The organism is Alteromonas sp. CNT1-28, from assembly GCF_022348345.1.
Taxonomy (GTDB): Bacteria; Pseudomonadota; Gammaproteobacteria; order Enterobacterales; family Alteromonadaceae; genus Alteromonas; species Alteromonas macleodii.
This window is the reverse complement of the sequence record NZ_JAKREZ010000004.1, coordinates 1-115,343: the sequence shown is the minus strand read 5'-3', so window position 1 is coordinate 115,343 and position 115,343 is coordinate 1. Positions and strand designations below refer to the sequence as shown.

Here is a 115,343-nt window from a genome sequence, read left to right as displayed (position 1 = left end):
ATGACTACCGTCTTTTTGGGTATATCGTCAATTTTTAACTGCTTGTTTTTGTTTGCCACTTCAAAGTTAGCGTCGGTAAGCACATCGTTGAGTACTAAAGACAAAGCGTGTTTTTGCATGTTGGCTTCGCCAGCTTCAGCACGACTAAGAGTAAGTAATTGGCTTACCAGCGCTTCCATACGATCAGCCTCTCGCTCAACACGAGATAACGTGGCAGGGTCTACATTTTGCTGATGGGCAAGACCTAGCGCCATTTGCAGTCGCGCTAGGGGTGAACGAAGTTCGTGAGACACATCGGCCAATAATCGCTTCTGTGCGCCCCACATTGATTCGAGCTGTTCAGCCATTTTATTGAAATCGCGCGCCAACTGACCTAACTCATCCTGACGCTTGGCAGCCTTGCCCACCCGCGTTTGCCAGTCGCCGCTTGCTAGACGTTTTGCTGAACCCTGAATGTGCAAAATAGGGTTGGTCAGCGTTTTGGCGAATAGCCAGCTCAAAAGCGTGGTAGTAATAAGTGCAATCGCCAAAAACAGCAGAACCGGAGGAGTTTGCTTTTCGGGCATATCAAGCTTTACCGCAAAAAGCGCAAAGCGTGAATTGTCTCGCTCGAAGAAAACCGGGCCGAGAATTTTGAATGCGCCGCGCTTTACTGCAATCGGGGAGGTTTGATTTACCAAACGCAGTAAATCTTCTTTATCGTTGTCACGAAGCGGAGGGCCTCCACCTGAAATAAGGCGGTTGTCGCGAATATCTACCGCAACCAGTCGACCTCTCACGCCACGTGAATTGCGATCTAGCGTCTCATGTAACGGTAGGTCCTGAAAGCGCCCACGCTGCATCCGCTCAATGGCTTGATTTAAATCTTCTACTTCGCGAGGCTTTATTTGCACAACTTGAAGGTCTTCAAAAAAGAGGCGACTTCCCCAAATGGCCAAAAGCGATGTAACAATGAACGTTGCCCAAAACCACAGAAACAAACGGCCCATGATGGCCCGCGTTGGGCTGATGCTGCGTAACAGTTTTACCATTAATGGCTTCCAACAATTAACATGTACCCTACTCCGCGGATGGTTTTGATTTTTTCATCTACGGCTACTGCACTGATTTTCTTTCGCAGGTTGCTAACATGCATATCAATGCTTCTGTCAAAAGCTTGCAGTGGCTTGCCGAGTATCTTTAAGCTTATTTCTTCTTTCGTTACCCGCTGAGCGGTATTTAGCATTAGTAAACGCAAAATTAAAAACTCAGTTGTGGTTAGCGTTAATTCCACATCGTCTACTTTAGCGAGCTGGCTACTTGGGCTTAAAAAGATGCCATTCACAAATAAATCTTGTTCCACCGCTCCTCCCGTTGAGGAAAGATTATGACGACGCACAATCGCTTTTATTCGCGCCACCAGCTCACGATGGTTAAACGGTTTCGGTAAATAATCATCGGCGCCCATTTCCAGACCTAAAATGCGGTCGTAATCATCGCCTCTTGCTGTCAACATGAGTACAGGCGTGCTATGGCTGACACGAAGTTTTTTCAACACATCGAAGCCATCCATCTTTGGCATCATCACATCCAATAAAATAAGATCGTAATGTCGTCCAGATACAGCTTCAGATAACCCTTCTTCGCCGTCGTTACGCACTTGCACTTGATAACCCATACTCGACAGGTACGTGGAGAGCATTTCAGTTAGCTCAAGGTCATCATCAATAACAAGGATAGACTGCAAATGAAAATCTGAACTCATGGTATTAAACTCTTTAACGGTTGGAACTGCTGACCTTTGATTCATGAAAGTGCCTGTAATTTTTATAAACTTCAACCTGCGCTTGTGGTGAGTCTTGTCTAAATTAAACGAAAAACACTGACAAACGCATACTATATCTTTTCAGACCTTTACAATTACAAAACGGCATCACCTTTACAGAAGCTTTACAGTGTGTTGACTGCTTTTTGTATTTATCACGCTAGGATTAACGTGTCCGAACAAAAAGGAGACGACAATGAAAAAGTTATTAATTGCTAGTGCAACTGTAGCGGCGATTAGCTTAGGTGGACTTGCGTTGGCTCAGCCAGCAGGCCCTGGTATGCGTCACCACGAACCGGTTAAAGAAATTGTTAAACACCTTCGCGGTTTAAGCTTAAGCGACGCACAACGCGAAGAGATAAAAACACTCATAAGCGCATTTAAAGACGCTAACCCTCGACCTGAAAATCACGATAGTGAGAAGCCAAGTTTCGATTTTGAAACTGCTTCTGAGGCACAAATCAGCACCTTTATACAAACTCAACTTGAAGAGCGTGAGTCGAAACACTTTGCGCTTGCGCAACTACGCCACAATATTTTTAACGTGCTAAGTGAAGAGCAGCAAGCGAAAGTCTTGGCACGCGAAGAAAGTAGAGATCAAAAAAGAGCGGCGAGAGGCGATAAGCGACGCAACGCGTCTGACGAGCAAAAGTCACAATTTGCAAAACGTATGGATGATGAAGGCAAAGGCAAAAAATTCCGTGGTCACGGTAAAGGTGAAAGAGGCGACAGAGATCACCAGCGAGATGGCACGCCGTTTAAAGGCATTGACCTGACCGATGATCAGCTGACAAATCTTGCTGAACTTCGTGAATCATTCAAGGATACATCCAAAGCCAATAGAGAAACATTGCGAAGCTTTAAGGATGCCCAGCGCGACCTGATTAGAAGCTCGTCTTTCTCACAAGACTCTTGGAACGCTCTTGTTGCCCAGTACAAAGACGACCTTGTCAGTGCTGGTGTTGAAAAGGCCAAACAGCGCCAGGCCATGTTTGCAGTACTAACGCCTGAACAGCAAGCTGAGTTAAAAGCGCAGCGCGAAGAAGGTCGAAAGCTACGTGACTTACTGCGTTCTTAGTATTCAGTAACACCCTAACCCACCGTAAAAAGTGCTGGCCTTGGCCAGCCTTTTTTATGGCTGGCTTCCAACCTGCTGACTTTCTTTTAAACTACGTTTCGCCGAGAGAGTTAACGGCGTGACAAAGTCACCAATATGTACGCTATCACTACCTGACTCCGCTTTAAGCAAGCTGACGTCATCAGAAGCTTCGTACACCTGCAAAGTCAAAGTCTTCGTTGAAAACAGTCCCGGCTTTCTTGATAAGCCCAACGCAGGCAGCGCCCGTTGCTTAACCAATGAAAACTCATCGCCCACGGCTAACCCACTATTTTTACCCAGATCTATAGCAATGTAGTCAGGCGAGATATCAATGACCTGCGCATAAGTCGTTTCGCACTGAAGTGCCGCGTGAATGTCAGTAATAGCAGCGTGTACCGTATTGAGGACCATGCGCCCAAAATCACTGCGCCACAACAAGCTGTTGCTCATATCCACCGAATAATGTTGAGAAAAGGGCCAATCGGCCTCGCTGTGATAGCTATCATTAAAAATCACCTTGGCTTTGAAAGTGTCGAGCACGTAAACCTGAACGGTAAAATTCCGGCGAAGCGCGACACCATCAGTTTCAAATACCGAGGTAGCCTGCGACACCTGTTCGAAAAGAGAAATGTCCTTTACAAACCCGAATACCACGAACTGCTGCCCATATTCACTTCGCAGAAAGGTCGACATAGCCGTTAAATCAATGTCTGACATACTGGAGGTTAACCAGGTGTTAGCGTTAATAAGGGAAACAGGAATCTGGCTTACATCTCCACTTTGATAAAGACCGTTGAGTTGCTGAGCAAATCGTTGAGACACGTGGCTGCCAAATGAATAGAGCATGCCAGTCGCGGCCTGTTGAGGCGATGTTAAAGGAAATTCGGTCACTAAAATGCGATGGGCAAGTCCGTTGTTAGTGCAATTGAACAGAGGCGTAATGTTTACATTCACCACCACTGTAAGCGCGTCATCTTTGAGTGTTTCGCTTATGATCTCTACTCTTTGAATTCTGCCCTGAGAACGAATTTCGGCTTTGCTGGAAAGGAGTAGCCCGTCTACCGTGATATCCTGCGCGGAAATGGTACTGCCACTGCGAAAAGCCGCATCAGCAATAGCATTTTGTATGGCGCTGGTTCTCACGTCGCTAAGTTCTGCGCCAGCGAGTGCCATCGTAGCTTCACCCTGTACCCATTGAGCCCATGCGTGCGGAGTAACCAAAGAAGGAAGTAGTACCAGCAAAGCAGTAAGACTGATGCGTAAGCTTGGCAAAATAGTGCCTTTCATCGCGCTTATCCAAATATAGAAAACAGCTTGCCAATCACTGTTCGCTGCTGATTATCTTGCAGCTCACCCGTACCGCTATACTCAATTAACGCGTTGCCGACTTTTGAAGACAATACGGTATTACTTTCATCCACATCTTTTTTTCTGACTTCTCCTGAAAAGCGAATGTACTCTTTTCCTCTGTTCATCGTTATCCACTTTTCACCCGTTACCAGTAAATTCCCTGCTGGCGTTATTCCCGTAACATACACGGTAATGCTCCCACTCATCGAGTTTGACTGCTTAGTTTTAGCAGAGCTGGCGAACTCACTGTCCTGTTCGTGCTCCACCTCAACGTCATCTTCGTCAATTCGAATTCCCCCCACTTTTAGTGTGACGGGAGACAAATCAAAGGATGTGTTTTTGTCTGTATTAAAATCGAGCGACTTCTCCGACTGCGTCTGTTCTTCAAGCTTAACTAGAATCATATCCCCCACTTTGAAGCTTGCGTGGCGTTCATAAAGCCCTACAGAGTGCTCAGGATTAAATAGCGACCCCGTGGGTACATGCAAGGTCGACGTTGGCTCCATCCTAGGGGGTGAGTAACGGGGATCGCCGGGAGACGGCTCTTCCTCAACAGGCTTTACAGCTCGTTGCGACACATTTGGGTTGGTAGGGCTACTTTGAACAACCTGTTCTTCGTCAGTGAGTGTTTGGGCACAACCACCAAGTGTAAAGATTGCGATTAGTGTGTGTATATGGCATCGAACTTTCATGACATTGCTCAGTATTAGTTTTTATGCAGTGTGTAAATTAAGTGCCATCCATGACCTAACAGGAGCAAGTGTAAACGAACAAATTAAAAGAAATCTCGTTCGCTTAACTTATTTGCAAAACCTTTACAAATCAAATATATGCCTGCGGGTAAGGGGATGTTTTGGCCTTAGAAAACACAACAACTAACACTGCTGAAAATGGCGTCAGCGCACTACTTTCAAAATTTGGTTTACATACTGCTGACATTGAAAATAAATCGGCAAATTCAACAGAAGTAGCCAATGAAGCGGCAACCAGCGGCCAGTCTTTGCCGTCTTTGTTCGCATCGCTACTCGCAATAGAGAATCAACCGAATGAAGCTGATGCATTCGACAGCAAAATATCAGGCGAAGCTAATCTCTCAACACAGCCTTATATACTTACCGATACGGCAAGCGATGCTCAAGACGCATTACCTTTGCTCTCTGGTACGAGTAGCGTCAATGGGGTTTTATCGGATGATGCAATTGCCACCATGCAAGGCACGCTGTTAAATGCATTGCAAAACAATGTATTTCAATCGCTAGTTACCAACAATGATACGTCCGTAAATGCTACTACTAGCGTTCTGGGAAATGGTGATAGCAACGCGGCTGCCAATAATCAAAGTGATACTACTCCAACACTCTTCGATAATTTGTATTCCGGCGCTTTCGGAGACGATGGGCTTGATCTTAAAGACGGATTTGATGCGTTAAACATTGCAAATCACCTACCCATAGTTTCGGATATTTATGAAGCAACCACGTCAAATCACACGGCCGCGGCAGCAAGCTTGGCGGGAAGTTTTTTATATGGCGGAATAGGCGGATTAATGTATAACGCTATCGATTTGACCGTAGAGAATGTGACAGGACAAAGCATCTCAAACAATATGTGGTCGATGGGGCAGTCTTTACTCGCGTCAGTTTTTAGCAATCCAAGCATCGACAGTAAGGTAAGTGCTAATATTTCAGGTGCGCCACAAACGAAGGCGAGTGATGCCACCGCATCTATTCAGACTGATGATATAACCGCCGGAATAACCAACAAGGCAGCAGATGCTGCCTACCAGTTCGTTCAACGAGGTTTCAATTAACCTAAAGACCAGCTTCTGCCCACCAAACTACAAGGCCGTTGACTTAACCAATCTTAAAAATTCGGTTTAACTGGCTTGTAGTCGGGTGACAAAAAAAGCGGCGACGTTATTACTAAGTCAGCTGTGGCGGGTGTGCAGGCAACTGGCACATTCCATACCGAACACAGTCGTAGCAGCGCTTTAACGTCAGGGTCGTGAGGCGCAGGATTTAGCGGATCCCAGAAAAAGAAAAGTGCATCAAGCTTATTCTCAGCGATGAGCGCTCCTATTTGCTGGTCGCCTCCAAGCGGGCCACTTTTATAGCGCGTAACTTCTAGCCCGGTTTCATTGGCAATTAAACCGCCTGTTGTGCCTGTTCCCACTAAATTACACTGTTTGAGCACATCAATGTGCTGCTTAACCCAAGCAAGTAGCTCAGGCTTTTTATGATCGTGCGCAACAAGCGCCAAGGTAAGTTTGCCCATTTTATTTTCCGAGTTAATCCTAACAACCAATACTCACGGCCACTGTCGACATACTGTAACAATTTACCAGCTTTGCATAGTTAGACACTGTAACTAGTCATATTACGCATTAATGATGAACGACGTGCATTACTGGTAAACATTTCCACTCAACCATGCCATACAGTGAGTATAAATATTCAGTTCTATTGCGTAACTTGTCAACTTACTGTCACAACTATAAATATATTATTAGTTATATTTTTTGTGGGGTAGTCGCCGCAATCACCCAGTAAAATATTTATACATTTTTATTGCATAAACATTCAGATTAGATACACTAGTCGACGGTTAAAGCATCCAACTCATAATTTTGAGTTGCGACTTGATAGGAATTGATGATGACACAACCAACTCGCGTTGTTGGTTCAACCACTGGCAACGATAAAGAGTTTACCTCTCCCCTGGCTGGCTACACGATGCATAGCGTACGACGATGCGTGCGCCTTTCTATGCTTTTGCGGTAGCACACTTTTTACCTTTGTGATGTGGTAGCGGTTAGGCAAGGATTTACGCCCAACCAGTTTACAAAGGTAAAAAGTGTTTTTTTTCTCCTTTTATTGAATTTTTAATTATGTACAGCGTTTCGATTATTGGTGCCAGTGGTTACACAGGGGCACAACTTGTTCAGTTAGTTATTCAGCACCCTAAACTTGCATTAGCGGGGACTTACGTATCTGAGAATAGTAGCGATGCGAGTAAAAATATTGCAGAGCTTCACGGCAACTTGGCTCACGTTAATGCCACACTGACGCCTATTTCGGATGCGGCATTAAAAGAAATGGCTGACGGTGTCGATTTTATCTTTCTTGCCACTCCTCACGAGGCGAGCCACGACTGGATGCCTGTCCTATCTTCGGGCAAAGCCAAAGTGCTCGATTTGTCGGGTGCATTCAGGCTAAAAGACACGAATGTCTTCGAACAGTTCTACGGCTTTCCACATACGCAAGAGCAAAGCTTGGCTCAAGCTGTTTACGGCCTTGCCGAATGGCATGAAGCGCAAATTGCCTCTGCCGACGTTATCGCTGTGCCGGGTTGCTACCCCACGGCGAGCCTTAGTGCACTTAAACCTCTTGCTCACAATAATTTACTAGATGAAAGCGTACGCCCAGTAATTAACGCTGTTTCCGGCGTATCGGGTGCAGGCAGGAAAGCCAGCCTAAACACCAGCTTTTTTGAGGTTAGCCTGCAAGCATATGGCGTGCTAGGTCACCGCCATACCCCTGAAATTGAAGCTTACTTGGGTACCCCCGTTATCTTTACGCCGCACTTAGGTAATTTTAAAAGAGGAATTTTGGCGACCGTAACCGTTAAGGTTAAAGCTGGTACCACCAGCGCACAACTTGAACAAGCGTACACTGACGCCTATGCTGATAAACCCATTGTGCGTTTGCGCAAGAGTTTTCCAAAAATTGATGACGTTGCTCATACCCCATTTGTTGATCTGCACTGGAAATTAGATGAAGCATCTGGATACGCAGTGATTACCGCTGCAATCGACAACGTAATGAAAGGTGCTGCCTCTCAGGCAATACAGTGCCTTAACATAATGACGAAACAACCAGTAGAGACAGGGTTAGTACTATGAGTGTTTCACCAATTGTAATTAAAGTTGGCGGTGCATTACTCGACGACACCGCCGCAATGACACGTTTATTTCTAAGCGTAAAAGACGTGCAGGCCACACGCCCCGTCTTAGTGGTTCACGGAGGCGGACCATTAGTGGAAACGCTAATGGCGAGTCTTGGTCTTCAAAGCACAAAAATAGATGGCCTTCGGGTTACGCCCGATGAACATATGCCTTATATCTGTGGAGCCCTCGCAGGCTCTGCCAATAAGCAGCTATGCGCAGCGGCTTTGGCTTCAGGCTTAACCCCTGTTGGTTTGTCGTTGTTAGACGGTAATATGGTGGTGTGTGAGCCTCTAGCTGACCAGTATGGTGCCGTGGGCGTGCCGTCGACAGCAGACGCATCATTTCTAAAAAGCGTATTAGCCCAGTCAACACTACCGGTTATCAGTTCTATTGGTTCAAGCCCACAAGGCAGATTACTAAATGTAAACGCCGACCAAGCCGCAACGGTTATTGCCGAGCTTCTTAACGCTGAACTTTTACTCCTTTCCAATGTTGACGGTGTGCTTGATGGCGACAAATTGCTTATTAGCGAACTTAACGCAGCAAGCATATCGAAGTACGCAGATGAAGGCGTTATCACCGACGGGATGAAAGTAAAAGTGGATGCGGCACTCGCGTCTGCAGAGAATTTAGGCCGCGCAGTTTACATCGCGAGTTGGGCCGCCGACATCAACGACATTTTAAATAAGAAAACGGGCACGCAAATACTGCCCTCAGCACTGACAAATACACCGTCAAAAAACGCTGATTTACCCCACACCGACTTTACAAAAGGCAATGCCGGAGAAGTACAATGAAACAGGACCTACTAACCTTTGCAGACTGGACACCCGACGCAATGAAAAACTTGCTGCAATTGGCTGTAGAAATTAAACAAGCCCCAGCAAGTTACAGCAACGTGCTAGCGGGGAAGTCAATTGTTGCCCTGTTTGAAAAGCCGTCTTTGCGAACCCGCGTTAGCTTCGATATTGGTATCAACAAGCTTGGCGGCCACATGGTGTATTTAGATGTGCAGTCGGGCAAATTAGCAGGCCGTGAAGACGCAGTAGACACCGCCGCTAACCTTGCGTGCTGGGCTGACGCCATAGTCGCTCGCGTATTTTCTCACGATACGCTAGAAACCTTTTCTAAGGCGGCAAACGTGCCGGTTATCAACGCGCTGTGCGATAAATACCACCCGTGCCAAGGCCTTGCCGACTACCTCACAATGTTTGAACGCTTCGGCAAAACCGAAGGTCTTACCATGGCCTATGTAGGCGACGGCAACAATGTAACCCATTCTCTGTTAATTGTTGGGGCGCTTCTAGGTTGCAACCAAGTTGTAGTCACGCCAGAGGGGCACGAAGCGGCACCTGAAATTGTGGCGCAAGCCAAAGCGATTGCCGAGAAAACGGGTGTATCGATTGTTGAAAGCACAGAGCTTAGTGCTGCTAACGGTGCAGACGTTATCTATGCAGATACATGGCTTTCAATGGGTGACGAGACGCCACTTGAAGTGATCAAAGAAAAGTTCATGCCTTATCAGGTAAACGAAGCGTTGATGGAAGCAACCGGTGCTAGCTACGTTATGCACTGCCAACCTGCCCATCGCGATTTAGAAATTACGGGCTCGTTGATTGATAGCGATAAATCGCTATTAATGCAGCAAGCCGAAAATAGAATGCATGGCCAAAACGCCATTCTTACTCAATTACTTAACGCTTAAAAAGACGCCTACAAAGACGCTTAGAAGGATTATTTAGATGCAAAACGTTAAAAAAATCGTGCTGGCCTATTCAGGCGGGCTTGATACATCAGCCATCATTCCATGGCTTAAAGAAAACTATGGCTGTGAAGTTGTCGCGTTTGCAGCAGATGTGGGTCAAGGTGATGAAGAACTAGAAGGTCTTCATGAAAAAGCTATCGCATCTGGCGCAAGCGAATGCCACATTGTTGATTTGAAAGAAGAGTTCGTAAGCGAATATATCTTCCCAACTATTACTACAGGTGCAGTTTACGAAGGTGAATACCTACTGGGTACGTCAATGGCACGCCCGGTCATCGCCAAAGCGCAAGTTGAGATTGCGCGCAAAGTAGGTGCCGACGCACTATGCCATGGCTGTACAGGTAAAGGTAACGATCAGGTCCGCTTTGAAAGTACCTTTGCTGCCCTAGCCCCAGACCTTACGGTAATCGCGCCATGGCGTGAATGGGACATGGTAAGCCGTGAAGATCTATTGGCTTATCTAGCTGAGCGCAATATTCCAACCACGGCGTCAGCAACAAAAATTTACAGCCGCGATGCAAACGCATGGCACATTTCACACGAAGGCGGTGAGCTTGAAGATCCATGGCAAGAGCCTACCAAGCAAGTGTGGACCATGACCGTTGATCCTGAAGATGCACCAGACACACCTGAGCGCGTAACCCTGTCTTTTGACGAAGGTAAACTGACTCATGTTGATGGTGAGGCACTCTCGCCGTATCAAGCGCTAGTTAAACTTAATACTGTTGCTGCGGCGCATGGTGTTGGACGTATCGACATTGTTGAGAACCGCCTTGTAGGTATGAAGTCACGCGGCTGTTATGAAACACCAGGAGGCACCGTACTGCTTAAAGCGTATAAAGCCCTAGAAACTATGGTGCTCGATAAAGCTGCGCTTAAATACCGTGAGCAGATTGGTCTTGAGTTCTCACACGTGATGTACGACGGCCGTTGGTTCACTGCCCTTAACGATGCACTGCTTGCTGGCGCTGCGTCTTTTGCGAAGAAAGTGACAGGCGATATCGTGGTTAAGCTTTATAAAGGCCAAGCTACGGTTACCCAGCGTAAATCGCCGAACAGCCTTTACTCTGAAGACTTTGCCACCTTTGGTGCTGACGATGTTTACGACCAGAAGCACGCTGAAGGCTTTATCCGCCTGTTCAGCCTTTCAAGTCGTATCGAAGCATTGAAAAAACAAGGTGAACAGTAAGCATTACCTACAATAGTAAAGCTTAAGTCAGAACAGCATTTAAGGAGCATCACATGGCGTTGTGGGGTGGCCGGTTTGAATCCGGTGCAAGTAGTATGTTTAAACAGGTTAACGACTCGCTGCCGTTTGACCAAGTTATGGCAAGCCAAGATATTCAAGGCTCTATCAGTTGGTCGCGTGCGCTGCAAAAAGCAGGCGTATTGACCGTTGATGAACAAGCTCAGCTTGAGTCTGCATTGAGCGAGTTAAAAGCGAAAGCTGATGCAGGTGAACTAGACTTTAACGCATCTAGCGAAGAAGACATTCACAGCTTTGTTGAAGCTGCGCTTATAGAGAAGCTTGGTGACATTGGTCGTAAGCTTCATACCGGGCGCAGCCGAAACGATCAGGTTGCCACCGACTTTCGTCTGTGGGTACGTGAACATATTGCCTCACTTCGCGCTGATGTTTTAGGTGTAATAAAGTCGCTTCTTAATGCCGCTAGCCGTCATCAAGAAGCGATCATCCCAGGTTACACCCACTTACAGCGTGCACAGCCTATTCACTTTGCACACTGGTGCTTGGCTTACGTTGAAATGCTAAAGCGTGACTTAAGCCGTTTAGACGACTTGAAAGTACGCATGAACCAGTGCCCTTTAGGCTCTGGCGCATTGGCCGGCACTACTTTCCCTGTAGACCGTCATGCCATTGCTGAAGAACTGGGCTTTGATTCTCCATGCCTAAACAGCCTTGATGCTGTATCGGACAGAGACTTTGTGCTAGAGCTTTTATTTGTAGCCAGCACCAGCATGATGCACTTGTCACGTCTTGCCGAAGACATGATTTTCTATAACTCTGGCGAAGCAGGATTCTTACAGCTTGGCGATAGCGTAACCTCCGGTTCATCGCTTATGCCGCAGAAGAAAAACCCAGATGCACTAGAGTTAATGCGCGGCAAATGTGGCCGTGTGTTTGGTTCTTTGCAGGCACTATTGGTTACCATGAAAGGCCTTCCACTTGCGTATAATAAAGACATGCAAGAAGACAAAGAAGGCGCTATCGACACCGTAAACCAGTGGCATATTTGTTTATGCATTGCCAGCGAAGTGCTTGATTCACTGCAGTTAAACGAAGAGCGCTGTCGTGTTGCGGCAACCCAAGGGTTCTCTAACGCCACTGAACTTGCCGATTACTTGGTAGGCAAAGGTGTACCGTTTAGAACAGGCCACGATTTTGCAGGACGCGTTGTGCTTCAGGCCATCGACAAAGGGTGCGCCATTGAAGATTTACCACTAAGCGACATGCAGGCTATTTGCGATAAAATTGAAGACGACGTATACCCGGTACTACAGCTAGAGTACGGCGTGAATCAACGCAATATCTTGGGCGGCACCAGCAAAGAAACCGTGACGAAAGCACTGTATCAAGAGCTGGAAGACTTGGATAAGCAAGGGTAGCGACAAGGAACTGCTTAGATGGTATTAGCGCATCATGACGGCATAAAACTGTTTCGCAGTTCACTGCCCTATATTAATGCTCACCAGGGAAAGACCTTCGTATTGATGTTCGGTGGCGAAGCCATCGAACATCCTAATTTCCCTAATATTATTCACGACATTGCCCTGCTTAACAGCTTGGGCGTGCGCGTGGTCGTAGTGCACGGTGCCCGCCCACAGATTGATCAGCGCGTTGCCCTTCGCAACATCGAAGGTCGCTTTGACAGCGGTGTACGCATCACCGACAAGCAAACCCTTGAGTGCGTTAAAGATGCCGCCGGCTCGGTACGCTCTCAGGTAGAAGCCTTATTGACTATGGGGCTACCAAACTCACCTATGCACGGCTCGCAAATACGCGTGTGCTCGGGTAACTTAGTCGTTGCCAAGCCAATGGGCGTGCGAGGCGGCGTTGATTTTGAAAACACTGGTTTAGTGCGCCGTATTGATACCACCGGCATTAACGATCATTTAAACGATGGCTCAATTGTGCTGCTATCGCCTATGGGCTATTCATCAACGGGAGAAGTGTTTAACTTATCTCACGAAGATGTAGCTACGCAGGCGGCTATAGCCCTTAAAGCTGACAAGCTGATCGTATTTTCGAATTTTGATGGTGTATACAACCGCGAAGGTCGTTTACTTCGCACCATTGAACGCCCTCAATTAGAACAGCTTATCATGGCAGGCGACATTACCACCGAAGATACGGTGTTAAGTGCCCTCACCACCAGCGTTGCTGCCGGCGTGCCTCGTGCCCACTGCATCAGCTTTGAAAAGGACGGTGCCTTGCTTCAAGAGCTGTTCACTCGCGACGGTACGGGCTCGCTAGTAATGGAACATCATTATGAACAACTGCGTGCAGCGACCATCGAAGATGTGGGCGGTATCTTAAAGCTGATAAAACCACTAGAAGAAAGCGGCGTATTGGTAAAGCGTTCTCGTGAGCGTCTAGAGAACGAAATTAACCAGTTTATAGTGATAGTGCGCGACGGCATGATCATCGCCTGTGCAGCCTTGTATTTATACCCTGAAGACGGCTGTGCCGAGTTAGCCTGCGTGGCAACCCATCAAGACTATCGAGGCAAAAACCGTGGCGAACGGATTTTAGATGAAGTGCGCGCCCGTGCTAAAGAAGCCGGTATTAACAGCATTTTTGTACTGACCACAGTTACCGCACACTGGTTTTTAGAGCAAGGGTTTGAACCTGCTGACATAAGTGCGCTACCTGCCGTGAAGAAAGAGCTGTATAACTTCCAGCGTAACTCTAAAGTATTCACTTTATCGGTATAAGGCCCTACGCACTAAGCTCAATCAATTTAGACGTTTCCTTATTGTTAATTAGTAAGGAAACTTCCCTCTCCTTTTTATATCATATTGAATATATTAGCGTTATGACTATGTTTATTGCTACCACTCACATTAGCAAAGGGTTATATTAAACCATTCACTCCGGTGAATTATTTGCAACACTCTAGTATTGAACTTATTTAAACGTCAGCGGTTTACTAGTGATTTCTCGAACAATAAGAATTTTAAAACACTATCTTTTACTTGATGAAGATAACCTAAGAACCACCGATGCTGACGTGTGGCGCCTCAGTGTGCTGCGCACTATTCTGCTCATTGGCGTTGTCCTTACCTCGGCCATCGTGGCGCACTCTTCATATACTGCGTATGTACAGGAACTTTATTATGTTATGTACTTAACGCTGGGCTTCACTGCTTTTCTCTTCGCCACACTTTCGATAGGCTTGAAGCATATAAAGATCGCTTCTGCGTGCTTAGTTTTAGCGGTAGTTGGAGCTTCCCTGTGCATACTCTTCTTCACAATAGACTTAGAATCGGCGCGTTATGGCTTACTTTTGCTGTTTACGCTGCCTATTATTGTTCGAGTTTTGTATGGGGTGAAAGCATCCATTGCGACCATGCTATTCAATCTCATTCCGTATTATTTACTGCTGAACAATACGCAAGTATCTCCTTTGTTCGGCATTGATATTACATTGCCGGATACCCACACGTATTTAGCATCGTTAATTTTCCTGTTTTTCAATTTCTGCATTCCAATGGCTGTACTGCGGGTCATGTCGTCATTAGAAAAACAGTCTGAGCACAATTTATTACAAAGCAAAAAGCTTAATAAACTTGTTAGCCGTTATCAGGAAATTTTTAACAATGGTGGTACACCGTCTTTCTTTTGTGACGAACAAGGGCGCATAATCCAGGCTAACAAGGCTGCAAGAGCGCTAGTCAAAAAGTACCGGCCAGAGAGTGAATATATTCAAGATCTCTTCTCTTTATCTCACCCCATTACAAAGGGTGTAAACCAACACGCTTCCATTTTTAACGCACCCGAACGAGAATTTAAGCTTCAACCTGCTAGCCTTGAGCATCACAAAAAACAACTTATCCACTGCCATGATATATCCGCCAATAAGAAAAGCTTGATGGAGTTTGATGCATTCAAGAAGCAGCAGTATGAGAAGCACTATTTTAATGAACTAACGGGACTGAAAAACCATCACTTTTGGAAAATAGCGGAGTCGAGCGAGAGTATTTTAAATCGACATATTGTCCTGCTGAAACTGGCTAACCTCAGAGAAGTAAACCTGCAATACGGTTACAGTCAAGGTGATCAGCTGCTTTTAAGCGTAGCGTCACTTTTACAAAGCGAATTTACAAATGATGTCTCGGTATACCAATTTCCTGGCGCTAAATTCTTATTTACCGTAAACGGCAAACATCTTTCAACACAAAGTATAGAACATTATCTTGAGCGTCGATTGCCCACCAGCATGGTTATCAACTCAGCGCGAGGCACTGTAGAACATATGCTGAAATGGCGAGCGGGGCATTATCATGCCAGTCGTGAAATTAGTTTAGATGCGGCCGCCGAGTGCTGCGCAATAGCGCTAAGCCAAAGCGATGAATTCGCGCCGTACATCTCCTTTAGTATCAATACGGTGAAAACTATTCGAGAAAATACGCAACAAAAAGATAAGGTAAAGGCCCTTCTTGATAATGGGTGTCTTGCTTTGTATTTGCAGCCTCAGGTGTCGCTCCATGGCGTTACGGTGGGCTACGAAGTGCTGGCAAGATTGAAAGAGCCAAAGTCTGGTACCGTTCTTCAACCATTTCAGTTTCTGCCTTTGGTGGAAGAAAACAAATGGGAAGTACTGTTCACACAAAAAATTATCGATGGCACCTTGGCACTTTTAGACAAGTGGCCTAGCAACCTACCCAAGGTCCCCCTAGCGATTAACTTATCGGGGCCAGAATTACTTAGCGACCTCTTTTATGAAAAGCTATTACGTCGCTTCTCAGAGAGCCCTGAGCTTGGAGCACGCCTTAAATTAGAGCTAACAGAGACGTCTGTATTAGCCAGCCATTACGAGACTAAGCGACGCCTAACGTCGTTAGCCAATGTAGGAGCAACCATTATTATTGACGACTTCGGCACTGGTCACGCATCACTTTCCCAGCTTATTGATATGTCTGCTAGCGTTATAAAGGTAGATAGAGAGTTTGTAGAAAGAGTAGAAACGTCTGAACGACATCGCAAGATTGTTAAGATGACTCTAGACCTCGCTAAGAGTCTAGACATGCAGACCATTGCCGAAGGGGTAGAAACACAGGCGCAGCTGCGTGTACTTAAAGACATGGGTTTCAATATTTTCCAAGGGTATTTATTTGGAAAACCGGCTCCTATTGAGCATTGGGTTAAGACGGCAAAAGCACGCGCATAAAAACATGAAAATCGCGACTTGCGTTCAACATGTGTAATTATCAGAAATTGAAATAGTCGTACTATTGCAAATCTTAACAATCGGCGCTTTACTGGTATGACCAGAAGCGTAACGAAAACTAAGGTATGCCTTGTGAGCAAGACGATGACAAAGGACATTCAAGTAACCTGTGAAGATGGTACTCATCTAGCAGCTTCACTTTTCACTCCACACTCCCCCGCTAAAGCTGCAGTTATGATTGGCCCTGCAACGGGTATAAAACGGCAATTCTACAGCGCTTTTGCCGCCTATTTATGTGAACAAGGCTTTGGTGTTATCACCTTCGATAACAGAGGTATTGGCGGTTCGGTAAAAAGCAGCGTTAAAGAAAGCGATGCGTCGTTGGTAACATGGGGCGAGCAAGATATGCCAGCGGTACTAGAGACATTGAAAATTCATTTCCCTAACGTCCCCTACTTTCTTGTCGGTCATAGTGCTGGTGGTCAGCTGCTGGGTTTAATGCATAATGTGCACGACCTTACTGCCTTTTGTAATTTTGGTAGCTCTTCGGGCAGTCTCAGAAACATGCGTAAAAGCTATTTGCTAAAAGCCCATTTCTTCATGAATTTCTACATTCCCGTGAGTAATTTACTGTTCGGCCATACTAAATCTCAGTGGGTCGGCATGGGAGAGCCACTACCTAAAAAAGTGGCCCGTCAGTGGCAAAAATGGTGTAACGGTAAAGGCTACGTAAAAACAGGCTTTGGCAGTGATGTTAACGAGCATCACTACGACACCATTCAGATACCTTCTAAATGGCTGCTCGCCAATGACGACGATATTGCTAATATTCATAACGTTCACGATATGATTAGCGTTTTCCCCAATATGGAAGCAGAAGTTGAGGAGCTAGATCCACAGGCCTACAACGTAAAAGAAATAGGTCACATGAAGTTTTTCTCCCGTAAATGTCAGCATTTATGGCCTAAGGTCACCAATTATTTTAATCAGTATGTGTGATATTACCCTCGAGCGAGCGCTTTTTATCAAAGCGCTCGAACTCAATATGGGCGCTCTGGTTACGCGCTAAGCAAGTGTGTATATTCTTCCTTCATTTGAAGGAATGAGCCCTTGCTGATGTTCGCTAAAGTCATCTTGTAGCGCGCTCAACCCTTCACGCTCTTTAACGTTTAACCAACCGGCGCTCCACACAATGGCTTTTGATACAAATCCGCTACTTAACTTCTGGTACTCAGCAACCCCAATCTCAGACATACGCTGCTGTATATGAGCAGGAGCAAGGAAGAACTCCTCATCGCTTGACGGCTTAATGTCCTGCCAGTGAGTAAGCCCTACGCTGATGTATCTTGTTAGGTGTTCACCAAGTTTATGTTTGATGGATGCTTTAACCTGAGCATTACCTGACATGTCGACCACAACAGTGCTTTTCAGTTGCAACATGTCCAGCTGTTCATAACCAATAACGGCGCTGTATACACCCAATGCTTCTAGTGATGCAACACGCTTTTCAGAGGTTACACCTATTGCGTTAATACCGGCTTCTTCAAACGCAAAAGCAAGCCCTAAACTGGTTTTGCTTGAAGCACTTAATACTAATAACTGCTCTCTTTGTGCCCCAGGTATAGCATCGACCACTTCTGATAAACAAAAGGATGTTGCGTAAAGCGGCCACAGCAACATCTGAAAGTTTTCTTGCTCGTGCTGCTTAGTGCTTATTTCAGCGTTAGCGTGGGCCGTTAGTGAAGGAAGTGGTCGGTAGACATTATACCCTTGGGGCAACTTCAAACGATGAGGGCTACAGTCTATTAAATTGTTGTTTGTCACCGTAGTGTTAGCCATAACCAAATATTCAGCGGGCGGGAAATAACCAAGGAAACGACTTCCTACTTCTACCGCATCGTTGTTAGAGCTAATTACTTGACCCACGCCCCATACCGGAATAACACCCCAGTTTTCGTTACTACTTGTATTAATGGGTGGAAAAAACTGCCAATAACCAAGCTTGTCACCCACCATATAATAGGTCAAGTTATTGGCAGTAAACGCGAACCTTTCAATTTTGATTACTACGTTTTTTGCCTTTCCAGCACCCTCTGTCTGCGCGTTATCAGGGCTATCAACTGTTTGCATTATCCGAAAGCGATTTGGGTTCGTTTTGTCTATTTGAAACTGTTTCATCGATATTTATAACCTTTTAAAGCTGTCCGCTCGCTTTTAAGCTGTGTATGTAAGTCATCAGCTTTTGCATGGCCGGTGCCGCTGCTTGCTTCAATCGCCCTAACACCTGCATTTTTTGCATATCGTCTTTTGCCACGCCGTGTACTATTTTTGAAAAGCCATCTAGTCGACAATGGTAGATCCACGCTTTAAGCGCTGGGTCTTCACCCCAAATTTGCATGTTTCGTAACATTGCTGCAGTCATTGGTAACCAATCGATGTCGCGATTAGGCAGTGGAACCACTTGTGTCAGCATCTGCTTTTGTTGTTCATCGCTGTAGGCCGCCTCAACGTGAGCAATAAGCGCCGCACTAAAAACAGGTTGATAGGCACGTACTGTTTGAGGGGTGATGGTGTTGCCATCAAACACCGCTTTCATCTCTAAATTAGTAAGTGCAGAAGCTGAGCAGTCAATAACCAACGCGTTATCTGGCATACTCCACGTTGTATCTTCAAATCTGAGCTTATCGCGGCTGATATGTTTAACCCGACCTTGTCTAACGACAGATGGTAGAGTTTGTAAGGCTTTAAGCTCTAATTCGCTCACCGTTGCGCCGTGAAACATACTGGGCCTTACTTTCTTATCAATACGCAGTAAAACGCCACGCTCTTCCAATTTGTCGAACATATCCTCGATGGAAGTTGACGCTGCGATAGCTTCCATTTGGTTTGCTTGTGCTCCAATAGAGTCAAAGAAGAAGTCATTCAAGGGCTGGGTATTTTTCCGGTTTAGTAACCAAGCATCTCGCGATACTACCCAGTGGATATTATGCGGGGCGACGTGATTTTCAAGCAGCCATAGGCAGGTATCAATACCCGTTTTCCCCCCACCGACAACCACATAGTTGTCAAAGCCTTCGATATTTTCAACTACTGTATTAACCGGCGTAAATGCAACGTCGTCGTCGCGGGTAAAGCTAGGTTTATGAGTAAGCGGAATATTAGTGTTTAGATAAGTGGCATCAACGATTTTCTTGTTAACCGTAACGTTATAGTGCTTGCTATTTAACATAGAAACAAACTGGTTATTGCCCTTGTATTCGCAAAGCGGGTAATACTGCACTCGGTTTGAAGGCAAAAAGGTTTCGTTCATTACCGCATCGAAATACGCACTCACTTCTTGGCCTGAAGCTAATCCCATTAGGCCTTCATTCAATCCTGTTTTATCAATAACGCCACGATTTAACTCTTTTGAACACACGCCGTAAAAAGCAGAAGGCTGGTGAAGAGTGACAAAGGGATAAGCATAGTTCCAATGCCCTCCGGGCTTCGCATTTTTATCTATAATCAAAATGTTAGCGTTAGTTTCGTGAAGTAGTACGTCAGCAAAAGCCATCCCTACCGCGCCAGCACCAACAATTAAATAATCGCAGGTTAATTGCTCAGTTTTCATATATAGTGTCCTTATGAACAACCTGCGGGCAGGCAGGTTAAGTGTTAAACCAAGAGATATAACGGCGTTATAAAACCACTTTACATAACGGTGTTATATTGCGCAACATGTAAATGATGTGTAAATGAAAAAAGATACGCGACAAAAGATCTTAGACGCTGCCTCAGCACTGTTTTTGAAAGGCGGAACGAATGCACTTAGCGTGCGTGCCATTGCTGACGGTGCGGGTATGTCAACGATTGGCATCTATAGCCATTTCAAAGGTAAGCAGGGTATTTTAGATGCGCTCTACATCGAAGGTTTCGAATTAGTTGAGCGTGAAATGTTGGCAGCCGATGGCAATACTGCGGCAGAAAAAGTGATTAATGGATGCGAGCGTATTTTAACGTTTTCAGAAACTCATGCGGCCCATTATCGACTAATTTTTGCTTCTAATTTGAAAGACTATACGCCATCAGATGAAGCTATCGAAGCAGGTGAAAAAGCCTTTATCACGCTAACTAAGCTTACCGCTGCGTTAATTAAAAAAGATCTGTCTGTTGAAGAAAAGCAAGATGTAGCTATGCAAGTATGGGCACTAAATCATGGTTATATTACGTTGAATCAGCACGAAATTAGCAACCGTATTACTTGGAACAATTGGAAAGAACGCGCACTTCAGGCCATTCGCTTGCACGTTTACGCCCTAGTCGCTACCCAGTAAAAAAGGGGTCAGAGTACATTTTAATAAAGTACTCTGACCCCATTTACTCTATTTGCTGGCTACCGCCTTTCTCACCCGCTCACCATAGTCGCTATCAGCTAGGTCGTATTGAACGAACATTGCCTCTTGAACGTCCTTAGTAGCTTGGCTTAGGCCGTCAGCAATGTTGTTTACCAGCTGTTGTTTTTGATCTTCACTCATAATGCGGTAAAGATCACCGGCCTGTGAGTAGTTATCTTCGTCACGGTTATCGTAAATATCTAACCATGCGTCTTGCTCTAGCGGCATAGGCGGCTCTTGAACCTCTGGTGCTTCAGCCGGCTCACCAACTCGCGCGCGATTATTTGGATAGAAGTTGGCTCCACTTCCTGCAAGTGCTGGGTTAATTCCCGCAAAGGCTCCATCTCTTTGATAATTGTGCACTGGACAACGCGGCGCGTTTACCGGTATTTGGTTGTAGTTTGCACCAATACGGTATCTGTGCGCATCTTGATATCCAATTAGTCGCGCTTGAAGCATTCTGTCTGGCGACGCACCAATACCCGGTACCAAATTGCTCGGCGCGAACGCGGCTTGCTCAGTTTCTGCAAAGTAGTTATCAACATTACGGTTTAACTCCAACTGCCCTACTTCAATTAATGGAAAGTCGCTGTGCGGCCACACCTTCGTTAGGTCAAACGGATTAATGTGGTAATTACGCGCTTCCTCTTCATTCATAATCTGCACATTTACGGTCCACGATGGAAATTCGCCGTTATCAATGCTTTCGACCAAGTCTTGCTGAGCGCCATAAGCAGGCATCTTTGCCGCTTCTTCGCTAGTTAGCGTTTTAATACCTTGGTTAGTTTTAAAGTGCCATTTCACCCAATAGCGTTCGCCTGCGTTATTCCAGAAACTCAACGTATGAGAGCTATAGCCATTCACATGGCGATATGAAAGTGGAATACCGCGATCAGACATCAAGATTGTCGATTGGTGTAATGACTGAGGGTTGTTCGCCCAAAACTCATACACGGCCTGCGGATCCGGCAAATTCGTACGCGGGTTTTTCTTTTGACTGTGAATGAAGTCAGGAAACTTGATGCCATCTCGTAAGAAGAATACCGGAGTATTATTTCCTACCATGTCCCAGTTTCCCTGTTCGGTATAAAACTTCACTGAGAAACCACGAGGATCACGGGCATAGTCACTTGAATCCTGACCACCACCTACGGTAGAAAAGCGCAAAAACACGCCAGTTTTTTGCCCCTCTTTTTGCAGAAAGTCTGCAATAGTGTAGTCAGATAAGCTCTTAGTTAGCGTAAAGGTGCCATATGCAGCACTGCCCCTTGCGTGAACTACACGCTCTGGAATTCGCTCGCGGTTGAAGTGCGCAAGCTTCTCAAACAAATAATGGTTGTCGAACGTAACCGGCCCGCGTGGCCCCGCTGTTCGACTCTGATTATCATTGGCAACGGGCGCACCATTGCTAGACGTTAGCGTAGTAGGTTTTATAGCTGCACCTGAAAATGGACACTTACTCATTGCGAATTCCTTCTGTTTATTTCTCACCGATTTTTAGTCTTACTAAAATTGGGTGTCAGTGTGTGATTAAAGAAATGGTGTTAATCACGCTTTTCGTTTAAACAGATAGTCGCTGATTTAATAAAACAATTAAAACGAACAAAATAGATAGTTATAATCGTAATTACTGAATCATTGTCCAAAATTGGTTTCATGCTTAGAATGCATTGATGTGGTGTTATCAAGACAGCAAATACGCGAGGCTTTTTATGTCGCTGTATTTAATGTCAGGTAAGCGTTAAGCGGCGTCTCGCCTGTTATTAAGCCAGCACAAGGACGCTTTAAGGCCACAGCACATTTGTCTCTCTGCGTATTACTTTTTTGCAATGAAAGTCTAGCTTTGACCTTTGTCCGTAACTAAAGAGACAAAAGTTTGTCTAATGCTAAGGGCTTGAGACATGACAAAGCCACTCATCTTCATTACTGGTTTTTTAATGCTGTGCTTGATTACTTTTGCGTCTTGGAAAACCTTTGAAACATTAAGCCATTTCAACGATAAAAATAACGAGCTTTCTTTTATGGGCAGCTCAGGATGGCAATGGCACAACAAATCTCAGGGGCTTCAAATAAAACGAGTCGATGGCTATTTGCCTGCGCTGAGAAAAGTATCTAAGAGCAAAGAATATGCATCGCTCATTACGATTACAGAAAACGGCAGCTATCGCGGCTTTGTGTTTTTCGACCAAGATTGTGAAGAAGGCGCTATTGTCTCTGAGAAAGTAACTTACGCCGATACCAAATCACCACAAATTGAAGTGTTGCACTGCCTTCATGGAAAGCTGGTGTACATGAAAAACTGGCCGGCAGTGCCCACCGAACGCTGGAGAGGTCGTGTGGGCAATTTTGAATTTAATGAAGCTTTGAATGAGTGGGATTTCACACCACTTCAAAAAGCCTATTTGAAGAGTGTTGCAGAGCTCATCTGAAAATTGGGGTCAGAGTACTTTTTTAAGCCATTGGAGCAGAGTAGGTTCTGCTCCCGCTTTATGTTGATGCCCTTCCTTAGCCATTCTGATGCTAAAAAGATGACAAACATAACTAAAGTACTCTGACCCCGTCATTTGAGTAATGTACTCTGACCCCATTATTTAGGCTTTGGTGAGTGCGTCGTCGATATCTTTTGCGCTGTGGCGGTTTTCTAACTGACCATCGTCACCCCAGGTCTTATTGACAATACGGCCACGTTTAACGCCTTCTCGCTGCTCTAGTTGCTTAGCCCAGCGGATTAAATTGGTGTACTCGTGCACTTGAAGGAAAGTGGCTGCATCGTACAGATTTCCGAGCACTAAATTACCGTACCACGGCCATATAGCCATGTCAGCGATACTGTACTCGCTACCTGCCATGAACTCATTGTTTGCTAAGTGCTTGTCTAGCACATCTAACTGACGCTTAGTTTCCATGGTAAAGCGGTTGATAGGATATTCCATTGGATATGGCGCATAGCTGTAGAAGTGCCCGAAACCACCGCCTAAGTAAGGCGCTGACCCCACCTGCCAGAACAGCCAGTTGAAACATTCCGCCTTTGCATGGGCGTCTTGCGGAATGAACTTACCGAATTTTTCCGCCAAGTAAACTAAGATTGACCCAGACTCGAATAGCTTGGTTTCTGGTGACGTTGTCGTGTCGACCATAGCAGGAATTTTACTATTCGGATTGACGTCAACAAACCCAGAAGAAAACTGATCGCCCTCACCAATGTTAATCAGCCAAGCGTCGTATTCTGCTTCGCTCACGCCAGCTGCCAACAACTCTTCAAGCATGATGGTAACTTTCTGGCCATTAGGCGTAGCTAACGAGTATAGCTGCAAACCATGTTCACCATTAGGACGAGCCTTCTCATGGGTAGCGCCTGACACAGGACGATTAATGCTGGCCCACTTGTTGCCATCATCCTCAGCCTGAGTCCAAACTTCTGGTGGTGTGTAGTTACTTTCTGTCGACATAGCAATTCCTTTAAATGACTTTATCGTTAAGGTTAGTGCAATACATAGCTACTAAGAACAGCTTTTAAAGACTTATAGCTCAACGGTGTCGACTAATAAACGGCGATATACGTTTATTGACATAAAAGAGCCGCGCTTTAGCTTTATCCAGAGCGCGGCTTTATGAATAAAAGGCGAGCAGTCCGTTGCCCGCAAACTGGAACTATCGATAGTTGCTATAAAGCTTTATGCCAGCGATAACTGAGGCAGAATCGATAGCGTGTAAAAAGGATTAGCTGCGAATTACTTAACCTCGTAGTAGGCATCAATTAAGTCGGACTCATCCAGATAAGCAAACATTTCACTTTGCTCATCTACTGGGCTTTCTGAAACTGTACTAGCAGCCATTTTAGCAGCCTTTTCATCTTGTGCTGCAACATCAACATTAGGTGCGTCGCAAGCTGAGAGTGTTGCAAGAGCGGCCATAACTAATGACGTAGAGAATGAGCGCTTAATAATTCGCGCGTAGAAAGGACTTACCTTGTTTTTTAACGTGGTCATCAATAACACCCCTTGCTCCTTGTTGTAACTATAAAGAGGTATATCAATCATTGTGCCAACAATAATTAATCATTTAATAACAGTGGGTTACTAACTTATTAACGAGAATACATATGAGCAACACATAGGAAATGTTGCGCATAGGCAACACCATATTACATTTGGTTGGAGTTCGGCCGCGAAATGGATGAAGTTCCAGCAGTGAGACGGTGGCTTACTTCAGCTTTTGGGTTGTAAGTCATGGTGAAAGCGTTGCTCACAAGTACAAAAAAAGCAGGCTAAGCCTGCTTTTTTATAACGTTAACGGATACTAGATGCTTACCCGCTTGTAAGGGCGGTACTCTGCTTTCCAGAAGTTACGCTCAATGCTGGCGCGCAATGCGTCGTCAGACATTTCAAGAGCAAGTCCCTGCTCCATCGCTACTCTACCCACCTCAAAAGCAATCTCTCTGCTAATTTCTGCAATGGCAGCAAGGGGTGGCAATAGTGAACCCTGACCCGTGTTGACTAATGGCGACGCTGAAGCAAGTGCGTTACTTGCAGCCATCAGCATTTCGTCACTAATTAGCTTCGCTTTAGATGCAACAACACCAAGGCCAATACCCGGGAAGATGTAAGAGTTGTTGCATTGAGCGATAGGGAATATTTTCCCATCGTACTCTACAGGCTTGAACGGACTACCTGTAGCAATAATCACTTCACCTTCTGTCCATTCAATCACTTGCTCAGGACGCGCTTCAACTTGTCGTGAGGGGTTACTTAACGGGAAGATGATTGGCAGCTCACAGCCTTGCTTCATAGCACGGATAACTTGTTCAGTGAACAAGCCTGGCTGGCCTGAAACACCAATAAGTACGTCTGGCTGCGCGCAGTGCATAACATCAAGTAGTGACGCATAATCTCCACTGAACGTCCAATCAGCCAAGTCAGCATTTTTCTGCTGAAGCTTTTGTTGGAAGTCGCGTAGACCTTCCATGCCTTCGGTTACCAAACCAAAACGGTCAATCATGAACACTTGCTTACGTGCTTGCTCGTCAGTCAGGCCCTCAAATACCATTTGTTGAATGAGCATTTCAGCAATACCACAGCCTGCCGAACCCGCACCCACGAACACCACCTTCATGTCGCGTAGCTTTTGCTGCTTGGTTTTACATGCCGCCAAAATAGTACCAAGGGTAACGGCAGCAGTGCCTTGTATATCGTCGTTAAAACAACACACGTCGTTGCGATAGCGGTTTAATAACGGCATAGCATTTGGCTGCGCAAAATCTTCAAACTGAATCATTACATCAGGCCAGCGTCGCTTCACAGCGTTAATGAACATATCAACGAATTCGTCGTATTCTTCCTGTCCAATACGCGGATGGCGCGCCCCCATATACATTGGGTCGTTTAGCAGCTTTTCGTTGTTAGTACCTACATCTAACATTACGGGCAATGTGTATGCTGGACTAATTCCACCACACGCAGTGTAAAGCGATAGTTTACCGATAGGAATGCCCATTCCGCCAATACCTTGGTCTCCCAAGCCTAAGATGCGTTCACCGTCAGTCACAACAATCACTTTCACTTTGCGCTTCGTAGCATTGCGAACAATGTCATCAAGCTGGTGACGTTCTTCATACGACACAAACAAGCCACGCGAACTGCGATAGATATCTGAAAACTGCTCACATGCATCACCTACAGTAGGGGTATAGATGATGGGCATCATCTCATCGATGTGCTTTTGAATTAGGCGGTAAAACAAGGTTTCGTTATTGTCTTGAATTGCGCGCAGATAAATATGCTTGTTTAGTGCTTCGTCAAAACTGCTGTATTGCATGTAAGCACGTTCAACCTGCTCTTCGATGGTTTCGTACCTTGGTGGCACTAGACCCGTCAGGTTAAACGCCGCACGTTCCCGTGCAGTGAAGGCACTGCCTTTATTCAGTAGGGGGGTTTCCAGCAATGAAGGGCCGGCATGAGGAATATAAAGATATCGCTGTGAATCTTCTGACATTGGTTTTCCGATAATGTGTTCAGGCAAATACATCACCTAAGCCTGAAGCGGCACGCGTCCAACGTGCCTCTTAGTAATTAGAATATTTCTTCTGGCTCGGGCGCAGTAGTCGTATCCTGCGTGGCCGGATCCAACACTTCGTCATCGCGAACATAAGTCGTTGGCTCGGTTCCCTGCAGGAAATATTCGAATAGTGTCGTATGGTCTGTTCGTCTGGTCAACTTTCCACTGGTACGATCAATGCGAACACGCACTATATTCTCTGGTACGGGCATTGGCGTATGTGGTTTATTTTCTAGAGCATGTTGCATAAATCTGATCCACGCTGGCTCAGCAGCTTTAGCTCCATCTTCAATGCCGATCATGGCGTTGCCTATCCAGTTGAATTTCTCTGCATTCTTATTAATAAGGTTTTGGTTTCGCGTAGCTCGCCCTAACTGACGCCCCATGTTGTCGAAGCCTACCCACGTGGTGGCCACCAAATCTTTGTGGAAACCACTGAACCACGTGTCTCGCGAGTCATTCGTGGTACCCGTTTTCCCAGCTATGTCAGTACGCTGAAGAATATTACGAGCACGCCAGCCGGTGCCTAACCAATAGGTCTTCTTGCTCCAATTTCCGTTTGCTCTCACAGCCGTTCGCATCATTTCTGCCACTAAGAAAGCGTTTTGAGCAGTAATAACCTGAGGCGCAATCACTTTTTCTGCAGCTTCGTCATCATCGACGTCGCCAAGTAAAATATCTTGATTTAGTTCAGCGGCAAGTAAGGCTTCAATATCGGCTTCTTCGTCTTCAGGTAGTATTTCTGGATCGCTTTGATTTTCACAACGATTGCACGCCCAAACTGGGTTTGCTTTCCAAAGCTCATCGCCGTTTTCATCAAGCACTTTGCTGATAAAATGAGGGTTTACTAAGTAGCCACCGTTCGCAATCACCGACATACCTCTTACTACTTCAAGCGGCGTATGTGAACTCGACCCAAGGGATACGGTTTCATCAAGTGGAATATCGTCTTTATTAAAACCGAAGCGTGTTAAGTAATCGGCCGTTTCTCTCAGACCAACACCACGCAATAGTCGAACCGATACCACGTTCTTCGATTTACCAAGGGCTTTACGCATTCTAATTGGGCCGTCGTACTCAGCTGGCGAGTTTTGCGGTCGCCAAGCTACACCCGTCGCCGCATTCCATTGGTTAATAGGAGCGTCATTGATGATGGATGCAAGGGTATAGCCACTGTCTAATGCAGCAGAATAAACGAAAGGCTTGATGTTCGAGCCCACTTGGCGCTTGGCCTGTGTTGCTCGGTTAAACTGGCTTTGATAAAAGCTGTAGCCACCAACAACCGCTTCAACCGCACCGTTTTTCGGATTAAGTGCGATAAACGCGCCGCTCACCTCAGGGATTTGCGAAATGCGCCACTGCCCTTCTTGCTGTCTGATATAAATGACCGCCCCTTCTTGAGTCACATCTGAAGCGGTTTTGGGATCACTACCCTGCCTAAAGTCTGTAATGTAGCGTCGGGCCCAATCTAGTCCATCCCACTCGACTGTTATTGCTTTGCCATCTACAGACAACACTTCTATCGACTGCTCATTTACTTTCGTAACAACCGATGGCAAAAGAGGTTTAATGTGAGGAATCTCTTCAAGCACGCGCATGATTGATTCGTTATCCCACTCTTCTCGTGTTGTCTTATCACTTATGTCATAGCTCAATGAAAGTTGTGGAATCGCGTCATCCTTTCCTTCTGGCTTAGGAATATCCCATAAGTAGCCAAGCGCGCCTTTATAGCCATGACGCTCATCATAGTCATGAAGATTTCGAACTACCGCACGCTGAGCAGCTAATTGAAGATCTGACGTTGCAGTCGCAAAAACTTGGTATCCGCCGGTTTCTGCTTCTTCTTTTCCATAAATCTCTACCATTTCGTTATAAATGGTGTCGGCCAAATAAGGCGCATCCACTTCAATTTCAGCACCGTGCTTTTTCGCTGAAACTGGCGCATTCGCAGCTTCATCGAACTGCGCTTTAGTGATGTACTCTTCGTCAAGCATACGAAGTAAAACCACGCGTCTGCGCTCGACAGAACGTTGCGGCCCGCTGATGGGGTTAAGCACTGATGGCGCTTTTGGAAGACCTGCAATAGTAGCAATTTGAGCTAAAGAGAGTTCATTAAGCGGTTTGCCATAGTAAACTTGGGCGGCCGCCCCAAAACCAAACGCTCTATGGCCTAATTCGATTTTGTTGAGGTACAGCTCAAGAATTTCCTGCTTAGAAAGCTCTTGCTCCATGTGCAGTGCTATAAAGATTTCTTTGATCTTTCTGATATAGGTTTTTTCCCGACTAAGGAAAAACCCTCGTGCTAGCTGCATGGTTAACGTACTTGCTCCCTGACGCTTTTCGCCAGTAAGGACTAAACTTACTGCAGCACGCATTATACCAATGGGGTCAATACCGTTGTGTTCGTAGAAGCGACTGTCTTCGGTAGCGAGTATGGCGTTAATTAATTCTTGCGGGACTTCCTCAAGTTTTACGGGGATCCGCCGTTTAACTCCATACTGTGAAATAAGTTTTCCGTCTTTGGTGTATATCTGCATGGGTGTTTGCAGGCGTACATCCTTAAGTACAGTAACACTTGGTAGGTCAGGTTTGATATAAAAGTAGATACCTACCAGTGCTGCAAAACCAAGAAGGCCTGATAGAAAACTACATAAAATAAGTGGTTTGATGTACTTCACTGTAACGGATACCAAGACATTTTGTTGAAATGACGTATATTTTATACGTATGTGTTATCTCTAGAACCATACGCATAAGACTATTAGAGTAACATTGTACTTTAGAGCAACTACCTTTGAAACTGGACACTTGCACATGAAATCGCTGTTTAAGAAAAAGCTGCCGCCCATTGTGGGCTTAGATATAGGCACGCGTCAAATAAAAGCGGTGTGGTTAGAGCAATCGAAAGACGGGTTCGTCCTTCAAGGGTATGCTTGTGAGCCAATCAACAAAATCGCTTTCTCTGAGCGTGATATTAAAGATTATGAGTCAGTAAGCATTGCTCTCAAGAAAATTCGAAAGTCGCTAAAAACAAAATTAAAGCTGGCAAATGTTGCGGTGGCTGGTACGTCAGTGATCAGTAAAATCGTCTATATGGACCCAGAGCAAAGCGATTACGATTTAGAAAATCAAATTGAGATCGAAGCCGACAGTCTCATTCCCTATCCGCTTGAAGAAGTATATTTGGATTTTGAAGAAATGGGGCCGAGCGCAACGCACACTGGAAAAGTAAATGTATTGCTTACCGCTGCGCATAAAGATTTGGTAGACAGTCGCTTGCTGCTTGCAAGAGAAGCTAACTTTGAACCCAAAATTGTTGATATGGAAAATTATGCCATCGGCAATGCCATGGACTTTTTCCATACGCCTCATACCGAAGACATGCCACTTTGCTGTATTAATGTGGGCGCCTCGCTACTTCAAATATGCGTAATAAAAAACGGCGATGTCATCTACACCAAAGAGCACGCCTTTGGCTTAAATCAGCTAATTAACGATATTAGCGCCATTCATATGGTTGAGCGTGAAACCGCAGAGCGTCAGCTACTTGATGGCACGCTGTCTGGAAATTGGGTGGAAGATACGCTTCCTATATTTGCCGCTAACCTACAGCAAAATATCAACCGTGCATTACAAATGTATATGAGTACGCTACATGCAGAGCGCCCCACCAAAATACTGTTTAGCGGCGGTGCCGCTACTATTGAACCGTTAGTCGACATTTTAAAACAAGACTTAGGCCTAGAGGTTGATTGCTTCAATCCGTTTAGCAACATGTCGATAAACCCTAAACTTGATGCCACGAGACTTAGCAAAATTGCACCACAGCTTGCGATTGCAGCGGGTCTAGCGAGCCGGAGCTTTACGCCATGGCACATGTAAATTTACTACCTTGGCGAGAGAAGCAGCGCCAACATCAAAAACAACAATACTTGGCAGGGCTACTTGCTGTTGCCGCCATTGTAGGATTGATTTTTTGGTTCATTGGTCAAGCTATCGACCAGCAAATAAGTAATCAAAACTCGCGTAATCAATACCTTGAACGGGAAATCGCGGTTTTAGATGCGCAAATTGCAGAGATAAAAAAGGTTAAAGACAGTAAAAATGCCATTGAGCAGCGCATGGCATTAATTGAGCAACTGCAAGCAAGTCGCAATGTGGCTCCTATAGTATTTGATGAACTTGCTAAACTCGTTCCTCCCGGTGTGGCCTTCGAGTCTATGACCAGAAGCAATAACCGTATTGAGATTGAAGGGACTAGTGATTCGAACAATCGCCTGTCCGACTTTATGCGCGCGCTGGACAACTCGAAAGTGTTCGTTGCCGCAGAGCTTTCTACCATTAAATCTGACAGCAGTGCAGCGAGAGCGATTAGCAACTTTACGCTTACGTTTTCGATAAACCCCAATGTTGCTCCCCTAGAAATAGAAAGTAGTGAGGCGCAATAACCATGAAGTTTGATGTTTCAAAACTAAAAGAACTCAACGAACTCGACTTTGAACAAATCGCTATTTGGCCAAACGAAGTTCGCATTGTTGTGGCGGCGTTTGTCGCAATATTGGTAGGTGCGTTGAGCTACTACATGCTAATAAGCCCCAAATTACCGATTAAAGATGCGGCTGAATTAAAAGAACAAGAACTAAAGTTACAGTTCGAAGCAAAGTACCGCATTGCGGCTAATTTAGAAGCTTACCAAGCCCAACTCGCGCAAATTAAAGAAGACTTCTCGTCTATGCTAAAAAGTCTTCCAACCAGCAACGAAACACCGGGTTTGCTTGACGATATCACTTACGTTGGTACCGCATCGGGCCTCACGTTTGAGTTGCTTAACTGGCAACAAGAAGTACCAAAAGAGTTTTACACCGAACTACCTATCGAAATGGAAGTAAGCGGTGGCTATCACAATTTTGGCGAATTCGTTTCCAAAGTCGCGGATTTACCTCGTATCGTTACGCTTCACGATTTTGACATAAAGCGTGAAGCAAATGGTCTGTCGCTGAAGCTGCAGGCGAAAACTTATCGTTCGGAAAACTCGACAGACATTGAAGGAGATGAACAATGATTCGTTCGTTTTTATCTCTTTTGATCATATTGTTAGTAACAGGCTGTTCACCTAAACTCGACGATCTGCATGCCTATACACAGAGTGTTAAAGAGCGTGCTCAGCCACAAATTGAACCGTATCCAGAATTCAAGACTCACCCACCTTTTAGCTATTCGGCAAGCGCTTTAAGAAGCCCGTTCGATCGCCCTAAGAACAACGCCGCCCCAGTAGCAAAAGCACGGGTAGAAAACTGTTTGCAGCCAAACTTCCAGCGCCCTAAAGAAGCATTGGAAGCCTATGGCGTGGACGCCCTCGCACTGACTGGCAACTTTGCCGTTAAAGGAGTGCAGTGGGCATTATTGAAAAGTAACGATGGCGTATTACATAAAGCTAAAGTAGGGAGTCGTATCGGCTTGTTTTATGGCAAAATTACGCAAATTAGCACCGACTCAATTACTATTGAACAGTTATTACCTGATGGTGCGGGCTGCTGGCAAAGGAAAACAACAACAATGACTACAGCATCGAAGGCGGGAGAGTAAGCATGGCCGAACGATACATATTTAACAAATCTCTGAATCGTAGAGTGCCTAGATGGTATTGGCTGGCTTTCGCTGTGGCTGCAATATTTTCATTAACCGTATTTGTTTCGCCAGTAAAAGCCCAAGAGCCTTTGTTAGTCGACCCTGATACTAAACGAAATGCATCAACCGTTACCACCACGGTCACAAACATCGACTTTACTCAAGCAGCTAACAATACCGCTGTAACACTGGTGAGTTTTGAGGGCCAAGCGCCAAAACTTCAGCTTATTGAGTCACAAGGAAAGGTATCCCTTACATTACCAAACACCAAGTTAGGCGAAGACCAATTAGTAGAACTTAATGTGACTGATTTCGGTACCTTGGTTTCTACCATCGAGACATTCGAAGATAAAGATGGCGCGCGAATTGAGGTTAATTATTCGGGCCCAGTTACGGTTAAAAATACGGTAAAAGACGGCGTAATTCGTATGGCGATAACGCCAATGGACAGCGCGCAGCAAGACGCCTTGGAAGCGGAAAAGAAATACACAGGCGACCCCATTTCGCTCGATTTTCAAGATGTTCCTGTGAGACAAGTTTTACAAATTATTGCGCAGGTTAATGGGTTTAACTTAGTGACCACCGACACCGTAACAGGAAACGTGACGATAAGTTTGTCGGGTGTTCCGTGGGATCAAGCACTCGACATGATTTTGCGCGTTAAAGGTCTGGATAAACGCTTAGAGGGCAACATTTTGTTAATTGCACCGGCTGAAGAACTATCGGCTCGTGAAACCCAAGCCCTTCAATCTAAAAAGCAAGTTTCAGACTTAGCGCCTCTTCATACGGTTAATATTCCTGTTAACTATGCAAAAGCTGCTGCCCTGGCCACGATCTTAAAGTCGACAGAGGGCGGGATCTTATCTGAGCGAGGGGGTGTTACAGTAGACGAACGAACCAACACTTTACTTATTCGCGACACGTTAGCCTCTATTGATGAAGCAAGAAAAACCATCAATGCGTTAGATATTCCAGTGAAGCAAGTGCTGATTGAAAGCCGTATGGTTACTGTGCTTGACGATGTAGACGAGCAGCTTGGCGTTCGCTGGGGTTTCAGCGACCGTCAAGACGATAATGGTGTGTCGGGAAGCCTTGAGGGCGCAGACACCATTGCCGGCGGCATAGTGCCTAGCATTGATAATCGCCTTAATGTGAACCTGCCTGTGACCAGCGCCGCGGGTAGCATTGGCTTTCAAATTGCGAGCTTGGTTGATGGCACCATATTAGACCTTGAGCTTTCCGCACTAGAATCTGAAAACAAAGGCGAAATTATTGCGAGTCCTCGTATTACGGTTGCTAACCAGCATGAAGCTTACATTGAACAAGGTACGGAAATACCTTACGTACAAGCAACGTCTAGCGGTGCGACTTCAGTAGAGTTCAAAAAAGCCGTTTTGTCACTGAAAGTTACGCCACATATTACGCCTGATAATCGCATTATTTTGGATTTAGTTGTTACGCAAGATACCCGTGGCGAAACCGTTTCTACGTCTACTGGTGAGGCCGTAGCCATCGATACCCAAGAAATTAAAACGCAGGTATTGGTAGAAAACGGCGAAACCATCGTATTAGGTGGCATATTCCAACAAACCAGTTCTGATGGCGTGTCGAAAGTGCCTTTGTTTGGTGATTTGCCTGTCGTTGGTGCCCTTTTCAGAAACTCGTCACAACTTCAGCAAAAACGAGAACTACTTATCTTTGTGACACCCAAGATAGTCACTGAAAGACCATAATCCTCATTTTTAGCCTTCAAAAAAGCGCATTTTTGTGCGCTTTTTTGGTTTTCAGCCTTTTTTTGTAACTAAATTTACAGGTATACGCTATTTGTTAGTAACAAAACTTGCAACGCCTTGCATGAAACTGAGATAATCCCCGCCTCGAAATTTAAGCGAGGTTTAAGGAGTGGTGCTTATTGGACACTAAATAGGCACGAGTCAATGGGTAGGCTGGTAAGGCAACAGTGCACTGCCCCTAACATGATTAAGTTGTGATATAAGCAAATATGGCTGAAAAACGTAATATCTTTTTAGTTGGCCCAATGGGTGCTGGCAAAAGTACCATCGGTAGACATCTGGCAGACGAACTTCACCTAGACTTTTTTGATTCGGATCAGGAAATTGAGCGCCGCACGGGTGCAGACATTGCCTGGATCTTCGACCTTGAAGGCGAAGACGGTTTCCGTAAACGCGAAGAAAACGTCATTAACGATTTGACAGATAAGCAAGGTATTGTACTTGCTACTGGCGGCGGTTCTATTGTAACTAAAGCTGTGCGTAATCGTTTATCTGCCCGCGGCATCGTTGTTTACCTACAAACGACAATCGATAAGCAAGTTGCCCGTACACAACGTGACAAACGTCGTCCTTTGCTACAAAACGAAGATCCAGAACAAGTACTTCGCGATCTTGCAGAAATGCGCAACCCGCTTTACGAAGAAGTTGCTGATTACATTGTTGATACAGACGACCAAAGTGCGCGTGCTGTAGCGAATCAGATTATCAGTAAAATTGGTTTATAAATTAAATATGTAATAGGAGGTGCTACGCCAATGTCAACCTTAACTGTGGAACTTGGAGAACGTAGCTATCCTATACAGATAGAGGCTGGGCTGCTTTCGCAACCTGGCCTTTTTAGTGCCTATATAAAAGGCCCACTTGCCGTCATTGTTACCAACGAAACTGTTGCCCCACTGTATTTAGAAACCGCTAAAGCGGCGTGTGGTAATGTTCAGGTTGAAACCATTATTTTGCCGGACGGCGAGCAACACAAAAATCTTGCCCAATTCGAAGTGGTTATGACACGCCTTCTTGAGCTAAACGCTGCAAGAGATACAACACTTATCGCACTTGGCGGTGGTGTAATTGGTGATCTTACTGGCTTTGTTGCGGCAACTTACCAACGCGGTGTGCCCTTCATTCAAGTTCCTACGACTTTGCTTTCTCAAGTCGACTCATCAGTAGGTGGAAAAACCGCGGTAAATCATCCTCTCGGCAAAAACATGATTGGCGCTTTTTACCAACCGGTCTATGTGGCCATTGATACTGATACCCTCGCTACATTACCCGCGAGAGAGTTTGCTGCTGGCATGGCAGAGGTCATCAAATACGGTATCATTTACGACGCACCGTTTTTTGAATGGCTTGAAAGTAATGTAGATGCGCTTACGTCGCTTGATACTGAAATTCTTACCCAAGCTATTTCTCGCTGCTGCGAAATCAAAGCAGACGTGGTAGCAAAAGATGAACGTGAAGGTGGTTTACGCGCCATTCTTAACTTAGGCCACACGTTCGGTCACGCTATTGAAGCCGAGCAAGGCTACGGTAACTGGCTGCATGGCGAAGCGGTAGCCGCTGGTACTATAATTGCTTGTAAAGCTGCTGAAGCATTAACGTGGTTTGAAGCGTCAGAAACACGACGCGTATCGTCGCTATTTGAAGCATTTGCTTTACCGGTTGCAGGTCCAAATAGTATGACAAAGAATGACTACGTTAAGCATATGAAACGCGATAAAAAAGTGGAAGCTGGCAGTATTCGATTTGTACTTCCTCAAGGCATAGGCAAAGCGGTTGTTACCAAGGACGTCACGGACGCCATTCTTACTGACATCCTTTCTTAGTCATTAGCCCTCGCGACAACCTGGCAACGCGTCTATCTTGACTTCCCTACGTTAGTTGGAATCATGAAGAAATGCGTTGCAGGACAGTTTTTAAAGCAACGGTGAATAAGGGCAAACTCCCATGCAAAGTGAACTGCATGAACGTTTGGAATATTTGGTCAATTACTCTTCTCAGCTGATTTTTGTCAGTGGTGAGTCTATTGCTCAACAACAAAAGACCCTTGAAGCCTTTGTCTTCCAGCAGCACGATGATACCGAGATTGCGTATTTAACTGCGCAAGAAAATATGGAGCCCTCTGACTACCGTCGACAACTTTGTCGGCAGCTTCTTGGTCAAGTGGTGGGTAGCTTCGTTAGGCCTCTAAACGAACTACTTTCCGACCTAAATAGTCACGAAGGTCCAATTCTTATAGCCATCACCCAAGCCCACAATCTTCCTGATGCACTACTGCAAGAACTATGGGACTTGGTGTTGCAAAGTCGGTTCGCTGGTAACAAACAGCATTTAAATGTGCTTTTGTTCGCGAATAACGAATGGGCTGAGCGCGCCAAGCAGTGGCTTCCTGCAAAAAATACAGAAACCCCACTAATAATTAGCAGCCAGTCAGTCATTAGCGAACAGCCTAGCTTCGAGTCAGAGCTAGACAAAATGATTGCTTCACGTCGCGAGGCTTTTCAGGCTCATTTAGAAAATAGACAGCGTGAAAATACGCAAACTTTTATCAACCCGTTAAAGTCTAAGTGGTTTTATATCGCTGTTATATGCGTGTTCCTTGCTACGTTTTCTGGCCTTATTTACTGGCAGTACGGTGATAAATTAGCATCGATTTTTGCGCCTATTAGTCAACCTTCGCCAGAACCTGAAAGAACGCAGGTTGAGCCCGGCTCTGCTTATAACAAGCTTATAGGCAATGGTGAAACCGATGAAAGCGAAACAACAGCATCAAACTCAGCAACTCAAGCAACCAACCAAATAGGCAATGTAGAGCTTGTTTCCGCGCCCAATGATGATAGTGCAGACGTTGGTGGCTCGTTAATTGATGAATCGTCAGATAACGGTCCGTTGATTACCAATTGGGAAAATGCGGTTTCATCCTTACCTGAAGTTACGCCATCTTCAGAACAGGCAGACAATAACCAGTTTGAGAATGCCCCGATTGAAGGTAATACCACTGATTCCAATGGTTCAGAGGTGGTTAGCAGTGGTGCGCTAAGTGATCGACAATCTGCTCAAGGTGCCAAATCAAACTCGGACGGCGTCAACGATAATGTAACGCCAACCACTGTGGCCAGTGAATCGAGTCAAGAAGGCTGGATTGGGGAAAATGACTACGCTATACAGTTGTTAGCGATGAAAAGTGAGTCTGTTCTCAGTGAGTTCCTACGAGAAAACAATCTAACTGAGCAAACGCGAATTTATAAAACGACGCGCTATGGTGGCGACTGGTTTGTAGTAGTTAACAAGCAAATCTACACGTCGTTATCTCAAGCGCAACAAGCACGAACAAATTTACCCGAATATCCAGGTAAACAAAATGCTTTTATAAAGCGAGGAAACCAAATCCTCTTAGAGATGAGCAAAGCGCAAAATTAAGTCATTTCACAACCGTGTGGCCATAATATTTCCAGTAAATGAGCAAAATTCCGTTCTTGCGACACTTGTTGGTTGTCCGTTTTACTGATGAAAGTTACAATCTACCTTTAGTGTGGTGATATCTGATACTGATCAGCATAAAAGTATAAAGACGACCCTTTCCCTTGGAACGGCGGCGCACGGAAAAACCACCGTCTTCATTCCGTCTAGGTAGTAACGTTTAAGCATGATGCAGAAAAAAAACCGGGCTTTTTTAAAATGGGCCGGTGGCAAATACAGCTTGGTTGAGCATATTCAGGCCAGATTACCGCAAGCCAATAAACTCATTGAACCGTTTGTTGGTGCCGGATCTGTATTTCTGAATACGCAATACAAACGCTACCTGCTTAATGACATCAATCCTGATCTCATCAACTTATACAATTTCCTTAAAGCGCAGCCCGATGCACTGATTAACGATGCACGCGCGTTTTTCGACGGAAAACGCAACGAAGAAAAAATGTATTACGCTTTACGAGAAGAGTTTAACGCCACACAAGATGAATATTATCGCGCCATTCTCTTTTTGTATTTGAACCGTCACGGTTACAACGGATTATGTCGTTACAGCCTTCAAGGGCGTTTTAACGTACCTTTTGGCCGCTATAAAAAACCTTACTTTCCAGAAGACGAGATGTTTGTGTTTTCGGAAAAGTCGCAAAAAGCGACGTTTACTTGTCTTCCTTTTGAAAAGGTTTTTTCTAGAGCTAGGCGTGGCAATGTTATTTATTGTGACCCACCGTATGCTCCTATCAGCAAGACTGCAGCGTTTACCAGCTATGCGGCGCGAAGCTTCGGACAAGAATCTCAAGAGAAGCTGGCTGAGCTCGCCACCCGCGCGTCAAAAAAGCGAGGCATACCCGTCCTCATCTCAAATCACGATTTACCGCTAACTCGGTCGCTTTATCACGGGGCAGATTTCAGTATGCTGTCAGTTAAGCGTTCGATAAGTCAAAACGGTGCAAAGCGACAGCCTGTGGATGAAATTTTGGCTTATTTCCCTCCAGCTAACGTCGCACCAAAGCGAAACACTCGAAAAAAGAAGACGTTTCACCGCCCTTCAGTTTAGTGTGTGGTGCCTAAAAAACGTCTTATAGGTAGCGCATCGACCGCCTTACCCGCATACGATTTTAATGTGTATTCACGCAATTGCTATGCGCTATAGCCCGTATACCATTTAACGAACATAAAAAGCGTAACAACAAACAGCACAACCAAGATTACGCCAATGACGGCGAAGCTGATAAAGGTGCCTTTAGTAAAGTCACGTTCGTAGTTTTTATGGCTCTGAACACCAAATAGACTAGCAACTACACTACCTAGAACTGACCAAAAACCAGTACCAGACTGCATAATTTTCCCCTAAGTGTCGTTAGCAGGTGAGGTGAAATCTCGATTACCTTCGTCGCTGTGCATCAACTCAAGTAGGTCTAAAAAGTGGAATTGGAAAGAGGATGATTTCCCCGCTATCCATGACAGCCAACTGACTTCCTCAACACCCTCTTGATGACGGGCACATTGGTTTTGAATATGGCTTGCGGGCAACTTGGGGTTGAACTCCGTAACGGGTTGGAATTCGCATACTGACGAGTGTGAATTTGGCGTACTTGTAACCGCAACGCTAACAAGCGCTACCGCTCCACAAATCGCAAAAAATGGAAGAACCTTCATCCTGAATACTCCTTACACTCGTTTAAAAATTAATCTCATTATAATCAAAAGCAGGTTACGAACAAGTTAAAAATGCGTTGCTTTTTGAAAAATGAAAGGCCTAACGAAAACACATTAGGCTTTTAGTACTCAACGTTTTGATAAAGGCCATCCAATGGCCTCTACAAGGTCATTACAGTTCGAAGTCCATAGAGTATGCTACAGTAAATTTCACTGCGTCGTTATCCAATGCATCGGCACCGTCGTCATCTAAGTTAGTGCCAGTTACAGCGAAGCTAAAACCATCTTTAGCGATCGAAACACCGTAGTCCGCATAACCCTCTACGCCGTTAAATGCTTCAGCGAAATCGCCTTCGTGATAGCCAACGTGGAAACCAAGTTCCGTACCGTTTAAGATCTCCATGCTGTAATCAAGCGAGGTATACGATGCTTGTGCAAAACCGAAGTCTTGATTTTCGCCTTCGTCAGCTTCAGTGTGCGCTAAAAGGTATACAGTAAGGCTCAACCCACCCATACCTACGGTGCCGTAAACTTCAGCAAAATCAAAGTTTGCTTCATCATCGTAGTTGTAATAAAGGTAACCAAAGTCGTACGCAATACCCTCAGACTCGCCAGAAAAACCAAAGTACATGTCGTGCTCATAAGAGTAAATGTCGTCTGATTCATAGCTGACATTTGATGCCCACGTACCCGCATAAAAACCACTTTCATGCGCGTAATCGATACCACCCTGTACTGCAGCTTCGTTAGTTGTTTGTGTTAGACCACGCCAGATGTAGTTACTGGTTGCACTAGCGTTAGCAGTGAATGAACCTTCTGCATAGCTAGGCATGGCTGTTAACAGACACGCTGAAGAAATAGCAGCGGCAAGTATTGTTCTTTTTGTAGATGTTTTCATGTGTGTTCTCCAGTCAAATTCAAACTTGTTGTAATTCGTTTTTTCTGTCTGTGTTTTCTTTTTTGGACTGGATAACGCAAAGTTGATGCCCATTTATGGTTCATCAAAAAAACTCGCAAAAAATAAATTAACCAATTGAAATTTAGAAGATTATTTAACTTTAAAAATTCATCCGCTGTCACCGAAACAAAAAAACGCTGCATAAAAATGCACCAACATAACGCGCGCTCACCAAAATTGGGCAACGTTCTGACAAAGTCCGTTTATCTTAAATTTCCGTGAAATTAACGCTGATTAACCCTTTGCATAGTAAAGAAGCACGGATTTGGGTAAACTTTCGCAAAGGTGAAACGTAAGTGGCAACGCACCTTGTTGTTTTTAGAATGAAAGGACATGCAATGAAACCATTCCTAATTGCTCCATCAATACTATCGGCCGATTTCGCTCGACTTGGCGAAGACGTAGAAAAGGTATTAGAGGCTGGCGCTGATGTGGTGCATTTCGATGTAATGGATAACCACTATGTACCCAATCTTACGTTTGGGCCAATGATTTGCGAGGCGTTAAGAAACTACGGCATTACCGCTCCCATTGATGTGCACTTAATGGTGAAGCCCGTCGATGACTTAATTGAAAAATTCGCGAATGCAGGGGCCAGCTATATTAGCTTTCACCCAGAAGCGTCTGAGCACATAGACCGCTCTCTACAGCTTATTATCGATGCAGGTTGCAAGCCGGGGCTCGTATTTAACCCAGCAACGCCACTACATTACCTTGACCACGTCATGGACAAACTGCACCACATTCTTATTATGTCGGTTAACCCAGGGTTTGGTGGTCAAAAGTTTATTCCTAGCACCTTAGATAAAGTACGCGCGGTGAAACAGCGTGTATTAGAAAGCGGCTACGATATTCGAATTGAAATTGACGGTGGCGTAAAAGTCGATAACATTCGCGAAATAGCGGAAGCGGGCGCGGATATGTTTGTGGCTGGTTCGGCTATTTTTTCTCAACCCGACTACAGCGATGTCATTGAGCAAATGCGCAATGAACTAGCGTCACTGTCTAAAGCATAATTTTTGAAGCTTTATTTTCCCAAGCTTTATTTTCACAGTATTTAACGTATTACAGGTAAAAAGAAATGAGTAATAAACCCGTTGTATTAAGTGGCTGTCAGCCTTCAGGACAACTTACCCTTGGCAATTACATGGGTGCACTTAAACAGTGGGTTTCCATGCAAGACGACCACGACTGCTTATATATGATAGTGGATTTGCATGCTATTACTGTACGACAAGACCCTAAGCAGCTTGCTGAAGCTTGTCTAGACGGCCTTTCTCTTTACCTTGCTTGCGGTATTGATCCACAAAAAAGTACTCTGTTTTTGCAATCCCATGTGCCTGAACATGCACAGCTATCTTGGGTATTGAATTGTTACGCCCAAATGGGTGAGCTTAATCGCATGACTCAATTCAAAGATAAGTCTGCGAAGAACGAAAATAACATTAATGTAGGCTTATACAGCTACCCTGTCCTCCAAGCAGCAGATATTTTGCTATACCAAGCAGATAAAGTACCGGTAGGTGAAGATCAGAAGCAGCACCTTGAATTAACTCGTGACATTGCTACACGTGTTAACAATCTATACGGCGATGTATTTCGTCTACCTGACCCGTATATCCCAGACTTTGGCGCGCGCATCATGAGCCTTCAAGAGCCTGAAAAGAAGATGTCTAAGTCTGACAACAACCCGAATAACTTCATCGGCTTATTAGAAGATCCTAAGAAGTTGGCCAAGAAAATCAAACGTGCCGTGACCGACTCTGACGAGCAAGCTAATATCTACTTTAACCCAACTGAAAAGCCAGGCGTGTCTAACTTACTGACTCTACTTTCGCTTGCGACGGGTAAATCAATTAAAGAGCTTGAGCCTGAATATACCGACAAAATGTATGGCCACCTTAAAGGTGATGTTGCAGACGCTGTGGTTGCTCTACTTGAACCAATTCAGGCCCGCTATGCTGAAATTCGCGCAGACAGAGCATATCTTGACGACGTAATGCGTCAGGGTGCTGAGAAAGCGTCAGCGCGAGCGGCTGAAACTTTGGCTAAAGTATACAAAGCGGTCGGCTTTATTCCAAAGCCATAACAGCCGAATTCCAACATCTTGCTACACGCCATGAAGGGTTCATTTAATCCTTCATGGCTAAAACCTTCGCAACTTAGAAATACCAAGGACTAGCACTGCTGTGTTGCTGTTAATTGATAACTTCGATTCGTTCACTCATAACCTCGCTCGGTATTTCACTGAGCTCAGCATCGACGTTGAAGTGGTGCGAAATAACGCACTGACCTTAGACGACATATCTCGCTTAGCGCCTTCACAGTTAGTTATTTCACCGGGACCATGCACGCCAAACGAAGCAGGCATCAGCTTATCTGCGATTGAACATTTTGCAGGCAAGATTCCTATTTTAGGTGTATGCCTGGGTCATCAAGCTATAGGTCAAGTGTTTGGTGCCAAGGTAGTAGGTGCACAAGAGATTAAGCATGGAAAAGTTTCCCCCCTAACACACCGCAACAGTGGCCTGTTCAAAGGCTTACCTAACCCGTTTAACGTGACGCGCTACCACTCATTGGTTTTAGATCCCGCATCGCTACCTGCCTCACTGAGTGTTGATGCATGGTGTGAAACCGCAAAGGGCACAAAGGAAATCATGGCAATTTCCCATAACCATCATCCTATTTGGGGCGTGCAGTACCACCCCGAGTCACTGCTTACCGAACACGGTCATAGCGTACTGGATGCATTTCTTCAGTTTAAATCAATTTAAGTATACGAGTTTGATGCCGATACGCTTTTATAGCGTAAAAGGTTACGCTTGAAGGCCAGAATTACTCGCAATTCACTGATTTTTCGTTTAACTTTTCATAATTCGTTTTAGCCAATGCGCTGAATAAAGATTATACGAAGCATCGCACACGCAATATCAACAGTTGCAGGGTAAATAAGGCTTGCTTTCAAGCAGTAGCTACCATTTTTATCATTACCGTAGCGAAAGTAATAAAGGCCCCTGATGTACGATAATATTGCCGTTCACCAAAAAGTTATGAGCAGGAGTGCTTTTAATATGACAATGGGGGCAACCACACCGCCCACGATAGATGATCGTTTTGAAAATATGATCATATCGCCAGAGCGAGTGCTGGAAATGCTAGGAAGGCGCAAGGTGGGAGAAGTAAGCTTCGAGCAATCGGAGCAAGGTGATGCGCGCAGGCTGCTATTGCACGTTGAAAAAGTGGCGATTGAAAACAAGCGCCTTCAAGAGAAAACCGAAGCGTCATACCTTGAATCAGTGAGTCACCATCTTCACGAGATCCTTCTAGGTGAATTAACAGAGCAGCTAAGCTATACCGACGAGCTCGTTCAAAACGTACTTAACTTGCCCGAAAATATCGGCGAGCTTCTTGATGCACTTTCCGTGAAAGCATGCTCGGTTTCGAAACTAGAGCCAATTGCCGCAACCATGCCTTGGCTTTATGATGAACTGATCGTTGTGGTGAATACTCCACAATTTAGACGCAAAGACTCCCGTGGGCGTATCATTGTGGTAGAGACACTGCGCACAGCATTGAGCTTTTTGGGTATTGAAAACCTACGCACATTGATACCGTCGCTCATCTTAAAGCGTGCTATGCCTCAGATTACCGACCCTTACCCGCTAATTAAACAAAAGCTTACGCCTTATACGACTGGCGTTGCCATAACGGCGAAACGCCTTGCAGCGCTTACGGATCTAAACAAAAACCAGGCTTATACCCTTGCGATGCTTAGTAATTTGGGGCGTTGTGTCGTAACAAGACTTTACTTCAAACTGTTCGATAAAATTCAGCTACATCTGTTGCAAGAATGCCAGAAAGACAAAGAGCAAAAGCGACATGAAGCGCTACTCAAAGTGGCTCCTTCAGCCAACCACCTTATTGCACTACAGCAAGAATTCGCAGATGCAATCAGCGCGGATATTCTGGAGTGGATGCATTTAATGCGCTTGCCTATTGCAGAACCTATGCGAGCGTGTGCCGATAAAGTACCCGCACAGCCTAAAACACTCAGTAAGGTACTTCATCAAGCCCGAACCTACACACAAATTCGGATGTTACATCAGTTAAAGCTTGTTGAAATGAAAGAAGTAAAGCCGCTTTTCATGGAGCAACGCTACCCTGCAGGTGCACTCGAAAAACTCAAAACCATTGATATTTTCACCCTTCCTTTGGTGAAAAACGAAGAGAATCATTAATTTTTTAGTGGATATTCATGCACTCGTTATGCACCTTTTTCATTTCATGTGCATGATGCCCCAAATTATTGACGCTTGCTCAATGCCTTGCCCGTTTTTAGCGACATTAAACAGGTAAGGCTTCCGGTCCTATCCCCCCTTTCTTATTGCCTCACAGTGCAGTAAAACCCGTATGTAGCCCTTTTCTCAGCGCAAAAATTGATTATTACTTATTGATATAGCCCAGTAGTTAATAGTTATTCACTTTTCCTGCAAATTAAGCCACAGTCCTTATAAATAAAGGGCTGCAGCCTTTTGCATAGAAGACAAATGTTAAAAAAAATGGCATACTGTTGAACAAATCCGATTAGTTTTTACGCGCCCAATTAACGCTTATCGACCAAAGTAGTACTAAAATGTGCTCATAGATTCGATAGGCCAAATCACACAGTGTGATTGGCGCCCAACGCAGAGGTAACAAAGATGAACGTAACTCGCGCTACATTTGATGATGTAATGGTTCCTAACTATAACCCAGCAGGTATGGTACCTGTTCGAGGTGAAGGTTCACGCGTATGGGATCAAGATGGAGCTGAGTACATCGACTTTGCAGGCGGTATTGCAGTTAACGTTTTAGGTCACTGTCACCCAGAGCTTGTGAAAGCTCTTAATGAACAAGGCAGCAAGCTTTGGCACTTAAGCAACGTTTTCACTAACGAGCCAGCCCTTCGTTTAGCTAAAAAGCTAAATGACGCAACGTTTTCAGATAGAGTTTACTTCGCAAACTCAGGCGCAGAAGCGAACGAAGCAGCATTGAAGCTAGCTCGTCGCTGGGCGCTGGACAAGCACGGTGAAGACAAAAACCAAATCATCGCTTTCAACAAAGGTTTCCACGGCCGTACCTTCTTTACCGTAACAGTAGGTGGTCAAGCTGCTTACTCTGACGGTTTTGGTCCTAAGCCAGGCGCTGTTGACCACTGTGACTACAACGATTTAGCTGCCTTTGAAGCGCTAATTTCTGACAAAACCTGCGCGGTAATGATGGAACCGCTTCAGGGTGAAGGCGGTATTATTCCACCTGATGTAGATTTCGTAAAAGGCGTTCGCGAACTTTGTGACAAGCACAACGCATTACTTATTTTTGACGAAGTTCAGTCGGGTGTTGGTCGTACTGGTCACCTTTATGCCTATATGGGTCTTGGCGTAACACCTGATATCCTAACAACCGCAAAATCTCTTGGTGGCGGCTTTCCAATTGGTGCCATGCTTACCACAGCAGACATCGCTGCACACCTTAAGCCAGGTACCCACGGTAGTACTTACGGTGGTAACCCACTAGCCTGTGCTGTTGCGGAAAAAGCGTTAGATATCGTGAACCAGCCAGAAGTGCTTGAAGGTGTGCTTAAGAAAGAAGCCCTATTCCGTGAACTACTAGGTGCTATCAATGAAAAGTACAACGTATTTGAAGAAGTACGTGGTCAAGGCATGCTGTTAGGTTGTGCGTTAAATGAGAAATACCAAGGCCGTGCACGTGACTTCATGATGGCTGCAACGAAAGAGAACCTTATGTGTCTTGTTGCTGGCATGAACGTTATTCGTTTTGCACCTTCCCTGGTTATTCCTGATGAAGACATCAAAGAAGGTCTTGCACGTTTTGAACGCGCCGTTGCTGCCGTTGTAAACGCCGAATAATTACAACACGAGTAGCGAACATGAATATCATTCGCCCTATCACGAAGGCCGACTATAACGCGCTTAAAGAAATCGCCGTTGAATCAGGTATTGGCTTTACGTCTTTACCTGTCAACGACGAGTTGCTGCAGCGTAAAATTGATCGTGCAGAAACTGCGTTTAACAAACCAAACGTAACCGAACCTGGCGATGAGTCATACTTGTTTGTAATGGAAGATACCACTACCGGACAGGTAGTAGGAACAACAGGTATTGAAGCGGCTGTTGGTATAGACGATGCGTTCTATCATTACCACCTAAGCAAAGTAGTGCACGCCTCGCGCGAGCTTAACATTCACAACACGGTAGACATTCTAACGTTTTGTAATGACTACACCGGTGTTACTGAAATATGTACGCTGTTTCTTCGCGAACAAGCCCGCGGCGGCATAAACGGCCGCTTCCTTTCAAAGGTTCGATTCTTGTTCATGATGGAGCACCGTGAACGCTTCTCAGAGACAGTTATTGCTGAAATGCGCGGTGTGAGTGACGAAGAAGGACGCTCACCATTTTGGGAGTGGTTGGAAACCCATTTCTTCTCAATGGATTTTCCTACTGCTGACTACTTAACAGGCATTGGTAATAAAGTGTTTATTGCTGAACTTATGCCGAAGTACCCGATATACGTAAATCTGCTTAGCAAAGAAGCGCAAGAAGTCATTGGCGAAGTCCATGACAAAACACGCCCTGCTCTTCAGCTTCTTGAAGAAGAAGGCTTTTCTTGCCGCGGCTACGTAGACATTTTCGACGCAGGCCCGACGGTAGAAGCAAACTTAAGCCACATCCGCACGGCTCAGTCGAGTTTAAAACTGCCTGTAGTGATTGACGATAGCGCTGCTGCCCAAGGGCAAACGCACTACATCATTAATACATCAGTATCTGATTTTCGTGCAGTTGCCACCGAGATGACGGTAAGCGAAGAAAAGCAAGTTGCCGTGCTATCTCGCCAAGCCGCTGCTGCATTGAATGTCAAAGAGGGAGAGCACGTACGCTTCGCCCCCGTTACATTCAGAGATTAAAAGGACACCCACTATGCTACATACACATTTTATCAACGGTGAATGGGTTGCCGGACAAGGTCATGACTTAGCGTCAATTGACCCTGCAAAAAACGAAGTGATTTGGGAAGGTAAGTCTGCGACAGCCTCTCAAATTGATGACGCAATTAACGCTGCTCGTGCTGTACTTCCAGTATGGAGCATGAAAACCGTTGAAGAGCGTCTTGAGATTATTAAGGTTTATGGCACTAAGCTAGAAGAAGCTAAAGCGCACCTTGCCAAAGCTATGGCTAAAGAAACGGGTAAGCCAGAGTGGGAAACTGCCACTGAAGTTGGCGCCATGATGGGCAAAATTGGTATTTCTGAAAAAGCCTATTTTGAACGCACGGGTAACGTTGAAAACCCAATGCCTGTAGGTAAAGCCTTCATTCGACACAAGCCTCACGGCGTTGTTGCTGTATTTGGCCCATACAACTTCCCTGGCCACCTGCCAAACGGACACATTGTTCCAGCCCTTATTGCAGGTAACACAGTTGTGTTTAAACCAAGCGATTTGACGCCTATGGTTGCACAAGAAATGGTGAAGCTATGGGATGCTGCTGGCCTGCCAGCGGGTGTACTCAACCTAGTACAAGGTGAAGTTGAAACAGGTAAGGCTTTGGCGTCGCATAACGATATCGATGGTCTTTTCTTTACGGGTAGCTCACGCACAGGAAAAATCTTGCACGAGCAGTTCGCAGGTCACCCAGGTAAAATTTTGGCTCTTGAAATGGGTGGTAACAACCCACTCATTGTCAAAGATGTGGCTGATGTTGATGCTGCCGTACATGACATCGTTCAATCTGCTTTCATTACATCAGGTCAACGCTGTACGTGTGCACGTCGCCTATTCTTACCAGCCGATGCACAGGGTGATGCAATCCTTGCTCGCTTAATCGAAGTGACCAAGAATATTAAGGTGGGTGATTATGACGCTGAAGATCAACCATTTATGGGCGCAATGATCTCAAGTAATGCCGCTGCACTGATGGTAAAAGCACAGCAAGAGCTTGAAAACCTTGGTGGTAAAGTACTGGTTCGCCTTGAACAAAAAGACGAGAACAAAGGTTTTGCTACTCCTGGCATCATTGATGTGACTGACATGCTTGCTTCACTGCCTGACGAAGAACACTTTGGTCCACTACTTAAAGTGATTCGTTACAGCGATTTTGACGCAGCTATCGCAGAAGCGAATAACACCAGCTTTGGCTTATCAGCAGGTCTTCTAGGCGACAACGAAGAAGATTATCGCTACTTCTTCGCACGCATTCGCGCGGGCATCGTAAACTGGAATAGACCTATTACAGGTGCAAGCAGCGCAGCGCCATTTGGTGGCGTGGGCGACAGCGGTAACCACAGAGCAAGTGCGTTTTATGCAGCCGACTACTGTGCGTACCCAGTTGCTTCAGTTGAGCTTGATAAAGTTACTATGCCGGGCAAATTAAGCCCAGGCTTGTCGATGTAACCCAAGCTTTTCACGTTATAAAAAGGCCGACATGATTTTTGTGTCGGCCAGTTTAGTACCAACCCTATACGAACTATTCGTTTAAAAATAGTCAACGACAGAAAGGACCCTACCACCATGCATAGCAACATCGATACGTTGTTTAGCAACATGTGGGACGATTACGTTACCATCACTCCCTCAGCGCACAAAATTCATGCACTTTTAGCGGGTGAAGAAAACACGAACGACATCGTTAACGACCATGTAGCTTTTCGAACTTTTGCTCTTGATAAAACCCGCTTAGACAAGCTTGCTGCGCACTTCTTAGCATTGGGTTATGAAGCTAAAGGCGACTATGACTTTGAAGCGAAAAAGCTTACTGCAAAGCATTTCGAGCACCCTGACGATACTAAACCAAAAGTATTTATTAGTGAGCTTCGTGTAAATGAGCTTTCTGAAACTGCTCAAGCAATTATCAAGAAGATGGTTGATCAAATGCCTGAGTCTGTAGTGGATGCAGATAACTTCTTGTACTCGGGTAAACATTGGGACGTTACTAAAGCAGAATACGACACACTGCTTAACGAATCAGAATACGCGGCGTGGATGGCAGCATGGGGCTTCCGTGCTAACCACTTTACGGTAAGTGTTAATCACTTAACCCGTACTGACGAGCTTACCGACGTAAACACATTGCTTAAAGAAGCAGGCTTTGTGCTAAACACCTCTGGCGGCGAAATTAAAGGTGGTCCAGACGTATTTTTAGCGCAATCATCAACGATGGCTGACCGTGCTGACGTAGCGTTTAGCGACGAAACTGTGGCAATTCCAAGCTGCTTCTACGAGTTTGCACAACGCTATGAAATGCCTGATGGTAAGCTTTACAAAGGCTTTGTTGCCGCATCGGCAGATAAAATCTTTGAAAGCACCAATGCTAAGTAACGAGCTTGCTTAGTCATTAAAAAAAGCCCGATAGGGCTTTTTTTGTTTATGCTTAGCTGAAGACATTACCGATTAGGCTCTGTAGTATGCCTTGCCAAGAACTGATCGTAAGGCATTGGTTTATCAAAGTAAAACCCCTGCATTAGCTGAATGTCGGCCTGCTCCATGAAAGGCAAATAAGACTCCAACTCTACGCCTTCAGCCACCACATCTATTTGCAAACTCTTTAACATGGCTATCAAACCATTAAATAGCGCATTGGCTTTGCTATCTTGGTGAATACCCTGAATTAAGCTTTTATCCACCTTAACCACTTCAAACTGGAAACTTCGCAAGTAGCTAAGAGATGAAAAGCCACTGCCAAAATCATCCAGAGACAGTCTAAACCCATGCTCTCTCAACGTGTTTAATGCTCTAAGTGCTGATTTTTCATCGCGAATAAAGACCGACTCAGTGAGCTCTAGTTCAATAAATTCGGGAGACACATCATTATCCATACAGATAGACATTGCCTGATTTGGAAATTCTGGGTCAAGCATCTGGTTAGCACTGATATTCACAGACAAAGGAATGGCGTCACCCTGCTGCGATTCCATTATTGAAATGTAATCACATGCCGCTTCCAGCGCTTGAAGACCAATAGCGCTGTCCAGCTTGTGCTCTTCTGCTATGGGAATAAACACTGCTGGCGATACAACACCGTGCAAGCCTGAAATCCAGCGACACAGTACTTCACCGCCCTTTAACTCGCCGTTTAGATCGTATTTACCCTGAATATAGAAATCGAGAAGGTGGTTCTCTACCGTTCTGCGCAAGTCATTCACCATACTGACCTGCTGGGTCATGCTCTCATAGAGACCTGACTCGTAAATAAACGCCTGCCCTTTACCCAGCTCTTTCGCACGGTACATTGCGGCGTCGGCACACTGCACCAAGCTTTCTAGGTTATCACTATGTTCTGGAAATTCAGCAATACCAATACTGGCAGACAGCCTAAGCTCCGACGTTTTTACGGTTATGGCGTCTTCTTCTATCTGGCTGATAAGCCGCTCAGAGCGTTCAGCAATTTCCTCAACATTCTGATTAGGCAATACGGCAATAAACTCATCACCACCCCACCTGCCGACTTCCCCTATCGGGCCGAATATGGCAGTAAGGAGCGCTCCTACGCGCTGAAGCTCAATATCCCCTCTTTCATGCCCTGCGTTATCGTTAATTGCTTTGAACCCGTCCAGATCAATAAAGACCAAAATAAAGTGCTGTTCTTTTTGTACTAACCCGGAGATGGACTCACGCAGCGAATTGCGATTGGAAAGGCCGGTTAACTCATCGTGCAATGCCAGTTGACGTAGTTTGGCTTCGTTGCGTTTTCTATCGCTGATGTCGCGCATTGTGGCAATCAAATAAGATGACGTTTGCTGGTAGGTCTCAAACAAAGCCACCGAGATATCGACAACCTTAATTTCACCGTTTTGCGTCTTCACTTTTGACTCGAAGCGAATTTGTTTATCAAGCGCCAACTGCACTTTATCGACTTTCTCAGCAATGAATATTTGGTTGAAATCCAAACCAATGCATTGCTCTTTGAAAGGCGCAGCAATCAGCTGAATATATGCATCGTTACATTCTGTGATAACAAGATCAGGTGAGAGCACTAACATGGGCTCACGTGAGCTCGCAAAAGCAGAGGCCATTAAGTGAAACGATTGTTCAGCTTTTCGCTGTTGAGTAATGTCTTTTGTAGTACCAACAATTTGAAGCGCTTCACCCGCTTTTCCACGCTTTAGCACGCGCCCGCGCAGCCTTACCCACTGAAAATCGCTGTCGAGCTTTAAGCGAAAAGAAAACTCTATACGGTCACGATTGCCGTGTAGCGCCATGCTCCAGTGAAACTGCAGACCGTCTAAATCGTCCTCATGTACCCGCTCTAGAAGCTCAATTAAGGTGCCTGACCAGGTAGATACACTTTCAGAATGTAGTGAGAATGAGCGAAATTCCATAATGTCATTCTCTGCCTCCCAATTCCAAAAAGACTCCTGCGACGCCCATAGTGCAAGTTCCAAATCTTTCTGTGCACTTTGGCTTTTTTGAAGCGTAGCATACAAACTTTGTGTCTTTTCTCTCAGCAAAGCTTCGGCTTGCTCTCTCGCATTTCGCTCTCGCTTTAAACGCCTTTCAAGTAACGCAGCGCGGTCGCTACCAGAAGGCGTGCTATGCGTTGTTCCATCTGACATAACATGCCTCCGTTAAACGAGAGATATACTAAATTCGTAGGTATGAGGCGTATCTAGTTGATGGGTTTCCCTTTCCAGGGTGCAGTTGTAGTGAGCTGCGGCTGCGTCCATCAAGCCTTCTGCTAAAGGATATAATTCTCTTTCAGAATAATACTGTAAGCGCATGGTATTATCGGTTCTGGATATCACCGTAAATCGGGGTAGGTCGGCGTCTGGGTAGAGCTTCTTAACCTGAACATGAATGTCGCCGTCCAAGTGCTCCAGCATATCCAACATGCCTTCTGTATTGGCCAGCACGTCGCCATGCACTGCACCTAACTTACCAAATAAGTAATAGCCGAAATCGTAGAGTAGCTCGTTAGCTGACTTACCCGTTTTCTCCACCAGCACACCTAACAGGCGTTGCATTTGTTCAAACGGGTAATAGCCCACTGCGGTATAAGCGCCGTCGTTTTCTAACCCAGCTTCCATGATGACATCGTCAGCAAACTCAGGAGAAACTTTCTCCTCGAGCATATCGATTAACGATGTAAAAACTATGCCTAGCATGTAAATTCCTCATCTAATCCCTTTTTGAGTGTAGTTCACCTAAGCATAAGAACAACTTAAACTTTATGACAAATCTTCAGATGTTTCGTCCTTGCTGGGTAAGACAACTTCAACCGTATCAACCCGCTGTAGTCCTCGCGGTAATTTATTCCCTCTTCGGCCTCTTTCTCCCTGATAGTGGGTAAGGTCGTCAGCCGTCAGTGTCATGTTGCGCTTACCGGCTCCCACTTTAATTGCGGCACCATCAGGTACAACAGCAAGCACCTTCACGTACTCTTCTCGAGATTGCGATTTTGCAGAAGGAATATTGATAAGCTTGTTCCCCTTCCCTTTACCTAAACTTGGTAAGTCGCGTAGTGGGAACATGAGCATGCGACCTTCATTAGAAATACTTAGGCACCAATCGGAGTCTGGATTTGTAACCGGTGTTGGTTTCATCACTTTCGCCGCAGTAGGCAATGATAAGTAGGCTTTACCTGCCTTGTTCTTACTCACCATATCTTTAAATGTGCCGACAAAGCCGTAGCCTGCATCAGAACCTACTAAGAATTTGCTTTCGTCTTGCGCCATAATGACGTGTTGGAATGACTCGCCACCCACTATGCTGAAGCGCCCGGTTAGCGGTTCCCCCTGACTTCGTGCAGACGGCAACCCGTGAGCGTCACAAGAGAAAGTACGACCTGAACTGTCCATAAACACGGCAGGCTGATTGCTCTTGCCTTCGGCGCTGGATAAATAGGCATCACCAGCTTTGTAGCTTAAACCTTCCGCATCGATATCGTGACCTTTCGCACAGCGTGCCCAGCCCTTTTCTGACAGCACAACAGTTACAGACTCAGCAGGTACCAGCTCTTTTTCAGACAGCGCTTTAGCTTCACCACGCTCAACAATAGGTGAACGTCTGTCGTCACCGTACTTTTCAGCGTCTGCAAGGATTTCTTTCTTAATTAGGGTTTTAAGGCGGCGATCTGAGCCTAGAAGCTGCTGGAGCTTGTCGCGCTCTTCTGCAAGTTCATCTTGCTCGCCTTTAATCTTCATTTCTTCTAACTTGGCTAAGTGACGAAGCTTCAATTCCAGAATTGCTTCCGCTTGTGTGTCACTTAAACCGAATCGCGCCATTAATTCTGGTTTTGGTTTGTCGTACGTGCGAATAATTTCGATAACTTCATCGATATTCAAAAACGCAATTAATAAACCTTCTAAAATATGCAAACGCGCTAACACTTTATCTAAACGGTATTGCAAGCGGCGCGTCACGGTATCTTTTCGGTACTGCAGCCATTCAGACAAAATCGTACGTAAGTCTTTCACCTGAGGGCGACCGTCTAGGCCAATCATGTTCAAGTTGACACGGTAGTTTTTCTCTAGGTCGGTAGTTGCAAATAAATGCTGCATCAGCTGAGTTACATCAATGCGATTTGAGCGAGGCGTAATCACCAAACGGGTTGGATTTTCATGATCCGATTCGTCTCGGAGATCGCTTACCATCGGTAACTTTTTCGCCTGCATTTGCGCGGCAATTTGCTCTAGTATCTTGGCACCAGACGCTTGGTGAGGTAGAGCGGTAATAACAACATCACCGTTTTCTTCCATGTACACCGCGCGCATTTTTATAGAACCACGCCCAGTCTCGTACAGCTTTTGAATATCAGACTTTGGCGTAATAATTTCAGCTTCGGTAGGATAGTCAGGTCCATTAACGTGTTCTAGCACATCGCTAAGCTCGGCTTTGCTGTTGTCTAACAACATGGCACACGCGTTGGCCAACTCTCTCACGTTGTGAGGAGGAATATCCGTCGCCATGCCAACGGCAATCCCTGTCACGCCATTTAATAGGATATGTGGCAAGCGAGCTGGAAGCACGCTAGGCTCGTTTAGCGTACCGTCAAAATTAGGTACCCAATCTACCGTACCTTGTCCAAGTTCATTCAGCAGCACCTCAGAGAAGCGCGAGAGCTTAGCTTCCGTATAACGCATGGCAGCAAACGATTTCGGATCATCCGGCGCCCCCCAGTTACCTTGACCATCTACTAAAGGGTAGCGATAAGAGAAAGGCTGAGCCATGAGCACCATCGCCTCATAACAGGCAGAATCGCCGTGAGGGTGAAACTTACCCAGCACATCACCTACGGTTCTCGCCGATTTTTTATATTTGGCGTTTGCATTTAACCCTAGGTCTGACATCGCATAAATGATGCGTCGCTGAACAGGCTTTAAGCCATCCGAAATATGTGGAAGTGCACGGTCCATGATGACGTACATGGAATAGTTTAGATAAGCGTCTTCGGTGAAACGTCGAAGAGGAAGTTGCTCTACCCCATCGCGATTAATGATGATCTCGTCACTCATGATAGTTTTTTCGTTTTGTTATTAATACCAATGCGCTCGTGCTAGTTAGGCTGTCTATTGTGGTCAATTTAGCGCACCACTTAGTGAAAGCTCGCGAACGTTAAAGGCTATTGTGGGGTAAACCGCATTTGTGTGCAATCCTTGAAACCAATTGTCGCGACTTTTGGGTCTTACTCATTGTATGGGGTGAGGGTTTGTTTTGTTATTCTTCAAAGAGAGTGGTTAAATAGCATTGGGTGAAATTTGCCGTTCAATTTTCACTCTTACGAGTAAAACTAAAAAATAATAAAGCCCCTAATCAAACGGTAACGTAAGTACAGATAATCATGGCTATCTTTCGCGTATTCTTTTTTTTATTTCTTGTTGTAGGCAGTTACCTGCCTTCGAATGCCAGCGCGCAGCATATCGAGCAGCTCTTCGATGAAGAAAGTACGCTAGATTTATCAGACTCTCTGTATTTTTTATTTGAAACCGATTATCAGCTTACTATCAGCGATGTATCACGAAGGCGCAATGACTTCCTTATGCATCCCCATGACAACCCTAACTTTGGGTTTCGTAATAATGGCATGTGGCTACTCACTTCTGTTGCCAATGTTTCAAACGATAAACACTGGGTGTTCTCAATAAATTTCAGCCAACTCGACAGTGTTGATTTTTATTTGGTGCAAAACGGCAAGGTAATAAAGCAAAGCCATCAGGGGAAAGCTCAAAAAGAACAGCGTTTTCGTGTTCCAACCTTTCGTGTTGAGCTGCCTGATAGCGATCCTGTCGACCTTTACATACGCATTGAAAGTCGCTCATCTAGCCTAATTGCACCACTTCGAATTCAAGCCGAACCGCTACATAGCAGCTACTTCCAAATGGACAGCTTGCTCTGGGGCTTTTTCTACGGCGGATTGCTTATTCTCGCTATTTATAACCTTGCTCTATTTTTTGGCGTGCGGGAAAAAAGTCTGATTGCCTATGTTGGCTATATCGCTGCGGTTATTTTGTGGCAGTTTGTGTGGGGCGGCCATACGCACTTGCTGTTTAGTCAGGGGATCCCCTCTTGGCTGGTTGGGCATTCCGAGCTGATATTCGTAATTATTGGTATAAGCTCAGGCTTTTTTACCAAGACGTTTTTGGAAACGGAAAAGCACTCTCCCACGGCACATCCTGTCATTAACTTATTGTTGGTTTGCCAAGCGTTAACAGGGCTGGTGTGCTTCGTCGATCTGCTTCCTTCTATTTGGAAGAACAACCTAGTATACGGCGTGGGTCTTGTGGCGATATTGAGTTATATCTACGCCGGGTTCGAAGCATTTTTCAATAAGTTTAAGCCCGCGCGTTACTTCATATTTGCATGGAGTATGCTCGCCACCGGTGCGATTATTGGCATGTTAAGCCTTATCGGAATTTTACCTTCCAACGACTTCACCACCTATTGTTTTCAGGTGGGTGTTTTCTTAGAAGCAGGCCTCTTTTCATTTGCGTTAATGGAGAAAAGCAGAGGGCAACTAGAAAGCGAAGTTGAGCAGGCAACTAACGATTTACGCAATAATATGGAGCTGATTGAAGAGCAGAATGCGCGTTTAGATATTGCCCGTAAAGACGCGATAAAGGCAAGTAACGTTAAATCTCAATTCCTGGCCAATATGAGCCATGAAATTCGCACGCCGCTTAATGCTATCTTGGGATTTAGCAGAGAGTTAAACAATGCGTCGCTGCCCACGGATCAGCAAGAGCAGGTAAGAATTGTTAACACAGCCGCCGACAACCTGCTAACAATCGTAAATGACATTCTCGACTTCTCTAAGATTGAGGCAGGTAAACTGCAAATTAATAATCAGCCTTTCTCGCCCAATAAGCTGCTCGAAGAAATGGTCACTATCATGGCTAAATCTTCCCACAGCAAGCGCATCGAATTTGTATTTGATTTGCACCCGCTCCCTGAAAAGCTCATTGGCGATGTGTTTCGTATTAAGCAAGTGCTCAATAACTTGTTAAGTAATGCACTTAAATTCACGTCCAGCGGTACCATTACGTTTTCGGTGAGCGGACGCTCGCTTCCTCATGGTATTCACGAAGTAAATATTACCGTTGAAGACACAGGTATCGGAATAAGCCGACAAGACAGAAAAAAGCTATTTAACGCCTTCTCGCAAGTAGACGACGCCCTTAACCGTAATTACCAAGGCACTGGATTAGGTCTAGTGATCAGTCGAGAGCTGGTTCGCTTAATGAACGGTGATCTAACACTAAAAAGCGTATTAGGCCAAGGCTCTACGTTTAACGTCTCACTACGTATGAACCAGTTAAGCCAGAAATATGCGCTAACTAGTAGTGAAGACTGGAAAGGTAAGAACGTGGTTATTTTCGACCCGGTACCTGCAACACGTCGCTCAAGTGCAAGCATGTTATCGATTTTGGGTGCGCAGGTTACCTCTGTTGAATCGCTGGATTATTTGATGTCACTTAAAGGCCAGTACGACTTTTTCATGGCAACTGTGCCGGTAAGTAAGATGGGATTGCGGGATACCTATTTAAGTCGTTTTGTACAATTCCCTGCGCAAAAGCGCATCCTTTGGTATTCCGGCCCTGAACCTTTTGCGCAATACCCAAGCCTGTCGCAACATTTCCATTCACAAGCGCGTATGCCGATGACGCTTACCAAGTTAGATAGCCTGGTGCACCACCATACAACGCCAGCTAAAAATGCGATGCAAGAGAAAATAGGCACGCTACCAAAAGCTAAAATTCTTGCCGTTGATGACATGGAAATGAATCTTAAACTGCTGCATACGTGGCTCGATCATTCTCCTGTCGAGCTAACCACAACGATTAGTGGACAAGACGCCGTCAATCAATGCCAGACTCAAGAGTTTGACTTAATTCTCATGGACGTGCAGATGCCAGGCATGGACGGACTGCAGGCCACCCGAGAAATTCGTAAATCACCGTTGAATATGGGTACCCCAATAGTGGCCGTGACAGCCCACGCATTTAAAGAAGAGCAAGAAAGACTGCTTGCCTCTGGCATGGACGATTACTTACCTAAGCCTATTGAGGTTGAGCTACTTATTACGCTTATCAATTCGTGGTGCCACAATGTTGAGCCCGGTGAAATCGTCTTTCCCTCTATCGACTGGCAGCTAGCACTTAAACGAGCGAATCAAAATCAAGATACAGCAAAAGAAATGTTAGACAGTTTTATTGCGTTACTGCCCGAAACTATCGAGACACTTTCGGCGCTTTGGGACGATCAAGATTACAATGGGCTTAAGACCGAAGTTCACAAACTACACGGTGCGTGTTGCTATACAGGTCTGCCGCGCATGCAGCATTTAGCCAACGAAACAGAGAGCTCACTTAAACTTGGTCAGCACAAGCTAGTCGAGGAAAACTTACCAGCCCTTATTGCCGAAGCCAAGAAAGTGCTTAACGAGAGTAAATTGAAGGACAGCCGCAGCTAGGCAAATAAAGTCTAATTGCTACGATGAGCTTAGCTGGCTTCAGAAGACTGCCTTGCTTTCTGGCACTGAGCAATAAGTCCTGCAAACTCGCTGGCATCCCTATCTAGCTCTGAGCTCGCGATAAAAACATCATACCCAAGGCGCTTTCTTAGCTCTACCATACGATGTGCCAGCATAGCTTTAATGCCTTTAATGATGGTCCCGTCTTCCATAACGTACTGCTTATCGTCAAACATAGATTGCTCATAACAGCTTCCAGAGGCGCAATTCTCATCTGTGTTCTGCATTAGCAATGGCCGCTGCTCCATTAACAAGTGCGTTGCAAGCCGTGGTGAAATCGTATTGAGGAAATCCGTGTAACTTTTGATTTTGAAACCGATGGTTTCAAGGGGAATATGCTCCAGCCCATGACGAACACGGGGGCAATCTGCGCGCAGCAGGTTGTCCCAGTGAATACGCCAACTGCCCAGACGGTGGCGATAAGTAATATAGTCTTTGGCTATTTCCAAACTATAGTCGGGCTCACGAATTTTGAAGTACCCTACGAGCAAGCACACTAACGCGGCACTGGTGATGAAAATCCCCGCTAAGAACAGCCAATCGGGAAGAAAGGCTAACCACAGTGCCGCAACACACAAACCGATACAGCCTAGCACCAGGCTAGTAATACCGTTACTTTTCGAGGCAGCTCGGATATAGATTGGTTCGACACTAGTACCAGACATAAAAATACACCACCAACATGATTACGGCCCAAACGATATAAAGTCTCATGCGTTTACACTTCACGCAGTCGGTTTGCCACCAACGCAAAAGAGGATTTGATTTTCGCATACGCTAAGTAAGCCAAATTTATACGTGGGTTAAAAAGGGATAGTTTAACCGTAAAATTATGCCAATGTGTGATTTCTATAACGGTATCTTTGAAAAGCAGCCACTATAGTTGGCGTAAAGACTAACGACAAGATTACCGAGAATCCTACTCCACCAGCCAGCACCACGGCCAACGGCGGCCAAAAGCTACCTTCACTGAACAATAGCAAGGGAATCAATCCACCTACCGTCGTGAAAGTAGTCGATAAAATATGGCGGCTACAGCTCATGGTTTCTTCAACAATGGCTTTCGTGTCTCCCTGCTTTGCTTTGGGGTTCGCGTTGATAGCGGCAATGACCACTATCGATCCGTTGATTGCTACGCCAATAAGGCCAGCACAACCTAGCAGCGGATTAAACCCAACCGGCAATCCAGATATCCAAAGACTGAACATACCCAGCCCTACAGAAAGTATTGCCACTAATCCGATTACACCCGCCATGCGCAAGCTGGTAAAAGTCAGAATGAGCGTTGTTACCATAAGAACCAACAGCACCGGCGCATAGGTCGCTAATTTACCTAATGCTTGCTGCTGTTCATCAGCGTCTCCCGCTAAATGAATACGATATCCTTCGGGAAGAATTAATCGACTTTCGAGCAGATCTCGCAAATGATTACTTGCATCAATGGCCGGGACACCAGGAAGCAAAAACGCCTGAATACGGTTGAGCCTTTCGCCATCAAGGCGCGTAATACTGCTGGTTGCAGGCTGAAGCGTTAAGTTTGTTACAGCAGCAAGTGGCGACCAAGAAATAGCATTGTCTCCTGCAACCGGAATTGGCATGGCGTCTACGCCCGTTACATTTTGTCTATACGCCTCGTCTAGCCTTACGCGTACAGGAATTTCTTCTGTGCTTTCCAAAACAGAACCACCGGTAATACCTGAAAAGTTTATCTGCATTTGATTGGCAAGCTCGGAAAGCGTAAGCCCCAAGTAAGACAGGTTATCGCTGTCCGCGTTTATTTTAAGCTCGGGTTCTCCCATTGAAACGCTGGTTATAGACTGAGAAATGCCGTCGACTTCAGACATTAACATGCGTACTTTGTCGCCTAGGTCATTCAACACATTCAGATCAGGGCCGAAAATCTCTACCTCAACAGGCGCCGCAATAGGCGGACCCTGCCCAAAGGCTCGCACTACAATTTGTACTTCTGGATACGCGCTATCAAGCTCTTGTTGTAGTTTGCCCACTAGCGCAACAGCGTCATCCACTGTATCTGTCGACACCACAGCATTTGCGAAATAAGGCATGTTGTCACGCGTCATCATCTGGTTGTAGTACACCGACGGCGCAGAGCCCCCGACTAACCAACTAACTTGTTTCACGCCTTGCTCACTGCGAATAGCACCATCTATTTTTTTAACATAGCTCGTTGTGTTGTCGATACTGCTCCCTTCTTTGGTCCACAGGTACACTTCGAACTGGTCTCTATCTGCACTTGGGAAAAACACATTGGCCAAGGTGCCCGACAATACAAAACCCGATAAACAAAGGATAGCAATAACCGGTAACACCAAAATTGGCTGTTTAACCCATCTACCCAATTGCTTTTTAAAAGCGAGACTGAGCTCTGGCGCTTGTAGTCCCACTTTCCACCACGCCTTCGATGCTATTTCACGTTGCGAACTATTGTCGTGCTTTGGCAAAAATCGGGCAGCGAGGGCTGCAATGATAGTAAGAGAAATAAACAGCGAGCCAATAAGTGCCATCACCACGCTAATGGCAATCGGGCCAACAAAGTCACCGATGTTTCCATCTAAAAGAAAGATGGGCATAAAGCCTAAAATAGTCGTCAGCGTTGAAGCCAGCAGCGGTACAAATAGATGTGAAACGCTTTTGGCCATAGCACCTACTCGCGTTAAATTAGGATCTTGTAAATTAATGCGAATTTCATCGGTAATAACAATGGCATTATCGATTAGTAAACCAATGGCGATGATCATGCCAAAGATAGACATTTGGTGAATTTGCTCGTCGTAAAAACTTAAAGAGAACAAGGCAAAAGCGGCGCATAAGGGAAGTGCCAGGCCCACAATCCACGCAGCACGAAACCCCATGAAAAGTAGAATAACCATCATGACCACGGCGCACCCCATAAGCAGGTTCATCGATAAGTCAGCAAGGCGAGTAGCGGTATATTCGTTTTGCTCAAATGCGACGGTAGCGGTTAAGGTTCCGCTGAAGTCTTTATTGAACTGCTCCACTACTGCTAATGCATTTTCTGTCCATACATCAGAACGCAGTGACGGCTGCATACGCGCTGCCACAAATATAGACTCTTCACCATTTAGAAATGCCACTTCGTTGCGAGGGGTAGTAAAACTGCGCTCCACTGTAGCGACGTCTTCTACCCGTAGGTAGCGGCCTTGCTCGTTAACTAAGGGAATTGAAGCAATCATGTTCACGCCATTTAAGCCCTCTCCCACTGTAAAGCGCAAATTACTTTGCTGGGAGTTAAGCATTCCCGCAGGCAATTTGGGGTCGGCGCGGCTTATTAAATTGCTTACTTGCTGTAAGGTAAGACCCGTTGCGGCAAGCTTAATAGGGTCGATATTGACGCTAATCTCTTCCTGCGGTGCGCCGTATACACGCACTAGCTCAGTGCCGTTAACGTTTCGCAGCCTGTCTGTAAGTTCTTGAGCCAAACGCGCGGTGAGTGTAATAGGGGTATTTTCAAAGTGGTCTGCTCGCACAGATAGCAATAAAGTGAACGCTGTCGCGCCGCGCTTTTCATCGAAAACTGGCGCCATTGCACCTTCAGGGAATGACTCGGCGGCAGCGCCAATGGCATCGCGAATTTCACTGAATAATTGTTCGTTACTTGAATTATTTATCCAGTCTTGCGTCTCTATGAGAATGATGGAGATACCAGCACGCGACGTGGACTTCACTTCCTTTATTTCAAATATTTCTCTAAGCCTGTCTTCAAGCACATCACTAACCAAAGCCTCTACCCGTTCCGCCGATGCGCCTGGGTATTGAGTGATGATTAATGCGTTTCGCGTATCTATTCGCGGGTCCTCAATACGCGGCAGAGAGCCTAATGCTGACAACCCTGCTGTGACTAGCACCAGAAGACTCAGTATGAGTAAATGCCCTCGTCGGTAAAATAAGGTGTACCATGGATAAGATTTATCTGAGCCGAAGTTAAATGACTTCATTAGCGTGCCCCAGCTTGATGTTGACTGGGGATTGATACCATTTGGCCAGGTGCGAGTTTGTGTGTACCTTCGCTTACGTAAATCTCTCCATCTTTAAGCGCTCCGCGCACAAACGCGTTGTTTCCGTCGGTATATACAACTTCCACTACACGGGCTTCAAGGGTGGCGGTTTGCTCGTTTGATAAAACAAATACGCGCCACAAACCGCGCAAGCCGTTGCTTAGCGCGTTAACAGGCAGCCAACTTCCTGTCTCAGAGTGAGAACGAAATCCAGATAAAATAGCCATATCACCGGGGCGTACCCGCTCATTACTATTTAATGTCACTAAAATATCAATGGTTCGCGTTTGCACGTTGCGAACAGGTAAACGTTGCGTAACAGTACCCGCCACATCAATATCCCCGACGCTAACCAGCACCGGCTCATTAAGGTCAAACTGATCCACAACATCGGCAGGTACCGCGAAACGTGCCTGATAATTCTCTATGCCTGTAATTCCAAACACCGGGGTTCCAGCGCTAACTACACTGCCTTCATCAAAAAAGCGTCGATTGACTACGCCATCGAAGGGAGAAATAAGGGTCGTTTTTTCTATTTCTACATTCAGTGATTCAAGGGCGGCCTGCATTTCACTAACTTGGGCCTTAGCGACATTGAGACTTGCCTTGGTTTCGTCTAGTCGCTGCGCTGATTCTAGCTTTTTCTCAACCAACGACGTGGTTCTTTCGCTGTTTACTCTAGCAAGTTCAAGGTCGGCGTTCGCACGCTCAAGTGAGGCTTGAAGCTCACGTTTTCTGGCATTGAGACGCTGAATATCTTGACGGGCTAGAACATCTCCCTTGCTTACTACATCGCCCTCTTCTACAAGTAATGTATTGACTTGCCCTGCCATATCGAATGAAAGCGAAGTGGCCCGCGGGGATTCGATTAGCCCAAAAACATTGATTGGAGTTTCAAAGCCCGATTGAATTTTGACTGTTCCAGTGGACACTGCAACGGGAACTCTTGCCTCTGGCGTTTGTGTCGCATTGCCAAGCCCTGCTGTCATCAAAAGAATGACCAACGCTGCAGTAAAAACGGCAATAGCGATAATAAGTGAGAGTTTGCCACTTTTAGAAGGCGTCGTTGCAGCAGTCATAACATTTCCTTTAACCAGTTTAGCGTTTGCTCTGGGCTATATTTGCATACTTATTGTGCTATGCTAGTATATAAATACTAGACCGTCCAGTTTGATATTTAAATATTCGTCAATAAAGTGAGAACGAACGTGGCTACCACTCGAAAGCAAGGCCGACCTAAAAGCGAAGAGAAATACCATCTTATATTGCATGCAGCGTCTTGCCTGTTCTTAAAAGAGGGTTTTGCCAACACATCTATGGACACTGTGGCTAAAGCCTCAGGTGTGTCTAAACAAACGGTCTATTCTCATTTCGAAGGAAAAGATGCTCTCTTTAAAGCAGCAATCTCATCGAAATGCAGATCATACCAACTCGACACCCAGCAACTTATCGACGCCACTTCAGGCTCACTCTCACTATTAGAATGTTTACGAAAAGTTGGCTGTCAGTTTGTGCGACTATTACAAGATCCTGAAGCCATTGCTATCTTTCGAGTAATTATAGCTGAAGCGGTAAATAGCCCTCATGTGGCAACACTTTTTTATCAGGCTGGCCCCGAAGCTTCCCTATCTACATTGAGTGATGTCATAGAGAAGTTCGGAGAAGGTAGCTTAAGCCGTGATATCGCCCAACAGCTGGCAGTTGACTATTGCGCCCTGCTTAAGGGGGAATATCACACCATGATGCTGTGCGGCATACAGTCTCCGCTTCAAGACGAAGCGATTACAGCCCACGTAAATAGCGCGGCTGAAAAGATCCTTTTACTCTTTACCCACTATACTCAGCAACACAATTAGCCGACATATGCGCACATGCACACTTGCATTTTGATTTTTGGAAAGCCCTTTTCAATAAAACGCCAAACTGAGAAAAACGTAAGGCAAGATTAACGTTGCGCTAATGACTTAACCCCAGCGGTATTATAAACTAGCGCCGTTTTCGTTGATGATTGAGAAGCGCATGTCTGACTTTACCGGTAACCACATTCTTTCGGTTAATCAATTCGATCGCGAGGCCATTGAGAAAGTGTTCTCAGTTGCCAATTCCATGCAACCCTATGCCAAACGACAAAAGCGCACAACCGTGCTAGATGGCGCCATTCTCGGTAACCTTTTCTTTGAGCCAAGTACTCGTACGCGAGTTAGCTTTGGTACCGCATTCAACCTTTTAGGTGGTGAAGTTAGAGAAACCACCGGCATGTCGAGCTCTGCGCTGGCTAAAGGTGAGTCATTGTACGACACAGCCCGTGTGCTGAGCGGCTATTCCGACATTATTGCAATGCGACATCCTGCGGCGGGTTCAGTGGCAGAATTTGCCGAAGGTAGTCGTGTACCTGTTATCAACGGTGGTGATGGTGCAAACGAACACCCAACCCAAGCACTGTTGGACTTGTTCACGATTAAACGTGAACTGGAATACAATGGCCACGGCATTGACGGCTTACACATCGCCATGATTGGTGATTTGCGCTACGGCCGAACAGTACACTCTTTATCTCGCTTGTTATGTTTGTTTAAGAACATTCGCTTTACGCTCATTTCGCCAAAAGAGCTGGCCATGCCTCAGCCCATCATAGACGCCATCGAAAATGCGGGGCACCAGCTTACGATTACCGATACCCTTGAAGGGAATATGGATGCGGACATATGCTATCAAACACGCATTCAGGAAGAGCGCTTTCCTTCTCAAGAAGAAGCCAACAAATACCGAGGTAAGTTCCGCCTTAATCAGTCGATTTACACGAAACACTTTCAGTCGAAGACCGTTATCATGCATCCACTTCCACGAGATTCACGTATGGAAGCCAACGAATTAGATAACGATCTAAACCTCAATCCAAACCTCGCCATTTTTAGACAAACCGACAATGGTGTACTTGTCAGAATGGCATTGTTTGCGCTTACTCTGGGTGTAGAAAACCTTCTCACTAAGTACGAGCGTGACGTTGTTTGGTACAGCAATAAGAGTAAGTAATTACATGCAAAAATCTGAAGCCCTATTTACCCGCGCCCAAAAAACCATTCCTGGTGGCGTAAATTCACCCGTTCGCGCTTTTAAAGCGGTAGGCGGTACACCTCGCTTCATCACGAAAGCTGATGGCGCTTACATGTGGGATGCGGATGGTAAGCAATATATTGACTATATTCAGTCTTGGGGCCCTATGGTTCTAGGTCACAATAACGCCCAAATTCGCGAAGCGGTTATTGAAGCGTCGTATAACGGACTGTCTTTCGGTGCACCTACCGAAGCTGAAGTGATCATGGCTGAGTTGGTTAGCGAACTGGTTCCATCTATGGAAATGGTACGCATGGTGAACTCTGGTACAGAGGCCACTATGTCAGCTATTCGCCTGGCTCGCGGCTACACGAGCAGAAACAAAATTGTTAAGTTTGAAGGCTGCTATCACGGGCACGCCGACTCACTGCTAGTGAAAGCGGGCTCAGGGGCGCTAACCCTTGGTGTACCAAGTTCACCAGGTGTTCCAGCAAATGTTGCTGAGCATACGCTTACCGTTGAATACAACAACCTAGACAGCGTAAAAGAAATCTTCGAAGCCCATGGCGATGATATTGCGTGCATTATCGTTGAACCTGTCGCAGGTAACATGAACTGTATCCCTCCTGTGGAAGGCTTCCTTGAAGGACTTCGCGCTATTTGCGACCAATATGGCAGCGTATTGATTTTTGATGAAGTAATGACAGGCTTCCGCGTATCTCGCGGCGGGGCGCAAGAGCGTTATAACATCAAACCAGACCTGACTTGCTTGGGTAAAGTCATTGGCGGCGGCATGCCAGTGGGCTGTTTTGGTGGCCGTCGTGACATTATTACTCACATAGCACCGACAGGGCCAATTTACCAAGCGGGTACGCTTTCTGGTAACCCGGTAGCAATGGCTGCAGGTCTTGCTGCTTTAACGCAAATAAAGCAGCCTGGACTTTACGATTCAATTTTCGGAAATACGCAAACGCTAGTTGATGGCTTCCAAGCCCTTGCTGACAAACACAATATTAGTCTAACTACTAATATTGCCGGCAGTATGTTTGGGATATTCTTTACTGACGTAGAGAAAGTTACGAACTACAAGCAAGCAATTAACTGTAATACCGAGCAATTCAACAAGTTCTATCACGGTATGCTAGAGCAAGGCGTTTACTTAGCACCTGCATCTTATGAGGCGGGCTTTGTTTCTAAAGCGCATGACGCTGCAGTCATTGAGCAAACCCTTGCTGCAGCAGATAAAGTGTTCTCAACGCTTTAAGTTAATTCCTTTCTGGTAATTTTTGCACTAATACGCCCACCGTGGCGTGTTAGTGCCTCTTCTTCATTGCTTCTCTCATACGTAACGCTTGAATTCCTCGCGGGCTAGATTATTAGCCTTCATTTAAAAGCAGTTTATAGGTGTGGTGTTATCAATGGATTGGCAGTTTGGCGCTATTTGCGCGCTTTTTCTCTACAGTGTCGCTATCACAATTTTGCACGTAAGGCGCAGCCGTCGGTTTGCATACAGAGCTAGCCAATTTAAACGTCGGCGTCATGTCTCCACCACTGTCGCAAAAAACGACGATGAAACGCACTTTCACACAGCTGCCGATGAGGCCCAAAGGCTTACACAAACCTTTCAAAAATTCATTCCAAAGCAGTTTGTGGAGCACATGTCGAATTCTGACGTAGACGCGCTGGGTCTTGGCTATGCGGCTGAAAACGACGTTGCGATTATGTTTTGCGATATCAGAGGCTTTACCGGTTTTTCTGAACGTATTACGCCACAAGAGTTGATGAACTTTCTTAATTCTTATTTCACCAGAATGAACGATCCTATTCATCAAAACCACGGTTTTATTGATAAGTTCATGGGCGACGCCATTATGGCGCTGTTCGATCATCGCGAAGGATCTTCACAACAAAAAGCTATGGATGCGGTTAATGCTGCGCTCGACTTACGCAAAGCGCTGACAATATATAACGGCCATAGAAAGAACAGTAACTACGAACCAATTAATATGGGAATAGGTATCCACTTTGGCCCTGTTATTATGGGTACGGTAGGTTCAGAAGATAGGATGGATACCACCGTCATTGGCGATAGCGTAAACATTGCTTCTCGCTTAGAAGCTTTAACCCCCAAATACGAGGCGGATATTATCGTAAGTGCCCAAGTTCTTCAGACCATAGGGTCTGGCTTCCCAATTAAAACCCGCTTGCTTGACTGGGTAAGAGTGAAAGGACGAAAAGCGCCAATTGAAATATACGAGGTGTTAAGCCACCTTTCAGAGAGTGAGCAGGAAAAGAAGTTGGCGGTTCAGACCAAGATTGCCGCAGGTATCGCATGCCGTATAAATCAGCAGTGGGACGAGGCCATTTCTTTTTTTGAGACCGCTGTCGCTATGAGCCCAAACGATTCGCTAGCGCATCATCACATAGATGTTTGTCGAATTTACAGAAGCGTCGATTTTAAGGAGGATTGGGATGGTGCGCTAGTCTACTAATCCCAATGGCCATAAGCGACGGTTAAATTTAGGACTCAGATAACTTAGCCTGCTGGCGAATAAAATTAATGGATGGCGCGAAAAACGCAGCACCTGTTTCAGCACTGGTAAAGTCCAGCCATCTGTCATAATCGCCTTCACCGTTGCCGTATATTTGGCTGTGGAGCATCTGTTTAAATGGCCGCGCACTGGCACTACAGCTTACAAAGAATAAGCCTTGAGAGGCCATATCACCGTATGGCATGCCTTGCTTAATTAGCCTTGGTTCGTCGCCATCGGGCGCAACAGTGCTTGCCCTAACACAATGCGAAGACTCAGACTGTTCGCTACTTACCAAATTGTGCTCTTGCGTGGTGCCCATCACTTGTTCTTGCTGACGGCTTGAAAGACTATTCCAGCGCCTTAAATCATGGCGATAGCGTTGTATGTGAACATAGCTGCCACCGCTAAAATCAGGATCATCTTCGCCAATAATCCCGACTTGTCTGCGCTTCATTCCACGTGGATTGTCTGCGCCATAAAGAAAACCATTGAGGTCACGGCCATCTAAGTACCTAAACCCTCTTATTTGCTCTACCAGTTCTACATGAATACGCAACAAATCCATCACTTCAATGCCAACCGCATGGCAAATATCCAGCCTATCAGCGCGAATTTGAATGAAGAGATCGCAAGGCATGGTGGGGGCACTTCTATCATCACACTGCATATCAGGAAAAGGGGCAAGCTCAACAGGTATCAAACCGGGGTATACCTCAGCCCAGTAACCGGTGCCAATAGCGACAACGCCGGTTACCATGGCTTCGTAGTGCTCATTCTCAAAATGCTCGAATATATCCAGCACGCGAGATAGTTTGGCGCGTACGGCTTGGCTATCGTCATCAATGACGTTCAGTAGTAAATACTGTGCATGTAAATTTGGCTCAGCGCAGAGGCCTTTTTGTGGTTGTGTCATTGCCGCTCTTGTTGTTATTAACGCCTTGTTCTGACGTTTCGCTGCTGGCGATCATTCGCCGCGCTTTGTTGTGCGAACCTTATCGTAAAGTGTAGCGGCTGCTTCAAACTTTGAAACCCTTTAAAGCGAAGCAGCAAACGGGGGAACAAATTAACTCCGCCGCCTATTATTTACACTAGTGTGCTTAATAGCCCGCGGCTTGTCCATCTTTTCGCGTTTCTGAAGCGCCAAAATAGACACCTTTCTGCTCGTCCCAAGCGATGGCCTGATAGCCACCGAACGCGCCTACCACGCGTTGAAGCTTATGCCCCCGCTCCATTAGCTCTCGCTGAACGGTTTCACTGAACCCTGATTCTAAGCTCACATAGCCACCATCAGTCATCAACGCGCCCGTTGGGCTACTCGACCCACTGTGCAGTATGCGTGGAGCATCCCCCGCTTCCTGCAGATTCATTCCAAAGTCGAGAATGTTTACAATAATTTGTGCATGCATTTGAGGCTGAGTCCCACCGCCCATCACGCCAAAGCTCATCACCGGCTTACCGTTTCTGGTTACAAAAGCCGGGATAATGGTGTGAAATGGACGCTTTCCCGGGCGATATTCGTTAAAGTGCCCTTCTTCAAGGGTAAACATCTCACCTCTATTTTGAAGAATAAAACCTAGCCCTGGAGGTGTCATGCCTGAGCCCATTCCGCGGTAGTTACTTTGAATTAAGGACACCATATTGCCCTCTTTATCAGCAACGGTCAGATAAATGGTATCCCCTTCATAAATACCCGCATCAACGCGATTCGCTGCGCGTTCATTATCTATGAGCTTCTGGCGCTTAGCGGCATACTCTTTCGAAATTAACCAGTCGACTGGAATATCGTTGAAGTCTGGATCCGCATAGAACTTAGCGCGATCTTCGAAGGCGAGCTTCTTGGCTTCAACAAAGGTATGGATGTAGTCTGCTGAGTTAAACCCCATTCCTTCGATATCATAGTGCTCAAGCACATTGAGAATCTGTAGTGCCGCTATGCCTTGTCCGTTGGGCGGAAGTTCCCACACATCATACCCGCGATAGTTAGCAGAAACGGGCTCTACCCACTCCGAGGTATGCGATGACAAATCCTGGTATGACAAAAAGCCGCCTTGGGACTTCATGTAAGCATCGATAGTGCGTGCGATATCGCCCTTATAAAAAGCATCTCGCCCGCCTGTCGCAATCTTTTCATAGGTCACGGCTAAGCCAGGGTTTTTAAAAACATCGCCTTTTTGCGGAACTTTCCCGTCGATAAGAAAAGTCTCTGCGAAGCCGTCATAGTGACCTATTCGCTCTTGATTCATCTGCCAGTAATAGGCAATGACTTCTGAAACAGGAAACCCCTCACGGGCATATTTGATAGATGGGGTAAGCAGCGCAGACATGGGCAGCTTGCCAAATTTTTCGTGTAGTGCAAACCAGCCATCTACAGCGCCAGGGACAGAAACGGGTAGCGGACCAAATTTTGGAATTTGATGCAAGCCACGCTCGGCAAACACCGCTTTGGTTAACTGTCTGGGTGAACGGCCAGAAGCGTTTAAGCCGACTAGCTTTTCTTCTTTTGCATCCCACACAATGGCAAATAGGTCGCCGCCAATACCGCTGCCTGTAGGCTCAACTAAACCTAACATGGCGTTAGCTGCAATAGCTGCATCAACTGCACTGCCGCCTTGTTTTAAAATATCCAATGCCACTTGCGTAGCTAATGGTTGGCTTGTTGCTGCCATGCCGTTCTTTGCAATAACTTCTGAGCGACTTGCAAAGGGATGCCCCGTTATTCTGTCATAGCCCAAACAGCTGATACTAAAGAAAGCCAGTATCAAAGGTAGAAGTCGCACACTTGCAATCATAACCGTCCTTTTACTAAAACGTTGCCGATAATAAATCTAGCGTTAGTCTATCGATTCATAGTGTAGCGTTATTGTCACATTACGCCTAGGCTCTTTTCCTTAGCCCAGTAATGGTCATAAAACACATTGCATGAAACGAAAAAAGCCCCGCATTAGCGGGGCTTAAACGAAGTAATAAGGCATTATTGTTATTGTTGTTTCGTTGCCTAATCGAGACTCTCTTACGAACGGCTGCTTGTGAAGTCTGGGTATGCTTCCAGACCACATTCGCTCATGTCTACGCCGTCGAATTCTTCTTCTTCGCTCACACGTACACCCATAACCGCTTTAATCACTAGCCATACCACTAGGCTCACTACGAATACCCATACAAAGATAGTCGCTGCACCAATTAGCTGACCAGAGATGCTTGAACCATCGTTAGTGAAAGGTACAAGGATAAGACCTAGAAGACCTACCACACCGTGAACTGAAATTGCGCCCACTGGGTCATCAATTTTTACTTTATCAAGCGCAACGATGCTAAGCACTACTAGAATACCACCAAGGCCGCCGAACAGCGTAGCTTGTAGTGGTGTAGGTGTTGAAGGCTCTGCTGTAATAGCTACAAGACCGGCTAGCGCACCGTTAAGTACCATGGTTAGGTCAGCCTTACCGAATAGAATGCGTGCTACGATAAGTGCAGCAATTGCACCACCAGCAGCTGCAGCATTTGTGTTCATGAATACAATCGCTACTGAGTTTGCACTTTCAACAGTTGCAGTAGCCAGTACTGAACCGCCGTTGAAGCCAAACCACCCCATCCACAGGATAAATGTACCTAAAGTTGCAAGCGGTAAGTTTGCACCTGGAATCGCGTTTACTTTACCGTCAGCGGTGTATTTACCCTTACGAGCACCAAGCACAAGAACACCAGCAAGAGCAGCAGCTGCACCAGCCATGTGAACAATACCTGAACCTGCAAAGTCAGAGAAACCAAGGTCGCCAAGCGTATACATACCGAATACTGCTTCGCCGCCCCATGTCCAAGCACCTTCCATTGGATAGATGAAGCCCGTCATAACAACTGCGAACGCTAGGAATGCCCAAAGCTTCATACGCTCAGCTACCGCACCAGATACGATAGACATTGCTGTTGCAACAAATACTACTTGGAAGAAGAAGTCAGCAGAAGGTGCATATGTTGCTGGCTCTTCAGCGACACCTGTTGCGCCATCAGCCATGATACCGCTTAGGAATGGACCCCAGTCGCCGCCACCGTACATAATGCCGTAACCGCAAATCATGTACATAGTGCAAGCGATAGCGAATAGCGCCACGTTTTTAGTTAGAATTTCTGTGGTGTTTTTCGCTCGAACAAGACCTGCTTCAAGCATCGCAAAACCTGCAGCCATCCACATAACCAGTGCACCGCAGATTAGAAAATAAAAGGTATCTAGCGCATACCCAAGTTCAAAAGTGATTTCCATTATGGTTTTCTCCGCAAATATATCGTTGTGGCTTACAGCGCGTCGCTATCCGACTCACCAGTTCGAATACGAACGGCGTGTTCAAGGTCGTAAACAAACACCTTGCCGTCTCCAATTTTGCCTGTTTTGGCAGCGCCAACGATGGCTTCTACCAGGCGCTCTACTTGATCATCCTGAACAGCAATTTCCAGTTTGACTTTAGGTAGAAAATCCACCTGATATTCCGCTCCGCGGTAAAGTTCAGTGTGTCCTTTTTGACGTCCAAAGCCCTTCACTTCGGTCACGGTCAAACCGTCGATACCGATTTCTGAAATGGCTTCACGAACATCATCTAGCTTGAACGGCTTGATGATCGCTGTGACTAGTTTCATGAGTTGCTCCCAGTTTGTTTTGGTTATTCTGTGATTTATTGTCGTGTTTCCAACTATGGGAAGATAAACCAAGAGCCATGCCACAAATGATTAGCCAAATAAATCAAACACATACAAGCAAACGCTTCATGAACGCACAAAAATAATGCACACTAATGGTGCACTGTTAAAAATTTGCCCAATTTTGAAGCGGTATGAGGTTGCGGTAAGGTGAGAGGACTAAAAAGTGCGATGAAATTAGGATGGAACTATTCGATAGGGCCCATGGTCTGTTGTTTACTATGACGACTATCACCCCATCTTTCTTTGCGCCTGAGCGCAGCATTGAACACCATTCCGTTGCAAAGAAAACGGCGTGGCGCCCACTATTAATTTCGGGCTGTGCACATGTGTTTGGGGTCATCGTAGTGGTCATACTTTCTCAAATGGGCATCAACAACCAAAAAGCACGAGTAAATGTTTTGGAGCGAACGCCGGAGATAAGCGCCAGACTTTACTATCCCCCCGTTCCACGCCCTTCTGCCCAAGCTAAACCACAAGAAACTAAACCAATCGATGTTTCCCCTAAAAGGCAAGAAATTGAGTTGAAGCCTGAAGCAACCAAAGCGACTGAAGCACTTGATAGTAAGAATGAAATTGTAGAAAGCCCTGCGTCCAAGCAGCAGAAAAATGCTGAGCCCGATAAACAGCAGGTACCCGTTGAAAGTAAGCCGACTAATACACTGCCGTCGCCCACTTTATCAAAAGACGCAAATCGGCGCGCAGGCTCGCTGAATCTGTCGGTAAAAGATGGCGCAGCCCTCTACTTTGAAAAGTATCACAGTGACAAAGTCGCTGAAGACGCAGAACAGGCAGCAAAAGCATTTCAAGAGCGTAAAAATAGTCCTGTGCTTAGCGGGCCAAGCACACAGCAAATACAAGCTAATGAAAATCGACGCCCTTCAAAACGCGTAAACTGTAGCAGTACGACCAATAAAACTTTGGCGATATTGAGTGGAATTGCTGGTGGAACCTTAGAATGCACCAAAATGGACGACCACAAACGATTTATAGAAGCCAGAGTCAATAAACTTCCTAAAGACGAAGAGATTAACTAGTTGTCTCTATCAACGATTTACCGTCATGTGAGGTAAGCCCTTATCACAGTCACTTTCTTTTGAAAAACTTAGGGGGGCGCCCGAAATACGCTTTGAAGCGGCGACTGAATGCTGCAACATCTTCATACCCTGTTAGCTGAGCTATACCCAACATTGGTGTATCGGTATTTCTAAGTAGTGCTTTGGCCTTTTCCATCCTCACTTTTACAAGGTAATCTCGTAAACTATGCCCGGTGGCTTCTTTAAAGCGTGTTTTGAATTGCGTTGTTCCCATGCAGGCTATCCGTGCTAACTCCACCTGTGTAAAGCCTCGGGCAAGGTCGCGATGAATATGGCTTAATACAGGAGTCATTCGCTTATCCATGCTGCATCCTTTCAAGGATGTTTCTAGCAAGGTTAAAAATAGCGCCAGTATTTCTTCATGGCCTTGGTCAGCAAACTGGCTAATTTGAATCTCTACAAACGATAAAAACGCCTGTAATGCTGACGTTACCTGAAATATCGGGTGCAACCTGTCATTTAAATTAACTGGCACATACTCCAAGTCCGCCACAATAAATTTTGACAGTTCGTTAGCGCTAAAATAATGGACCTCATTCGGCGCTATGCATACGCCTTCGCCAACGCCTACTCGCCCGCTAAAATTATCGATTTCTATCAAGATATGTCCGTTGATGGGCAGCACTAACTGAAAGTAGTTGTGTTTATGGCGGCACGTTTGCTTCGTATATGAGCGTACGGATAGCGATGGAATTGGGCTGTCAGTCATTTTATTGCTCCCAACAGTCCATAATAGGTAGTACTGATCTTTCGCTTAACTTACCGTTTATTTGCATCTATTTCCTTGCCGTTAACTCAGTACTCTCTGCCGTTAGATTAAGCACTTTTATTCATTTTGTCACAAATACGTGCAATATTTGATACGCCTAGGAAGGCGTCGAACACTACATTTAAGGAACAAATATACATTTAAAATAAAGACAATAACGGAAAATAAATGAATATAAACTTACGTCAAATAGTCGGCTTGGCAGGTGCGTTATTACCCGCTATCGCTATGGGTCAGGTCTCCAATGGAGACTTTGAAACATGGACGTCTGGCGCACCTAATTCATGGTCAACTATCGACTCCGGCATTAGTGTAGCTGAAAACTCGGTCTACTCATTCTCGGGAAGCAAGTCAGCTGCAGTTACCGTCAATACGACAACGCAAGGTTCAACTGACTTCCGTCAGACAATCAATGTAACCGCCGGTCAAAATTATGAATTTTCAGTGAGGCTATATCACACTGAAGGTACTGTAAAAGCACGCCTATATGTAGACGGTTATCAAGGTTATTCTGACAACTCATCAACTGGAAACTGGCAACAGCTTACTTTCTCTTATTCCGCTACAGCGTCAAAAGAGATTGAGGTGGGGTTACGCTTTTATGATCAGACTGGCTTTGATGGGTCAGAAACCGTCTATGTAGACGCATTCGAGCCGACTACGCTTGGGTCAGGTGGCAATAACGGCGGTGGAAGCACGTGTGCTAGCCATTCAGGCGTTTTGAACTTAACTACCGACAATTACGGCAGTGAAACCAGTTGGCAAATAACTAACGCAAACAACCAAGTTGAAGCCTCTGGCAGCAACTACGCTAACAACCAAAGTTATACTGAAGCGGTTTGCCTTACTGATGGAGAATATACCTTTACCATTAGTGATGCCTATGGCGATGGAATCTGCTGCTCCTATGGCTCTGGCAGCTATAACTTGCTAATAGAGGGCGTGTCTGTTGCTAATGGCGGCTCTTTCGGCGCGAGTGAAAGCACCAGCTTTAGCGTTGGTACAACGAGTGGCGGTGGCAGTGGTGGTGGTGGTGGTTCATCAGAACTCACTGGTTACTATGCAAGTGCCAACGGTCTGTCAGGCTATACGTTAAAAACCGAGCTTTACAACATTATCAAAAATCATAATACACAAAGCTATGGCGACCTTTGGACATTCTATATTTCATACACAAGCGACAGCTACTATGAAAATGACGGCTCCATTTTGGACATGTATTCAGAAAACCCAAATGGTAGTGACGCTTACAGCTACACGGCTGGTTCTGACCAGTGTGGCAGCTATAGTGGAGAAGGCAGTTGCTATAACCGCGAACACGCCTTCCCGCGCAGCTGGTTTGGCGGTGCAGTCTCGCCTATGAATACTGATGTTCATCACGTTTTTGCAACCGACGGCTACGTTAACGGTCGCCGAAGTAGCTATCCGTACGGTGATGTCGCAAGTGCTACTTATACGTCATCGAATGGTTCCAAACTGGGCGCTGGCTCTTCTGCTTCTGGTTATACAGGCACCGTTTTTGAGCCCATCGACGAGTTCAAAGGTGACTTCGCTAGAGCGTACTTCTACATGGCGACACGTTATGAAAACGTCATTGCAAATTGGGAAACGAATAGCACGTATGGCGACGCAGTGTTGAATGGTACAAGTGATCAGGTATTTGAAAGCTGGTTTTTAACTCTGCTTTTAAGCTGGCATTCTCAAGACCCTGTAAGCCAAAAGGAAATCGATAGGAATGACGCTGCCTTCAATTTCCAGAACAATCGAAACCCTTTCGTTGATCATCCAGAACTGGTAAACAACATTTGGGGTAATTAACTTCAACATGAGAAGAGCACGAGCGTGTTCTTCTCAACTCACACTTCCTCTGATTTCGCCTTTTCTGTTGGAGATAGCCCTGAAAACTGCCTAAAAAGAACTGTGATTTATCGGCATTATTCCTGATTGTATATTACCCATGTTTTAAGTACGCTAAGCTGCTATTTACTGGGGATTACTCTAACTGTAATACATAACAAAGGATATTCGACGTGGCCGCAGCTAACTTACTTGCCCTACTTGATGATATAGCAACGTTAATGGACGACATCGCAACCATGTCGAAAGTCGCGGCGCAAAAAACAGCGGGCGTCTTGGGCGACGATTTAGCGGTAAACGCCGACCAGGTCCAAGGCGTTAAAGCAGACCGAGAGCTACCTGTTGTATGGGCAGTAGCAAAAGGCTCACTTATTAATAAAGCAATATTGGTTCCTGCGGCATTAGCCATCAGTGCTTTTGTGCCCTCTCTTATAACCGTCCTTTTGGTACTGGGCGGGTTATATTTATGTTTTGAAGGTGCAGAAAAACTACTGCACAAATATCTTCCCCACGAAGATGAAGAAAAAACACGAGAAGCCAGAATAGAAGCGCTTACCCACGAAGATGTGGATATGGTAGCGTTTGAGAAAGATAAAATTAAAGGCGCTATACGCACAGACTTTATACTGTCTGCTGAAATTATTGTAATTGCATTAGGCACAGTGACCGATGCAACACTTACTACGCAAATTGGTGTACTAGTAGCACTAAGCTTAGCGATTACCCTTGGCGTTTATGGGCTGGTAGCGGCACTAGTTAAAATGGACGATGTTGGGCTTTACATGCTTCGAAAGTCGTTAACAGGTTCAATGAACACCCTTCAACGATTTATTGGCAGAGCGTTATTAGTTGCCGCCCCCGCATTAATGAAAACCCTTGCGGTTGTAGGCACTGTTGCTATGTTTTTAGTCGGTGGTGGCATCCTCACCCACAGCATTGGCTTTTTGCACGTTATTACCGACTGGTTTACCACACTTATCCCAGACGCATCGCTGGTTATGTCTATACTTGCTGATGGTGTTGTTGGTATTGCTGCTGGTGTGATCATTGCGCTAGTAGTGACAATGGTTTCACAATTTAGAAGTAAAGCGTCCTAGACCTATTCACTCTTTTACACATTGGCGGCGCTGCTCATCTTTATAGACTAGCGCCCCTATTTCTGACCTTTCTCATGGTCACCAGTGTCGCTGCGCAAGTGTTAAAAAATTTGCGTTGGTCATTTTGACCACCTCTACATTGAATTCGCTAAATTTTAGTATTTCTTTAATCCCCCAATTCCACCTTCATTTTTTATCAAAAGTTAAAATTCATTAAATTCATACACTTACCTTATTTTTACGAGTTGGCACATCCCTCGCTATAAACTAATTGTTAATTGATAACGACTTATTATCGAAACCTTTAGCAACATGATAGCTGCCACGCAGTATGTTCAAGTGCAGTGTCTAACTTAATTTTTGGAGATTACTATGTTTATCGGTCGCAAAACTTTCACTGCACTAACTTTAGCAACTAGTGTATTGGGCGCATCAGCGTTCGCTGACGACACTCAGAACAACATTGTTTCGCATACAGATTTTATCGTTGAAAGCGCCATGCATGACGTAAAGCAGAACTTGGACCTAGGCGTGACTTATGACGTGTTAACTGCAAGCCATACGTTTGAGCCAGAAGTAGAAGAAGCAAATGCATTGGTTGCTGACATCACTATTACGCCGATTGAGCCTATCAGCTCAGACGATAACGACGCATAAGGAGAATGCACATGTTAACCGCCGCAACCCTATTTATGGTGGTACTCGGACCGGTTATTGCGTTTGTAGTCAGTGCGCTGGTGTTTTCAACAGCGCGCCTATTCCTTCAGAAAGGTCACTGAAAACGCAATAAAAACAAATAGGAACCTAACCGACTACCGCTAAAAGATTTGCCTTCCCTGGGCCTTTTACTCCAGAGGGAGATAGAAAGCACGGACTGTATCCCAGCCAAGTGATTGTGTTTTCTATCTTCTTACTGGAGTTTTTTTATCCGAATATCCGTTCCCACCAGCTTTTATCATCCTTGTCGCTGTCTTTGTCTACAGGACGGCCTGAACAATCTTGTTGAGGTGGAGGAAGCACATCCAAAATAGCCGGTACGCTTAAACTTCCAGCACATCCTGCAACCACAACCGCGCCGGTCTTGGCGTCAAAATGTGCAATGCCTAAGCCTTTCGGGAAACGCCTTGATAATGACTTGGGTGACTGAGATTTCATGTAGTTTATAAAGACGGGCAAGGCCCCACCTGCACCGGTCAAATTAACCGGTTGGTTGTCATCATTGCCTACCCAAACCGTAACCACATTGTTTCTATCGAAGCCACTAAACCAGCTATCGCGGTAATCGTCTGTGGTGCCCGTTTTGCCAGCCATATTCACATTCCCAAAATTCCAACCGATGCGCTTCGCAGTACCTTCGGTGGTTACTTTATACAAGGCATAGTTGAGCAAATAGGTTGCTGCTTCATCGGTGCGCTGAGCAAAAAACTCCGCCTTTTTCCAAAGCAGCGCGTTATCTGCTGTTACTACAGAAGTCACCGTATGAAGAGGTATGTAACGCCCATCATTTGATAAGGTCTGGTACATTTGGTTTGTACTAAATGGTGTCAATTCAAAAGCACCAAGGGTTAACGACGGTACTTTATCTACGGGGGTGGTTACCCCTAATCGCTCTATCGTATCGGCTAGCGCATCAAGCCCTATCTGCATGCCTAAATTAACCGTAGGTATATTTAAAGACTCGACTAGCCCTTGAAGTAAAGGCACCTGGCCTCTGAATTCTTTATCGTAGTTTTGCGGCGACCACGTTTTTCCATTTCGACTTTCAAGGGTAATGGGCTCGTCTTTAAGCGGCGTTGCCAGGTTAAATTGTGTAGGATCTTCTAGTGCGGTTAAGTAAACCGCAGGTTTAATCAACGAGCCTATTGGGCGTTTTGCGTCTAGTGCTCGGTTAAAGCCTTTGAACGCAAAGTCCTTTCCGCCAACGATAGCGCGTACTTCACCACTTGCACTATCTGTGACTACCATTGCGCCCTGTAATGGCACTTTCCTGTCTTTTTGCAAACCGTCTAGCGTACCCGACAATGCGCTTTCAGCACGTCGTTGGGCTACGATATCAAGTGTTGTAAACACTTTTACGCCCGAATCTCTTAAGCTAGGCTCAGCCAGAATTTCATTGAGTTCCCGACGAACCTGCTCCATGAAAGCAGGGTGTTTACCGCTTGCTAAGCTAGCCCCACTGGCGAGCCCTAACGGCATATTCACAAAACGTTCGTAGTCTTGACGACTAATTTCATTTTCATCAAACAGCATGCGCAACACTAAATCACGACGCTCTTTCGTGCGCTCAGCATATTTGCGTGGGTTGTAATAAGATGGGCCTTTAATAATAGCAACCAACGTGGCTATTTCGGGCGTACTTAGCTCGTTAGCTGGTCGGTCAAAATAGAAATAGCTGGCAAGTCCAAAACCATGTACGGCCATATCGCCATTTTGCCCCAAAAACACTTCGTTTAAGTACGCTTCAATAATTTCTGATTTGCTGTAACGGGCATCAATGATCACCGCCATAATGGCTTCTTTTGCCTTACGCACAATGGAACGCTCACGGGTTAAAAACATGTTTTTAACCAGCTGCTGCGTTAGCGTACTCCCGCCTTGAACCGTTCTACCGGCTGCAATATTTGCCATTAGAGCCCGCAATATTGAAAGCGGCGCAACGCCATGGTGATTATAAAAATTGCGGTCTTCCACCAGGGTTAGCGCTTTTGGCAACATTTCAGGAATGGTGTCTAACGTTACCAGCATACGGTCTTCTTGAGACCCGCTTGTCATGCGCGTTACTAACCAGGGTTCTAGCTTTGCAGAACCATACGGGCGGCCTTGCGACTTGTCATAAATTTCCCCAATACGTGCACCTTCCCACGTTATCACTAAATGACGCAGAGGCTCTGCGCCTTCTGGAAACTGAAACGCACGGCGCTGCACAGTCAGCACCTTATTTTGATAGCTATATTCACCGCTGCTGTCGGCAAAGGTTACCTTGCGGTAGCCCAGCAAATTGAGCTCATCAATGACTTCTTGGGGCGTTATCTCTTCACCTTTGCTGATTTCCAACGGACGGGCGAAGATCTGCGCGGGAACTTCCCATTTATTTCCAGAGAACGCATGCTTAATTTGGGCGTCAAGGTAGAAGGCATAGGCCCCAAGCACAACCAAACCAATAAGAGTGACTCGCCAAAACAGTTTGAAAAACCACGAGCGCTTGGCCGAGCCTTTGCCATTGCTTGATGCTTTACTTTTTGAAGATGGATTGTCTTTTGTCTGTCTTTTTGCCACGTGAAAACGCCATGAAGATCATTGAGGATGACATCGCACATATTGCGATATGGATTTAACGAACGCCTTTAAAACGTTAGTTTTAATAGTATCAACATTACCATTCGGGCCGCCTCTCAACAACTGTTTCCAAATATGCACACTCCGAATTTGTATACTTCTGAAACGTCCCATGGCGCTAATATGTTGAAGGACTAAAATGAATTTTACTCGCGTTTCACGGTCACAATGCGATAGCATGCTGGCAAGTAACACAGGAACCGTACTATGCGCTTAGCTTCATTTAAGTCTTCTTTTTTCTCTACTCGTTCGCCTAAAGGGGCCAAGTCTTACGCCTCATTTCTTCGACCGTCACTTCGCACGTCTATGGCGCTGCTTCTCGCGGGTGCGACAATGAATTCAGCGCTAGCCAATGAACAATTCGCTAGCTGCACCGCAGCGCTTGCTGATAAAGCCAAGCAGGAAGGGGTTAGCCAGCAGACTATCGATGATGTGTTTCCTCGTCTTGTTCACCAAGATCGTGTGATTGAGCTAGACCGAAGCCAACCAGAATTTGTACAAACCTTTCCAGGGTACTTCAGCAAGCGCGTTACCGACTGGCGTACCGAAAAAGGTAAAGAGATGTATGCAAAGCACGACAAGCTTTTGCATAAGCTAAGTGAAAAATACGGCGTGCCTCCTCATTATCTGCTTGCTTTTTGGGGGCTAGAAACAAACTTTGGCTCTTACAAAGGCAAAATGCCGGTACTCGATTCGCTTGCCACTTTAGCTTGTGATAAGCGACGAAGCACCTACTTCACCCAAGAGTTTCTTGTTGCTGTGAAATTGATGGAGCGAGAGAAGCTACAAAAAGAAGACATGATTGGCTCGTGGGCCGGTGCCATGGGGCACACCCAATTTATGCCTTCGGCCTATACCCACTACGCTATTGATGGCGATGGCGACGGACAAATAAACTTGTGGGCAAGTGAAGAAGATGCGTTGTCTTCTGCGGCAAACTTTCTTGCCAACTTGGGTTGGGAGCGCAGCTTCCGCTGGGGTCGTGAAGTGCAACTGCCTAAGAACTTTGACTATCAAGAGTCAGGCTATAAAAATAGAAAATCTCTCAGTGAATGGCACGCCCAAGGCGTGAAAAAAGCTGATGGTTCTGAATTGGGCGAAGGCGATACTACCGCCTATGTTATTGTGCCAGCTGGTCACAACGGACCCGCCTTTATCGCCTACAAAAACTTCCGCGTTATTATGCGCTGGAACAACTCAGAGTTTTATGCCATTGCCGTGGGTGTATTGGCCGACCGCATCGCTGGCGCGTCTGGCATTAAAGCCACGTTACCTGATCTACCTGCGTACAATCGCAAAGATATTATTGCCCTTCAAAGCAAGCTGAATGATTTGGGCTTTGATGTGGGTAAGCCTGACGGCATTATTGGCCCCGCCACCCGCGAAGGCATTCGCAATTACCAAATTAGTAACAACATGATTGCAGATGGTTTCCCAGGCCTTGAAGTGATGGCTGCACTTAATATCGACCTTGAAACGACGACTTCTTAAATTTGATATATGCTGCGCCATTTCTGGCGCGCATTCACTGTTTGGTATTTTCAGTGGCCTACAAGGTGTAAACCACTCACTTTGTTGGTGACTGAAAGTACTCAAACGTTAGGCTTGAAAAATAGGTTTCGAAATCTGCAGCCGAGCTATTTGTAAGTGGGACTCCCCAAACTGTATTCAGAATTACAGGTCCTTCGACGTCAAATTTAAATGTCGCCTTGCCCTCACTATCCGTTTTAACCGCTTGCTCTTTAGCGCTGTGATCAACCAAGGAATACGCATCGATAAGCGCGTTACTCAAAGGCTTACCTTTAAATAATACCTGAACAGATAGCGTGTTTCCTGCAAGCTTGTAAGGATGTTCAAGAGGCACTATTTCCAATGTGTGGCCAATGGGTTTTAATACGTTGTTCGTTACCGCATCGCCAACTTGCACAATGGTTTTCGCCTTTCTAGAGTACAACTCTTTGCCGGCGATATCGTTTTGTCCCCTCGCCTCGCGGTGCGCCAATACCTCAGTTAAGCCTTCTTCTTTTGCATACTGATTAAACTTCTTCGCTTTTAATGTGCTTGTAGCGTGATAGCTTTCAAACCCTATGACGTGAGTACCGGATGGGAGCTTGGTTGTTTTTGCCATGCCCGGCAGCATTGAGGTTTTAGGTACAACACTGGCAGCCATATCAGTCACACCGTCAAAAGAGTAGGTGCGCAACGCGACTATTCTATCCCATGCAAGGTTCCAATGAGAGGTATCTTCCTTATGACCCACTTTAAACTGCAATGCCAGCGAACTCGGTTCTTGAGAACGATATGCTGTGGGTTCTAGCCAAAAATCGTGAGCTTGAACGTTAATTGAAGTAGCAAATAAAAAAGCAGCAGTAGCAATACAAGATAGTTTCATTGCGTAGTTTAACCTGTAAATAAGAGTGAGGTTTCATACTCCAACTTAGCGCAAGTTTCAGCGCACGACCACTGTCGTAAAAAACATACTGTGTACGAAACTGGCATATATGAAAATGGCGTATAGATACTTCTCTTGTTTAAAATAAATAAAAATCACCTGAAAACGATGGTTTGTGTAGCCGTATCAGCGCCCTACATATGCTTTTTTGTTTTGCTGGTCGGCGATGCATTTGCGGGGTCATCTGGCCAAAAGTGCTTTGGATAGCGCCCCTTCATTTCTTTTTGTATTTCCTTATAACTGCCATGCCAAAAGGCGGCTAAATCACTGGTGGTTTGTAATGGCCTACCTGCTGGCGACAGCAGCTCACATACAACGGTAATTCGCCCACCTGCTATCGTTAATGGCGTGCCTTGAGAATATAACTCTGGCATTTTGACCGACAGCACCACATCTCCATTATCGCGATAATCCAGGCTAGCCTCTCTGCCCGTTGGAATAGTCACGTGAGTTGGCAAGAGTGTGGCTAAGGCATCTTGCTGAGGCCAAGAAAGACCATTATTCAAGGCTGTTTTCCACGGTAACTGCTTAAGGTTTTTGATGTTTTTACAGTTTTTTAAGACGGGCGCTAAACTGTCTTTGGCCTGGTGCACGAGAGCGTTCAATGATAACGGCCACGGATCGGGTTCATCGAAGGCTTTGTCTTGTGGCAAATTGAGCTTCCCAGCCATTGCCACTCTTCGCCACCATTGCCAGTCTGCGTCAGAAAGCGGCCAGCTTGATAGAGGAATTGCATCAAGATAGGCGAACCATGCGTTGCATAACGCATCATCCCAGAATGCTTTTTCACGACTTTTTTCCTGTCCAGAAACCGGTGTGCTATTTAACGTTATCTCATAAAAGCCAGTACTTACTCTGGCTTCCATTACCCCAGTATGGCTGTTCAGAATAACGCTGCGCTTTTCTTTGAACGCGTCAGGAAAGGCTAAACGCAACCAGCTTTCAGGCACTGACTGTGCCAAGCGTATTGCCACCGTGCTTTTTATCAGCTGCCCGTCGAGCACTGCCAGCCATGGTCCATCGCCATTTTCACTCTCATTAAAAATGGACGCACTGCCAGCAGCAGTGAGCTCTGCACCTTTGCCACTTGCCAGTTTGTATTCGACTATACCGGTCTTAGGCTTACCGTTTGTTGTATTCGAGCTCTCTGCCGATTTATCTGACGCACTGCGCCTGTAGCCCACCTGCAAAGGAAATGCGATAGCGATACAAAGTCCAAGGGCTTGCTCGTCTAGTTCGTTAATATCAGGCTTAAAGCGTTGTGCTTTTCCATCATTATTTTGCACGTAGCGTGCATAACGGGTAGCTTGCTGTGTAAGCTGACTGCGCGTGTTGCTATTGGCGTGGAGCAGCGCATCCACGACATTTTTTGCGCCACCTACACTGATATTACTTTCGCCAAGAGCCACAACAAAGGGAGCAGCGTGGCGAAGCGCTTCGTTGTCATCAGCACAAAGCCCATCAATCCCTTGTTTAACGGTCAACAATAAATGGGCTAAATGGGGCTGACAGGGTAACTGAGCCAGCGCTCTTCCATAGGGAGTAATGCTGGATTGTGAGATAGCATTAACCCGCAGAAGCTTTTGTTGTGCGACCTGCTGCTGCGATTGTGTAGGCTTCGTCAACAATGCCAAGGTATCTGGGCTACTGCCCCAGGCTAAGGTATCAAGCAAAAAGCTACTTAAGTCTTCTTTTTCAATTTGCGCCGCATTGTATTTGGCCAAACGCTCGAAGCTGCTTTTGCTACACAAACGATAACAGGTTCCGGCCATTACACGCCCCGCGCGCCCCGACCTTTGAATAGCGGATGCTTGCGAAATGCGCTGCTGGGTAAGCGCAGTTATGTCACTGGACGGATGATACTGAGCACTGTTTTCCCATAGGCTATCAATAACCACCGTCACGCCTTCAATGGTAAGACTCGTTTCAGCAATATTGGTAGATAATATGATTTTTCGTCTGCCTTGCGGGTCTGGCGTAATAGCGGCTTGTTGCACAGATTTGTTTAACGCTCCATAGAGCATGTGAACGGCCATGTCCGCACTCTCAGCTAACCCTTTTATTTCTTTGGCAACAGCATTGATGCTTCCTCGCCCAGGAAGGAAAACCAAAATATCACCGTCGTGTTCGCCTACGGCCTGCTTTATGATATTGCAGGTTTTGGGTACTAACTCATGCGCCTGCACATCTTGTGTGTAGCGGATGTCAACGGCAAACATGCGCCCTTGCGTATTCAAGTTCACTACTGGCAGTACGCTATGCGCATTGAGCAACGTTTGAAGGGGTGCTACATCCAAGGTAGCCGACATTACAACTAATCGTAAGTCATCGCGAAGGCCAGACTGTACTTCAAGCGCTAGTGCCAAACCGAAGTCACTGTGAATACTGCGTTCATGAAATTCATCGAAGACGATAGCGGCTACTCCATCAAGCTCAGGGTCTTGCTGAATCATGCGAGTCAGCACCCCTTCGGTTATGATCTCAAGCCGAGTGGCAGACGATGTTTTCGACTCCCCCTTAATGCGATAGCCAACCGTTTCGCCCACATTTTCATTTAATTGCCTAGCTAAATAGTCCGCAAGGTTTCTCACCACCACGCGCCGTGGCTGCATAAGTAATATTTTTCCTTTAAGCGATGATTTCAGCAGTGACAAAGGAAGTACGGTGGACTTTCCCGCGCCCGGAGGAGCCCCTATGATGACATTGCTAGCGGCTACAGCTTCTTCAAGCGGCGTAACGAGTTCATAAGCGGGTAAGTGAGAAAACGGCTGTAACATAAAGGGCATAAAGGTGTTATAAGTTGATGGGTATAGTGTACCTGATTTGAGCAATGCACCCGAACATCACTGCTATTTTTTTAAATTTGGCAAATAGCTCAATACTTGCGTCTTGTTTTGGAAATCGCAGGTAGCGCCATGATAAGCTTAAGTTTGTTTGGACATTAACGTGATGTACAAGCTAAAGGGCAAATTGGAAGGAGGAAAGCTATGCGAAGCTTTATTGGTTTAGATCTTAGCGCCACAGAAAAACTTGCTCTAGATAGCTGGCGCCAACAGGCATTGCCTGAAGTTATGCCTCGGCAATGGGTAAAAAGCGAGTCTACCCGTTCTCGAAAGTCTACCAATGCGCGCTACGAGCACACCAATAGCCAAGGGCCCGCGCAACCGTACGCAGTGCCGGCGGCGAACTTCCACATAACGCTTAGCTTTTTAGGTGAGATAAATCATCGGCAGCACGAAGCGTTGGTGTATGAACTCGATCAGCTTGTGAGCGAACCCTTTTCTCTAACCCTCGATGCGACGGGATTATGGAACGGTCCTAAGATACTCTTCGCTTCGCCGACAGATGCGCCAAAGGCGCTAGGTGAACTCGCCAAATTGTCGCGAAAAGCAGCCCGCAAGGCGGCGATAGAGGTAGAAAGCAGAGAATATAAGCCTCACGTTACGCTTGTTAGAAAGGCTACGTCGAGCTTGCCTCTTCCCCTTTACAGCCCCAATGTAGACGTTCACGTTTCGGCATTTCACCTTTTTGAGTCTGTCTCTACACCGCAAGGGGTAGTCTACCCTATCCGCCAGTCTTGGCCGTTAAAACACAATATGTCGGTAAGAGAAAAGCTGCGCCGAGGGATAACCGACGAGTAAAGGCAAACGCAATACCGTGTTAACTTGGGTAAACTGATGTCCATTTGACTCGCACCTTTTGAGCTTAAGACCTCGTGTGATTATGAGTTATAGCAATTTAAGCTGGTTTAAAGTAGCGCGCCGCCTTTACAACGCATGGCGGCACAGGTAAAAAGAAAGCCTGTTTTTTTATTCAAACTGCCCAAATGCAACAAACATTTAGATTAGTAATAGACTGCCCAGACCAAATTGGGCTCGTTGCCAGCGTGTCGCAATTTTTGGCCGACCATAACGCTACCATCGTTGAAGCAAGCCATCACACTGACTTACAAACCGGCCGCTTTTTCATGCGCCATGAAATTAGCACCGACTCGCTAAAGTTAGATCATCAAAGCTTTGTTAAAGAATTCACCCCGCTTGCTAACGAATATCAGATGAACTGGAAGCTGAGCGACTCCAGCAAAAAACAGCGCGTCGCTCTGCTTGCCAGCCTTGAGTCTCACTGTTTAGTTGACCTGCTTCACCGCTGGCACACAGGCGAACTACACTGTGATATTCCGGTTATTATTGGCAACCACCCGCAAATGAAACAGTTTGCAGACTGGTACAAAGTCCCTTTCCATTGGGTAGACTTTAAAGCGTTAGGGAAAGAAGCCGCTTTTGCGCAAATCACGACTTTACTTCAAGAATACAAAATTGATTTGACCGTGCTTGCCCGCTTTATGCAGATTTTACCTGATACGCTTTGCCAAGAATTGCAAGGTAAAGCCATTAACATTCACCACAGCTTCTTGCCGAGCTTTGCAGGTGCTAAGCCTTACCAGCAAGCCTATGAACGCGGCGTAAAGTTAATCGGCGCAACCTGTCACTACGTAACTAAAGATTTAGATGAAGGCCCTATTATTGAGCAAAGCGTAAAACGTATTAGTCACAGCGACAGTGCAGCTGATATGGTACGTAAGGGTAAAGATTGTGAAGTAACGGCATTAGCTCATGGCGTGCGCTACCACTTAGAAGACCGCGTGATTATTCACAGAAATAAGACCGTGGTGTTTGCGTAAGTTTTTACACTGATAAAATAAAAAAAGCCCGCGAGTAAACATTACTTTCGGGCTTCTCTTTACACTTTTTTCGCTCTACACTTTTTTCGTTTTATTTAGACATTCTTTTTTACGTTGTTAAATCCATCATCACCAAGCACCTCTTGAAGTCTCGCTTCTATTACTGCTTCCTTATGAGGGTAGTGAAAGTCAAACCCTTTACCGTTGCCGCTTTCCAAAATGACTCCAAGGTAATGGTGAGAAAAATTAAGCGCATAGATAGTATTGGCGTTCACCCTGAGGGGTTGGCGATCAAGTCCCTGTAAAAAGTGAAACACCACAAAATCACCATCTTTTTCTATCAATTTTTCAATGGGATATCTATTGCCGAAGCGCCTGCTTCTTAAATAAGAGAAAAAGCCAATACATAGCCCTACACTGCCTAGGGTAGCCGCGAGTTTAACTTCACCTTCTGCAGTGATATTTAAAATAAAAAGAGCCAGTAGAAACACTGGAACACCAAGAAATAGTGCCTTGTCGATGGGTTTGCGTTGCATCGTCTTCCCTGTGAAATTTTGATTCCCTTTAAAGACACAATAAATCACAAAGCGGCTATGGTTTCAATACGTCCACTTTCTTGTCATTAGGTTAGTGCAGTTATCGGTCTGACATGAACTACTTTACGCTTCAAACAGGGCTGGTGCGCATGGCACGTCTTAGCTTCATGTAATACCACAGGTTCGAGGCTGCAAACAGGGCTTCAGTAATGGCTAATCCCCACGTTTGCGTAATTATTCCGTACGCAGTGAAGTTGATGGAGCCAATGATCATGCATACCCTTAAACCCGCTTCCTTGCAGTGAAGTTCGCCAAACCGGTATGCCATAAAAGTTAACACCGGCATAGCTTCGACTAACGATGTTTTACCGGTTAGGTTATTCACCGTCAGCACAATAACCATCATAGAGATTAATGTAATGTAGGTTGCCACAGGAGACAGTAGTTTTTGTTTTATTAAACGATAACTGGTACTCAGCCCTGCCACCGTAATTACTACGGCTCCTCCCCACGCTTGCTCGAAAACCAAAAGTGAGCCAATAGCAATACATAACCCTAAATTCAGTAGCAGTAATTTACGCTCAGTGTTCGACCAAAAGGAGGCCAAAGCGAATGCAACGGGAAACGCGTGAAGAAGTAATTCAAACATGATGATCACAGTAAAAAAGTCAGTGGTTTACGAGCTGCGGAAGACAGCTATTCAGAACGCGCGCAGTGTAATTTCCAACCAGCATAAAGCCAATCAAAATTTGACCAATTTCGACGAATTGCATATCAGCGCGATTTCTCTTCAAACCGCTGTGCTGCAAGGAATTACGTTAAAGAGCATTTAACTTATTTTTACATTATCTTAAGATGGTTTTTGTCATAAAACGTATAGATAAAAACAGACAGGAAAACTCATGGGTAAATTTAAATCATCACTCACCGCTATGGCGGTTGTGGTTGCACTCGGTGCATGTTCAGAACAAAAAGCACCTGAGACCACCAGCACAGATGTACAAAATACAGCGACATCTCAACAAGCACAGTTTGATAACGTGCTGCTTCAAGAGTTTAAAGGCCCGTACGGCGGTGTGCCTGCTTTCGATAAAATGAATTTGGAAGATTTGAAGCCTGCGCTAGAAAAAGCCATGGAACTGAATCTTAAAGAGATCGAAGCCATCGCAAATAACGAAGCGCCACCAACGTTTGAAAACGTCATTGTTGAAATGGAGCGCGCAGGTGCAGAGCTTGGACGCGTATTCACGTATTACGGCATTTGGAGCTCAAACAAGTCTAGCCCTGAATTCCGCGAAATTCAGGCCGAGATGTCACCAAAACTGTCAGCTTTCTTCACTCAAATTACGCAAAATGAAAAACTCTTTAAAAGAGTGAAAACGGTGTACGAGTCTGATGAACTGAAATCGCTCACGCCAGAAGAACAGCGTATTACGTGGATGACTTACAACAGCTTCGCGCGCAACGGTGCAACGTTAGATGGCGAAGCGAAAAAGCGCTATGCTGAAATTAACCAAGAACTTGCTACGCTGCACACCAAGTTTTCTAACAACGTGCTAGCAGACGAAGAAAACTACGTTACTTATATTACTGAAGACCAGCTTGACGGCCTACCCGCTTCGTTTGTAAAGGCAGCTAAAGCGGCAGCAGAGTCTCGCGGCGAAGAAGGTAAGTATGCGATTACCAATACGCGTTCGTCTATGGACCCGTTCTTGACCTACTCAACCAATCGAGAGCTTCGCGAAAAAGTATGGCGTACTTACTACAACCGCGGTGACAATGCCGACGAGTTTGATAACAATGACATTATCAAGCGCATCCTAACCCTTCGAGATGAGCGCGTTGAGCTGTTAGGTTACGAAAATTACGCACAGTGGCGTTTAGAAGATCGTATGGCGAAGAACCCAGAAAACGCCATGGATCTGATGATGAAAGTATGGCCTGCCGCTATTGCTCGCGTTGAAGAAGAAGTGGCCGACATGCAGGCCATTGCCGATGAAGAAGGTGCAGACATCACTATTGCGCCATGGGACTACCGCTTCTATGCAGAAAAAGTGCGCCAAGCGAAGTACGACCTAGATTCAAACGAAGTAAAGCAGTACTTACAGCTTGATAAGCTGCGCGAAGCGATGTTTTACGTTGCAGGTCGCTTGTTCAACTTCAACTTCACACCTGTTGAAGAAGGCAAAGTACCCGTTTTCCACGAAGACGTGAAAGTATGGGAAGTAACTGACAAAGACAGCGGTGAGCATATCGGCCTTTGGTACCTTGACCCATTCTCACGCCAAGGTAAACGCTCTGGTGCTTGGGCAACCACATATCGCTCTTACACCACGTTCGATGGCAAGAAGACCGTATTGTCTTCAAACAACTCGAACTTCGTGAAAGGTGCTGATGGCGAAGCTACACTTATTTCGTGGGATGATGCTGAAACCTACTTCCATGAATTTGGTCATGCTCTTCACTTCTTAGCGTCTGACGTAGAATACCCGTCTTCGCATTCTGGCGTACGCGATTACACTGAGTTCCAGTCTCAGTTATTAGAGCGCTGGTTGACCACCGATGAGGTAATCAACAACTATCTGGTTCACCATGAAACAGGCGAGCCAATTCCAGCAGAACTAGTTGAGAAGATTAAGAAGGCCTCAACCTTCAATGAAGGCTTCAAAACCACTGAGTACATGGCTTCTGCCATTATGGACCTGAAGTATCATACTACCGTTCCTAGCAAGATTGACCCTGATACTTTTGAGCGTGAAGAGCCTAAGAAGCTTGGTATGCCAGAAGAAATCGTTATGCGTCACCGTTCACCTCACTTCGGTCACGTGTTCTCGGGTGAAGGTTATGCTGCGGCCTATTACGGCTACATGTGGGCAGAGGTTCTTACTGCTGACGCAGCAGAAGCCTTTATGGAAGCACCGGGTGGTTTCTACGATAAAGAAGTAGGCGATCGCTTAGTGAAATATCTATTCGCCGTACGTAACGCAATGGATCCAGCTGAAGCATATCGCAAGTTCCGTGGTCGTGACGCCAAGGTAGACGCATTGATGCGTGACCGTGGTTTCCCTATTCCTAAGGAAAGCAAAGAGTAAGTTAACGCACTTACCCTTCCTAGGTCCTGTTGTTATTCGCTGTACATCAAAGAGCAACAGGCCCTAGCTGTGGCTAATTAAATATTTAGCTACAGTACGCCATTGGCCCTCTTGTTTTCTTCGTAAAGCAGAGGGCTTTTTTATAACTGACGTTTTTGTAAAGCCTCATCTTTCTATTGACCTATTGGTCAATTATGCTTCACAATCTCTTTGCCCTAGCAAAAAGTATAAACTTTGCAGGGAAAAGGTCGATAACTTGTCTGCGCTTAAAAAATAACAATAGCACTAGCGTAAGAATCAGAGAGTAGTACTGACCCGCCTAGGACTCAGTATCAGACGTTGCTGTGCCTGCAATGCCACGTCACCCTTGATCATAAATTTCAGCATTAACTTACGTGGTCGAAAGTCATGACTTTCAGTATTAAACAAAAACTCATTATTTCTCTTATTGTGGCGGTGCTCGCTGCTGCTATTCTTGTAGGTTCTATTAGCCAATGGATTGCCCGTGATCTCGTTAAAGAGAACATGGAAGAACTTCAGCTTCCTTCATTACTTAAACAGGTTGGTAACCGAGTGGACAGGGAAGCAAGTGTAATGCTTACCGTTGCTCACGGCATTGCTTCTAACCCCGACATTCTTGCCTGGTCGTCGGCAGGCGCAGATAGCGCTGGCGAACGCCGTCTCCTTAGCTATTTAAGTAATATCGTTGAATTTAACGATTTAACGGTAGCCTCATTTGTAGACAGAACCACCTACAAATATTGGAACCAAGATGGTTTCTTGCGGGTGCTACAAAACGATGAATTTGATGGGTGGTTTTTCGCTTACAAAAATAGCGGCGAACCAATTTCACTAAGCCTATACAACGAACCGGGCCAAGGTTACCGACTTTTTGCGAATTACCAGCAAGTAAACGGCCGAGGTATGTCGGGTGTCGCTAAATCGGTCGATGAGCTGCTAGATATCATCAATGCGGTGAAAATTGCGCAAACCGGCTTTGTCTTTCTTGTTGACGGAAACGGCACCATTATCGCGCATCCCAATACCGAGTTATTAGGAAAGGCTAAGTTAGCGTCCATAAGCGATTCAAGCACATCAGGGCAACTACTCAATCGTCAGAGCTTTGCTATGGCCACCAGCGACGCGGCAGGCGACACGCAACTGTTTGCCAGTACCTATGTGGAGAAAGCCGGTTGGTACGTGGTTGCACAAGTACCCGAGCATGAGCTTTACGCATCACTAAATGCAGGCAGTCGCCAGATTATTATTTGGGCTTTGGTGATAGCAGGCGCTTTCGCACTTATTGGTATTTGGCTAGCAGGCACGCTTACCAAGCCACTTGAATCACTAGCCGATGTTTTCCAGCAGCTTGGCAGAGGACAAGGCGACTTACGCTCTCGTATTCCTATGCCAGAACAAAAGGAAATTGCCCGATTAGTGGAAGGGTTCAATAACTTTATTGATCACCTTCACGGCACCATTTCGCAAGTGGCGAAAACAAGTCACGCACTAAAGGCGTCAGCACAAGATGTTGCGAAGCAGTCTCATCAAACAGAAAACTCTACCAAGAGCCAGCGCGATCAAACCTTACAGGCGGCAGCCGCGCTAACAGAGATGGGCAGTACGGTAAATGAAGTAGCCCAGTCAGCTACCCATGCTGCGCAAAATGCAAATCTGGCTACAACTAATTCCGCTCACGGTCGAGAAATTACCCAACGTGCAGTACACGCGATAAACGGTCTTTCGGGTCAAATTCAAGATGTGTCTCGGGTTATTCAATCGCTAGATGAACACACCGCAGCCATTGGCGGTATCCTCGATACAATTCGAGGTATTTCAGAGCAAACCAATTTACTTGCGCTAAATGCTGCTATAGAAGCAGCTCGGGCTGGCGATCACGGCCGAGGCTTCTCAGTCGTTGCTGATGAGGTGCGAACACTTGCACAACGTGCCGCTCAAGCGACAGATGAAATACAAGTGAAGATCGATAAGTTCCAGCAAGATTCTAAATCTGCCGTTTCGCAAATGGAGTCAAGCCGCGCACGCACAACCGATGTAGTAACCGCAACCAATGAAATAGACAAACTGCTTCAAGATATCGCCGAAGAGATTGCTCACATTAATGATGTGAACACGCAAGTGGCGACGGCTACGGAAGAGCAAGCTACGGTGGTTGAAGATATCAGTCGAAACATTAATGACATTAGTGCATCAAGTGAAGAAACCCTGAATGCGACTAAGATATTGGTTAGCGTGAGTGACAAGCTCGATGAACTGGCGCAAGAACTCTCGTCTGAAGTGAGCAGATTTAAGCTTTAAGTTTACTTATGTCTTATGAATGGCAAAGCGGTGAGATAACACAATCGTATGCGCCATCATTTAGAAAGTGATGGCGTATTCTACTTTTACTTGATTGTCACGGCTGGAGCGCCATGGCAATTGCATTGATGCTCCTTCACTTTCCCACGACTCTCTCATAGCTCCAACAGTAAGAAGGTGCTTGTCTTCATTGAATGGAATTTCTACGTAAAGGCCTGCTGATGTACTGGTAGGCAGACGAATTGTATCGGCAACCGGAATGCTCATCTCATGACGGGGGCGAACTTTATGGCTTAACCCCAACCGATAATCACCTCGATCCCACCAGCTAACCACTTCAAACTCGTGGCTTCTGACACGCTGAGACATAACACCGTAGTCAAGCAGCCCTTTGTTGTAATGGACAATGGCTTCAACGTTAAACATTGGCGCCAGTTTTTGGCTAAATGCAAGTTGATACTGCTTTTGTTTGCAGCCTTTGAACTTAATTTTGTTTTTGGTGAGGGTTAAGGAAAACGTGTCGTCATTGCTTGAGTATTTGTTGAGCCATTCCTGTGCTTTTTCAACTACGGAAGCATTTGCTGCACCCGCCAATAAAAAACATGGGCAAATACACATTGCTAAAAAGGACTGGTTCAATCGTCTCATTTTTCGCTGCCTCTCAAATTGTGGTTGGCTACAACTTATTCGATCACAATTTCAGTATAGACAGGAAAGTAGGCAGTTGGGTATTAGCCATTTTACTAACATCGACTAAAAGATAACTTTAAAAGAACAACTGCTGACAATGAAAGAGCGCTTATTCACAACCGTGAATAAGCTTGGGGGGATTCGCTGCCAGACTTCAATCAGCTCGCCTTATTATGGCGTTGTTCGTTGCGGCGTTACCTGTTTTGGCACTACTTGTTTTGGCGCTACTTGTTATGGTATTACTCTGGCGCTAGACAACGATGCTTTGCGCCCTTCAGTAGCTTCTTCGCTGAACCAATATGTGCCGCTATTATCCACGCATATGCCTTCAACTTGTTTATATTGCTTAAGCGGCCATACATCAAGAAGGGCAAAGTCGCTTGATACTTGAGCCATGAAAGTAGCAAAGTTTCCAAATGGATCTGATTTGTAGCCGGTGATAACAAACCTATTTTGGTGCTGATCGAAGTCTACCCCAGTTACCACGCCCGGCAGTCCATCAATGGACGCAAACGTACTAATGGTTTGCTCAGCTTCGTCTTCGTTCACTTTATAGATATGAGTTATACCAGTTTTCCAACTTTTAGAAAAAAGAAGCAGGTCATCGCCATGCTTAACCATCGCCTCTGAGTCGAAATCATGTGCATAAGGAATGTTATTCGAAGCGTCGTTACCCTCGTATTTCAACGTAATAGAGGTGATGTCATTCACATTTGAGCGGTTTACTTTATGTATTTCGACCTGCTCTCTTTTGCCTTTATTGTTTCCCACATCCGCAATGTAAAACGATGAAGCGTCAGCGGTTATTGCTTCCCAGTCTTTATTGGTGAGCGGTAAGCGCGTTCGTTCAATAATTTCACCCTGGTAATTTATACGATAAATGACGGGAGCATTACCTGAGTCATTTAATGAATACATGCCGTCCGTTTCGCAAAATAGACCCGATGTTTCTGAAAGTTCTTCCGGTAACTCAACGATATTTTCTATTTTTAACTGTGCAGAAGGGATGGGATATTGAACCGCGCATGCCGATGCTAGTACAAGCGATGCTGATAACGCCGCGAATTTAAAGTGAGTGTTCAATGAAAGGCTCCGAAAAGAACGATAAGTGACGAATAATATCAAACCTACCACTCTCTAACATGCATTTTAGTGCGCTAAATAAGGTCTATTGGTCTAAACTTTTAGCCCAAGCGTATATCGCTATAAACATAGGTTGGCCTAAAGTCTCTGTATGACAAATGTTTAGGCTGATATACCATGGAATAATATCAACACGTTAAGGACTCACTTTGTCAGACCCGCTTCTTTCACTCGTTGCAGTTGGATTGCTGTCAATTACCTGCCAATACTTAGCCTATAAGGTTAGGCTCCCTGCTATTTTACCGTTGTTAATTGTCGGTATTGTGGTTGGCCCTGTTTTTGGCGTGCTCAACGCGGACGACTTATTCGGTGATTTGCTGTTTCCTGTCGTTTCTCTCTCTGTTGCCATTATTCTTTTTGAAGGGTCACTGACGCTGAAGTTCAGCGACATCGCGGGTCATGGGAACATGGTTCGAAACCTTTGCTCTGTGGGCGTGGTTGTAACCTGGCTTGTCGCAGCCACTGCAGCGCACTACAGTCTTGATCTTACTTGGCAGCTATCCTTCCTATTCGGAGCTATTGTTACCGTAACAGGCCCCACGGTTATAGTGCCCATGCTTAGAACCGTGCGACCGAAAACAAATTTGGCCAATATCTTACGCTGGGAAGGGATTGTCATAGACCCTATCGGCGCTCTGCTCGCCGTACTGGTTTTCGAGTTTATCGTTGCATCGCAAGAAACCGCCATTACCCATACGCTAATAGCGTTTGGCAAAACCATTGGAATTGGCTCCGTACTTGGTCTCGCTTCTGGCTATCTGCTTGGTCTGTCTATTCGCAAAGACTGGATACCGCACTATTTGCTTAACACCGCAGTGTTAACCGTTATTCTGGGTGTGTTTGCAGCGTCTAATTATGTTGCGCACGAGTCTGGCCTTTTGGCCGTTACCATATCTGGTATGGTACTGGCCAATATGAAGGACGTAGACGTAGAAGACATTCTTGAATTTAAAGAAACCCTCAGTGTTTTACTTATTTCAGGCTTATTTATTCTGCTTGCCACGCGTTTGAACTTACAATCGGTAGTGGATGTAGGTTGGGGCTCCGTTGTAGTGCTTGCCGCCATTATGTTTGTGGCTCGGCCTTTGTCCGTATTGGCGTCCTCCGTTGGTACCGGACTCAAGTTAAACGAATTAGCCTTGCTAAGCTGGATTGCACCTCGAGGTATTGTTGCAGCGGCGGTATCAGCCCTTTTCTCTTTAAAGCTTGAAGAAATTGGCTATGAAGGCGCGGGTATCATTGTTCCTATTGTCTTTATGGTTATTATTGCAACAGTAGTGGTACAGAGCCTTACTTCACGCACTGTTGCGTCGCTACTTAAGGTGAGAGCGCCTGCGCCAACTGGCTATCTGATTTTCGGTGGCAGTAAATTCAACCGCGCTTTAGCGACGGAAATGATAAACCAAAAACTAGACGTTACCATTGCAGATACTAACTGGGACGCAATAAGAGAAGCGCGTATGAAGGATATCCCAGTATATTTTGGCAACCCAATGTCTGACCATGCAGCACGACATCTTGACCTGAATACATTCGGGACCGTGCTGATTATGTCGCCTTACAAACAGCTTAACCCACTTATTGCTTATCACTTTGAATACACGATGGGCAAAGACAAAGTATGGGCGCTGACAAATAACGAACAATCTACGCGACCAAGTCACCAAGTTAGCGAACAATACGCGAAAAAACTTACTCTGTTCGATGAAGGCGTTACTTATGGGTATTTAGCATCGGCCATTGCCCGTGACTCAATGGTGAAAACCACCCGTTTATCTGAAGAGTTTACTTACGAGCAGTACATTAAACAGTATGGTGAGCGCGCTACACCTCTCATTGCGATCAACGCTGAAGGTAAGAGCTATACTTTTATCAACGGTAACAGTATTCAGCCTAAAGCAGGATGGCGTGTGATTAGCTTGATTGAACCAGAACGAAAAGAAGAAAAAGTAGAAGTGCAAAAGTAAGAAAACCTCCTGCCCACCGGCAGGAGGTCTCTCCCTGGAAAACGCGCAACGCAGTGCCCTTTTTAAAAGGTGCATATTTATTTGGATTTTACTGTTGTTACGCTGTCGCACACTTTATAGCAAGCAGCGAACCAACTTTAACAATCCTCTTATAATCAAATAGATAGCTAAAAACCAAGTCCCTATTCATTATCTTTTAGCTGTCACAGCCCCTAATTTGGTGCATCAGACGCACAAATGCGGGGTTCCTTTTTTGTTCAATAACAACGAGTTGCTGTTTTTGACTGACGGCATTTAACGAATACTGCGATGTATACACGCTAACGTAGAATCTAACGCGCCGCTGTTATCCTGTAGTACCTTTTTACCGGCCATTCCCGCTTTTTCAGCTTTACTGGGTGATTCAAGCCATTCTTGCACCGTTGAAGAAACGCGAGAAGCATCTTCTACAATGCTTAATGCTCCACATTCTTTTAAATAGTCGCAGATAACAGGGTTATTATAGGTGTGTGGCCCCATCATTATTGGCAACGAGAATGCTGCCGGCTCAAGGGCATTATGGCCGCCTCTATCGGCAATAGAGCCGCCAACAAAGGCAAATGTTGCTACCGCATAAGCATGATTTAACTTACCCATTTCATCCAACAGGATTACGTTCACATCGTCTGGAACGTTATCCACCTCTGAACTTTTGACGAAGTTCAGATTATGCCTTTCAAGTAATTTTGCTACGGCTTCAAATCGCTCTGGATGGCGAGGGACAATAATCACCCGTAGTTGAGGGTTCTTGTCCCATAAAACCTTTGCAGATTCAACGATAACGCTCTCTTCAGGTTCGTGCGTGCTGCCTGCAACTAGTATTGGCCTTGCACCCTTAGCTAACCCAAGAAAATGTGCAGAAGAGCTCGCTGTATTTGCGGCTTGATCAAACTTAATATTATTCGTGAGAGTTAGCTTATCTTGCGCAACACCAAGCCATGCATAATTATCATAGTCTCTCTGCCCTTGAGCACATACGTGAGATAGCTTAGCCAACATAGGGTTAAATAGCTGTCCGATTTTTTTATAACGTTTAGCCGAGCGCTCAGTCATGCGAGCATTTATTACCATAACGGGAATATTGCGCTTCCAGCACACGTGAATTAGGTTTGGCCATAGTTCAACTTCTGTAATCATTACTGCTTTGGGCTTAATGCGTTTCAGCATTGAAGACATAGTCGGCGACAAATCATAAGGCAGATAGAAATGGTGAACGGTGTCTTTGAATATATCTCGAACGCGAGCAGAGCCTGTAGACGTGGTTGTAGTTACGGTTATTTGCGCGTCTGGCTCGTGTTGCATTATTCGCTTTATTACGCATGAAGCAGCTACGACTTCCCCCACTGAAACACAGTGAAACAAATAGCCATTCTGCTTGAGCGGCTTTGGGACTATACCAAAACGCTCAAATCTCCCTCGATGCGAGTCATCGCTTGTTTTCGTGGCTTTTATTAATAAATGAATAAATGCGAAGGGAATCGCAATCGCCAATACAAGCGAATATCCCCACCGGCAGAGCGTTTCAAGTAGAGTAGGTTTATAGCCACGTGTATTGGCAACAACCATAAATACATCCTTTTTGATACAGATACTTCGACGGCACGACTACAAGTGATCGACTATCGATGTTGAATTATGCTTTTCAAATACGGTGTGCTGGGCACTGCGAAACACCCACTTCCAGCGTTAAGCAGGTAATTCTAGCTATCTAGTGCCGCAGTTCCCGATAGATTCTTTCGACATTGTAGTGGCTAAATAGCCCGCGTCTAGGGCAAAGCGACCCTATACGTAAGTAAATAGTGTATATGAGAAAGGCAATAATATATTGATCACTCGCTTTATGCGTATAGCGGTGTTTAAACAGCAGGATGTAACCACAACCATATAAGAAAAGCCGCAAAAAAACGGTCTTAAATAAAAAAGCCGCGTATACAGAATATTAAATAAATTTTAAGGAAGGCATTTGAGTATACGCGTTCTTCACATTGAACTTGGCATACATCTTCACGGTGGCGCCGAACAAGTTGAATACCTCATCAATGCGTTAGAGCACCATGATGATATATCACTTCACTTGGTTTGCGCTGAAGACAGTGAGATTCGTCATACGGCTTTTGGGTATTGTGAAACGCATACCATTAAGTATGCCGGCGAGTCAGACTTCCTATGTGTAAAGCGTTTACTGGAAGTCGTAAATGGGGTTAACCCAGACATTATTCATGTACACAGCGAACGGGGTTCGGATGTATGGGGTGCCATGCTCGCCAAAATTTCAGGTGTGCCTACGGTTTGCACAAGGCGAATAGATAACCCCGAAACTCACTTTTCATTTTATAAGTACAAACAATTCGATGCAGTTATCAGCGTATCTGAAGGTGTAAGGAAAGTGGTTTCACTACATTGTGAAGGCGTAGAGCATCAGCGCGTTATATATCCAGCAGTAGACTTAACACAGTATTCCCAACGCAAAGATAGCGGTTGGCTGCGACGTACATTCTCTATTCCTGAAGACCATATCGTCATTGCAAACTTCGCTCAGTACATATCTCAAAAAGGGCAAGCGGATATCATTTTGGCTATGCACGATGTATTGAACATGCATGAAAATGTAACCTGTTTATTGTTTGGCGAGGGAAATCTAAAAGAGAGCTATCAATCACTTATAGAACGCCACAAGCTAGACGAACATGTGAAGCTTTGCGGTTTTACTAAAGAGGTAGCCAAAATACTCCCTAATGTAGATATTCTGGTTCATCCTTCCTATTCAGAGGGGTTAGGCGATATTTTACTTCAGGCAGGTGCTAATAAATGTGCAGTGTTATCTAGTCCTGTGGGGGGAATACCCGAAGTTATCAAGCATAAGGAAACAGGTGTTATGGTAGCGCCGGGAGATATTGACGGAATTGGGGAGAGCTTAATTAGTCTAATTGAAGCCCCTGATGAAAGAGCACAATATGGAGAGGCTTTGTATAAGCTTGTCACAAGTAAATTTGGTATAGAAAGGATGTCCAATGCCTACGCTGATTTATACAAGACGCTAGTCTTTAACGGCGCTGATAATGAACACGCTTAAGCCTATGGAAGCACGTGTAAGAAACTGCAGATACAAAAAAGCCGCTCGAAAGCGGCTTTTTTAAGACTTTGAAAAAAGTTAGCGATTAAACGCCAGCTTTCTCAACAACGTCAACTAGCATCCAAGATTTGCTCTTAGATAGTGGGCGACATTCACGTACTGTTACTACGTCACCTTTATTGCATACGTTGTTTTCGTCGTGGGCGTGAAGCTTAGTAGAGCGCTTGATGAACTTCCCGTAGATTGGGTGCTTAACAAAACGTTCAACTACAACAGTGATAGACTTATCCATCTTGTTGCTAACCACACGACCTTGTACTGTACGAATTTTTTGCTCAGTCATTACGCATCAGCCTTTTGAGTCAGAATGGTTTTAACACGCGCGATGTTACGACGTACTTTTCTCAACTGATCAGTTTTTTCAAGCTGACCTGTTGTGTGCTGCATGCGTAGGTTGAACTGTTCGCGTAGCAGGTTAATCAACTCTGCGTTCAGCTCTTCTACGCTCTTTTCTTTCAGTTCAGTCGCTTTCATTACATCACCGTCCGAGTTACAAAGGTTGTTTTAAATGGCAGTTTAGCCGCTGCCAATTCAAACGCTTCGCGTGCAAGATTTTCAGGAACACCTTCCATCTCGTATAGCACACGACCAGGCTGAATTTGGCATACCCAGTACTCAACGTTACCTTTACCTTTACCTTGACGCACTTCTAGAGGCTTCTCAGTAATTGGCTTGTCAGGGAAAACTCGAATCCAAATTTTACCTTGACGCTTAACGTGACGAGTCATAGCACGACGCGCTGCTTCGATTTGGCGCGCAGTCATTCGACCACGACCAACTGCTTTAAGGCCGTAAGTACCAAAGGCAACAGTATTACCCGCTGCTAAGCCGCGGTTGCGGCCTTTGTGCATCTTACGGAACTTCATGCGTTTTGGTTGTAACATGATTAGCCCTCTCGCTTAGCGTTGCGGCCTTTCTTCTTAGGTTGAGCAGCTGGTGCTTGCTCTTGAGTTGTAGGTAGACCACCTAGAACTTCACCTTTGAAGATCCATACTTTAACGCCGATGATACCGTAAGTAGTTGACGCTTCAGAGGTTGCGTAATCGATATCCGCACGGAAAGTGTGCAGAGGAACGCGACCTTCACGGTACCATTCAGAACGTGCAATCTCTGCTCCGCCCAAACGGCCGCTAACTTCAACTTTGATACCTTTCGCGCCTAGACGCATTGCGTTTTGTACTGCGCGCTTCATAGCACGACGGAACATAACACGACGCTCTAGCTGGCTAGAGATGCTGTCAGCTACTAGCTGGCCATCTAGCTCTGGCTTACGTACTTCAGCGATGTTGATCTGAGCTGGCACGCCGGCTAGCTTAGATACGTAGTTACGCAACTTCTCTACGTCTTCACCTTTCTTACCGATTACAACGCCTGGACGAGCAGTGTGAATAGTCACACGGATGCTCTTAGCAGGACGCTCGATCACGATTTTAGAAAGTGAAGCGTTCTTTAGTTGCTTAGTCAGATACTGACGTACCTGATGATCGTTATACAGGTTGTCTGCATAGTCTGCAGTATTAGCGTACCAGGTAGAAGTCCATGGTTTGCTGATACCCAGGCGTATACCTGTAGGATGTACCTTCTGTCCCATTATCTACTCCTAGTTATCCGCTACAACCACAGTGATGTGACTGCTGCGCTTGAAGATACGATCAGCACGGCCTTTAGCACGTGGCTTGATACGTTTCATAGTTGGACCTTCGTCAACGAAAACTTTAGACACGCGTAATTCGTCGATGTCTGCGCCTTCGTTGTGCTCTGCGTTAGCAATCGCAGATTCCAATACTTTCTTTACTAGCGCTGCGCTTTTCTTCGGGCTGTACGCAAGAAGCTCTAGAGCTTTCTCAACGTGCATTCCGCGAATTTGATCCGCAACCAAGCGTGCCTTTTGAGCCGACGTGCGGGCAAAACGGTGTTTAGCTAATGCTTCCATCTTCCTACCCCTTAACGTTTAGCTTTCTTATCCGCGACATGGCCGCGGTAAGTACGCGTTGGCGCAAATTCGCCCAACTTGTGGCCGACCATTTCGTCACTAATAATGACAGGTACATGTTGGCGACCGTTATGGACCGCAATGGTCAACCCAATCATATCTGGGATGATCATAGAACGACGAGACCAAGTTTTGATTGGTTTACGTTCGTTCTTTTCCACTGCAGCCTCTACCTTCTTCAGCAAGTGAAGGTCAATAAAAGGACCTTTCTTGAGAGAACGTGGCATGGTGAATCCTCGCTATTACTTGTTTCGACGACGTACGATAAGCTTATCAGTACGCTTGTTGCTTCGGGTTTTCTTACCTTTGGTAGGAACACCCCAAGGAGTTACTGGGTGACGACCGCCTGATGTACGACCTTCACCACCACCGTGTGGGTGATCAACCGGGTTCATGGCAACACCACGAACGGTAGGACGAACACCACGCCAGCGTGTAGCACCAGCTTTACCTAGTGAACGAAGCATGTGCTCTGCATTGCCAACTTCACCGATAGTGGCGCGGCAATCAGATAGAACTTTACGCATTTCGCCAGAGCGTAGACGTAGGGTAACGTAGTTTCCGTCACGTGCTAGGATCTGAGCATAAGCACCAGCAGAACGTGCGATTTGCGCACCTTTGCCAGGCTTCATTTCAATTGCGTGTACAACAGTACCTACAGGGATGTTACGCATAGGTAGAGTGTTACCAGACTTGATCGGAGCGTCCGAACCAGACTGGATTGCATCACCTGCTTGCATACCCTTAGGAGCCAGAATGTAACGACGTTCACCGTCTGCGTACAATACTAGTGCAATGTTTGCAGAACGGTTTGGATCGTATTCTAAACGCTCAACTTTAGCTGGAATGCCGTCTTTGTTGCGTTTAAAGTCGATTACACGGTAGTGTTGCTTATGACCACCACCAATGTGACGAGTGGTAATACGACCATTGTTGTTACGACCGCCAGATTTGCTGTTCTTTTCAAGCAAAGGTGCGTACGGTGCACCTTTGTGCAGGTCAGGATTTACGACCTGAACAACGTGACGACGACCGGCAGAAGTTGGCTTAGCTTTCAATAATGGCATTTCTAATCCCCTTCTTACTCAGCACCACCGACAAAGTCGATGTCCTGACCTTCTTTAAGAACCACGTAGGCCTTTTTCCAGTCGCTGCGCTTACCGAAAGACATGCCGTGACGCTTGGTTTTACCCTTAACGTTCACAGTACGAACACCTTCAACTTCAACTTCAAACAGTTTTTCAACTGCAGCTTTGATTTCGGCTTTGTTCGCGTCTTTAGCTACTTTAAATACAACTGTGTTGTTCGCTTCAGCAGCCATTGTAGACTTTTCTGAAACGTGAGGTGCTACTAGCACCTTCAGTAGACGTTCTTCTTTCATGCTAACGCCTCCTCAAGTTGTTTAACCGCATCAGCAGTCATTAGCACTTTTTCAAATGCAATCAGGCTCACTGGGTCGATGCCTGCTACGTCACGTACGTCAACTTTGTACAAGTTGCGCGCCGCTAGGAACAAGTTCTCATCAACTTCAGGAGTAACGATTAGAACGTCATTTAGTTCATATTCGTTAAGTGCAGAAATAAGAGCTTTAGTCTTAGGTGCGTCAACACCGAACTTCTCTACAACAACCAAACGGTCTTGACGGATTAGTTCAGACAGGATGCTCTTAATCGCACCGCGATACATTTTCTTGTTAACTTTTTGGTCAAAGTCACGAGGCTTTGCTGCGAAAGCACGGCCACCGCCAACCCAAATTGGGCTACGGATTGTACCAGCACGCGCGCGGCCAGTACCTTTTTGACGCCATGGCTTCTTACCGCCACCACGAACTTCAGCGCGAGTTTTCTGCGCTTTTGTACCCTGACGAGCACCTGCACCGTAAGCTACAACTACCTGGTGTACCAGGGCTTCGTTGAATTCACGTCCAAAGGTCGCTTCGGATACTTCAAGAGCGCTTTGCGCGTCTTTCAATGTTAATTCCATCAGTTCACTCCCCAGACGTTACGCTTTAACAGCTGGCTTTACGATTACATCGTTGCCAGTTGCGCCAGGTACGGCACCTTTAACTAGGATAAGGCCGTTCTCTACGTCAACACGTACAACTTCCAAAGACTGAGTAGTCACTTGCTTGTTACCAAGCTGACCAGCCATTTTCTTGCCTTTGAATACTTTACCTGGTGATTGGTTTTGACCAATTGAACCAGGAGCACGGTGTGACAAAGAGTTACCGTGTGTCATACGCTGAGAACTGAAGTTCCAGCGCTTGATAGCACCTTGGAAACCTTTACCTTTTGATGTACCAGTTACATCAATTTTCTTAGTGTCGTTAAAGATTTCAACAGTGATTTCACTGCCTACTTCAATATCGGCACCTTCGTTTTCTTCTAGGCGGAATTCTACTAGAGTGCGTCCAGCTTCAACACCAGCTTTAGCAAAGTGACCTGCTTCAGCTTTGTTGATGCGGTTAGCTTTCTTAGTTCCAGCAGTAACCTGAAGAGCGCGATAACCGTCAGTTTCCTCAGTACGAAGCTGAGTAACGCGGTTTGGGGTCGCTTCAATAACAGTCACAGGGATAGACGTACCATCTTCAGTGAAGATGCGAGTCATACCCACTTTACGACCGACTAGACCAATCGCCATTGTTATAACCCTCTCTTATTAGCCCAGGCTGATTTGAACATCAACGCCAGCAGCCAAGTCCAAACGCATCAACGCGTCAACTGTTTTATCAGTTGGCTCGATGATGTCTACCAAACGCTTGTGAGTACGGATTTCATATTGATCACGCGCGTCTTTGTTAACGTGCGGAGAAATCAGAACTGTATAGCGTTCTTTGCGAGTAGGTAGAGGAATAGGACCACTTACCTGAGCACCAGTGCGTTTCGCAGTTTCAACGATTTCAGCCGTAGACTGATCGATCAACTTGTGATCAAACGCTTTCAAACGAATGCGAATTCTTTGATTTGGCATCGATTAAGCTCCAATCGAAAGAACAAAAAAATTCACCCTTTCTCTTCCATTTATTCCGGAAAGAAAGGATGTGCGTAAACCGATGGTTCCCAATCGGAACCCTGTTCTTTTTTCTAGCACGCCAGCAACAGGCTAATCAGTGATGATGAATCCGTTACTTCGGCAACCACCCTAAAAGCAGTGAGGTCGCGGCTAAAAATTACGTGCCCTAATTGGGCAGTGGGCGCGAATTATACAGAAAGGCAGAAGCAATGCAAGAGGCAGTTTGCTTTTTATACACATATTTTTACGCTATACCAGTGTATGTAACTGTCTATAAGTAGTATTGTTGCTTTCGTGGTATAGGTATATCTTGTTACCCTAGCTTAACAGGCACTTGTAACGCCAAATGCATAAAGGACTAGGCGCCAACATTATTAGTAGTGAGAATATGGAAGTAGTGAATAACCAGCAAACTTTTGCACAAATAAAACGCATTCTAAATAACCATTCCACGTTACTGGATGCATATGGTTTATTAGAGCCAATTATCCTCGGTTTGTTTGATGCCCAACGTATGAGTATTTTTCAACGTCGACGTCAGCATCAAGATTTGGTCGCGAGATTTAAAACGGGTAAAGAGACGCTGGAAATAAAAGTGCCAATTAGCCCAATGTCCATTGCTGGTTATGTTGCCCTATCACAAAAGGCTGTGGTTATTGACGACCCGTATAATCCTGCACTACTTCAAAGCATTCACCCTCGCCTGCGCTTCGCTGATAAGTTCGACAAAGACAATGACTTTAAAACCCAGAACATTTTATGCGTACCTATAATGAATGCGGGCGTGTTGATGGGTGTTATCCAAATCATCAACAAAGTCAGTGGTGGTTTTACTGAAGAAGATTTAAAGCTAGGCAATGCCCTTGCACTTATTCTTGGCGACAAGTTCAGATTTGAACTGGGCGGCACAAACAACCCTTTCGATCTACTAGTCCACAAAAGCTTATTAGACGAAGCTACATTAAACGATATTCAAAGTTCTACTCCAGACATTCGCGCTCTTATACAGCGTCTTGTATCGGAACACCGCATCTCTGAAGAAGAAATTGGCAACTCGCTTTCTATTCACTATCAGGTGCCTTTTATTCCTTATTTACCTGATAAGTATCACAGGTTCGAAAATGAAAGCCGTCTGAATGTTTCTTATTTAAAAAGAAACTATGTGGCTGTCATTGCCGATGCCCATGACAAGCCCATCGTGTTGATGGCTGAACCTAATAATGCGGCGCTACTTATGGAAATAGAGAGCGCCATGGGTATTGATAGCTACGAGATAGCTGTCAGCCTACCAAGCTTAATTCTTCAATATTTGGGGGAAAACAGCGGTGGCGGCGGCCCCGGCGAGATGAGTGATATTCTCGACGAGATTGGTACATCAACTGAAGATAACGACGACCAAGTCGATGAGCTGTCGGACGACGCCCCTGCTGTGGTGCGCTTAGTAAGCCGTATTCTGCACGATGCAAAAAGACTCAACGCGTCAGATATTCATATAGACCCAGAGAAAAATGCGCCCACTCGTGTACGTATGCGCGTGGACGGTGTGTGCCGCGACATGAACCAAGTGCCTAATTCGCACCACAGTGCGGTTATTGCACGCATAAAGATAATGTCGAATTTGAACATTGCCGAAAAACGCGTACCTCAGGATGGCAAACTCGCGTTTAGAATGAATGGTCAACTTGTTGAAGTTCGTGTTGCCACCATTCCTACGGTTGCCGGTGAAGGTGTGGTTATGCGTATTCTGGCATCTGGCGGTGCGATGCCTATTGATAAGATGAACTTGGCACCGAACAACCGTGCACGTTTAGAAGAAATGATTAAGAAGCCTCACGGCATTCTTCTCGTTGTTGGGCCAACGGGTTCAGGTAAAACCACCACGCTTCACGCTATATTGGGATATTTAAACACGCCTGAAAAGAAGATTTGGACCGCTGAGGACCCGGTGGAAATCACGCAACCCGGCCTACAACAGGTTCAAGTAAGCCCTAAGATTGGCTTCAACTTTGCTGCGGCCCTGCGCGCATTCTTACGTGCTGACCCTGACATTATTCTTATTGGTGAGATGCGTGATAAAGAAACCGCACATGCGGGGATTGAAGCCTCGTTAACCGGTCACTTAGTACTGTCTACACTGCATACCAACTCAGCCCCTGAAACGATTACCCGTTTACTTGATTTGGGTCTCGACCCTGTGAACTTCTCAGATGCCTGCGTGGGTATACTGGCTCAACGTCTTATTCGAACGTTATGCAGTAACTGTAAAGAAAAGTACATCGCCACTGAAACCGATATGGCCTTTATTGAGCGCCAGTATGGTCATGCGCACATGGCGGAGCTGAATATTCAGACGCCACTAGAGCTTTACCGCGCTAAAGGCTGCGAAGAATGTGGAAACACGGGTTACAAAGGTAGAACAGGGGTACATGAACTACTAGGTATGACGCCAGAGCTTCGGTCAATGGTGTACAAAGAAGCCAGCGTCGCCGATATGAAGTCTCAGGCTGCTGCTGATGGCATGCGCACCCTCGTTCAAGACGCAATTTTCAAAGTTTTGAAAGGCGATACTGACCTAGCACAAGTCCAAATTATTGGTGGAGATTAATCACTCTACTCTTAAAATTTTTAGTAACATAAAACAAATACTGTACTTTTAGACGGTTCACTATGAGTGTGAATTGCGTTATAAATTTATCAAAAAGAAGGGATACTACATGAAAAATCTATTAGCAATAGCTGCCGTTTTATCTTCAGTTGTACTTTCAGCCCCTACGTTGGCTCAGTCGCATACTAAGAATCATATTTGGAAATCCGAATATTTATCTACTTTAGAATTGGGCTTGCACGCCCTGAAGGCAGAGAAGTATGAAAAAGCACTGGAGAAGCTGACTGCTTCTGCAAAAATGGGAAATAAAGAAGGTCAATATTACCTCGCGCAAATGTATTTCCAAGGATGGGGGACGCCCGTTAATTATGAAGAAGGCTGGCTCTGGTTGAATGTTGCAATGGAACAAAAAACCGCTGAATGGAACCGTTCTTACCGACAGATAAAGAATGCTTTACCTGAAGACTACATCAATGCTTTAGAGCCTTATGTAGAAGAATATATCTCTCTTTACGGTGCACAAGCCCAAGATTTGAGATGTGAGACACGCGCTGCCATCGGCTCGAATATTAAAGAAGTAATCTGCGAAAAACGCTATTACTAACATCACATGGCATAGCGACTTCTCACTACAGAGAAGTCGCTAACCATTACCCTTATACGTGCTATTTCTTCAAGTATTCTCTTATCACGTAATGCAGAATGCCGCCGTTTTCAAAGTAAGTGAACTCGTTTGATGTATCAATTCTGATATCCATCGTAAACGTTGTTGTTTTTCCTTCATCCGACACGGCTTTAACTTCAACCTCAGTCTGCCCACGTTCAACAGCGTTAATAGAAAAAGACTCATTGCCTTTAAGCTCCAAAGAACTCGCGCTATCACCTGACTTAAATTGAAGTGGCAAAATCCCCATTCCAATCAGGTTAGAGCGGTGAATTCTCTCGTAGCTCTCGGCTAATACTGCTTTCACCCCCATCAAAGAAGGGCCTTTAGCAGCCCAATCTCGACTCGAGCCAGTACCGTACTCTTTTCCACCAATAACAATGGCTGGTACGCCGTCATCTTTGTAACGCATAGCAGCATGGAAAATAGACATACTATCGCCACTTGGGAAGTGTGTGGTTGCACTGCCTCTTGTACCGGGTGCTAATTGGTTTTGCAGACGCACGTTAGCAAACGTACCTCTCATCATAACCTCGTGGTTACCACGACGCGATCCATAAGAGTTAAAGTCTTTAGGCTCGACCCCTTGGGCCTGCAGGTACTCTCCGGCTGGGCTATCTTCTGCGATGGCGCCGGCTGGAGAAATATGGTCGGTAGTAATCGAATCGCCCACCTTAACCAAGCATCGTGCGTTTTCAATTGCAGTCAAAGCCTCTGGCTCTTTCCCCATTACTTCAAAGAAAGGTGGATGCTTAATGTAGGTTGATTCTGGCCAGTCGTAGACCGATGTTTTACTCACCTGCAGCTCATTCCATTCACCGCTGCCTTTAAATACATCTGCATATTTTTCTTTAAACAAATCACCAGTGACGTTTTCAGCTATATATTGCTGAATTTCGTCTTCGGTAGGCCAGATGTCTTTTAGATATACCGGAGAACCATCACTCGCCTGCCCCAACGGCTCTTTAGTGATATCTACATTCATGTTCCCAGCCAACGCGTATGCAACAACCAGTGGTGGTGATGCAAGGTAGTTTGCAGCCACATCAGGGTGGATACGCCCTTCAAAGTTGCGGTTACCAGATAAAACTGAGGTAACCGTAAGTTTCGCTTTTCTAATGGCGTCGGTAATGGCATCAGGTAGCGGTCCAGAGTTACCAATACAGGTTGTACAGCCGTAGCCAACCAAGTTAAAGCCTAGTGCTTCAAGTGGGTCCATAAGACCTGCATCTTCTAGATACTGAGTAACAACCTGAGAACCAGGTGCTAATGAAGTCTTAACCCACGGCTTACGAGTTAGCCCTTTTTCTGCTGCTTTCTTCGCAAGTAAGCCTGCGCCAACGAGCACTGATGGATTTGACGTATTAGTACAGCTGGTGATAGCAGCTATTACAATAGCGCCATCTTCAAGGTTGAACTTGCTTCCTCTGAACTCCACGAATGAGTCGTGTTCTTCGTCCACCTCGTCTGTTGTACCTAACCCCGCTTCTGCGATGAGATCGGTTTCTTCATCAAGTACTTTCACGTCAATTTGCGAACGATGCCACTCTCTAAATGCCTCTGCTGCATTATCGAGGGCAATTCTATCTTGAGGACGCTTAGGTCCAGCAAGTGAAGGAACCACTTCATCTAAGTTAAGTTCCAGGGTCTCATGATACTGGGCATCTTTTGAGTGGTCGTCGTGCCATAGGTGGCTGAATTTCGCATATTCCTCAACAAGGGCAATTTGATCTTCGTCTCGGCCGGTGAGTCGCAGGTAATCTAGCGCAACATCATCAATAGGGAAGATACCGCAAGTAGCACCATATTCGGGCGCCATGTTTGCGATGGTGGCACGGTCTGCCGTAGTAAGATGCTTAAGACCCGGTCCATAGAATTCTACAAACTTTCCAACAACGCCATGTTCACGTAGTTGTTGTGTGATAGTTAGCACCATGTCGGTGGCAGTTACGCCAGCAGGCAACTTACCTGAAAGCCTGAAGCCAACCACTTTTGGTAATAACATTGTTACTGGTTGACCCAGCATCGCCGCTTCTGCTTCAATGCCTCCCACACCCCAGCCTAGTACGCCAAGGCCATTAATCATAGTGGTATGCGAATCTGTTCCTACTAGGGTATCTGGGTAAACCAACGTTTCCCCATCCTGTTCCTTAGTAAACGCGCAACGAGCAAGATACTCTAGGTTAACCTGATGCACGATACCGCGACCAGGGGGAACCACTTTGAAATTGTCAAAGCTAGACTGACCCCATTTTAGAAATTGATAACGCTCTCTATTTCGCTGAATTTCAATGTCGGTATTCTTTTCAAGCGCATCGTCTTCAGCAAAATGATCTACCATTACTGAGTGGTCAATAACCAGCTCTACTGGATTGAGGGGATTAATCGCCTGAGCGTTGCCACCTAAACGATTAACCGCATCGCGCATGGCTGCTAAATCAACAATAGCAGGCACACCCGTAAAATCTTGGAGGATGACGCGTGCGGGAACAAAAGACACTTCGTGATCAACGTGATTATCTGTGTCCCACTTTGCTACTTGCTCAATATCGTTGCTGTTAACAAACTCTTGGTCTTCATGACGAATCAGGTTTTCCAAAAGAATTTTGATACAAAACGGAAGCCTGTCGAGCGCATATTTACTGCCTATACCGTCAAAATTAACCGCCTTGAAGTTTTTGCCGTTTACTTCAAGCTGCGAAAAAGACTTATATGTCATACGCTCACCATCCTTCTTTGCCTGTTCGTGAATATTGTGTACGTTTCAATTTTGCCAACGCAAGAAACGAGCAACGTGTTTTTCGTCGCCTTATTTTCCAATTTGTACGGCCTAAACATGAAAAAAAGTTCACCTACTATTAGTAATGGCATCGCTTTTTTAGCTATTTCTCATTATTGGTTTAAACAGATGGATTATGGAGAAGCGCTGTAACAGTTGGAAAAAGCTGACTAGGGCAGATAGCGCTTATTGGTAAGAAAACTTCGCGTATGCACAGAGTACTTGATGATTAATATGGTTTACAAATATGCAACATTTCTGTTTTCTTATAACGCACCAAACGGTATGCTTAAAAGAAGGTTAAACATTAAATGTCTTAATACATGCTTAGGAAAGCTTTGAGATATACAAGCATTAGTAGTAAGCAATAACAATAATAACGAAGTTATCATGACACACCCGCTAGTTAAGAAGTACAACCTTGCACCTCACCCTGAGGGAGGTTTCTATCGTCAAGTTTTCCGTTCTGAAAACGAAACTAAATCCTTTGTGCACAATGCTAGTCGTCCCGCGCTTACTCATATTTATTTTCTTCTACTAAAGGGACAAGTAAGTCGTTTTCATCGCGTGTTACATGATGAAGTGTGGAATCACTACGAAGGGGCTCCACTACAACTGTTTCAACTTGAAAAACAACAGTTGTGGGAACGTCGCATTGGTGGGCAAAGCACGGACTATGTTGAAGTTGTTAAAGCAGGGAATTTTCAGGCAGCCGCAACTATGGGTGATTACTCACTTGTTGGTTGTACAGTAGCACCTGGCTTCGACTTCGAAGACTTTAGCTTTATTGAAGAGCCATCAATGCAAGAGTGGATAAAAGTTGCTCATCCAGACCTTACCCGTTTTATATAATAATTCCCAAATTATAGTGATAAACACACGTCTTACCTGCGATTTTGTACCAGCATAAACTGGATTTTTAAGCGCCAATCAAGGATGATAACAGCAGATTTTTAAATATACGTCTGAACGTCCAATTTCTGGAATTATCTCAGACTATTTCACTCTAACGCCGCAGGTAACCCAACTATGTATAAATTGGTACTTATTCGTCATGGAGAAAGTCAGTGGAACTTGGAAAACCGTTTCACGGGCTGGCACGACGTTGACTTGACCGACACTGGTGTAGCACAAGCAAAGACCGCAGGTCAGCTTCTTAAAGATGCTGGATTTACATTTGATCAGGCTTATACGTCTGTACTTCTTCGCGCAATTAAAACACTTAATATTGCACTTGAAGAGATGGGTCAGCACTATCTTCCAGTTGAGCGTCACTGGCGTCTGAACGAGCGTCACTACGGTGCGTTAACAGGTCTAGACAAAGCAGAGACTGCCGCTAAGCATGGTGAAGAACAGGTTAAAATCTGGCGTCGTAGCTTCGACATCCCACCTCCGGCAGTTGAAGATGACAGCGAGCACTTCCCAGGTCACGATCCACGTTACAACAATGTAGATGCTGACATCCTGCCACGTGGTGAAAGTCTAAAACTAACTATCGAACGTGTACTACCATACTGGCACGACGTCATTCGTCCAGACATCCAAGCAGGCAAGCGCGTAATTATTGCTGCGCACGGCAACAGTCTTCGTGCTCTTGTTAAGTACCTTGATGGTATGTCAGACGAAGAAGTGTTGGGCCTAAACATTCCTACAGGTGTACCGCTAGTATACGAACTAGATGAAAACCTTAAGCCAATCTCTAAAGAATATCTTGGCGATGCTGACGCTATCAAAGCAATGATGGATGCAGTCGCTAAGCAAGGCAAAGCGAAGTAATCGAGTGCCTTTTTAGAAACGAAAAAGCCTGCGTTCGCAGGCTTTTTTAATGGGTGTCTGATTAGACTAGTTTGGCACTTTCACCAACCAATTGTGAGTGTCTTCGGCCTTACCCCATTGGATATCATTTAACGCTTGTCTTAGCTTCATCGTTACAGGGCCAGCTTCACCGTTACCCACCTGATACTCTTTATCATTGTGAATAAAAGTACCTACCGGCGTAAGTACAGCCGCTGTACCAGACAGTGCTGCTTCAGTATTCGGTTTGGCTGAACGCTCTAGTAGTTCGTCTACAGTAATATCACGCTCACTCACCTTCATGCCGTGGTCTTTGGCAATTTGAAGAATCGTTGCTCGGGTCACACCGTGTAGAAAGCTAGAATCTAACCCTTTAGTAATGATTTCATCACCATCGATAAGCAGGAAGTTAGCAGCTCCGGTTTCTTGTACATCGCCATTAGGGCAAAACAGAATTTGATCAGCCTGAACTTCTGCACGCGCTTTAAGAATAGGAGGCAACGCACTGGCGTAGTTACCACCGCTTTTTACCATTCCCATGTGCGGCGCACAGCGCATGCCTGTTTCGTCTAGCAACAAGCGAAGTGGCTTCAAACCGCCAGCAAAGTAATCACCAACCGGCGATAACAGGACGTATAGCATAGAACTTGCTGATGGCGCTGCCGCTTTACCGATAGACGCTTCTGTGCCGATATGCGTAGGGCGGATATACATAGAACCTGGAGGCTCTGGAACCTCAGAGGCATATTTTGCAACAATATCGATGATCATCTTTTCGACTTGCGCTTTGTCTATTTCAGGCAAGTTAAGTAGACGGCTACTTTGAGCAAAGCGCTCAATATTCTTATCCATTCTAAAAATGTTGATGCTGCCATCTTCGTGCTTAAATGCTTTCAATCCTTCAAAGCATGTACTTGAGTAATGAAGCACGTGTGCACCAGGGTGCAGCTGAATACTATCTGCACTGACAAATTCGGTGTCAGTCCACTTATCGTTGACAAAGGTAGCAAGTGCCATTTGTGGCATGAATACTGTACCGAATACGGCCATTAGTTTGTCCTATTTACTTCGACTAGAAAAATATTCGACAGAGTTTACCAAAAAACGCTCACTTTGCTAAAAGTTAGTCAGATCTATTAAGGCTTTTATCGAATAAGAATGTCTACAAATACTGACAACACAAAAATAATGGGGTCAGAGTACATTTCAAAGATTGGGGTCAGAGTACTTTTTAAAAGATAACGCTTTAAAATATTCTGCCCTTACATTTGTATTTCCAACGCTTCGACCTAAGCTACAGTCTGTACCTATCTACCATATCGTCAAACTGTTTCTTACATGTCCTAAAGAGATAAAAACCACGTTTTGTTTAGGTAGCCTGCAATAATGGGGTCAAAGTACATTTCACTGATTTAGCGGCACTGGGGGTAAGGGAATGACTATGTTCTGATGTTTAAAGCAATAAAGTACTCTGACCCCAATTTGAGGTTTTGCAGGGGGGATTGGGGATTAATGTACTCTGACCCCATTTTTTCTTTCTTCCAAACGCAAAAAACCCGCCGTTAGGCGGGTTCTTCTTAATGGGACCTGGCAGTGTCCTACTCTCACATGGGGAAACCCCACACTACCATCGGCGCTAATACGTT

Annotated in this window: 97 protein-coding genes (1 of these 97 running past the window's edge); 50 read left to right on the top strand and 47 right to left on the bottom strand. The window is 45.5% G+C overall.

Going from position 1 to position 115,343, the window contains the following annotated elements; translation table 11 throughout:
* Both MHN02_RS03855 and MHN02_RS03850 read right to left on the bottom strand, forming a co-directional pair.
* On the bottom strand, window positions 1-1,031 hold the 5' portion of the coding sequence (locus tag MHN02_RS03855) for an ATP-binding protein (protein WP_239244639.1). Its footprint begins 331 nt before the window's first position; only the first 1,031 of its 1,362 coding nucleotides appear in the window; the start codon lies at window positions 1,029-1,031; the stop codon falls past the left edge of the window.
* A complete protein-coding gene (locus MHN02_RS03850; RefSeq protein WP_239244699.1) occupies window positions 1,031-1,744 on the bottom strand; it encodes a response regulator transcription factor in 714 nt (237 codons plus the stop codon). Before MHN02_RS03850 ends, MHN02_RS03855 begins: the two co-directional genes overlap by 1 nt.
* A 256-nt stretch (window positions 1,745-2,000) precedes the next feature.
* Here MHN02_RS03850 and MHN02_RS03845 point away from each other — a divergent pair, with 256 nt between their 5' ends.
* Window positions 2,001-2,882 carry a Spy/CpxP family protein refolding chaperone gene (locus tag MHN02_RS03845; protein ID WP_239244637.1) on the top strand — a complete coding sequence of 294 codons (882 nt, stop codon included), beginning with the start codon at window positions 2,001-2,003 and terminating at the stop codon, window positions 2,880-2,882.
* 54 nt (window positions 2,883-2,936) lie between these two features.
* Here the strand turns inward: MHN02_RS03845 and MHN02_RS03840 are convergent, their stop codons facing one another.
* Both MHN02_RS03840 and MHN02_RS03835 read right to left on the bottom strand, forming a co-directional pair.
* Window positions 2,937-4,190: a flagellar assembly protein T N-terminal domain-containing protein gene (locus MHN02_RS03840; protein ID WP_239244635.1), complete on the bottom strand. Its 1,254-nt coding sequence runs from the start codon at window positions 4,188-4,190 to the stop codon at window positions 2,937-2,939.
* A 5-nt stretch (window positions 4,191-4,195) separates the two neighbouring features.
* The gene (locus MHN02_RS03835) at window positions 4,196-4,945 is read right to left on the bottom strand and encodes a flagellar basal body L-ring protein FlgH (RefSeq protein ID WP_014948056.1); all 750 of its coding nucleotides are present in this window, start codon (window positions 4,943-4,945) and stop codon (window positions 4,196-4,198) included.
* A 161-nt stretch (window positions 4,946-5,106) separates the two neighbouring features.
* On the opposite strand from MHN02_RS03835, the gene MHN02_RS03830 reads away from it, so the two are divergent.
* Window positions 5,107-6,063, top strand: a complete 957-nt coding sequence (locus MHN02_RS03830; protein WP_239244633.1) for a hypothetical protein — start codon at window positions 5,107-5,109, stop codon at window positions 6,061-6,063.
* 53 nt (window positions 6,064-6,116) lie between these two features.
* Here MHN02_RS03830 and MHN02_RS03825 read toward each other — a convergent pair whose 3' ends face one another.
* Entirely contained in the window at window positions 6,117-6,527 is a 411-nt protein-coding gene (locus MHN02_RS03825; RefSeq protein WP_014948054.1) for a methylglyoxal synthase, read from the bottom strand.
* A 613-nt stretch (window positions 6,528-7,140) separates the two neighbouring features.
* Between MHN02_RS03825 and argC the strand changes: the two genes are divergently transcribed.
* The 8 genes from argC to MHN02_RS03785 all read left to right on the top strand — a co-directional run bounded on the left by argC (window position 7,141) and on the right by MHN02_RS03785 (window position 17,373).
* Entirely contained in the window at window positions 7,141-8,154 is a 1,014-nt protein-coding gene (argC, locus tag MHN02_RS03820; RefSeq protein ID WP_239244631.1) for an N-acetyl-gamma-glutamyl-phosphate reductase, read from the top strand.
* On the top strand, window positions 8,151-8,996 hold the full coding sequence (gene argB / locus MHN02_RS03815; protein WP_239244629.1) for an acetylglutamate kinase: 846 nt from the start codon (window positions 8,151-8,153) through the stop codon (window positions 8,994-8,996). The genes argC and argB overlap by 4 nt, the downstream gene beginning before the upstream one ends.
* Window positions 8,993-9,904 carry an ornithine carbamoyltransferase gene (locus tag MHN02_RS03810; protein WP_014948051.1) on the top strand — a complete coding sequence of 304 codons (912 nt, stop codon included), beginning with the start codon at window positions 8,993-8,995 and terminating at the stop codon, window positions 9,902-9,904. The genes argB and MHN02_RS03810 overlap by 4 nt, the downstream gene beginning before the upstream one ends.
* 37 nt (window positions 9,905-9,941) lie before the next feature.
* Window positions 9,942-11,153 carry an argininosuccinate synthase gene (locus tag MHN02_RS03805; protein WP_110289422.1) on the top strand — a complete coding sequence of 404 codons (1,212 nt, stop codon included), beginning with the start codon at window positions 9,942-9,944 and terminating at the stop codon, window positions 11,151-11,153.
* Between the two features lie 53 nt (window positions 11,154-11,206).
* Entirely contained in the window at window positions 11,207-12,589 is a 1,383-nt protein-coding gene (gene argH, locus MHN02_RS03800; RefSeq protein WP_239244627.1) for an argininosuccinate lyase, read from the top strand.
* Between the two features lie 18 nt (window positions 12,590-12,607).
* The gene (argA, locus tag MHN02_RS03795) at window positions 12,608-13,918 is read left to right on the top strand and encodes an amino-acid N-acetyltransferase (RefSeq protein ID WP_239244625.1); all 1,311 of its coding nucleotides are present in this window, start codon (window positions 12,608-12,610) and stop codon (window positions 13,916-13,918) included.
* A 218-nt stretch (window positions 13,919-14,136) separates the two neighbouring features.
* Window positions 14,137-16,374: an EAL domain-containing protein gene (locus tag MHN02_RS03790; protein ID WP_239244623.1), complete on the top strand. Its 2,238-nt coding sequence runs from the start codon at window positions 14,137-14,139 to the stop codon at window positions 16,372-16,374.
* Window positions 16,375-16,518: 144 nt separating this feature from the next.
* Complete coding sequence (locus MHN02_RS03785; RefSeq protein WP_014948047.1) at window positions 16,519-17,373, top strand: alpha/beta fold hydrolase; 855 nt, start codon at window positions 16,519-16,521, stop codon at window positions 17,371-17,373.
* 66 nt (window positions 17,374-17,439) lie between these two features.
* Here the strand turns inward: MHN02_RS03785 and MHN02_RS03780 are convergent, their stop codons facing one another.
* Both MHN02_RS03780 and MHN02_RS03775 read right to left on the bottom strand, forming a co-directional pair.
* On the bottom strand, window positions 17,440-18,552 hold the full coding sequence (locus tag MHN02_RS03780) for a DUF2855 family protein (RefSeq protein WP_239244621.1): 1,113 nt from the start codon (window positions 18,550-18,552) through the stop codon (window positions 17,440-17,442).
* A 16-nt stretch (window positions 18,553-18,568) separates the two neighbouring features.
* On the bottom strand, window positions 18,569-19,984 hold the full coding sequence (locus MHN02_RS03775) for an NAD(P)-binding protein (RefSeq protein WP_239244619.1): 1,416 nt from the start codon (window positions 19,982-19,984) through the stop codon (window positions 18,569-18,571).
* A 124-nt stretch (window positions 19,985-20,108) separates the two neighbouring features.
* On the opposite strand from MHN02_RS03775, the gene MHN02_RS03770 reads away from it, so the two are divergent.
* The gene (locus MHN02_RS03770) at window positions 20,109-20,687 is read left to right on the top strand and encodes a TetR family transcriptional regulator (RefSeq protein WP_039219244.1); all 579 of its coding nucleotides are present in this window, start codon (window positions 20,109-20,111) and stop codon (window positions 20,685-20,687) included.
* Window positions 20,688-20,735: 48 nt separating this feature from the next.
* Here the strand turns inward: MHN02_RS03770 and MHN02_RS03765 are convergent, their stop codons facing one another.
* Window positions 20,736-22,211, bottom strand: coding sequence for a catalase (locus MHN02_RS03765; protein WP_239244617.1), 1,476 nt, complete (start codon window positions 22,209-22,211; stop codon window positions 20,736-20,738).
* Between the two features lie 437 nt (window positions 22,212-22,648).
* Here MHN02_RS03765 and MHN02_RS03760 point away from each other — a divergent pair, with 437 nt between their 5' ends.
* Window positions 22,649-23,176, top strand: coding sequence for a hypothetical protein (locus MHN02_RS03760; RefSeq protein ID WP_039225086.1), 528 nt, complete (start codon window positions 22,649-22,651; stop codon window positions 23,174-23,176).
* A gap of 162 nt (window positions 23,177-23,338) precedes the next feature.
* On the opposite strand, the gene yghU is transcribed toward MHN02_RS03760, so the two are convergent.
* The 4 genes from yghU to MHN02_RS03740 all read right to left on the bottom strand — a co-directional run bounded on the left by yghU (window position 23,339) and on the right by MHN02_RS03740 (window position 29,479).
* Window positions 23,339-24,196 (bottom strand): glutathione-dependent disulfide-bond oxidoreductase, encoded by an 858-nt coding sequence (yghU, locus tag MHN02_RS03755; protein ID WP_239244615.1) that lies wholly within the window; start codon window positions 24,194-24,196, stop codon window positions 23,339-23,341.
* Window positions 24,197-24,478: 282 nt separating this feature from the next.
* Complete coding sequence (locus tag MHN02_RS03750; RefSeq protein ID WP_239244613.1) at window positions 24,479-24,736, bottom strand: hypothetical protein; 258 nt, start codon at window positions 24,734-24,736, stop codon at window positions 24,479-24,481.
* Window positions 24,737-25,046: 310 nt separating this feature from the next.
* Entirely contained in the window at window positions 25,047-26,738 is a 1,692-nt protein-coding gene (locus MHN02_RS03745) for an NAD-dependent malic enzyme (RefSeq protein ID WP_014978126.1), read from the bottom strand.
* Between the two features lie 77 nt (window positions 26,739-26,815).
* On the bottom strand, window positions 26,816-29,479 hold the full coding sequence (locus tag MHN02_RS03740) for a penicillin-binding protein 1A (RefSeq protein ID WP_239244611.1): 2,664 nt from the start codon (window positions 29,477-29,479) through the stop codon (window positions 26,816-26,818).
* A gap of 136 nt (window positions 29,480-29,615) precedes the next feature.
* Between MHN02_RS03740 and pilM the strand changes: the two genes are divergently transcribed.
* The 9 genes from pilM to MHN02_RS03695 all read left to right on the top strand — a co-directional run bounded on the left by pilM (window position 29,616) and on the right by MHN02_RS03695 (window position 38,747).
* Window positions 29,616-30,683, top strand: coding sequence for a type IV pilus assembly protein PilM (pilM, locus tag MHN02_RS03735; protein ID WP_049588773.1), 1,068 nt, complete (start codon window positions 29,616-29,618; stop codon window positions 30,681-30,683).
* Entirely contained in the window at window positions 30,671-31,249 is a 579-nt protein-coding gene (locus MHN02_RS03730; RefSeq protein ID WP_014948036.1) for a PilN domain-containing protein, read from the top strand. The genes pilM and MHN02_RS03730 overlap by 13 nt, the downstream gene beginning before the upstream one ends.
* Window positions 31,250-31,251: 2 nt before the next feature.
* Entirely contained in the window at window positions 31,252-31,863 is a 612-nt protein-coding gene (locus MHN02_RS03725; RefSeq protein ID WP_014948035.1) for a type 4a pilus biogenesis protein PilO, read from the top strand.
* Window positions 31,860-32,387, top strand: a complete 528-nt coding sequence (locus MHN02_RS03720; RefSeq protein ID WP_014948034.1) for a pilus assembly protein PilP — start codon at window positions 31,860-31,862, stop codon at window positions 32,385-32,387. Before MHN02_RS03725 ends, MHN02_RS03720 begins: the two co-directional genes overlap by 4 nt.
* A gap of 2 nt (window positions 32,388-32,389) precedes the next feature.
* On the top strand, window positions 32,390-34,162 hold the full coding sequence (locus MHN02_RS03715) for a type IV pilus secretin PilQ (RefSeq protein WP_014948033.1): 1,773 nt from the start codon (window positions 32,390-32,392) through the stop codon (window positions 34,160-34,162).
* 269 nt (window positions 34,163-34,431) lie between these two features.
* Complete coding sequence (aroK, locus tag MHN02_RS03710) at window positions 34,432-34,947, top strand: shikimate kinase AroK (protein ID WP_014948032.1); 516 nt, start codon at window positions 34,432-34,434, stop codon at window positions 34,945-34,947.
* A gap of 30 nt (window positions 34,948-34,977) precedes the next feature.
* Complete coding sequence (aroB, locus tag MHN02_RS03705; protein ID WP_014948031.1) at window positions 34,978-36,045, top strand: 3-dehydroquinate synthase; 1,068 nt, start codon at window positions 34,978-34,980, stop codon at window positions 36,043-36,045.
* 121 nt (window positions 36,046-36,166) lie between these two features.
* The gene (locus MHN02_RS03700; RefSeq protein WP_239244609.1) at window positions 36,167-37,639 is read left to right on the top strand and encodes a cell division protein DamX; all 1,473 of its coding nucleotides are present in this window, start codon (window positions 36,167-36,169) and stop codon (window positions 37,637-37,639) included.
* A 226-nt stretch (window positions 37,640-37,865) separates the two neighbouring features.
* Window positions 37,866-38,747, top strand: a complete 882-nt coding sequence (locus MHN02_RS03695; protein WP_239244607.1) for a Dam family site-specific DNA-(adenine-N6)-methyltransferase — start codon at window positions 37,866-37,868, stop codon at window positions 38,745-38,747.
* Window positions 38,748-38,830: 83 nt separating this feature from the next.
* Here MHN02_RS03695 and MHN02_RS03690 read toward each other — a convergent pair whose 3' ends face one another.
* The 3 genes from MHN02_RS03690 to MHN02_RS03680 form a co-directional block, all read right to left on the bottom strand.
* Window positions 38,831-39,031: a DUF2970 domain-containing protein gene (locus tag MHN02_RS03690; RefSeq protein ID WP_014948028.1), complete on the bottom strand. Its 201-nt coding sequence runs from the start codon at window positions 39,029-39,031 to the stop codon at window positions 38,831-38,833.
* A 9-nt stretch (window positions 39,032-39,040) separates the two neighbouring features.
* Window positions 39,041-39,349, bottom strand: a complete 309-nt coding sequence (locus MHN02_RS03685) for a hypothetical protein (protein ID WP_014948027.1) — start codon at window positions 39,347-39,349, stop codon at window positions 39,041-39,043.
* Between the two features lie 172 nt (window positions 39,350-39,521).
* A complete protein-coding gene (locus tag MHN02_RS03680; RefSeq protein ID WP_014948026.1) occupies window positions 39,522-40,340 on the bottom strand; it encodes a TorF family putative porin in 819 nt (272 codons plus the stop codon).
* 305 nt (window positions 40,341-40,645) lie between these two features.
* Here MHN02_RS03680 and rpe point away from each other — a divergent pair, with 305 nt between their 5' ends.
* The 8 genes from rpe to MHN02_RS03640 all read left to right on the top strand — a co-directional run bounded on the left by rpe (window position 40,646) and on the right by MHN02_RS03640 (window position 49,681).
* Entirely contained in the window at window positions 40,646-41,323 is a 678-nt protein-coding gene (gene rpe, locus MHN02_RS03675; RefSeq protein ID WP_014978117.1) for a ribulose-phosphate 3-epimerase, read from the top strand.
* A 65-nt stretch (window positions 41,324-41,388) separates the two neighbouring features.
* On the top strand, window positions 41,389-42,396 hold the full coding sequence (gene trpS, locus MHN02_RS03670; RefSeq protein WP_039225099.1) for a tryptophan--tRNA ligase: 1,008 nt from the start codon (window positions 41,389-41,391) through the stop codon (window positions 42,394-42,396).
* Window positions 42,397-42,496: 100 nt separating this feature from the next.
* Window positions 42,497-43,081, top strand: a complete 585-nt coding sequence (locus tag MHN02_RS03665) for an aminodeoxychorismate/anthranilate synthase component II (protein ID WP_239244605.1) — start codon at window positions 42,497-42,499, stop codon at window positions 43,079-43,081.
* Between the two features lie 297 nt (window positions 43,082-43,378).
* The gene (locus tag MHN02_RS03660; protein WP_014975475.1) at window positions 43,379-44,545 is read left to right on the top strand and encodes an HDOD domain-containing protein; all 1,167 of its coding nucleotides are present in this window, start codon (window positions 43,379-43,381) and stop codon (window positions 44,543-44,545) included.
* A gap of 462 nt (window positions 44,546-45,007) precedes the next feature.
* The gene (locus tag MHN02_RS03655) at window positions 45,008-46,216 is read left to right on the top strand and encodes an aspartate aminotransferase family protein (RefSeq protein ID WP_014978113.1); all 1,209 of its coding nucleotides are present in this window, start codon (window positions 45,008-45,010) and stop codon (window positions 46,214-46,216) included.
* 20 nt (window positions 46,217-46,236) lie between these two features.
* The gene (gene astA, locus MHN02_RS03650) at window positions 46,237-47,274 is read left to right on the top strand and encodes an arginine N-succinyltransferase (protein WP_014948020.1); all 1,038 of its coding nucleotides are present in this window, start codon (window positions 46,237-46,239) and stop codon (window positions 47,272-47,274) included.
* Window positions 47,275-47,287: 13 nt separating this feature from the next.
* Window positions 47,288-48,757 (top strand): succinylglutamate-semialdehyde dehydrogenase, encoded by a 1,470-nt coding sequence (astD, locus tag MHN02_RS03645; RefSeq protein ID WP_239244603.1) that lies wholly within the window; start codon window positions 47,288-47,290, stop codon window positions 48,755-48,757.
* A gap of 117 nt (window positions 48,758-48,874) precedes the next feature.
* A complete protein-coding gene (locus tag MHN02_RS03640; RefSeq protein ID WP_039217670.1) occupies window positions 48,875-49,681 on the top strand; it encodes a DUF1338 domain-containing protein in 807 nt (268 codons plus the stop codon).
* Between the two features lie 65 nt (window positions 49,682-49,746).
* Here MHN02_RS03640 and MHN02_RS03635 read toward each other — a convergent pair whose 3' ends face one another.
* From MHN02_RS03635 to parC, 3 genes are all read right to left on the bottom strand, one after another.
* Window positions 49,747-51,915, bottom strand: coding sequence for a bifunctional diguanylate cyclase/phosphodiesterase (locus MHN02_RS03635; protein ID WP_239244600.1), 2,169 nt, complete (start codon window positions 51,913-51,915; stop codon window positions 49,747-49,749).
* Between the two features lie 12 nt (window positions 51,916-51,927).
* Entirely contained in the window at window positions 51,928-52,464 is a 537-nt protein-coding gene (locus tag MHN02_RS03630; RefSeq protein WP_014948016.1) for a heme NO-binding domain-containing protein, read from the bottom strand.
* A 63-nt stretch (window positions 52,465-52,527) separates the two neighbouring features.
* Window positions 52,528-54,813, bottom strand: coding sequence for a DNA topoisomerase IV subunit A (gene parC, locus MHN02_RS03625; RefSeq protein ID WP_014975471.1), 2,286 nt, complete (start codon window positions 54,811-54,813; stop codon window positions 52,528-52,530).
* A 326-nt stretch (window positions 54,814-55,139) separates the two neighbouring features.
* On the opposite strand from parC, the gene MHN02_RS03620 reads away from it, so the two are divergent.
* Window positions 55,140-58,268, top strand: a complete 3,129-nt coding sequence (locus MHN02_RS03620; protein ID WP_239244598.1) for a hybrid sensor histidine kinase/response regulator — start codon at window positions 55,140-55,142, stop codon at window positions 58,266-58,268.
* 29 nt (window positions 58,269-58,297) lie between these two features.
* On the opposite strand, the gene MHN02_RS03615 is transcribed toward MHN02_RS03620, so the two are convergent.
* From MHN02_RS03615 to MHN02_RS03605, 3 genes are all read right to left on the bottom strand, one after another.
* On the bottom strand, window positions 58,298-58,993 hold the full coding sequence (locus tag MHN02_RS03615) for a DUF2982 domain-containing protein (protein ID WP_239244596.1): 696 nt from the start codon (window positions 58,991-58,993) through the stop codon (window positions 58,298-58,300).
* A 165-nt stretch (window positions 58,994-59,158) separates the two neighbouring features.
* Window positions 59,159-62,305, bottom strand: coding sequence for an efflux RND transporter permease subunit (locus MHN02_RS03610; RefSeq protein ID WP_239244594.1), 3,147 nt, complete (start codon window positions 62,303-62,305; stop codon window positions 59,159-59,161).
* On the bottom strand, window positions 62,305-63,444 hold the full coding sequence (locus MHN02_RS03605; protein ID WP_239244592.1) for an efflux RND transporter periplasmic adaptor subunit: 1,140 nt from the start codon (window positions 63,442-63,444) through the stop codon (window positions 62,305-62,307). Before MHN02_RS03605 ends, MHN02_RS03610 begins: the two co-directional genes overlap by 1 nt.
* A 129-nt stretch (window positions 63,445-63,573) precedes the next feature.
* On the opposite strand from MHN02_RS03605, the gene MHN02_RS03600 reads away from it, so the two are divergent.
* From MHN02_RS03600 to MHN02_RS03585, 4 genes are all read left to right on the top strand, one after another.
* Window positions 63,574-64,221 carry a TetR/AcrR family transcriptional regulator gene (locus tag MHN02_RS03600; protein WP_014975467.1) on the top strand — a complete coding sequence of 216 codons (648 nt, stop codon included), beginning with the start codon at window positions 63,574-63,576 and terminating at the stop codon, window positions 64,219-64,221.
* Window positions 64,222-64,384: 163 nt separating this feature from the next.
* A complete protein-coding gene (locus MHN02_RS03595) occupies window positions 64,385-65,398 on the top strand; it encodes an aspartate carbamoyltransferase (RefSeq protein WP_014948009.1) in 1,014 nt (337 codons plus the stop codon).
* A 4-nt stretch (window positions 65,399-65,402) separates the two neighbouring features.
* Window positions 65,403-66,683, top strand: a complete 1,281-nt coding sequence (gene hemL, locus MHN02_RS03590; protein WP_239244590.1) for a glutamate-1-semialdehyde 2,1-aminomutase — start codon at window positions 65,403-65,405, stop codon at window positions 66,681-66,683.
* A 154-nt stretch (window positions 66,684-66,837) separates the two neighbouring features.
* Window positions 66,838-67,911, top strand: coding sequence for an adenylate/guanylate cyclase domain-containing protein (locus MHN02_RS03585; protein WP_131137941.1), 1,074 nt, complete (start codon window positions 66,838-66,840; stop codon window positions 67,909-67,911).
* Between the two features lie 28 nt (window positions 67,912-67,939).
* Here the strand turns inward: MHN02_RS03585 and MHN02_RS03580 are convergent, their stop codons facing one another.
* The 4 genes from MHN02_RS03580 to glnK all read right to left on the bottom strand — a co-directional run bounded on the left by MHN02_RS03580 (window position 67,940) and on the right by glnK (window position 72,582).
* Window positions 67,940-68,866, bottom strand: coding sequence for a Dyp-type peroxidase (locus tag MHN02_RS03580; protein ID WP_014948006.1), 927 nt, complete (start codon window positions 68,864-68,866; stop codon window positions 67,940-67,942).
* 184 nt (window positions 68,867-69,050) lie between these two features.
* Window positions 69,051-70,742 (bottom strand): gamma-glutamyltransferase, encoded by a 1,692-nt coding sequence (gene ggt / locus MHN02_RS03575; protein WP_131137939.1) that lies wholly within the window; start codon window positions 70,740-70,742, stop codon window positions 69,051-69,053.
* Between the two features lie 221 nt (window positions 70,743-70,963).
* The gene (locus tag MHN02_RS03570) at window positions 70,964-72,211 is read right to left on the bottom strand and encodes an ammonium transporter (protein ID WP_014997086.1); all 1,248 of its coding nucleotides are present in this window, start codon (window positions 72,209-72,211) and stop codon (window positions 70,964-70,966) included.
* 32 nt (window positions 72,212-72,243) lie between these two features.
* Window positions 72,244-72,582, bottom strand: a complete 339-nt coding sequence (gene glnK / locus MHN02_RS03565; protein WP_012516988.1) for a P-II family nitrogen regulator — start codon at window positions 72,580-72,582, stop codon at window positions 72,244-72,246.
* Between the two features lie 242 nt (window positions 72,583-72,824).
* On the opposite strand from glnK, the gene MHN02_RS03560 reads away from it, so the two are divergent.
* Complete coding sequence (locus MHN02_RS03560; protein ID WP_049588553.1) at window positions 72,825-73,679, top strand: hypothetical protein; 855 nt, start codon at window positions 72,825-72,827, stop codon at window positions 73,677-73,679.
* A gap of 49 nt (window positions 73,680-73,728) precedes the next feature.
* On the opposite strand, the gene MHN02_RS03555 is transcribed toward MHN02_RS03560, so the two are convergent.
* Window positions 73,729-74,448: an AraC family transcriptional regulator gene (locus MHN02_RS03555; protein ID WP_014975463.1), complete on the bottom strand. Its 720-nt coding sequence runs from the start codon at window positions 74,446-74,448 to the stop codon at window positions 73,729-73,731.
* A gap of 228 nt (window positions 74,449-74,676) precedes the next feature.
* Here MHN02_RS03555 and MHN02_RS03550 point away from each other — a divergent pair, with 228 nt between their 5' ends.
* The 3 genes from MHN02_RS03550 to MHN02_RS03540 all read left to right on the top strand — a co-directional run bounded on the left by MHN02_RS03550 (window position 74,677) and on the right by MHN02_RS03540 (window position 78,119).
* A complete protein-coding gene (locus tag MHN02_RS03550) occupies window positions 74,677-76,326 on the top strand; it encodes an endonuclease (protein ID WP_239244588.1) in 1,650 nt (549 codons plus the stop codon).
* A 212-nt stretch (window positions 76,327-76,538) separates the two neighbouring features.
* Window positions 76,539-77,462, top strand: a complete 924-nt coding sequence (locus MHN02_RS03545) for a DUF808 domain-containing protein (RefSeq protein ID WP_239244586.1) — start codon at window positions 76,539-76,541, stop codon at window positions 77,460-77,462.
* A gap of 372 nt (window positions 77,463-77,834) precedes the next feature.
* The gene (locus MHN02_RS03540; protein ID WP_014975460.1) at window positions 77,835-78,119 is read left to right on the top strand and encodes a hypothetical protein; all 285 of its coding nucleotides are present in this window, start codon (window positions 77,835-77,837) and stop codon (window positions 78,117-78,119) included.
* Window positions 78,120-78,386: 267 nt separating this feature from the next.
* On the opposite strand, the gene mrcB is transcribed toward MHN02_RS03540, so the two are convergent.
* Window positions 78,387-80,738 carry a penicillin-binding protein 1B gene (mrcB, locus tag MHN02_RS03535; protein WP_014975459.1) on the bottom strand — a complete coding sequence of 784 codons (2,352 nt, stop codon included), beginning with the start codon at window positions 80,736-80,738 and terminating at the stop codon, window positions 78,387-78,389.
* 267 nt (window positions 80,739-81,005) lie between these two features.
* On the opposite strand from mrcB, the gene MHN02_RS03530 reads away from it, so the two are divergent.
* Complete coding sequence (locus MHN02_RS03530) at window positions 81,006-82,289, top strand: lytic murein transglycosylase (protein WP_239244584.1); 1,284 nt, start codon at window positions 81,006-81,008, stop codon at window positions 82,287-82,289.
* A gap of 76 nt (window positions 82,290-82,365) precedes the next feature.
* Here the strand turns inward: MHN02_RS03530 and MHN02_RS03525 are convergent, their stop codons facing one another.
* Window positions 82,366-83,190 carry a DUF4198 domain-containing protein gene (locus tag MHN02_RS03525; RefSeq protein WP_239244582.1) on the bottom strand — a complete coding sequence of 275 codons (825 nt, stop codon included), beginning with the start codon at window positions 83,188-83,190 and terminating at the stop codon, window positions 82,366-82,368.
* 194 nt (window positions 83,191-83,384) lie between these two features.
* Window positions 83,385-86,081: an ATP-dependent helicase HrpB gene (gene hrpB / locus MHN02_RS03520; RefSeq protein WP_239244580.1), complete on the bottom strand. Its 2,697-nt coding sequence runs from the start codon at window positions 86,079-86,081 to the stop codon at window positions 83,385-83,387.
* A gap of 156 nt (window positions 86,082-86,237) precedes the next feature.
* Here hrpB and thpR point away from each other — a divergent pair, with 156 nt between their 5' ends.
* Entirely contained in the window at window positions 86,238-86,891 is a 654-nt protein-coding gene (gene thpR / locus MHN02_RS03515) for an RNA 2',3'-cyclic phosphodiesterase (protein ID WP_049588560.1), read from the top strand.
* Window positions 86,892-87,076: 185 nt separating this feature from the next.
* Complete coding sequence (gene purU, locus MHN02_RS03510; protein ID WP_239244578.1) at window positions 87,077-87,931, top strand: formyltetrahydrofolate deformylase; 855 nt, start codon at window positions 87,077-87,079, stop codon at window positions 87,929-87,931.
* 95 nt (window positions 87,932-88,026) lie between these two features.
* On the opposite strand, the gene MHN02_RS03505 is transcribed toward purU, so the two are convergent.
* Together MHN02_RS03505 and MHN02_RS03500 are read right to left on the bottom strand one after the other, a co-directional pair.
* Window positions 88,027-88,467 carry a hypothetical protein gene (locus tag MHN02_RS03505; protein ID WP_239244576.1) on the bottom strand — a complete coding sequence of 147 codons (441 nt, stop codon included), beginning with the start codon at window positions 88,465-88,467 and terminating at the stop codon, window positions 88,027-88,029.
* Window positions 88,468-88,597: 130 nt separating this feature from the next.
* Window positions 88,598-89,116 (bottom strand): YgjV family protein, encoded by a 519-nt coding sequence (locus tag MHN02_RS03500; RefSeq protein WP_014947990.1) that lies wholly within the window; start codon window positions 89,114-89,116, stop codon window positions 88,598-88,600.
* Here MHN02_RS03500 and MHN02_RS03495 point away from each other — a divergent pair.
* The 3 genes from MHN02_RS03495 to MHN02_RS03485 all read left to right on the top strand — a co-directional run bounded on the left by MHN02_RS03495 (window position 89,115) and on the right by MHN02_RS03485 (window position 93,878).
* Window positions 89,115-89,300 (top strand): hypothetical protein, encoded by a 186-nt coding sequence (locus MHN02_RS03495; RefSeq protein ID WP_014975451.1) that lies wholly within the window; start codon window positions 89,115-89,117, stop codon window positions 89,298-89,300. The genes MHN02_RS03500 and MHN02_RS03495 overlap by 2 nt on opposite strands.
* Window positions 89,301-89,369: 69 nt before the next feature.
* Window positions 89,370-91,559: a M3 family metallopeptidase gene (locus tag MHN02_RS03490; RefSeq protein WP_239244574.1), complete on the top strand. Its 2,190-nt coding sequence runs from the start codon at window positions 89,370-89,372 to the stop codon at window positions 91,557-91,559.
* Window positions 91,560-91,967: 408 nt separating this feature from the next.
* On the top strand, window positions 91,968-93,878 hold the full coding sequence (locus MHN02_RS03485; RefSeq protein ID WP_239244572.1) for a methyl-accepting chemotaxis protein: 1,911 nt from the start codon (window positions 91,968-91,970) through the stop codon (window positions 93,876-93,878).
* 60 nt (window positions 93,879-93,938) lie between these two features.
* Here the strand turns inward: MHN02_RS03485 and MHN02_RS03480 are convergent, their stop codons facing one another.
* Together MHN02_RS03480 and MHN02_RS03475 are read right to left on the bottom strand one after the other, a co-directional pair.
* Complete coding sequence (locus MHN02_RS03480) at window positions 93,939-94,526, bottom strand: hypothetical protein (protein WP_039231127.1); 588 nt, start codon at window positions 94,524-94,526, stop codon at window positions 93,939-93,941.
* Between the two features lie 273 nt (window positions 94,527-94,799).
* Window positions 94,800-95,651, bottom strand: a complete 852-nt coding sequence (locus MHN02_RS03475) for a hypothetical protein (protein WP_239244570.1) — start codon at window positions 95,649-95,651, stop codon at window positions 94,800-94,802.
* Window positions 95,652-95,860: 209 nt separating this feature from the next.
* On the opposite strand from MHN02_RS03475, the gene MHN02_RS03470 reads away from it, so the two are divergent.
* Window positions 95,861-97,678 carry a sodium:proton antiporter gene (locus MHN02_RS03470; RefSeq protein WP_014975447.1) on the top strand — a complete coding sequence of 606 codons (1,818 nt, stop codon included), beginning with the start codon at window positions 95,861-95,863 and terminating at the stop codon, window positions 97,676-97,678.
* 294 nt (window positions 97,679-97,972) lie between these two features.
* Here the strand turns inward: MHN02_RS03470 and MHN02_RS03465 are convergent, their stop codons facing one another.
* Window positions 97,973-99,283 carry a 3-deoxy-D-manno-octulosonic acid transferase gene (locus MHN02_RS03465; protein WP_239244568.1) on the bottom strand — a complete coding sequence of 437 codons (1,311 nt, stop codon included), beginning with the start codon at window positions 99,281-99,283 and terminating at the stop codon, window positions 97,973-97,975.
* Between the two features lie 397 nt (window positions 99,284-99,680).
* Between MHN02_RS03465 and MHN02_RS03460 the strand changes: the two genes are divergently transcribed.
* The gene (locus tag MHN02_RS03460) at window positions 99,681-100,790 is read left to right on the top strand and encodes a glycosyltransferase family 4 protein (protein ID WP_239244566.1); all 1,110 of its coding nucleotides are present in this window, start codon (window positions 99,681-99,683) and stop codon (window positions 100,788-100,790) included.
* 85 nt (window positions 100,791-100,875) lie between these two features.
* On the opposite strand, the gene rpsQ is transcribed toward MHN02_RS03460, so the two are convergent.
* Genes rpsQ through rpsJ form a run of 11 tightly spaced genes read right to left on the bottom strand, consistent with a single transcriptional unit; the run spans window position 100,876 to window position 105,813 of the window.
* A complete protein-coding gene (gene rpsQ / locus MHN02_RS03455; protein WP_014975444.1) occupies window positions 100,876-101,133 on the bottom strand; it encodes a 30S ribosomal protein S17 in 258 nt (85 codons plus the stop codon).
* A complete protein-coding gene (gene rpmC / locus MHN02_RS03450) occupies window positions 101,133-101,324 on the bottom strand; it encodes a 50S ribosomal protein L29 (RefSeq protein WP_014947980.1) in 192 nt (63 codons plus the stop codon). Before rpmC ends, rpsQ begins: the two co-directional genes overlap by 1 nt.
* Window positions 101,324-101,734, bottom strand: a complete 411-nt coding sequence (gene rplP, locus MHN02_RS03445) for a 50S ribosomal protein L16 (protein ID WP_014947979.1) — start codon at window positions 101,732-101,734, stop codon at window positions 101,324-101,326. The genes rpmC and rplP overlap by 1 nt, the downstream gene beginning before the upstream one ends.
* A gap of 2 nt (window positions 101,735-101,736) precedes the next feature.
* Window positions 101,737-102,441, bottom strand: a complete 705-nt coding sequence (gene rpsC, locus MHN02_RS03440) for a 30S ribosomal protein S3 (RefSeq protein ID WP_014947978.1) — start codon at window positions 102,439-102,441, stop codon at window positions 101,737-101,739.
* A gap of 9 nt (window positions 102,442-102,450) precedes the next feature.
* Window positions 102,451-102,783: a 50S ribosomal protein L22 gene (gene rplV, locus MHN02_RS03435; RefSeq protein WP_014947977.1), complete on the bottom strand. Its 333-nt coding sequence runs from the start codon at window positions 102,781-102,783 to the stop codon at window positions 102,451-102,453.
* 11 nt (window positions 102,784-102,794) lie between these two features.
* Window positions 102,795-103,070, bottom strand: coding sequence for a 30S ribosomal protein S19 (gene rpsS, locus MHN02_RS03430; protein WP_012516961.1), 276 nt, complete (start codon window positions 103,068-103,070; stop codon window positions 102,795-102,797).
* 15 nt (window positions 103,071-103,085) lie between these two features.
* Complete coding sequence (gene rplB, locus MHN02_RS03425) at window positions 103,086-103,910, bottom strand: 50S ribosomal protein L2 (protein WP_014947976.1); 825 nt, start codon at window positions 103,908-103,910, stop codon at window positions 103,086-103,088.
* 14 nt (window positions 103,911-103,924) lie between these two features.
* The gene (rplW, locus tag MHN02_RS03420; RefSeq protein WP_012516959.1) at window positions 103,925-104,224 is read right to left on the bottom strand and encodes a 50S ribosomal protein L23; all 300 of its coding nucleotides are present in this window, start codon (window positions 104,222-104,224) and stop codon (window positions 103,925-103,927) included.
* A complete protein-coding gene (rplD, locus tag MHN02_RS03415; RefSeq protein WP_012516958.1) occupies window positions 104,221-104,826 on the bottom strand; it encodes a 50S ribosomal protein L4 in 606 nt (201 codons plus the stop codon). The genes rplW and rplD overlap by 4 nt, the downstream gene beginning before the upstream one ends.
* A gap of 18 nt (window positions 104,827-104,844) precedes the next feature.
* On the bottom strand, window positions 104,845-105,483 hold the full coding sequence (rplC, locus tag MHN02_RS03410; RefSeq protein WP_014947975.1) for a 50S ribosomal protein L3: 639 nt from the start codon (window positions 105,481-105,483) through the stop codon (window positions 104,845-104,847).
* Between the two features lie 18 nt (window positions 105,484-105,501).
* Window positions 105,502-105,813 carry a 30S ribosomal protein S10 gene (rpsJ, locus tag MHN02_RS03405; RefSeq protein WP_010179497.1) on the bottom strand — a complete coding sequence of 104 codons (312 nt, stop codon included), beginning with the start codon at window positions 105,811-105,813 and terminating at the stop codon, window positions 105,502-105,504.
* A 430-nt stretch (window positions 105,814-106,243) separates the two neighbouring features.
* Here rpsJ and MHN02_RS03400 point away from each other — a divergent pair, with 430 nt between their 5' ends.
* Together MHN02_RS03400 and MHN02_RS03395 are read left to right on the top strand one after the other, a co-directional pair.
* Complete coding sequence (locus MHN02_RS03400; RefSeq protein WP_080589194.1) at window positions 106,244-108,460, top strand: GspE/PulE family protein; 2,217 nt, start codon at window positions 106,244-106,246, stop codon at window positions 108,458-108,460.
* 109 nt (window positions 108,461-108,569) lie between these two features.
* Complete coding sequence (locus tag MHN02_RS03395) at window positions 108,570-109,064, top strand: sel1 repeat family protein (RefSeq protein ID WP_014947973.1); 495 nt, start codon at window positions 108,570-108,572, stop codon at window positions 109,062-109,064.
* Between the two features lie 61 nt (window positions 109,065-109,125).
* Here the strand turns inward: MHN02_RS03395 and acnA are convergent, their stop codons facing one another.
* The gene (acnA, locus tag MHN02_RS03390) at window positions 109,126-111,843 is read right to left on the bottom strand and encodes an aconitate hydratase AcnA (RefSeq protein WP_239244564.1); all 2,718 of its coding nucleotides are present in this window, start codon (window positions 111,841-111,843) and stop codon (window positions 109,126-109,128) included.
* A gap of 450 nt (window positions 111,844-112,293) precedes the next feature.
* On the opposite strand from acnA, the gene MHN02_RS03385 reads away from it, so the two are divergent.
* Both MHN02_RS03385 and gpmA read left to right on the top strand, forming a co-directional pair.
* Complete coding sequence (locus MHN02_RS03385) at window positions 112,294-112,755, top strand: cupin domain-containing protein (RefSeq protein ID WP_014947971.1); 462 nt, start codon at window positions 112,294-112,296, stop codon at window positions 112,753-112,755.
* 177 nt (window positions 112,756-112,932) lie between these two features.
* The gene (gene gpmA, locus MHN02_RS03380; protein ID WP_014947970.1) at window positions 112,933-113,679 is read left to right on the top strand and encodes a 2,3-diphosphoglycerate-dependent phosphoglycerate mutase; all 747 of its coding nucleotides are present in this window, start codon (window positions 112,933-112,935) and stop codon (window positions 113,677-113,679) included.
* 66 nt (window positions 113,680-113,745) lie between these two features.
* On the opposite strand, the gene MHN02_RS03375 is transcribed toward gpmA, so the two are convergent.
* Entirely contained in the window at window positions 113,746-114,747 is a 1,002-nt protein-coding gene (locus MHN02_RS03375) for a branched-chain amino acid aminotransferase (RefSeq protein ID WP_014947969.1), read from the bottom strand.
* Window positions 114,748-115,343: the final 596 nt, after the last annotated feature.

Excerpts from the sequence above, each read along its gene's own strand:
- MHN02_RS03850 (WP_239244699.1), bottom strand. The coding sequence starts at position 1,744 with ATGAGTTCAGATTTTCATTTGCAGTCTATCCTTGTTATTGATGATGAC.
- MHN02_RS03845 (WP_239244637.1), top strand. The coding sequence starts at position 2,001 with ATGAAAAAGTTATTAATTGCTAGTGCAACTGTAGCGGCGATTAGCTTA.
- MHN02_RS03840 (WP_239244635.1), bottom strand. The coding sequence starts at position 4,190 with ATGAAAGGCACTATTTTGCCAAGCTTACGCATCAGTCTTACTGCTTTG.
- MHN02_RS03835 (WP_014948056.1), bottom strand. The coding sequence starts at position 4,945 with ATGAAAGTTCGATGCCATATACACACACTAATCGCAATCTTTACACTT.
- MHN02_RS03825 (WP_014948054.1), bottom strand. The coding sequence starts at position 6,527 with ATGGGCAAACTTACCTTGGCGCTTGTTGCGCACGATCATAAAAAGCCT.
- argC (WP_239244631.1), top strand. The coding sequence starts at position 7,141 with ATGTACAGCGTTTCGATTATTGGTGCCAGTGGTTACACAGGGGCACAA.
- argB (WP_239244629.1), top strand. The coding sequence starts at position 8,151 with ATGAGTGTTTCACCAATTGTAATTAAAGTTGGCGGTGCATTACTCGAC.
- MHN02_RS03810 (WP_014948051.1), top strand. The coding sequence starts at position 8,993 with ATGAAACAGGACCTACTAACCTTTGCAGACTGGACACCCGACGCAATG.
- MHN02_RS03805 (WP_110289422.1), top strand. The coding sequence starts at position 9,942 with ATGCAAAACGTTAAAAAAATCGTGCTGGCCTATTCAGGCGGGCTTGAT.
- argH (WP_239244627.1), top strand. The coding sequence starts at position 11,207 with ATGGCGTTGTGGGGTGGCCGGTTTGAATCCGGTGCAAGTAGTATGTTT.
- argA (WP_239244625.1), top strand. The coding sequence starts at position 12,608 with ATGGTATTAGCGCATCATGACGGCATAAAACTGTTTCGCAGTTCACTG.
- MHN02_RS03785 (WP_014948047.1), top strand. The coding sequence starts at position 16,519 with ATGACAAAGGACATTCAAGTAACCTGTGAAGATGGTACTCATCTAGCA.
- MHN02_RS03780 (WP_239244621.1), bottom strand. The coding sequence starts at position 18,552 with ATGAAACAGTTTCAAATAGACAAAACGAACCCAAATCGCTTTCGGATA.
- MHN02_RS03775 (WP_239244619.1), bottom strand. The coding sequence starts at position 19,984 with ATGAAAACTGAGCAATTAACCTGCGATTATTTAATTGTTGGTGCTGGC.
- MHN02_RS03770 (WP_039219244.1), top strand. The coding sequence starts at position 20,109 with ATGAAAAAAGATACGCGACAAAAGATCTTAGACGCTGCCTCAGCACTG.
- MHN02_RS03765 (WP_239244617.1), bottom strand. The coding sequence starts at position 22,211 with ATGAGTAAGTGTCCATTTTCAGGTGCAGCTATAAAACCTACTACGCTA.
- MHN02_RS03760 (WP_039225086.1), top strand. The coding sequence starts at position 22,649 with ATGACAAAGCCACTCATCTTCATTACTGGTTTTTTAATGCTGTGCTTG.
- yghU (WP_239244615.1), bottom strand. The coding sequence starts at position 24,196 with ATGTCGACAGAAAGTAACTACACACCACCAGAAGTTTGGACTCAGGCT.
- MHN02_RS03750 (WP_239244613.1), bottom strand. The coding sequence starts at position 24,736 with ATGACCACGTTAAAAAACAAGGTAAGTCCTTTCTACGCGCGAATTATT.
- MHN02_RS03745 (WP_014978126.1), bottom strand. The coding sequence starts at position 26,738 with ATGTCAGAAGATTCACAGCGATATCTTTATATTCCTCATGCCGGCCCT.
- pilM (WP_049588773.1), top strand. The coding sequence starts at position 29,616 with ATGAAATCGCTGTTTAAGAAAAAGCTGCCGCCCATTGTGGGCTTAGAT.
- MHN02_RS03730 (WP_014948036.1), top strand. The coding sequence starts at position 30,671 with ATGGCACATGTAAATTTACTACCTTGGCGAGAGAAGCAGCGCCAACAT.
- MHN02_RS03725 (WP_014948035.1), top strand. The coding sequence starts at position 31,252 with ATGAAGTTTGATGTTTCAAAACTAAAAGAACTCAACGAACTCGACTTT.
- MHN02_RS03720 (WP_014948034.1), top strand. The coding sequence starts at position 31,860 with ATGATTCGTTCGTTTTTATCTCTTTTGATCATATTGTTAGTAACAGGC.
- MHN02_RS03715 (WP_014948033.1), top strand. The coding sequence starts at position 32,390 with ATGGCCGAACGATACATATTTAACAAATCTCTGAATCGTAGAGTGCCT.
- aroK (WP_014948032.1), top strand. The coding sequence starts at position 34,432 with ATGGCTGAAAAACGTAATATCTTTTTAGTTGGCCCAATGGGTGCTGGC.
- aroB (WP_014948031.1), top strand. The coding sequence starts at position 34,978 with ATGTCAACCTTAACTGTGGAACTTGGAGAACGTAGCTATCCTATACAG.
- MHN02_RS03700 (WP_239244609.1), top strand. The coding sequence starts at position 36,167 with ATGCAAAGTGAACTGCATGAACGTTTGGAATATTTGGTCAATTACTCT.
- MHN02_RS03695 (WP_239244607.1), top strand. The coding sequence starts at position 37,866 with ATGATGCAGAAAAAAAACCGGGCTTTTTTAAAATGGGCCGGTGGCAAA.
- MHN02_RS03690 (WP_014948028.1), bottom strand. The coding sequence starts at position 39,031 with ATGCAGTCTGGTACTGGTTTTTGGTCAGTTCTAGGTAGTGTAGTTGCT.
- MHN02_RS03685 (WP_014948027.1), bottom strand. The coding sequence starts at position 39,349 with ATGAAGGTTCTTCCATTTTTTGCGATTTGTGGAGCGGTAGCGCTTGTT.
- MHN02_RS03680 (WP_014948026.1), bottom strand. The coding sequence starts at position 40,340 with ATGGGCATCAACTTTGCGTTATCCAGTCCAAAAAAGAAAACACAGACA.
- rpe (WP_014978117.1), top strand. The coding sequence starts at position 40,646 with ATGAAACCATTCCTAATTGCTCCATCAATACTATCGGCCGATTTCGCT.
- trpS (WP_039225099.1), top strand. The coding sequence starts at position 41,389 with ATGAGTAATAAACCCGTTGTATTAAGTGGCTGTCAGCCTTCAGGACAA.
- MHN02_RS03660 (WP_014975475.1), top strand. The coding sequence starts at position 43,379 with ATGACAATGGGGGCAACCACACCGCCCACGATAGATGATCGTTTTGAA.
- MHN02_RS03655 (WP_014978113.1), top strand. The coding sequence starts at position 45,008 with ATGAACGTAACTCGCGCTACATTTGATGATGTAATGGTTCCTAACTAT.
- astA (WP_014948020.1), top strand. The coding sequence starts at position 46,237 with ATGAATATCATTCGCCCTATCACGAAGGCCGACTATAACGCGCTTAAA.
- astD (WP_239244603.1), top strand. The coding sequence starts at position 47,288 with ATGCTACATACACATTTTATCAACGGTGAATGGGTTGCCGGACAAGGT.
- MHN02_RS03640 (WP_039217670.1), top strand. The coding sequence starts at position 48,875 with ATGCATAGCAACATCGATACGTTGTTTAGCAACATGTGGGACGATTAC.
- MHN02_RS03635 (WP_239244600.1), bottom strand. The coding sequence starts at position 51,915 with ATGTCAGATGGAACAACGCATAGCACGCCTTCTGGTAGCGACCGCGCT.
- MHN02_RS03630 (WP_014948016.1), bottom strand. The coding sequence starts at position 52,464 with ATGCTAGGCATAGTTTTTACATCGTTAATCGATATGCTCGAGGAGAAA.
- parC (WP_014975471.1), bottom strand. The coding sequence starts at position 54,813 with ATGAGTGACGAGATCATCATTAATCGCGATGGGGTAGAGCAACTTCCT.
- MHN02_RS03620 (WP_239244598.1), top strand. The coding sequence starts at position 55,140 with ATGGCTATCTTTCGCGTATTCTTTTTTTTATTTCTTGTTGTAGGCAGT.
- MHN02_RS03615 (WP_239244596.1), bottom strand. The coding sequence starts at position 58,993 with ATGTCTGGTACTAGTGTCGAACCAATCTATATCCGAGCTGCCTCGAAA.
- MHN02_RS03610 (WP_239244594.1), bottom strand. The coding sequence starts at position 62,305 with ATGAAGTCATTTAACTTCGGCTCAGATAAATCTTATCCATGGTACACC.
- MHN02_RS03605 (WP_239244592.1), bottom strand. The coding sequence starts at position 63,444 with ATGACTGCTGCAACGACGCCTTCTAAAAGTGGCAAACTCTCACTTATT.
- MHN02_RS03595 (WP_014948009.1), top strand. The coding sequence starts at position 64,385 with ATGTCTGACTTTACCGGTAACCACATTCTTTCGGTTAATCAATTCGAT.
- hemL (WP_239244590.1), top strand. The coding sequence starts at position 65,403 with ATGCAAAAATCTGAAGCCCTATTTACCCGCGCCCAAAAAACCATTCCT.
- MHN02_RS03585 (WP_131137941.1), top strand. The coding sequence starts at position 66,838 with ATGGATTGGCAGTTTGGCGCTATTTGCGCGCTTTTTCTCTACAGTGTC.
- MHN02_RS03580 (WP_014948006.1), bottom strand. The coding sequence starts at position 68,866 with ATGACACAACCACAAAAAGGCCTCTGCGCTGAGCCAAATTTACATGCA.
- ggt (WP_131137939.1), bottom strand. The coding sequence starts at position 70,742 with ATGATTGCAAGTGTGCGACTTCTACCTTTGATACTGGCTTTCTTTAGT.
- MHN02_RS03570 (WP_014997086.1), bottom strand. The coding sequence starts at position 72,211 with ATGGAAATCACTTTTGAACTTGGGTATGCGCTAGATACCTTTTATTTT.
- glnK (WP_012516988.1), bottom strand. The coding sequence starts at position 72,582 with ATGAAACTAGTCACAGCGATCATCAAGCCGTTCAAGCTAGATGATGTT.
- MHN02_RS03560 (WP_049588553.1), top strand. The coding sequence starts at position 72,825 with ATGGAACTATTCGATAGGGCCCATGGTCTGTTGTTTACTATGACGACT.
- MHN02_RS03555 (WP_014975463.1), bottom strand. The coding sequence starts at position 74,448 with ATGACTGACAGCCCAATTCCATCGCTATCCGTACGCTCATATACGAAG.
- MHN02_RS03550 (WP_239244588.1), top strand. The coding sequence starts at position 74,677 with ATGAATATAAACTTACGTCAAATAGTCGGCTTGGCAGGTGCGTTATTA.
- MHN02_RS03540 (WP_014975460.1), top strand. The coding sequence starts at position 77,835 with ATGTTTATCGGTCGCAAAACTTTCACTGCACTAACTTTAGCAACTAGT.
- MHN02_RS03530 (WP_239244584.1), top strand. The coding sequence starts at position 81,006 with ATGCGCTTAGCTTCATTTAAGTCTTCTTTTTTCTCTACTCGTTCGCCT.
- MHN02_RS03525 (WP_239244582.1), bottom strand. The coding sequence starts at position 83,190 with ATGAAACTATCTTGTATTGCTACTGCTGCTTTTTTATTTGCTACTTCA.
- thpR (WP_049588560.1), top strand. The coding sequence starts at position 86,238 with ATGCGAAGCTTTATTGGTTTAGATCTTAGCGCCACAGAAAAACTTGCT.
- purU (WP_239244578.1), top strand. The coding sequence starts at position 87,077 with ATGCAACAAACATTTAGATTAGTAATAGACTGCCCAGACCAAATTGGG.
- MHN02_RS03505 (WP_239244576.1), bottom strand. The coding sequence starts at position 88,467 with ATGCAACGCAAACCCATCGACAAGGCACTATTTCTTGGTGTTCCAGTG.
- MHN02_RS03495 (WP_014975451.1), top strand. The coding sequence starts at position 89,115 with ATGATGATCACAGTAAAAAAGTCAGTGGTTTACGAGCTGCGGAAGACA.
- MHN02_RS03500 (WP_014947990.1), bottom strand. The coding sequence starts at position 89,116 with ATGTTTGAATTACTTCTTCACGCGTTTCCCGTTGCATTCGCTTTGGCC.
- MHN02_RS03490 (WP_239244574.1), top strand. The coding sequence starts at position 89,370 with ATGGGTAAATTTAAATCATCACTCACCGCTATGGCGGTTGTGGTTGCA.
- MHN02_RS03485 (WP_239244572.1), top strand. The coding sequence starts at position 91,968 with ATGACTTTCAGTATTAAACAAAAACTCATTATTTCTCTTATTGTGGCG.
- MHN02_RS03480 (WP_039231127.1), bottom strand. The coding sequence starts at position 94,526 with ATGAGACGATTGAACCAGTCCTTTTTAGCAATGTGTATTTGCCCATGT.
- MHN02_RS03465 (WP_239244568.1), bottom strand. The coding sequence starts at position 99,283 with ATGGTTGTTGCCAATACACGTGGCTATAAACCTACTCTACTTGAAACG.
- rpsQ (WP_014975444.1), bottom strand. The coding sequence starts at position 101,133 with ATGACTGAGCAAAAAATTCGTACAGTACAAGGTCGTGTGGTTAGCAAC.
- rpmC (WP_014947980.1), bottom strand. The coding sequence starts at position 101,324 with ATGAAAGCGACTGAACTGAAAGAAAAGAGCGTAGAAGAGCTGAACGCA.
- rplP (WP_014947979.1), bottom strand. The coding sequence starts at position 101,734 with ATGTTACAACCAAAACGCATGAAGTTCCGTAAGATGCACAAAGGCCGC.
- rpsC (WP_014947978.1), bottom strand. The coding sequence starts at position 102,441 with ATGGGACAGAAGGTACATCCTACAGGTATACGCCTGGGTATCAGCAAA.
- rplV (WP_014947977.1), bottom strand. The coding sequence starts at position 102,783 with ATGGAAGCATTAGCTAAACACCGTTTTGCCCGCACGTCGGCTCAAAAG.
- rpsS (WP_012516961.1), bottom strand. The coding sequence starts at position 103,070 with ATGCCACGTTCTCTCAAGAAAGGTCCTTTTATTGACCTTCACTTGCTG.
- rplB (WP_014947976.1), bottom strand. The coding sequence starts at position 103,910 with ATGCCATTATTGAAAGCTAAGCCAACTTCTGCCGGTCGTCGTCACGTT.
- rplW (WP_012516959.1), bottom strand. The coding sequence starts at position 104,224 with ATGAAAGAAGAACGTCTACTGAAGGTGCTAGTAGCACCTCACGTTTCA.
- rplD (WP_012516958.1), bottom strand. The coding sequence starts at position 104,826 with ATGGAATTAACATTGAAAGACGCGCAAAGCGCTCTTGAAGTATCCGAA.
- rplC (WP_014947975.1), bottom strand. The coding sequence starts at position 105,483 with ATGGCGATTGGTCTAGTCGGTCGTAAAGTGGGTATGACTCGCATCTTC.
- rpsJ (WP_010179497.1), bottom strand. The coding sequence starts at position 105,813 with ATGCCAAATCAAAGAATTCGCATTCGTTTGAAAGCGTTTGATCACAAG.
- MHN02_RS03400 (WP_080589194.1), top strand. The coding sequence starts at position 106,244 with ATGGAAGTAGTGAATAACCAGCAAACTTTTGCACAAATAAAACGCATT.
- MHN02_RS03395 (WP_014947973.1), top strand. The coding sequence starts at position 108,570 with ATGAAAAATCTATTAGCAATAGCTGCCGTTTTATCTTCAGTTGTACTT.
- acnA (WP_239244564.1), bottom strand. The coding sequence starts at position 111,843 with ATGACATATAAGTCTTTTTCGCAGCTTGAAGTAAACGGCAAAAACTTC.
- MHN02_RS03385 (WP_014947971.1), top strand. The coding sequence starts at position 112,294 with ATGACACACCCGCTAGTTAAGAAGTACAACCTTGCACCTCACCCTGAG.
- gpmA (WP_014947970.1), top strand. The coding sequence starts at position 112,933 with ATGTATAAATTGGTACTTATTCGTCATGGAGAAAGTCAGTGGAACTTG.
- MHN02_RS03375 (WP_014947969.1), bottom strand. The coding sequence starts at position 114,747 with ATGGCCGTATTCGGTACAGTATTCATGCCACAAATGGCACTTGCTACC.